General features: G+C 53.6%; 84 protein-coding genes. 37 read left to right on the top strand and 47 right to left on the bottom strand.

The genetic code is table 11. From position 1 onward, the window contains the following. Nucleotides 1-394: 394 nt before the first annotated feature. Both LZ634_RS05335 and LZ634_RS05330 read left to right on the top strand, forming a co-directional pair. Nucleotides 395-1,633 carry an alginate lyase family protein gene (locus LZ634_RS05335; RefSeq protein WP_234502815.1) on the top strand — a complete coding sequence of 413 codons (1,239 nt, stop codon included), beginning with the start codon at nucleotides 395-397 and terminating at the stop codon, nucleotides 1,631-1,633. Beyond that, entirely contained in the window at nucleotides 1,633-3,630 is a 1,998-nt protein-coding gene (locus tag LZ634_RS05330; protein ID WP_234502813.1) for a heparinase II/III family protein, read from the top strand. The genes LZ634_RS05335 and LZ634_RS05330 overlap by 1 nt, the downstream gene beginning before the upstream one ends. A 30-nt stretch (nucleotides 3,631-3,660) precedes the next feature. On the opposite strand, the gene LZ634_RS05325 is transcribed toward LZ634_RS05330, so the two are convergent. Together LZ634_RS05325 and LZ634_RS05320 are read right to left on the bottom strand one after the other, a co-directional pair. Continuing rightward, nucleotides 3,661-4,380: a phosphodiester glycosidase family protein gene (locus tag LZ634_RS05325; protein WP_234502822.1), complete on the bottom strand. Its 720-nt coding sequence runs from the start codon at nucleotides 4,378-4,380 to the stop codon at nucleotides 3,661-3,663. A 13-nt stretch (nucleotides 4,381-4,393) separates the two neighbouring features. Then, a complete protein-coding gene (locus LZ634_RS05320; RefSeq protein ID WP_234502821.1) occupies nucleotides 4,394-4,579 on the bottom strand; it encodes a YoaH family protein in 186 nt (61 codons plus the stop codon). Between the two features lie 91 nt (nucleotides 4,580-4,670). On the opposite strand from LZ634_RS05320, the gene pabB reads away from it, so the two are divergent. The 4 genes from pabB (at nucleotide 4,671) to LZ634_RS05300 (ending at nucleotide 9,831) form a co-directional block, all read left to right on the top strand. Further along, entirely contained in the window at nucleotides 4,671-6,029 is a 1,359-nt protein-coding gene (gene pabB / locus LZ634_RS05315) for an aminodeoxychorismate synthase component 1 (protein ID WP_234502811.1), read from the top strand. A 2-nt stretch (nucleotides 6,030-6,031) separates the two neighbouring features. Then, nucleotides 6,032-6,610: a CoA pyrophosphatase gene (locus LZ634_RS05310; protein WP_052285621.1), complete on the top strand. Its 579-nt coding sequence runs from the start codon at nucleotides 6,032-6,034 to the stop codon at nucleotides 6,608-6,610. Between the two features lie 164 nt (nucleotides 6,611-6,774). Continuing rightward, nucleotides 6,775-8,139, top strand: coding sequence for an L-serine ammonia-lyase (gene sdaA, locus LZ634_RS05305; RefSeq protein WP_234502810.1), 1,365 nt, complete (start codon nucleotides 6,775-6,777; stop codon nucleotides 8,137-8,139). 135 nt (nucleotides 8,140-8,274) lie between these two features. Further along, a complete protein-coding gene (locus tag LZ634_RS05300; RefSeq protein ID WP_265178882.1) occupies nucleotides 8,275-9,831 on the top strand; it encodes an EAL domain-containing protein in 1,557 nt (518 codons plus the stop codon). A 66-nt stretch (nucleotides 9,832-9,897) separates the two neighbouring features. Here LZ634_RS05300 and yoaE read toward each other — a convergent pair whose 3' ends face one another. Then, entirely contained in the window at nucleotides 9,898-11,457 is a 1,560-nt protein-coding gene (yoaE, locus tag LZ634_RS05295) for a TerC family protein (protein ID WP_234502808.1), read from the bottom strand. A gap of 454 nt (nucleotides 11,458-11,911) precedes the next feature. Between yoaE and manX the strand changes: the two genes are divergently transcribed. From manX to mntP, 5 genes are all read left to right on the top strand, one after another. Then, nucleotides 11,912-12,874 (top strand): PTS mannose transporter subunit IIAB, encoded by a 963-nt coding sequence (gene manX / locus LZ634_RS05290; RefSeq protein ID WP_234502807.1) that lies wholly within the window; start codon nucleotides 11,912-11,914, stop codon nucleotides 12,872-12,874. A gap of 60 nt (nucleotides 12,875-12,934) precedes the next feature. Continuing rightward, complete coding sequence (gene manY, locus LZ634_RS05285) at nucleotides 12,935-13,735, top strand: PTS mannose transporter subunit IIC (protein WP_234502806.1); 801 nt, start codon at nucleotides 12,935-12,937, stop codon at nucleotides 13,733-13,735. 12 nt (nucleotides 13,736-13,747) lie between these two features. Beyond that, nucleotides 13,748-14,599, top strand: coding sequence for a PTS mannose transporter subunit IID (locus tag LZ634_RS05280; protein WP_234502805.1), 852 nt, complete (start codon nucleotides 13,748-13,750; stop codon nucleotides 14,597-14,599). Between the two features lie 52 nt (nucleotides 14,600-14,651). After that, nucleotides 14,652-15,110, top strand: a complete 459-nt coding sequence (locus tag LZ634_RS05275) for a DUF986 family protein (RefSeq protein WP_234502804.1) — start codon at nucleotides 14,652-14,654, stop codon at nucleotides 15,108-15,110. A gap of 380 nt (nucleotides 15,111-15,490) precedes the next feature. Then, nucleotides 15,491-16,060 (top strand): manganese efflux pump MntP, encoded by a 570-nt coding sequence (gene mntP, locus LZ634_RS05270; protein ID WP_234502803.1) that lies wholly within the window; start codon nucleotides 15,491-15,493, stop codon nucleotides 16,058-16,060. Here mntP and rlmA read toward each other — a convergent pair. From rlmA to mgrB, 5 genes are all read right to left on the bottom strand, one after another. Then, complete coding sequence (rlmA, locus tag LZ634_RS05265; protein WP_234502801.1) at nucleotides 16,048-16,854, bottom strand: 23S rRNA (guanine(745)-N(1))-methyltransferase; 807 nt, start codon at nucleotides 16,852-16,854, stop codon at nucleotides 16,048-16,050. The genes mntP and rlmA overlap by 13 nt on opposite strands. A gap of 170 nt (nucleotides 16,855-17,024) precedes the next feature. Then, nucleotides 17,025-17,234 carry a transcription antiterminator/RNA stability regulator CspE gene (gene cspE, locus LZ634_RS05260; RefSeq protein WP_001062678.1) on the bottom strand — a complete coding sequence of 70 codons (210 nt, stop codon included), beginning with the start codon at nucleotides 17,232-17,234 and terminating at the stop codon, nucleotides 17,025-17,027. Nucleotides 17,235-17,276: 42 nt separating this feature from the next. After that, nucleotides 17,277-17,393: a DUF2627 domain-containing protein gene (locus tag LZ634_RS05255; protein ID WP_072277114.1), complete on the bottom strand. Its 117-nt coding sequence runs from the start codon at nucleotides 17,391-17,393 to the stop codon at nucleotides 17,277-17,279. Nucleotides 17,394-18,087: 694 nt separating this feature from the next. After that, nucleotides 18,088-18,381 (bottom strand): YebO family protein, encoded by a 294-nt coding sequence (locus tag LZ634_RS05250; protein ID WP_234502800.1) that lies wholly within the window; start codon nucleotides 18,379-18,381, stop codon nucleotides 18,088-18,090. A 73-nt stretch (nucleotides 18,382-18,454) separates the two neighbouring features. Then, nucleotides 18,455-18,598, bottom strand: coding sequence for a PhoP/PhoQ regulator MgrB (mgrB, locus tag LZ634_RS05245; RefSeq protein WP_035891646.1), 144 nt, complete (start codon nucleotides 18,596-18,598; stop codon nucleotides 18,455-18,457). Between the two features lie 168 nt (nucleotides 18,599-18,766). Between mgrB and LZ634_RS05240 the strand changes: the two genes are divergently transcribed. Further along, a complete protein-coding gene (locus LZ634_RS05240) occupies nucleotides 18,767-19,006 on the top strand; it encodes a YobH family protein (RefSeq protein WP_234502798.1) in 240 nt (79 codons plus the stop codon). Between the two features lie 50 nt (nucleotides 19,007-19,056). Here the strand turns inward: LZ634_RS05240 and kdgR are convergent, their stop codons facing one another. Beyond that, complete coding sequence (kdgR, locus tag LZ634_RS05235; RefSeq protein ID WP_234502796.1) at nucleotides 19,057-19,848, bottom strand: DNA-binding transcriptional regulator KdgR; 792 nt, start codon at nucleotides 19,846-19,848, stop codon at nucleotides 19,057-19,059. A 177-nt stretch (nucleotides 19,849-20,025) separates the two neighbouring features. On the opposite strand from kdgR, the gene LZ634_RS05230 reads away from it, so the two are divergent. Beyond that, nucleotides 20,026-21,399, top strand: coding sequence for an MFS transporter (locus LZ634_RS05230; RefSeq protein WP_234502794.1), 1,374 nt, complete (start codon nucleotides 20,026-20,028; stop codon nucleotides 21,397-21,399). 59 nt (nucleotides 21,400-21,458) lie between these two features. On the opposite strand, the gene htpX is transcribed toward LZ634_RS05230, so the two are convergent. The 4 genes from htpX to LZ634_RS05210 all read right to left on the bottom strand — a co-directional run bounded on the left by htpX (nucleotide 21,459) and on the right by LZ634_RS05210 (nucleotide 25,896). Continuing rightward, the gene (htpX, locus tag LZ634_RS05225; protein WP_234502792.1) at nucleotides 21,459-22,343 is read right to left on the bottom strand and encodes a protease HtpX; all 885 of its coding nucleotides are present in this window, start codon (nucleotides 22,341-22,343) and stop codon (nucleotides 21,459-21,461) included. 194 nt (nucleotides 22,344-22,537) lie between these two features. Continuing rightward, nucleotides 22,538-24,586, bottom strand: coding sequence for a carboxy terminal-processing peptidase (gene prc, locus LZ634_RS05220; protein ID WP_234502790.1), 2,049 nt, complete (start codon nucleotides 24,584-24,586; stop codon nucleotides 22,538-22,540). A 19-nt stretch (nucleotides 24,587-24,605) separates the two neighbouring features. Next, complete coding sequence (gene proQ, locus LZ634_RS05215; RefSeq protein ID WP_234502788.1) at nucleotides 24,606-25,301, bottom strand: RNA chaperone ProQ; 696 nt, start codon at nucleotides 25,299-25,301, stop codon at nucleotides 24,606-24,608. Between the two features lie 97 nt (nucleotides 25,302-25,398). Next, entirely contained in the window at nucleotides 25,399-25,896 is a 498-nt protein-coding gene (locus LZ634_RS05210; protein ID WP_234502785.1) for a GAF domain-containing protein, read from the bottom strand. A gap of 143 nt (nucleotides 25,897-26,039) precedes the next feature. Here LZ634_RS05210 and yebS point away from each other — a divergent pair, with 143 nt between their 5' ends. The 4 genes from yebS to LZ634_RS05190 all read left to right on the top strand — a co-directional run bounded on the left by yebS (nucleotide 26,040) and on the right by LZ634_RS05190 (nucleotide 31,796). Next, nucleotides 26,040-27,323 carry a membrane integrity lipid transport subunit YebS gene (gene yebS, locus LZ634_RS05205; RefSeq protein ID WP_234502784.1) on the top strand — a complete coding sequence of 428 codons (1,284 nt, stop codon included), beginning with the start codon at nucleotides 26,040-26,042 and terminating at the stop codon, nucleotides 27,321-27,323. Next, nucleotides 27,292-29,925: a PqiB family protein gene (locus LZ634_RS05200; RefSeq protein WP_234502782.1), complete on the top strand. Its 2,634-nt coding sequence runs from the start codon at nucleotides 27,292-27,294 to the stop codon at nucleotides 29,923-29,925. The genes yebS and LZ634_RS05200 overlap by 32 nt, the downstream gene beginning before the upstream one ends. A gap of 78 nt (nucleotides 29,926-30,003) precedes the next feature. Then, nucleotides 30,004-31,443, top strand: coding sequence for a 16S rRNA (cytosine(1407)-C(5))-methyltransferase RsmF (rsmF, locus tag LZ634_RS05195; protein WP_234502781.1), 1,440 nt, complete (start codon nucleotides 30,004-30,006; stop codon nucleotides 31,441-31,443). A gap of 113 nt (nucleotides 31,444-31,556) precedes the next feature. Beyond that, nucleotides 31,557-31,796: a YebV family protein gene (locus tag LZ634_RS05190; RefSeq protein WP_234502780.1), complete on the top strand. Its 240-nt coding sequence runs from the start codon at nucleotides 31,557-31,559 to the stop codon at nucleotides 31,794-31,796. A gap of 31 nt (nucleotides 31,797-31,827) precedes the next feature. On the opposite strand, the gene lpxP is transcribed toward LZ634_RS05190, so the two are convergent. The 5 genes from lpxP to yobA form a co-directional block, all read right to left on the bottom strand. Continuing rightward, complete coding sequence (lpxP, locus tag LZ634_RS05185; protein ID WP_234502819.1) at nucleotides 31,828-32,763, bottom strand: kdo(2)-lipid IV(A) palmitoleoyltransferase; 936 nt, start codon at nucleotides 32,761-32,763, stop codon at nucleotides 31,828-31,830. 370 nt (nucleotides 32,764-33,133) lie between these two features. Beyond that, nucleotides 33,134-33,460, bottom strand: coding sequence for a hypothetical protein (locus LZ634_RS05180; RefSeq protein ID WP_234502779.1), 327 nt, complete (start codon nucleotides 33,458-33,460; stop codon nucleotides 33,134-33,136). A gap of 686 nt (nucleotides 33,461-34,146) precedes the next feature. Further along, nucleotides 34,147-34,482 carry a YebY family protein gene (locus LZ634_RS05175; protein ID WP_234502778.1) on the bottom strand — a complete coding sequence of 112 codons (336 nt, stop codon included), beginning with the start codon at nucleotides 34,480-34,482 and terminating at the stop codon, nucleotides 34,147-34,149. Between the two features lie 15 nt (nucleotides 34,483-34,497). Next, nucleotides 34,498-35,367 carry a copper homeostasis membrane protein CopD gene (gene copD / locus LZ634_RS05170; RefSeq protein ID WP_234502777.1) on the bottom strand — a complete coding sequence of 290 codons (870 nt, stop codon included), beginning with the start codon at nucleotides 35,365-35,367 and terminating at the stop codon, nucleotides 34,498-34,500. A gap of 2 nt (nucleotides 35,368-35,369) precedes the next feature. Further along, nucleotides 35,370-35,744, bottom strand: a complete 375-nt coding sequence (gene yobA / locus LZ634_RS05165) for a CopC domain-containing protein YobA (RefSeq protein ID WP_234502776.1) — start codon at nucleotides 35,742-35,744, stop codon at nucleotides 35,370-35,372. A gap of 140 nt (nucleotides 35,745-35,884) precedes the next feature. Here yobA and LZ634_RS05160 point away from each other — a divergent pair, with 140 nt between their 5' ends. The 3 genes from LZ634_RS05160 to exoX all read left to right on the top strand — a co-directional run bounded on the left by LZ634_RS05160 (nucleotide 35,885) and on the right by exoX (nucleotide 37,555). Continuing rightward, nucleotides 35,885-36,115, top strand: a complete 231-nt coding sequence (locus tag LZ634_RS05160) for a DNA polymerase III subunit theta (protein WP_234502775.1) — start codon at nucleotides 35,885-35,887, stop codon at nucleotides 36,113-36,115. A gap of 88 nt (nucleotides 36,116-36,203) precedes the next feature. Then, complete coding sequence (locus LZ634_RS05155) at nucleotides 36,204-36,872, top strand: carbon-nitrogen hydrolase family protein (RefSeq protein ID WP_234502773.1); 669 nt, start codon at nucleotides 36,204-36,206, stop codon at nucleotides 36,870-36,872. A 23-nt stretch (nucleotides 36,873-36,895) separates the two neighbouring features. Beyond that, nucleotides 36,896-37,555 (top strand): exodeoxyribonuclease X, encoded by a 660-nt coding sequence (exoX, locus tag LZ634_RS05150; RefSeq protein ID WP_234502771.1) that lies wholly within the window; start codon nucleotides 36,896-36,898, stop codon nucleotides 37,553-37,555. Here exoX and ptrB read toward each other — a convergent pair whose 3' ends face one another. Both ptrB and LZ634_RS05140 read right to left on the bottom strand, forming a co-directional pair. Next, nucleotides 37,556-39,607 (bottom strand): oligopeptidase B, encoded by a 2,052-nt coding sequence (gene ptrB / locus LZ634_RS05145; protein ID WP_234502769.1) that lies wholly within the window; start codon nucleotides 39,605-39,607, stop codon nucleotides 37,556-37,558. An 82-nt stretch (nucleotides 39,608-39,689) separates the two neighbouring features. Next, nucleotides 39,690-40,331: a tellurite resistance TerB family protein gene (locus LZ634_RS05140; protein WP_234502767.1), complete on the bottom strand. Its 642-nt coding sequence runs from the start codon at nucleotides 40,329-40,331 to the stop codon at nucleotides 39,690-39,692. A 181-nt stretch (nucleotides 40,332-40,512) separates the two neighbouring features. Between LZ634_RS05140 and purT the strand changes: the two genes are divergently transcribed. Next, nucleotides 40,513-41,691 (top strand): formate-dependent phosphoribosylglycinamide formyltransferase, encoded by a 1,179-nt coding sequence (gene purT, locus LZ634_RS05135; RefSeq protein WP_234502765.1) that lies wholly within the window; start codon nucleotides 40,513-40,515, stop codon nucleotides 41,689-41,691. Between the two features lie 76 nt (nucleotides 41,692-41,767). On the opposite strand, the gene LZ634_RS05130 is transcribed toward purT, so the two are convergent. From LZ634_RS05130 to zwf, 3 genes are all read right to left on the bottom strand, one after another. Further along, entirely contained in the window at nucleotides 41,768-42,409 is a 642-nt protein-coding gene (locus LZ634_RS05130; protein ID WP_234502763.1) for a bifunctional 4-hydroxy-2-oxoglutarate aldolase/2-dehydro-3-deoxy-phosphogluconate aldolase, read from the bottom strand. A gap of 39 nt (nucleotides 42,410-42,448) precedes the next feature. Then, entirely contained in the window at nucleotides 42,449-44,260 is a 1,812-nt protein-coding gene (gene edd, locus LZ634_RS05125; protein ID WP_234502761.1) for a phosphogluconate dehydratase, read from the bottom strand. Between the two features lie 232 nt (nucleotides 44,261-44,492). Beyond that, nucleotides 44,493-45,968: a glucose-6-phosphate dehydrogenase gene (gene zwf, locus LZ634_RS05120; protein ID WP_234502758.1), complete on the bottom strand. Its 1,476-nt coding sequence runs from the start codon at nucleotides 45,966-45,968 to the stop codon at nucleotides 44,493-44,495. A 509-nt stretch (nucleotides 45,969-46,477) separates the two neighbouring features. On the opposite strand from zwf, the gene LZ634_RS05115 reads away from it, so the two are divergent. Both LZ634_RS05115 and pyk read left to right on the top strand, forming a co-directional pair. After that, nucleotides 46,478-47,347 carry a MurR/RpiR family transcriptional regulator gene (locus tag LZ634_RS05115; protein ID WP_234502817.1) on the top strand — a complete coding sequence of 290 codons (870 nt, stop codon included), beginning with the start codon at nucleotides 46,478-46,480 and terminating at the stop codon, nucleotides 47,345-47,347. 112 nt (nucleotides 47,348-47,459) lie between these two features. After that, complete coding sequence (gene pyk / locus LZ634_RS05110) at nucleotides 47,460-48,902, top strand: pyruvate kinase (RefSeq protein ID WP_234502756.1); 1,443 nt, start codon at nucleotides 47,460-47,462, stop codon at nucleotides 48,900-48,902. Nucleotides 48,903-48,983: 81 nt separating this feature from the next. Here pyk and lpxM read toward each other — a convergent pair whose 3' ends face one another. The 3 genes from lpxM to znuA form a co-directional block, all read right to left on the bottom strand. Further along, a complete protein-coding gene (gene lpxM, locus LZ634_RS05105) occupies nucleotides 48,984-49,961 on the bottom strand; it encodes a lauroyl-Kdo(2)-lipid IV(A) myristoyltransferase (protein ID WP_234502754.1) in 978 nt (325 codons plus the stop codon). Between the two features lie 130 nt (nucleotides 49,962-50,091). Further along, complete coding sequence (gene mepM / locus LZ634_RS05100; protein WP_234502752.1) at nucleotides 50,092-51,411, bottom strand: murein DD-endopeptidase MepM; 1,320 nt, start codon at nucleotides 51,409-51,411, stop codon at nucleotides 50,092-50,094. A 12-nt stretch (nucleotides 51,412-51,423) separates the two neighbouring features. Beyond that, the gene (znuA, locus tag LZ634_RS05095) at nucleotides 51,424-52,383 is read right to left on the bottom strand and encodes a zinc ABC transporter substrate-binding protein ZnuA (protein WP_234502751.1); all 960 of its coding nucleotides are present in this window, start codon (nucleotides 52,381-52,383) and stop codon (nucleotides 51,424-51,426) included. A gap of 77 nt (nucleotides 52,384-52,460) precedes the next feature. Here znuA and znuC point away from each other — a divergent pair, with 77 nt between their 5' ends. Further along, on the top strand, nucleotides 52,461-53,216 hold the full coding sequence (znuC, locus tag LZ634_RS05090; protein WP_234502750.1) for a zinc ABC transporter ATP-binding protein ZnuC: 756 nt from the start codon (nucleotides 52,461-52,463) through the stop codon (nucleotides 53,214-53,216). Then, a complete protein-coding gene (znuB, locus tag LZ634_RS05085; protein ID WP_234502749.1) occupies nucleotides 53,213-53,998 on the top strand; it encodes a zinc ABC transporter permease subunit ZnuB in 786 nt (261 codons plus the stop codon). The genes znuC and znuB overlap by 4 nt, the downstream gene beginning before the upstream one ends. Before the next feature lie 118 nt (nucleotides 53,999-54,116). On the opposite strand, the gene ruvB is transcribed toward znuB, so the two are convergent. The 6 genes from ruvB to aspS all read right to left on the bottom strand — a co-directional run bounded on the left by ruvB (nucleotide 54,117) and on the right by aspS (nucleotide 59,389). Continuing rightward, nucleotides 54,117-55,127, bottom strand: coding sequence for a Holliday junction branch migration DNA helicase RuvB (ruvB, locus tag LZ634_RS05080; RefSeq protein ID WP_234502748.1), 1,011 nt, complete (start codon nucleotides 55,125-55,127; stop codon nucleotides 54,117-54,119). Between the two features lie 8 nt (nucleotides 55,128-55,135). Continuing rightward, complete coding sequence (gene ruvA, locus LZ634_RS05075; protein WP_234502747.1) at nucleotides 55,136-55,747, bottom strand: Holliday junction branch migration protein RuvA; 612 nt, start codon at nucleotides 55,745-55,747, stop codon at nucleotides 55,136-55,138. An 81-nt stretch (nucleotides 55,748-55,828) separates the two neighbouring features. Then, nucleotides 55,829-56,350, bottom strand: coding sequence for a crossover junction endodeoxyribonuclease RuvC (ruvC, locus tag LZ634_RS05070; RefSeq protein ID WP_061284686.1), 522 nt, complete (start codon nucleotides 56,348-56,350; stop codon nucleotides 55,829-55,831). Between the two features lie 34 nt (nucleotides 56,351-56,384). Further along, nucleotides 56,385-57,128 carry a YebC/PmpR family DNA-binding transcriptional regulator gene (locus LZ634_RS05065; protein WP_234502746.1) on the bottom strand — a complete coding sequence of 248 codons (744 nt, stop codon included), beginning with the start codon at nucleotides 57,126-57,128 and terminating at the stop codon, nucleotides 56,385-56,387. A 28-nt stretch (nucleotides 57,129-57,156) separates the two neighbouring features. Continuing rightward, entirely contained in the window at nucleotides 57,157-57,600 is a 444-nt protein-coding gene (gene nudB, locus LZ634_RS05060) for a dihydroneopterin triphosphate diphosphatase (protein ID WP_234502745.1), read from the bottom strand. A 1-nt stretch (nucleotide 57,601) separates the two neighbouring features. After that, nucleotides 57,602-59,389, bottom strand: a complete 1,788-nt coding sequence (gene aspS, locus LZ634_RS05055; protein ID WP_234502744.1) for an aspartate--tRNA ligase — start codon at nucleotides 59,387-59,389, stop codon at nucleotides 57,602-57,604. Between the two features lie 266 nt (nucleotides 59,390-59,655). On the opposite strand from aspS, the gene LZ634_RS05050 reads away from it, so the two are divergent. From LZ634_RS05050 to cmoB, 5 genes are read left to right on the top strand one after another with little or no spacing between them, the layout of a single operon-like run. Next, nucleotides 59,656-60,222, top strand: coding sequence for a hydrolase (locus LZ634_RS05050; RefSeq protein WP_234502743.1), 567 nt, complete (start codon nucleotides 59,656-59,658; stop codon nucleotides 60,220-60,222). Continuing rightward, nucleotides 60,219-61,037, top strand: a complete 819-nt coding sequence (locus LZ634_RS05045) for a DUF72 domain-containing protein (protein WP_234502742.1) — start codon at nucleotides 60,219-60,221, stop codon at nucleotides 61,035-61,037. Before LZ634_RS05050 ends, LZ634_RS05045 begins: the two co-directional genes overlap by 4 nt. Nucleotides 61,038-61,088: 51 nt before the next feature. Continuing rightward, nucleotides 61,089-61,484 carry an MAPEG family protein gene (locus LZ634_RS05040; protein ID WP_052283461.1) on the top strand — a complete coding sequence of 132 codons (396 nt, stop codon included), beginning with the start codon at nucleotides 61,089-61,091 and terminating at the stop codon, nucleotides 61,482-61,484. A 38-nt stretch (nucleotides 61,485-61,522) separates the two neighbouring features. Continuing rightward, complete coding sequence (gene cmoA, locus LZ634_RS05035) at nucleotides 61,523-62,266, top strand: carboxy-S-adenosyl-L-methionine synthase CmoA (protein WP_234502741.1); 744 nt, start codon at nucleotides 61,523-61,525, stop codon at nucleotides 62,264-62,266. Continuing rightward, entirely contained in the window at nucleotides 62,263-63,231 is a 969-nt protein-coding gene (gene cmoB, locus LZ634_RS05030) for a tRNA 5-methoxyuridine(34)/uridine 5-oxyacetic acid(34) synthase CmoB (protein WP_234502740.1), read from the top strand. Before cmoA ends, cmoB begins: the two co-directional genes overlap by 4 nt. A gap of 136 nt (nucleotides 63,232-63,367) precedes the next feature. Here cmoB and cutC read toward each other — a convergent pair whose 3' ends face one another. Both cutC and LZ634_RS05020 read right to left on the bottom strand, forming a co-directional pair. Then, the gene (gene cutC / locus LZ634_RS05025; protein WP_234502739.1) at nucleotides 63,368-64,108 is read right to left on the bottom strand and encodes a copper homeostasis protein CutC; all 741 of its coding nucleotides are present in this window, start codon (nucleotides 64,106-64,108) and stop codon (nucleotides 63,368-63,370) included. A gap of 74 nt (nucleotides 64,109-64,182) precedes the next feature. After that, nucleotides 64,183-64,749: a VOC family protein gene (locus LZ634_RS05020; protein WP_234502738.1), complete on the bottom strand. Its 567-nt coding sequence runs from the start codon at nucleotides 64,747-64,749 to the stop codon at nucleotides 64,183-64,185. 230 nt (nucleotides 64,750-64,979) lie between these two features. Here LZ634_RS05020 and argS point away from each other — a divergent pair, with 230 nt between their 5' ends. Beyond that, the gene (gene argS / locus LZ634_RS05015; RefSeq protein ID WP_234502737.1) at nucleotides 64,980-66,713 is read left to right on the top strand and encodes an arginine--tRNA ligase; all 1,734 of its coding nucleotides are present in this window, start codon (nucleotides 64,980-64,982) and stop codon (nucleotides 66,711-66,713) included. A gap of 196 nt (nucleotides 66,714-66,909) precedes the next feature. Continuing rightward, nucleotides 66,910-68,781, top strand: coding sequence for a penicillin-binding protein 2 (gene mrdA / locus LZ634_RS05010; protein WP_234502735.1), 1,872 nt, complete (start codon nucleotides 66,910-66,912; stop codon nucleotides 68,779-68,781). A gap of 21 nt (nucleotides 68,782-68,802) precedes the next feature. On the opposite strand, the gene LZ634_RS05005 is transcribed toward mrdA, so the two are convergent. The 6 genes from LZ634_RS05005 to flhB form a co-directional block, all read right to left on the bottom strand. Further along, nucleotides 68,803-70,371, bottom strand: a complete 1,569-nt coding sequence (locus tag LZ634_RS05005) for an MFS transporter (RefSeq protein ID WP_234502734.1) — start codon at nucleotides 70,369-70,371, stop codon at nucleotides 68,803-68,805. Nucleotides 70,372-70,601: 230 nt separating this feature from the next. Further along, nucleotides 70,602-71,741, bottom strand: a complete 1,140-nt coding sequence (locus LZ634_RS05000) for a glycoside hydrolase family 105 protein (RefSeq protein ID WP_234502732.1) — start codon at nucleotides 71,739-71,741, stop codon at nucleotides 70,602-70,604. Between the two features lie 4 nt (nucleotides 71,742-71,745). Beyond that, nucleotides 71,746-73,332 (bottom strand): MFS transporter, encoded by a 1,587-nt coding sequence (locus LZ634_RS04995; protein WP_234502731.1) that lies wholly within the window; start codon nucleotides 73,330-73,332, stop codon nucleotides 71,746-71,748. Nucleotides 73,333-73,602: 270 nt separating this feature from the next. Continuing rightward, entirely contained in the window at nucleotides 73,603-73,995 is a 393-nt protein-coding gene (gene flhE / locus LZ634_RS04990) for a flagellar protein FlhE (RefSeq protein ID WP_234502729.1), read from the bottom strand. Beyond that, a complete protein-coding gene (flhA, locus tag LZ634_RS04985) occupies nucleotides 73,995-76,076 on the bottom strand; it encodes a flagellar biosynthesis protein FlhA (RefSeq protein WP_234502728.1) in 2,082 nt (693 codons plus the stop codon). The genes flhE and flhA overlap by 1 nt, the downstream gene beginning before the upstream one ends. After that, a complete protein-coding gene (gene flhB, locus LZ634_RS04980; RefSeq protein ID WP_234502727.1) occupies nucleotides 76,069-77,223 on the bottom strand; it encodes a flagellar biosynthesis protein FlhB in 1,155 nt (384 codons plus the stop codon). The genes flhA and flhB overlap by 8 nt, the downstream gene beginning before the upstream one ends. 535 nt (nucleotides 77,224-77,758) lie before the next feature. Between flhB and LZ634_RS04975 the strand changes: the two genes are divergently transcribed. The 4 genes from LZ634_RS04975 (at nucleotide 77,759) to LZ634_RS22670 (ending at nucleotide 82,782) form a co-directional block, all read left to right on the top strand. Then, nucleotides 77,759-78,322 carry a fimbrial protein gene (locus tag LZ634_RS04975; RefSeq protein ID WP_234502726.1) on the top strand — a complete coding sequence of 188 codons (564 nt, stop codon included), beginning with the start codon at nucleotides 77,759-77,761 and terminating at the stop codon, nucleotides 78,320-78,322. A gap of 71 nt (nucleotides 78,323-78,393) precedes the next feature. Continuing rightward, nucleotides 78,394-79,086 carry a molecular chaperone gene (locus LZ634_RS04970; protein ID WP_234502725.1) on the top strand — a complete coding sequence of 231 codons (693 nt, stop codon included), beginning with the start codon at nucleotides 78,394-78,396 and terminating at the stop codon, nucleotides 79,084-79,086. Between the two features lie 8 nt (nucleotides 79,087-79,094). Then, entirely contained in the window at nucleotides 79,095-81,629 is a 2,535-nt protein-coding gene (locus LZ634_RS04965) for a fimbria/pilus outer membrane usher protein (protein ID WP_234502724.1), read from the top strand. A gap of 4 nt (nucleotides 81,630-81,633) precedes the next feature. Continuing rightward, complete coding sequence (locus tag LZ634_RS22670) at nucleotides 81,634-82,782, top strand: fimbrial protein (RefSeq protein WP_234502723.1); 1,149 nt, start codon at nucleotides 81,634-81,636, stop codon at nucleotides 82,780-82,782. A 38-nt stretch (nucleotides 82,783-82,820) separates the two neighbouring features. Here the strand turns inward: LZ634_RS22670 and cheZ are convergent, their stop codons facing one another. From cheZ to tar, 6 genes are read right to left on the bottom strand one after another with little or no spacing between them, the layout of a single operon-like run. Then, nucleotides 82,821-83,465, bottom strand: a complete 645-nt coding sequence (gene cheZ, locus LZ634_RS04955) for a protein phosphatase CheZ (RefSeq protein ID WP_234502722.1) — start codon at nucleotides 83,463-83,465, stop codon at nucleotides 82,821-82,823. Nucleotides 83,466-83,475: 10 nt separating this feature from the next. Beyond that, on the bottom strand, nucleotides 83,476-83,865 hold the full coding sequence (gene cheY / locus LZ634_RS04950) for a chemotaxis response regulator CheY (protein WP_234502721.1): 390 nt from the start codon (nucleotides 83,863-83,865) through the stop codon (nucleotides 83,476-83,478). Nucleotides 83,866-83,882: 17 nt separating this feature from the next. Continuing rightward, the gene (locus LZ634_RS04945) at nucleotides 83,883-84,932 is read right to left on the bottom strand and encodes a protein-glutamate methylesterase/protein-glutamine glutaminase (protein ID WP_234502720.1); all 1,050 of its coding nucleotides are present in this window, start codon (nucleotides 84,930-84,932) and stop codon (nucleotides 83,883-83,885) included. Continuing rightward, complete coding sequence (gene cheR / locus LZ634_RS04940) at nucleotides 84,929-85,795, bottom strand: protein-glutamate O-methyltransferase CheR (protein ID WP_234502718.1); 867 nt, start codon at nucleotides 85,793-85,795, stop codon at nucleotides 84,929-84,931. The genes LZ634_RS04945 and cheR overlap by 4 nt, the downstream gene beginning before the upstream one ends. Nucleotides 85,796-85,819: 24 nt before the next feature. Continuing rightward, nucleotides 85,820-87,424, bottom strand: coding sequence for a methyl-accepting chemotaxis protein (locus LZ634_RS04935; RefSeq protein WP_234502717.1), 1,605 nt, complete (start codon nucleotides 87,422-87,424; stop codon nucleotides 85,820-85,822). A 38-nt stretch (nucleotides 87,425-87,462) separates the two neighbouring features. Continuing rightward, nucleotides 87,463-89,121 (bottom strand): methyl-accepting chemotaxis protein II, encoded by a 1,659-nt coding sequence (gene tar, locus LZ634_RS04930; protein WP_234502716.1) that lies wholly within the window; start codon nucleotides 89,119-89,121, stop codon nucleotides 87,463-87,465. A gap of 273 nt (nucleotides 89,122-89,394) precedes the next feature. Here tar and LZ634_RS04925 point away from each other — a divergent pair, with 273 nt between their 5' ends. Further along, on the top strand, nucleotides 89,395-90,657 hold the full coding sequence (locus LZ634_RS04925) for a dicarboxylate/amino acid:cation symporter (RefSeq protein ID WP_234502715.1): 1,263 nt from the start codon (nucleotides 89,395-89,397) through the stop codon (nucleotides 90,655-90,657). 205 nt (nucleotides 90,658-90,862) lie between these two features. Here LZ634_RS04925 and LZ634_RS04920 read toward each other — a convergent pair whose 3' ends face one another. Beyond that, the gene (locus tag LZ634_RS04920) at nucleotides 90,863-92,137 is read right to left on the bottom strand and encodes a porin (RefSeq protein WP_234502714.1); all 1,275 of its coding nucleotides are present in this window, start codon (nucleotides 92,135-92,137) and stop codon (nucleotides 90,863-90,865) included. Nucleotides 92,138-92,242 lie beyond the last annotated feature (105 nt).

Raw genomic sequence — 92,242 nt, 5'->3', positions numbered from 1 at the left:
ATATTTTTCAATACAACCACACAAAAAAGAAATCCCGTTTCAAAAACAAAAAAGTTGAATCAGATCACACCGCAAAGTGACAAAAAAAGTGACTTAAAAACAAAATAAATAAATATCAACAACTTAAGAATTTCATCATTTCGTTGATATTATAAACAAAAATAGAAAAACGCTGATTTCTGTGATTCACACTGCATTAAATGTGCTATTTTTTAACCATCGATATAAATATGATGTGCATCACAAAAAAAATCACTTTGTCTTTTACACTGCACGCCATCCTATTTAAAAACGCCACTAATTAATTAAACCGCCTGTTTTCTGCGTCTCTTAAATACGCGACAGGTATAATTCTGTTGTTATCTTTTCTCATATTTGTAGAAGGGTTATCACTATGAACTCAATACCTCGCCGAGGATTATTCGGCCTTGCGCTCCTGTGTTCTGGTTTAAGCTCGTCGCTGTATGCCGCCGAGCCGTATACGCTTGATGGCAAAGATTTGGCTTTTAGCCGTCAGCAGATAGCCGCCAAAGATCCGCTGTTTATGCAGGCGCAAAGCGCGTTGCTGAAAAAAGCGGACCTGGCATTGAAGCACCCGCTGTTTTCGGTCATGGACAAAACGCTGGTCGCCGCCAGTGGCAACAAGCATGACTATTACAGCTTCCCGCCGTACTGGTGGCCAAACCCGGACACCAAAGACGGGCTGCCGTACATCCGCAAAGATGGGCAAACCAACCCGGACGCCAATAGCGACGCCACCGATAAAAATCGGCTGGTCAAGATGAGTAACGACGTTTCTACGCTGGCACTGGCCTGGTACTTCTCCCAGGACAGTCGCTACGCACAGAAGGCCGTTGAACAGCTAAAAAGCTGGTTCCTCAATCCTGAAACCCGTATGACGCCTAATTTGCAGCACGCCCAGGCGATTCCGGGTATTAATACCGGGCGCGGCATTGGCATTATCGACAGCCGCGCGCTGGTCGATGTGGTGGACGCCATCGCCCTGCTGCAAGATTCCGGCACCCTAAGTGACAAAGAGGTCACCGATCTTAAGCAGTGGTTCGGCGAGTTTTATCACTGGATGACCACCAGCCAGAACGGCTTTGAAGAGGAGAACTGGCACAACAACCACGGCACCTATTTCGATATGCAGGCGGCGACCTTTGCGCTGTTCAGCGGCAAAACCGAGGAAGCGAAAAAACGCTTGTACGTTACCCAACTGCGCCGTATAGCCGGGCAGTTTGATATTGAAGGCCGCCAGATGGCGGAACTTGAGCGTACCCGCCCGTGGCACTACAGCAATTTCAACCTTGAAGCCTACAACCGACTGGGCCGCCTCGGCGAAAAAGCCGGGGTAGATATCTGGAACTTCACGCTCGACGACCATAGCCTGCGCAAGGGCTATCACTACATTGCTGGGTTTATTAACAGCGACACGCCATGGCCGTGGAAAGATCTCGACAAAATGGATGATAAAAAAGCGCTGCGCAATATTGCCACCGCCGCGCACGCCTGGCCGGAAGACCCACTATTCCGTGAAAAAGCCCAATGGCTGCGCGCGAAATATCCTGACGATATCACCACGCTCATCGCCCCACTTTCCGTATCAGCAGAGGTCAAGGATAACCACTGATGAAACAATTTTCTGGGCTATGGCCCGACATTGCCAGACGTGCAGCCGGCAATAACGGCCTGATTGAACAGCTCGTGAAGAATGCACAACCGATGCTGGAGGCCGAGGTACGCATCCCGCAGACCGGGATTGCCAGCTGGAATCTCTACTACTTCTGTCCTCACCATGGCGTGCGGCTTACGTGGGAGGCCGATTCTCCTCATCAGCACGCCTGTCCGGTAGACGGCGAAATTTTTCGCGGTGAACCGTGGGATGGTGCCTGGTGGCGGGAGATGAACGGACGCAACGCCAGCGCTTGTCAACAGCTGGGGCTGCTGTGGCAATTGACCGGCGTTGCCGCCTATCGCGATAAAGTGCGCACGCTGCTGATGGGCTACGCCGATGTCTATCCCGGTTATGAAGTCCACGGTGATATTCCGCATAACGGGCCGGGCAAGATGAATGCTCAAACCCTGTGCGAGGCCAACTGTATTCTGGATATGGCGCTGGGCTATGACTTTATTCGCGAGGCCTTAACCCCGGCGGAGCAGCAGCACATCAGTGAGAACCTGTTGCGCTGTGCGGCGACTTTTTTACGCGAACACCGCAGTCCGCAAATTCACAACCACGAAGTAAAAATCAGCGCCGCGCTTGGCGTACTGGGTTTTGTGCTGGACGATGAGGCACTGCTGGAGTTTGCCGTCAATCAACCGTACGGCTTGCGCTGGCAACTGGAGAATGGTCTGCTGGCTGAAGGACTGTGGTTTGAAGGTTCGGTGCACTACCACTATTACGCGCTTCAGGGCTTCTTTGCCTTTGAGAAGCTGGCGCGCGGCACCCGCTGGAGCCTGATTGATGGTCCATGGTATCGGCCAATGCTCAGCTTCCCGCTCTCCCTGCTGCTACCGGACGGCACTTTTCCACGCCTTAACGACTGTCTCGCCGGGCAGGAAAAACTGCACCATCGGGATTTATACGAGTTTGCCTGGTTTATCTGGCGCGATCCGCTTTATGCCGCCGTGCTGCAGTTCACCGAAAGCGAGCCTGATGAGCGCGAAACCCTGCTGTGGCGCGACCTGCCGCTGCCGGAAACCCCAGTGGCGTTAATTCCTCAGCGGTCGCTGTTTGCGCCGGGCGCGGGGATCACCCTGTGGCGTAAACCGCAGCAACAGCAGGCGCTGTTGATCAAACACAGCCCGTGGGGCGGCGAACACGATCACTATGACCGACTGGGTCTGATGCTGTGGCAGCACGACGGCTGGCTGCTTCCGGATCTGGGCACCACCGGCTACGGTGCCCAAATGCACTACGACTATTACAAAAACAGCGCCACCCATAACACACTGACGGTTAATCAGAGTAACCAACCACCCGCCAATCCAGATGTACTGGGCTGGCATATGGGTGACGACTATTTATGGCTGGATACGGAAGTGAATTGGGGCAAACCGCCGCCGGAGCTGAACAGCCATACCCGCGTCGAATGGGATGTCCAGTCCTGGCGGGAAATTCGCTTTCGCCGCCGTCTGCTGTGGATCGATGATGTGCTAATCGACCTGTCAACGGTAGACAACCCGCACCGCCAGCAGCTCGACTGGACGCTGCACCTGGCAGCACAGGCACTGGACCAAACCGGTGCACCACAGCCCTTCTCACTCAGCGGGCCGCTGCGTCATATGGAATCGTCTACCATGACACCGCTGCATGGTTGTCAACCGCGCCACTTTAGCCGAGGCAAGGAGACGGTCGCGCTGTGGCTCGCGGGTGACGGCGAATTGTGGCAAGGGCTGGCACCGGATAACCCGGCGATAAGCAATCTGAGCTATCTGGTGTTGCGCAACCATCTGCCGCAGGCGCGTTTTGTCTGTCTGTGGGATCTCGCGAAGTCTGCGCCGTTGACCGAGGTGAGCGTCCACCACACGCCGATTGGCACGCAAATTTCGTTCTGGCGCGGCGATCGCGTGAGCCATGTGACATTGTACGATGACCCAGAACAACGACCGGATGTGATTAACTAAGAGAACGCCTTCCGGAAACGGAAGGCATTTTTAACGTTTTTCAACGGTGATCATCGACACAAAAGGATGATACTGCCAGGGAATACTGCCCCCCTGCTGGTACATTTTCGAAATAGTGCCATCGAGATAGAGCATCTGCCGCACGTTGAGTCGCGTTTTGGCATAACAGGCGAAATCATAGAAGTTAGTTTCGCGGTCGCTTAGCATAAACACCACCTTCCCCTGCGCGGTGAGGCCAACGCCGTTGCGCAGCTTACGCGAGCTGGCAGAAGGCTTAAGCCGCCAGTTGATGACCCCGTTTTCAATCAACATCGGTCCGGACTGCACCGCGTAGTCCATTCCTTTGGTCGACTTCAGCTTATCCAGGCTGACGATCCCCGCCTGCTGACCGCGCAGATAAAACACCCCGCCGGGTTTAATAAAGAAATTACCGCCGCCGGAAGCGCGATTGACCGCCACCTTCTGCTGGCCTTTCTCAATGTACAAACCGAGCGGCGCGTAGGCTTTATCATAGATGCCGCCGTTCATCGCCATCCGCACGCGCCCATCACCGTTGATATCGGCCAGCAGCGCGCGCAGTGAGCCATAGTCTTTACCATCAGACTGGTGCCAGTACATGGCGATACGTTCATGTTGAGGGTCGGCGCGATAGCTTTGCAGCGTCAGGCCGGGATCGGTAAGTTGACAGGAGGAACCGGCTGCCGCCAGTAAAGGCGTAGTCGCCATTACCAGCAGCAGAAGTTTTAGCAAGGACGCCATCGGCTTACTCGTCCTCGTCTTCGTCCTCAAAACGGGCAACGATTCGCTCGCCGGTATGGTTCGCGCGCAGCTCTCCAGCCACCAGCGCAATTGCCTGACCGCTCGCCATGCCCTGAGACATCAGCTCCTGAATACGCTCAACGGCTTTCTGCTGCTGTTCATGGCTTAATGAAGGTAATCCTGCAAACATCATTGACTCCTGCTACATTGTGGGCGCTTATTATCCCATGCTGCCCGATTATTCGCCATAGGCAGCGCAGACCAGGCTGGACAGAATAACGATGTTACACCCTTCAACCATGACGCTTCCCTGGCGACAGGACGCTGCAGAATATTATTTTGCCCCGTTAAGCGCCTCGCCATGGGCCATGATGCTGCATTCAGGCTACGCCAACCATCCGCACAGCCGTTACGATATCGTGGTCGCCGAGCCGCGCATCACGCTCGTCACGCGCGGTAAAACCACCGAAATCAGCCACGCCGACGGTACCGTCACGACATCACAGGACGATCCGCTGACCCTGTTGCACGATGCGCTGGCAAGCTGTGCATTTAATGAAGCGGCAATTCCGGATCTGCCGTTTATCGGCGGCGCCGTCGGGCTGTTCGGTTACGATCTAGGACGACGTTTTGAAAATCTCCCGCAGCTGGCGCAGGCCGATATTAACGTGCCGGATATGGCGGTGGGGGTTTATGACTGGGCGCTGATTGTTGACCATCAATGTCAGAAGGTGACCCTACTGAGCTATGGGGATGTTCACGCGCGACGGGTCTGGCTTGAACAGCAACATGTCGCCGATACCCCGCCATTTACTCTGACTTCAAGCTGGCAATCCAATATGAGCCGCGAGCAGTACGGCGAGAAATTCCGTCAGGTGCAGGCTTATTTGCAAAGCGGGGACTGCTACCAGGTGAATCTGGCCCAGCGTTTTCAGGCAAGCTATCAGGGCGATGAGTGGCAAGCATTTGTTCGCCTTAACCACAGCAACCGCGCGCCGTTTAGCGCATTTTTGCGTTTCGACGACAGCGCTATCTTAAGCCTGTCTCCCGAGCGCTTTATCCAGCTCGAGCAAGAACAAATCCAGACTCGGCCGATTAAAGGCACTTTGCCGCGTCTGGACGACCCGCAGGCCGATGCCGAACAGGCCAACCGACTGGCGAACTCAGCGAAGGATCGTGCAGAAAATCTGATGATTGTCGATCTGATGCGCAACGACATTGGCCGCGTGGCGGTGCCGGGCAGCGTACGGGTGCCTGAGCTGTTCGTGGTCGAGCCGTTCCCGGCGGTCCATCATCTGGTGAGTACCATTACCGCCACGTTGCCACCGACTCTGCATGCCACTGACCTACTGCGCGCCGCGTTTCCGGGCGGTTCCATTACCGGCGCGCCAAAAGTGCGGGCAATGGAGATTATCGACGAGCTGGAACCGCATCGCCGCAACGCGTGGTGCGGCAGCATTGGCTATCTCAGCGCCTGCGGTAATATGGACACCAGTATTACCATCCGCACCGTCACCGCGACGCAAGGCACGCTGTACTGCTCAGCAGGCGGTGGCCTGGTGGCGGATAGCGAAGAAGCGGCGGAATATCAGGAAACATTTGATAAAGTTAATCGTATCTTATCGCAACTGGAGTCATAACCATGGATGTCAACGCGCTGAATCTGGATGATTTCCTCTCCCGCTTTCAGCTGCTGCGCCCGCAAACTAGCCGCGCGGCGCTCAATGCCCGTCAGGCGGCGGTGCTGGTGCCCATTGTGCGCCGCCCGCAGCCCGGCCTGCTGCTGACACAGCGCTCTGCGCGTTTGCGCAAACATCCCGGCCAGGTAGCGTTCCCCGGCGGTGCGGTAGACAGCAGCGATGCCTCGCTGATTGCCGCCGCGCTGCGTGAAGCGCAGGAGGAGGTGGCGATTCCACCGGAGTGCGTCGATATTATTGGCGTCCTGCCTCCGGTGGACAGCGTGACCGGTTTTCAGGTCACTCCCGTGCTCGGCGTCATCCCGCCGGATCTTCACTATCACGCCAGCGAAGACGAAGTCGCCTCGGTGTTTGAGATGCCGCTGGCCGAAGCGCTGCGCTTAGGCCGCTATCACCCGCTGGATATCCATCGTCGCGGCGATTCTCACCGCGTCTGGCTGTCGTGGTATCAGCACTATTTTGTCTGGGGTATGACCGCTGGCATCATTCGTGAGCTGGCGCTACAAGTGGGCCTTAAACCCTGACTATACTTATCAATAAGTCCGGTACTCAGTATTAGTAAAATCGAGGCTATTCATTAGTTAAATTCATGTGAATAGTTAAGCTGAGTTCCGGGTTCCCTCATACACTATGCGCAGTTATTACATCGTTGCCGCAACAACGCGGCAACCCTGTCAGGAGTGTTAAAGTGATTAGTATATTCGACATGTTTAAGGTGGGGATTGGCCCCTCATCTTCCCATACTGTAGGGCCGATGAAGGCTGGCAAACAGTTCGTCGATGACCTGGTCGAAAAGGGACTGATTGATGACGTGACGCGCGTTGCCGTCGACGTCTATGGTTCACTGTCCCTCACCGGTAAAGGCCACCATACCGATATTGCGATCATTATGGGTCTGGCGGGCAACCAGCCAGATACCGTAGATATTGATGCTATCCCAGCGTTTATTCGCGATGTAGAAACGCGCGGACGCCTGCTGCTTGCGCAAGGCCGCGTCGAGGTCGACTTCCCGGCCAACGACGGTATGCGCTTTCGTAGTGAGAACCTCTCACTGCATGAGAACGCCATGCAGATCCACGCCTGGTCCGGCGAGACGCTGGTCTACAGCAAAACCTATTACTCCATCGGCGGCGGTTTTATCGTTGACGAAGAGCATTTTGGCAAAGAAGCCAGCAACGTGGTGCAGGTACCCTATCCGTTTACATCGGCAACCGAGATGCTTGGCTATTGCCAGCAGACCGGGCTGTCTCTGTCCGGCATGGTGATGCAAAACGAACTGGCGCTGCACAGCAAGCAAGAAATTGAAGACTACTTCGCCAACGTGTGGCAAACCATGCGCGCCTGTATCGATCGCGGAATGAATACCGAAGGTATTCTGCCTGGACCGCTGCGTGTACCGCGCCGTGCTTCCGCGCTACGCCGTCTGCTGGTAGCCAATGACAAGCTCTCCCACGATCCTATGAACGTGGTCGATTGGGTCAATATGTTTGCGCTGGCGGTTAACGAAGAGAACGCGGCCGGCGGCCGAGTGGTGACTGCGCCGACGAACGGTGCCTGCGGAATTGTTCCCGCAGTGCTCGCCTACTACGATCACTTTATCGAACCGGTGAACCCTGAAACTTACATCCGCTACTTCCTCGCGGCGGGTGCAATTGGCGTGCTGTACAAAATGAACGCCTCAATTTCGGGTGCTGAAGTCGGCTGTCAGGGTGAAGTGGGCGTGGCCTGTTCAATGGCCGCTGCGGGACTGGCTGAACTGCTGGGTGCAAGCCCAGAGCAGGTCTGCGTGGCAGCAGAAATCGGGATGGAACATAACCTCGGTCTGACCTGTGACCCTGTCGCTGGACAGGTCCAGGTGCCGTGTATCGAACGTAATGCCATTGCCTCAGTAAAAGCGATTAACGCCTCGCGTATGGCTATGCGCCGTACTAGCGAACCGCGCGTGTCGCTGGATAAAGTTATCGAGACGATGTACGAAACCGGTAAAGACATGAACGCCAAATACCGCGAAACATCACGTGGTGGTTTAGCCATTAAGGTTCAGTGCGACTAATACCTTTCTCACCCACCCCTAATACGGGTGGGTGATTTATTTACCTCTTTTCTCTCACTTTTTTAGCTTCCCTCTACACTTGCACTAACGTCACTGGTATTTTCATTATCAATATATCCGCACCGAGCCTCGGACATGCAAAGCGCACAATGGATTATCAGAAAATATCTCCGGAAGCGAATCGCCGTTTGTGTGACTATCGCCGTTTGTGCTTTTGCATTAACCCTCGGGACGAGATTTATTTCGCAGCGTAGCGTAAATCACAAACAGATAGACTCGCTCACCAGTCATTCGGTAGAGCGGTTGAACAAAATACTGCAGCCGCTGGAAAGCCAGCGCAATGAAATGCTGGCGCTGGTAGGTCACCCCTGTGAGGCCATTCATCTGCAGTTGCGCAAACTGGCCGTTGAGCTGCAAACCGTCCGCTCTATCGCGCTGATTAAATCAGGCCAGCTTTACTGCTCCAGCGCGCTCGGCGCACGTAATATCTCGATTCACTCGCTTCAGGCGCAGTTACCCAGCCCACAACCGGTTTTGCAATTAACAACCGACCACTCATTGATTAAAGGTACGCCCATTCTTATCCAGTGGTTTCCTGCGTCAGCAGATGGCCAGGACGGCGTGCTGGCCTCGATCAATATTGATTTAGTCAGCAACATTATTCTTGAGTCTTCTCCGCCGCTGATTAACCACATGAGTCTCAATGTCGGCAGCCAGTATTTTCAGCATGAGACCGGAATTACCCAGCATTTGGTCAATTCCGATAGCAGCTCGTATACCCTCAAATCTTCTCAATTCCCTTTCAGTATTAGCGCGTTAAGTCCCGGCTCTGCGCGGCTAGCCTTCTGTAATCTCTATTCGGATCTGCCGCTGGCGATCATCATGAGCGTACTGTTTACCTGGATTGCCTGGCTGGTGACCGCCGGACGACTGAGTTTCTCGCGCGAAATTAATATGGGTATCGCCGGAAAAGAGTTCAGCCTGTACTGTCAGCCGCAAATGGACTCACGCGTACAGCGCTGCACCGGGGTTGAAATCCTGCTGAGGTGGGACAATCCGCGCGTAGGTTGGGTGGATCCGGATGTGTTTATTCCGATTGCCGAAATGCAAAATCTGATCATTCCCCTCACCCGCTATGTGATTAGCGAAACGGCGAAAAAGCTTCATCTCTTCCCGCAGGATCCCGAATTCCAGATAGGTATTAACATTGCAGCGCCGCACTTTAAGGATGGGCTGCTGCTCAAAGATTTAGAACAAAACTGGTTTAGCATGAAGCCAATTCAACAATTGACGGTAGAGCTCACCGAACGTGAGGCACTGCACGACGTCAACTACGAGGTGCGCAGTGAACTGGGCAATCGCCAAATTAAGCTGGCGATAGACGATTTTGGTACCGGCAACAGTTCGTTATCCTGGCTCGAGATGCTGCACCCGGATGTCCTGAAAATTGATAAATCATTTACAGAAGCAATAGGTACAGATGCGGTGAACTCAACGGTGACCGATATGATAATCGCGCTAGGTCAGCGTCTGAATATTGAATTAATCGCGGAAGGGGTCGAGACGGAAGAACAGGCGAGCTATCTCCAGCGTCACGGAGTCCATTTATTACAGGGCTATCTGTTTGCAGAACCGATACTGCTTGAGGATTTTCCGCGCTGGATGGCGGAACAGGAAGCACAGGCGCAGTAGAGGCCGTGCTTCCTGAAATAACCCGGAGTCAGCGTATGAACTCCTCATCCGGGTAGCTCAATACCGTTACTCTTCTTCATCGTGCGGCGAGGTTAACTTCACCACCCGCACCTGATCCACGCGATAGCTGTTGGCTTCGGTGACGGTAATTTGCACCGATGGTAGCTCGACCATTTCTCCCGCTGCGGGAATTTGACCGTTAACCGCAATCACCAGCCCGGCAACCGTCGCATAGTCATTGTCTTCATCGACCAGGTTTTCCAGCCCCAGCGTCTGCTGTAGCGCGTGCAGGTCGGTGGAACCCTTCACCAGCCAGCCGTCACCGTCGGCCACAATTTCCGGAGTTTCGTCGGCATCCGGGAACTCGCCGGCAATCGCTTCCAGTACGTCCAGCGGCGTCACCAGCCCTTGCACCATGCCGAACTCATTGGTGACAATGACGAAACTACCGCGCGCCCGACGCAAAACCCCCAGCAGATTGATAGGGTCCAGCGTATCCGGCACGATAATCGCCGGAGAGGCAGAGGCTATCGCCAGCACGTCTTCACCGGCTTCCAGCGCCACCAGCAGCTCTTTAGCCCGCACAATCCCGACAATCTCATCCAGCTCGCCGCGACATACCGGGAACAGGCTGTGTGGCGACGACAGCAGCTGTTGACGAATTTCGTCGGTGCTCAGGTCTGCATCAACCCAGCTAATTTCGCCACGCGGCGTCATAATACTGCGCAGCGATCGCGATGCCAGCGTCAGTACGCCGTTGATCATGTAGCGTTCTTCTTCAACAAACGCGCCTTCCGGTACCGGCATCTTCGGTTTATTGCCTTCATCGCTCACCGCCGTAACGGGTTTACGGTTGCCCATCAGGCGCAAAATAGCGTCTGCGGTACGGGCACGCAGCGGTTGCGTGGACTGATGACGAATAAAGTTTCGGCGCGCAATCTGGTTAAACAGTTCGATAAGCACCGAGAAGCCTATTGCAGCGTACAGGTAGCCTTTCGGAATATGGAAGCCAAAGCCTTCGGCCACCAGACTCAGACCAATCATCAGCAGGAAGCTCAGACACAGCACCACCACCGTTGGATGCTGGTTAACAAAGTTGGTCAGCGGCTTAGAAGCCAGCAGCATCACACCCATCGCGATAACCACGGCTGCCATCATCACCCACAGATGCTCCACCATACCAACCGCAGTGATCACCGCATCCAGCGAGAAGACCGCATCCAGCACCACAATCTGCGCCACGACCACCCAGAAGCTGGAATAACCTTTGCCGTGACCGGAGTCATGCTGGCGGTTTTCCAGCCGTTCATGAAGCTCTGTCGTCGCCTTAAACAGCAGGAATAGACCGCCGACCAGCATTATCATGTCGCGTCCTGAGAAGGTTTGCCCCCACACGCTGAATAGCGGTGCGGTGAGCGTCACCATCCACGAAATAACGGAGAGTAGGCCCAGACGCATTACCAACGCCAGTGAAAGACCGATAAGACGGGCTTTATCACGTTGTTTTGGCGGCAGTTTATCGGCCAGGATGGCGATAAACACCAGGTTATCAATACCGAGAACAATTTCCAGCACAACAAGCGTTAACAATCCGGCCCAGATTGACGGGTCCATTAACAGTTCCATAAACCACTCCAACGAGAGACAAGACGGGTCATCGCTATGTCATGTTTAAGCGAGACGATACCTGACGATAGAAAAAGTTGGCGCGCATGGCCGGGGGATGTGCCGCAAAAGCGGGCAAATGCGAAAAGGCGTCGGTGACGATCCATACTACGGGCTGATGCCCTATACTCCTGTGTGATTAAACGAAACATTAACATAGCAAAATAAAGAGAATTTTTGGCAAAGATTTACCAGTCTTTGCAAAATGTAAGGCTATTTTTTACGCCGCAAAATAATTGCAACCCTTTAACTAAATTACGGATCTTCATCACATTAAATATTCTTTCACTGTCTAAAATAATTCTCGGTAACTATTGGTTTATCTCTCTAACCCTTGTCTGAATCGATTCGGTAACGACATCGGCTCATATGGTATCAGCCCTACTGATACACACATAATAAAAGGAGGTAGCAAGTGACGATTGCTATTGTAATAGGCACACATGGTTGGGCAGCAGAGCAACTGCTGAAAACGGCAGAGATGCTGTTGGGCGAGCAGGAAAATGTTGGCTGGATCGATTTCGTGCCTGGCGAGAATGCAGAAACGTTAATCGAAAAATACACCGCACAGCTGGCGAAGCTTGATACCAGTAAAGGCGTATTGTTCCTGGTCGATACATGGGGCGGTAGCCCATTCAACGCGGCAAGCCGCATTGTTGTTGATAAAGAAAACTATGAAGTAATCGCTGGCGTCAACGTACCGATGCTGGTCGAAACCTTTATGTCTCGCGATGATAACCCAAGCTTTGATGAGTTGGTGGCGCTGGCTGTTGAAACCGGTCGTGAAGGCGTGAAAGCGCTGAAAGCGAAACCGATTGAAAAAGCCGCTCCAGCACCTGTTAAGCCGAAAGCTGCAGCACCTGCTAAGCCAATGGGTCCAAACGATTACATGCAAATCGGCCTGGCACGTATTGATGACCGTTTAATTCACGGGCAGGTTGCCACCCGCTGGACCAAAGAAACCAACGTTACGCGCATTATTGTGGTCAGCGATGAAGTGGCCGCTGATACCGTGCGTAAAACGTTGTTGACTCAGGTTGCACCTCCTGGCGTCACGGCACACGTTGTCGATGTCGCTAAAATGATCCGCGTCTACAACAACCCGAAATATGCGGGTGAACGTGTGATGCTGCTGTTCACCAACCCGACCGACGTTGAACGTATCGTGGAAGGCGGCGTGAAAGTGACCTCCATAAACGTTGGTGGTATGGCGTTCCGCCAGGGTAAAACCCAGGTAAACAATGCTGTATCCGTTGACGAGAAGGATATTGAGGCCTTTAACAAACTGAACGCACGTGGGATCGAGCTGGAAGTCCGTAAAGTTTCCACCGATCAGAAACTGAAAATGATGGATCTGATTGCCAAAATAGCGAAATAACTGATTTGGCAATGTTTTAGCCTTCACACTTAAGTCTGAATAAGCAATAGGAGAAGTACAATGGAGATTACCACTCTTCAGATTGTGCTGGTGTTCATCGTCGCATGTATTGCGGGTATGGAGTCGATACTCGATGAATTTCAGTTCCACCGTCCGCTGGTCGCCTGTACGCTGATCGGTATCGTTCTCGGGGATATGAAAACCGGTATTATCATCGGTGGTACCCTGGAAATGATCGCCTTGGGTTGGATGAACATCGGTGCAGCCGTTGCGCCTGATGCCGCGCTAGCCTCTATTATTTCTACCATTCTGGTCATTGCAGGCCATCAGGGTATCGGCGCAGGTATCGCCCTGGCTATCCCTCTGGCAGCAGCAGGTCAGGTTCTGACCATTATCGTTCGTACCATCACTGTTGCATTCCAGCACGCAGCGGATAAAGCGGCAGACAACGGAAACCTCACGGCGCTGTCGTGGATTCACGTTTCTTCCCTGTTCCTGCAGGCGATGCGTATTGCTATTCCAGCAGTCATTGTTGCGGTCTCCGTCGGTACCAGCGAAGTTCAGAGCATGCTGAACGCCATTCCAGAAGTCGTCACCAGCGGTCTGAACATTGCCGGTGGTATGATCGTGGTAGTGGGTTATGCGATGGTCATCAACATGATGCGCGCAGGCTACCTGATGCCGTTCTTCTACCTCGGCTTCGTCACTGCTGCATTTACTAACTTTAACCTGGTTGCTCTGGGCGTGATTGGTGCGGTAATGGCAATCCTCTACATCCAGCTGAGCCCGAAATATAACCGCGCTGCAGGTGCCCCTGCTCAGGCCGCTGGTTCTAACGATCTTGATAACGAATTGGACTAACAGGTGAGCGAAATGGTTGATGTGACTAAAACTACCACCGAGAAAAAACTCACTCCGAGTGATATTCGTGGCGTGTTCCTTCGTTCTAACCTGTTTCAGGGTTCATGGAACTTCGAACGTATGCAGGCGCTGGGTTTCTGTTTCTCTATGGTGCCAGCGATTCGTCGCCTGTACCCAGAGAATAACGATGCGCGTAAGCAAGCCATCAAACGTCACCTGGAATTCTTTAACACCCATCCATACGTAGCCGCGCCGGTACTGGGCGTTACGCTGGCGATGGAAGAGCAGCGTGCGAACGGTGCCGAGATCGACGATGCTGCCATCAACGGTATCAAAGTTGGTCTGATGGGGCCGCTGGCTGGCGTGGGCGACCCAATCTTCTGGGGTACCGTACGTCCAGTATTCGCAGCACTGGGTGCCGGTATCGCGATGAGCGGTAGCTTGCTTGGGCCACTGCTGTTCTTCATCCTGTTCAACCTGGTGCGTCTGGCAACCCGTTACTACGGTGTGGCTTACGGTTATCGTAAAGGTATCGATATCGTTTCGGACATGGGCGGCGGCTTCCTGCAGAAACTGACTGAGGGGGCATCAATCCTCGGCCTGTTTGTCATGGGGGCATTGGTTAACAAGTGGACGCACGTGAATATCCCGTTGGTGGTTTCGACCATCACCGGTCAGGATGGTCAAACGCGTGTCACCACCGTACAGACTATCCTTGACCAGCTGATGCCGGGCCTGGTTCCTCTGCTGCTGACCTTCGCCTGTATGTGGCTGCTGCGTAAGAAAGTTAACGCCCTGTGGATCATCGTTGGCTTCTTCGTCATCGGTATCGCGGGCTACGCTGTCGGCCTGCTGGGTCTGTAATATCTGAAGTACGCCGGGGGCCCTGCCCCCGGTTTTTTTATCTGGAGGCTTAATGTCCATAACGGATCTAGTACTGGTCCTTTTCATCGTCGCACTACTGGCTTTCGCTATTTATGACCAGTTCATCATGCCCCGCCGTCATGGCACCACCCTGCTCGCCGTCCCTCTCCTGCGCCCTGGTCGCGTAGACAGCGTTATCTTCGTCGTGCTGATTGTCATCCTGGTATACAACAATGTCACCAGCCACGGCGCGCTTATTACCACATGGTTATTATGCGCACTCGCATTGATGGGTTTTTATCTATTCTGGATCCGCAGCCCAAAAATCATCTTTAAAACGGAAGGCTTCTTCTTTGGTAATGTGTGGATAAAATATAGCCGTATCCAAAAAATGAATTTATCCGAAGACGGCGTACTGGTGATGCAATTAGAAAAGCGTCGCCTGCTTGTTCGCGTCAAGAATATTGACGACCTGGAAAAGATCTACAACCTACTCGTTAATAATCAATAGGTTAAAATATAGCCATCGCTATATCTGTACTATTTAAGAGCAGATAACTTATAGCGTTGGCTATGTTTATTGTGCATAACCTTTCGATATTTTTTAACCTCTTGATTACGCAATAAATCTAAATGAAAATCGTTATCATCAAACAAATAAATAAGCAATAGCAATTGTTGTTTTATATTATAAAAATATGTTAAGGTTGCGCCCGTCGTTGGGGAGTAGCTGATTTCCATCCCTTGGAAATGTACGTGTCAACATACTCGTTGAAAAACGTGGTGCGTACGGATTACACATCGTAGTCAAGCGAGACCATAGACGCATTCACTGCTGATTACTGGGGGCAGTAATGTGTCATATGGAAACTTCCCGGTCTGGACATCTTCATGAATTTAACCGCAACAATTCTTCTTGCCTTTGGCATGTCGATGGACGCGTTTGCTGCATCAATCGGTAAAGGCGCGACGCTCAATAAACCTAAGTTTTCTGAAGCCCTGCGTACCGGTCTGATTTTTGGCGTGATCGAAATGCTGACGCCGCTCATTGGCTGGGGCCTGGGAATGCTCGCCAGTCAATTCGTGATGGAGTGGAGCCATTGGGTCGCCTTCGCGCTGCTGATTTTCCTCGGCGGGCGAATGGTCATCGAAGGTTTCCGCGGTGATGATGGTGAAGAAGATAAAGAGGCGCCACGTCGTCACGGTTTCTGGCTTCTGGTCACGACGGCCATTGCCACCAGCCTTGATGCGATGGCCGTCGGTGTAGGTCTGGCATTCCTGCAGGTCAATATTCTGGCTACCGCTTTTGCGATTGGTTGTGCGACCTTTATTATGTCGACGCTGGGAATGATGGTCGGGCGTTACATTGGCCCGCTGCTTGGCAAACGGGCGGAAATTCTCGGTGGTATCGTGTTAATCGCCATTGGCGCGCAGATCCTCTACGCGCACTACATGGGGTAATCGTTCTCTCTTTGCCAGGCGTGAATCGCGAAATCCGTCTGGCAATCGAACCGCTCACTCTGCTTCAGCGTTTCCCACACCTCTGGTTTTGCCCGCCATGCAAACGGCGTCATCTGCAAAAGCGTCACCGCTTCGTCACCGCTTAACTGCATCGGATAGGCTATCGCCTCGTGGCTTTGCAAGGTAAAACCGTCTATTACCTCAGAATGCGGCGCATGTAGCTGCACTTCGTTGTAAATCAACCCTTTCATTTCGAGAAGATGACGCGGGCCCGGCGTGACCGTTATCACCCAGCCGCCTGGTTTGACCACGCGCTTAAGTTCCGCAGGATTGCAGGGGGCATAAATGCGTATCACCGCATCCATGCTGACGTCATCAAATGGCAAACGCTGGCTTGACGCCACGCAGAAGTTCACCTGCGGATAACGCTTCGCGCCATAGCGAACTGCCGTTTTAGAGACATCCAGCCCCCAGGTTTCTTTTGCTACAGCAGCAAAGGCGTGCGTGTAGTACCCTTCCCCGCAGCCAATATCCAGCAGATGTTCAGGTTTAATCGCGTTTAGCTTCGCGCTGACGGCATCGCGTAACGGCTGATAATGCCCGGCATCCAGAAACGCGCGCCGTGCCTGCATCATTTCCGCACTGTCTCCCGGATCGCGGGAACGCTTATGCTGTACCGGCAGGAGATTGACGTAGCCCTCTTTTGCCTGGTCAAACTGATGACGCTGTGGGCAAAGGTAACTATTGCCGCTGCGCGTTAGGGGCGCGTGGCAGAGCGGACAGCTGTAGGACATAACGACTCCGGCATAATCTTAAAGGCCGAAAGTGTACCGCTATTCAGGCAAGGGAGGAAGGCGAAGCGGTGGTAAAAATGGCCGGGCTAAAAATGATAAAGCCCCGCATTCGCGAGGCTTTATATCTGATAATGATGCGCTGACGCGCCGCAAGATCAGTGATTGTCGAATCAGATAGCGGTTACGTTAACAGCCGCTGGGCCTTTCTGGCCGTCCTGAATTTCGAACTCAACGTTCTGGCCTTCAGCCAGAGTTTTGAAGCCGTTACCCTGGATTGCAGAGAAATGTACGAATACATCTTTGCTGCCATCAGCAGGAGTAATGAAGCCAAAACCTTTAGACTCGTTGAACCACTTAACTTGACCTTTAATCTTTGCCATTTGCAAAATTCCTTAGAGTGTTTTCTGCGCCCGCAGGCGTTTTCATATAGATAAAACTGAGACATGACTGCATGCGGCACTAATATAAGGTTCGGCAGAGAAGCGGTATTCAACGTCAACGTGTTTACTCAGAACTTCTTTACTGATAATGCCATACATAAACAGAACTGTACCTCGTTTAACCCAAAACGTGTTATCACATACAACGTAATTAATGGCAAGCCATTTTTAAACGTGTCTCGATCAGCCGCACAAATCCTAACAAATCATTGGTCCGCCCACGCATCTGTACGCCCTGAAGCATCGTACTCGCGGGATGTTAGCAGATCTTAAATGTGACCTAGATTACGGTAACGTAAGACTTTTTTAACATAGCCCCACATTTAATCTGTGTTCAGACTCATCCAAATGCTTCATCTTTCTATATATCGTTAGATATATTTTCGCTATAACTTTTTCACATGCCTTTTGCTGGAAGTTATAAGCGCGGCGCATTTACATGGAGAACTTACACGGGCAATCTGGTTAATAACGCATCGAGTGTGCACTAAAATAATGAAAATTTTGTGACACTGCCTCATAACGGCGCAATAAAAACGTTTCGCTAATTAAATGCAGATTATCCGGCTATTAATTAAGCAGCGATACTATGCTAATTCGAGCCATAATATATCCGTCGTAAATTAAACTCACCAATCGCAGGCTAATAACAATAACAAATCGTTATAGATTGCCCGACATTGCGCGCAGGGAAGTCATCGACCAGAGGAACACGGGGAGACGCATCGGGAAAGGGCATCGGATTTCGTCCGGCAGCCTATCACAGGCTGCCTGGAGTCGTCATACAACGAGATTACCGCTCTGCGACCAGGCGAATAAAATCATCTTCGTTATTGTCTTCTACTACTTCAGTTTTTGGTGCTTCTTCTTCTTTTTTCTCTGGCTCACTTGCCTCACACAACCGACGCAACAGCGCATTCTGGCGCTTTTGCTGATCGAGCAGTGCTTCAAGGAGTTCGATTTGCTCATTAGTACGTGAGCTGGCGCGGTTCACAAAAAACCACAAAACCAGACCGACTAATAGCAGAAGGAAGGATAACGCCAGAGAAACCAGATTTAATGCCCCAGAACTTACAAGATCACTCATTTTACCACCTCAAAAGGAACGATCTATTCTACCACTCACACTACGGAAGGAAATCGCTGCCAGTAAAAATGTTTTACCAGGGTATAAACCTGTTGATACTGCAAATACCGCTGAAAAATTGAACGTCCTGATCGCACATTACGTTGATCATTTGCGTCCACAGCAGTAAGCAAGCAGCAATCACGAGTATCAATAATACCCACCGAAACTTTTTCACTCCACTCTCCGCATGACTTCTTATTCAGATGCAACCAAGTTAGCATGCTAACCTTAAACCGCGGCTAACTGTAATAGCATCTGGTGCTTTTAGGAATCATAGACTTGTGTCAATCGGTTATCGAAGTAACGTAGTATTGATGAAACAAATAATAGAAGAGGAATTCTTATGCGCCTGTTTATCAGAACCGTCATCTTTTTGGTTATCGTCGGTATTGGCGTTCTCCTGAGCGGGTACGGCGTACTGGCAGGCAGCCAGAAGACCGCCGGAGGCTTAGGGTTACAGTGTAAGTATCTGACGGCTCAGGGATTCAGTACTGCGTTTTACCTGCACGGGGACAACGGCATCGTTGGCCGCTCAAGCTGCCCACTGCTGCGTAAAAGCACCAGCGTCATCGATGAAGGTTAAAAAAAGATGAAAAAAAAGCCCGGTCATCGCCGGGCTTTTTATTGTCAGACTCAGAATGGGTAATCGTTATAGCCCATCTGCTCTGAAATTTTACGTGCCGCCGTATGCAGCATCTCCACATACTCATGCAGACGCTCTTCAGAGAAGCGCAGCGTAGGGAAAGAGATACTCAACCCAGCGATGACCACGCCAAAGCGGTCAAATACCGGTACGCCGATACAACGCAGCCCTTCTTCCTGCTCTTCGTTATCTTCCCCATACCCTTGCTTACGCACCTGTTCAAGCACGGTGATCAGCTCATCAGTATTGGCAATGGTGCGGTCGGTGCTGCACTTATATTCTACGCCTTCGAGGATCTGACGCACTTCGTCAGTTTCACGCCAGGCCAGCAACACTTTACCAATTGCCGTACTGTACAACGGGTTACGGCGACCTACGCGAGAGTACATGCGCAGGTTGTACATGGAATCAATCTTATGAATGTAGACGATGCTGTCTTCATCCAACGCACCCAGGTGAACCGTTTCTTTAGTCAGACGAGAGAGTTCACGCATCTGAATATCCGCACTGCGGATCAAATCAACGTTCTGTAATGCGCGAGCACCCAACTCAAACAGCTTCAGCGTGAGCGAATACTTTTCGGATTCCCCTTCCTGGGCAACGTACCCCAATGATTTCATGGTCTGCAAAAAGCGATAAACGGTGCTTTTTGACATCATGACGCGCTGCGAAAGTTCAGTAATGCCGATTTCGCGTTCTTCGCCAAGTGCCTGCAGGATACCAAAAACCTTTAGTACCGAAGAGACAGAATCTGGCTGTTTGTCCAAATCCGCTGCTGACATTTATCACCTCATCGCAACTGTTTTATAAATATTAGAACCGGTTTTTATTATAATTTCGCAATCCCTTTGTAGCAATGAAACTTCTGTGACCTGGTTACAAATCTGCGACATTGAAATGATTAATCAATGCTAGAATCATTTCCTGGTTAATAATTTCCCCAAAAACAAGTTCTTCACATGACTAAACCTCTCATCGATGGCTTGCCATTACCTCAGCGCTATGGGGCGATTCTGACCATTGTCATTGGCATCACCATGGCGGTACTCGACGGCGCGATTGCCAACGTTGCCCTGCCTACCATCGCCAGCGACCTTAACGCGTCGCCCGCGTCCTCTATCTGGATAGTTAACGCCTATCAGATTGCGATTGTTATCTCTCTGCTCTCCCTCTCCTTCCTCGGCGATATGATTGGCTACCACCGTATCTACAAAGCCGGGTTGATCGTGTTTACCCTCACGTCGCTGCTTTGCGCATTGTCGCATTCGCTGGAAATGCTGACTCTTGCCCGAATTGCGCAGGGTTTCGGTGGAGCCGCACTGATGAGCGTGAACACGGCGCTGATTCGCCTGATTTATCCGCAGCGCCAGCTAGGGCGTGGGATGGGGATCAACTCTTTTGTCGTGGCCGTCTCTTCCGCCGCTGGGCCGACGATTGCCGCCGCCATTTTGTCGCTGGCTTCCTGGCAGTGGCTGTTCCTGATTAACGTTCCACTGGGCATTATTGCCTGGCTACTCGCCGTGCGTTTTCTGCCGTCGAACGGTACCCGTAGTCAGACACAGCGTTTTGACTTACCAAGTGCGGTAATGAATGCGCTGACCTTCGGCCTGTTGATTACCGCGCTGAGCAGCTTTGCTCAGGGGCAATCACTGGTGCTGGTAAGTGCCGAACTGGTGGCTCTGCTGGTCGTTGGCTTCTTCTTCGTTCGCCGCCAGCTTCGCCTGCCGGTGCCGTTGCTGCCCGTTGACCTGCTGCGCATCCCACTGTTTTCACTTTCCATTTGCACCTCTATTTGCTCCTTCTGCGCCCAGATGCTGGCGATGGTCTCACTCCCCTTCTTTCTGCAAAGCATCGTGGGCCGAACCGAGGTTGAAACCGGTCTGCTGCTGACGCCGTGGCCGTTGGCGACCATGGTGATGGCACCGCTGGCGGGCTATCTGATTGAGCGCGTACATGCTGGATTACTGGGGGCGTTGGGGATGGGCGTTATGGCCTGCGGGTTATTTGCGATGGCGATGCTACCGTCGTCTCCGAGCGACATCGACATTATCTGGCGTATGTTGCTGTGCGGCGCGGGTTTTGGTCTATTCCAGTCGCCTAACAACCACACCATTATCGCGTCTGCACCACGTCATCGTAGCGGCGGTGCCAGCGGGATGCTAGGGACCGCACGTTTACTGGGGCAAAGTACCGGTGCCGCATTGGTCGCACTGATGTTCAACGTGTTTGGCAACGGCGGGACTCACGTTTCGCTGCTGCTCGCCGGCACGCTGGCGGTGGTGGCAACGCTCTTTAGCGCACTGCGAGTTACCCAACCTCGGGCACAAAGCTAAAATCCGACATCGCTAAACGAAATCGGATCAAAAAAAGCGCCTCATTCGAGGCGCTTTTCTTATTTCATGTACTCGCCGCTACGCAGCGCTTCAATACGTTTATCCAACGGAGGGTGAGTCATGAACATTTCGCTCAGCGACTTCGACTTACCGTTAATGCAGAACGCCATCATGCTGCTAGCTTCCTGCGGTTCGTAGCTGGTTTTCAAACGCTGTAGAGCCGCAATCATCTTCTCACGGCCAACCAGTTTTGCCGAACCAGCATCCGCATGGAATTCGCGATAACGGGAGAACCACATGGTGATAATGCTGGCCAGAATACCGAACACCAGCTCAAGTACCATGGAGACCGCGAAATAGATCAGCGGGTTACCGTTGCCGCCCTCTTCACCTTCGTCGCGGTTGCCGCCGAGGAAACCGGCCGCAATCTGCGCGATAACGCGGGAGATAAAGATAACGAAGGTGTTCACGATGCCCTGCATCAGGGTCATGGTCACCATATCGCCATTGGCAATGTGGCTAATCTCATGGGCGATGACCGCTTCCGCTTCGTCACGACTCATGTTCTGCAGCAAACCGGTACTGACGGCAACCAGCGAGGCGTCACGGCGCGCACCGGTAGCAAAGGCATTAATATCCGGCGCGTGGTACAGCGCAACCTGCGGCATAACAATACCGACCTGCTCTGACTGGCGGGCAACAGTTTGCAGTAACCAGCGTTCCTGTTCGTTACGCGGCTGCTCAATCACTTCACCACCGACCGATTTCAGGGCCATCCATTTCGACATCATCAATGAAACAATGGAACCGCCGAAACCAAAAAGCAGCGCCATAATCAACAGACCCGTCATGCTGCTCGACTGAATTCCCGTCAGGCTTAGCACCAGCCCAAACACAACCATTACAGCCAGGTTGGTCATCAGGAAGAGCGCGATTCGCATCATAATTTACTTTTAACCTCTTTTTAACAAAACGCACTATGCGATTACCCATATCGTAGGGGCAATACGGCGATTTTCAACGATTACGTGAGGCTAAGTCACCAGAAAGACACAACTTTACATTTTGTAGCATAGTTGTTGACGTGAAGAAGAGAGAGATAAAAAAAACAGGCACAATTGCTTGTGCCTGTTGGGGGTTATTTGCTCGCAGCAGGTTGAGCTGCGGGGCTGGCTTTCTCAAGCCGCGCCAGATCGACGGCGATATTCACCGTCTCGTCAAGATACGGATCCGGCTCTTTGTAGTCTTTCGGCAGATCGTCGAGTTTCTTCAGCGGCGGCTTACCTTCTCGCTTATAGCGATCGTTAATCCGCGCCAGGCGCGTCGCGTCATCTTCATTATTCTCTTTCTCACGCTGGGCGTAGTTCAGAGAAGCGATATTGCGTTTATCCTTCAGAGAATTGAAGTGCGCAATATCTTTGGCGATGTACTGGAACTCGGGATCTTTCACGATACGTTCATCGTGCAGCTTCAGCAGTTGAGGTTCGAATGGCGCCATGTCACCAGACGTCACGTAAGTGGCAGCATTGACGCTGTCCCACGGCAGTGCGTTGTCTTCGAACTTCTCACCGGTTTCGGTCTCTTCTTTGCCGGTTGGCATCAGAATATCCGGCGTCACGCCCTTACGCTGCGTACTGCCGCCGTTAATACGGTAGAATTTCTGAATGGTGTACTGGACTGAGCCCAGCGCTGGCCATTCAGGACGCAGCATCTGATCGTAAATACGGTTCAGTGAACGATACTGCTGCACCGTACCTTTACCAAAGGTCGGCTCACCGACGATCAGCGCACGGCCATAATCCTGCATCGCAGCGGCAAAGATTTCTGATGCCGAGGCGCTGAAGCGGTCAACCAGAACCACCAGCGGACCCTTGTAATACACCACGCCATCTGTATCGCTATCTTCGCGAACTTTGCCGTTGTTATCACGCACCTGCACCACTGGACCGGACGGAATGAACAGACCAGAAAGCGAAACCGCTTCGGTCAATGCCCCGCCGCCGTTGCTGCGCAGATCGATAATCACGCTGCTGACGTTCTGTTTTTCCAGCTTCTGCAGCTGAACCTTCACGTCTTCAGTCAGGCCCACGTAGAAGCCAGGGATATCCAGTACGCCGACTTTTTCTTTGCCCACGCTTTTAACCGACATTTTCACCGCGCGGTCTTCGAGACGAATACGCTCGCGGGTCAAGGTGACGATACGCGTTTTAGAACCTTTGCCAGCAGGCAGAACTTCCAGGCGCACTTTGCTGCCCTTCGGCCCTTTGATCAACGCGACTACGTCGTCAAGACGCCAGCCAATCACATCAACCATGCCTTTACCGGTCTGACCTACGCCGACAATGCGATCGCCTACGCTAATCGCTTTGCTTTTGGCCGCCGGGCCGCCTGCGACCATGGAGTTAATGACGGTGTAGTCATCATCCATTTGCAGCACCGCGCCAATACCTTCCAGAGACAGGCTCATTTCAGTATTAAACTGCTCGGTGTTACGCGGAGACAGATAGTTGGTGTGCGGATCGATTTCACGGGCGAAGGAGGTCATCGCCAGCGAGAATACGTCTTCGCTGTTGGTTTGCGCCAGGCGACGAATCGCAAATTTATAGCGCCGTGCCAGCGTGTCATGAATTTCTTTGTCGTCTTTACCGGCCAGCTTCAGACTCAGCTGATCGTACTTAACCTTGCCGTCCCACAGCGCATTCAGCTCGGCCTGATCTTTTGGCCACGGCGCTTTTGAGCGGTCGAGGTTAAAGGTATCGTTGCCGGTGAAGTCCATCGGACGCTCAAGCACCTTCAGCGCATACTCATAGCGCTCAAAACGCCGTTTTTGCGCCAGGTTATAGAGATCGTAAAAGACATCTAATTTGCCCGAACGAAGCTCGTCGCCAATCAGCCCTTTTTTCGCGGAAAATTGCTCAACGTCGCTGGCCAGCAGCACGTTGTGGCTGTAATCCAGCAGGTTCAAATAGCGATTGAAGATTTTGGCTGAAAAAGCCTCATCGAGATCGAACTGGCGATAATGAGAACGGGTAAAGCGCGATGTTACGCGCTCGCTCACCGTGGCGTGTTGCGTCTCTTCCTTAAGGATAGGAAGTTGGTCAACACGGGTAATATCATCAACCGCTACGGCCTGGCCTGTTATTAATAACAGACCAGCAAGCGCGGAGAGCCTAAAGAATTTGTTCATGCCTGGCCCGGCCTCCGTTTCAGAACACCAGGTGTTCTGCGCGTACAATCATTGACAGACCCGAAGTAAGCTGCACGCGAACGCCATCTTTGGTGATTTCCAGAATCGTGGCGTCCATCGCGCTGTTGCCCGCTTTAACTTTCAGTGCTTGCCCAACGGTCAACGCAGACAAATCAGATACTGGAGTCAGCTTCTCTTCACGCACTTCGCGAACAACTTTCGCAGCAGGTTTCGCCGTAGTGGCTGCGCGCGGCTTACGCTCGGCCCCTTCTTTACGGCGCACTGGTGGACGTGGTTTACGCTCACGACGTGGCGCATCACCCGGCTCACCTGCAGCAATCGCTGCTTCGCGTTTTTTAGCCTGCTGTTCAGCACGTTGAGCCTGAACGCGAGCTTTGGCTTCTTCAAGCTGCTGGCGGGCATGTGCCACGTGCTGCTCGTCCAGCTCTCCGCAAGGATTGCCGTCGAGATCGACGCGAACTGCACCGGCTTTGATACCATAAAGGTAACGCCAGCTTGAAGTATAAAGACGTAATGCGGAACGCAGTTGAGTTTTGCTGAGGTTCATTTCCCCTTCAACACGCTCGACGAGATCCTGAAAAATACCGACCTTCAGGGGGCGAGCTTCACCTTCCGCGCTGAAACACTGCGGGAAACGTTCGGCCAAAAATGCGATAACTTCTTTACTGCTATTCAACTTAGGTTGATTTTCCATGAAATTTCCTGATTACAACGGACGTAGCCAACAAGCCGCAGGCATGAACAGGCGACATTATAATGACGTCATCCGTAAATGCTACGTTATCCGTTGATTATCCTGCGACGGGTGCAAAGAATTTTTGATAATCGGTGGCTTCAAGCACTTTTTGAAGGTGGCCGACCAGTTCAGTCAGGCCCACTTCGTCCTCTTCGCTAAAACGAGAGAACACCGTGCTGTCGATATCCAGCACGCCAAGAGCCTGGCCGTTAACCTGAAGCGGCAGCACAATTTCCGCATTGCTGGATGCATCGCAGGCAATATGGCCATCAAAAGCGTGGACATCTTCAACGCGCTGCACGCGATTTTCGGCAATGGCCGTCCCGCAGACGCCGCGACCGACAGGGATGCGCACACAGGCAATTTTGCCCTGGAACGGCCCCAGAACTAACGTTTCACCTTCCAGCAGATAAAATCCCGCCCAGTTTACATCAGACAGGCGCTCATACAGCAGCGCGCTGGTATTGGAGATTACGGCTAAAAAACTTGTTTCACCTGCCATCAATGCCTGAAAATCGCGGTTAAGATCCGCGTAAAATTCTGTTTTGGTCATTATTCAATCACTATTGTTTGCGATGTTACTGATTCGTTACTCACTCTACAGCCTTATAAAATACGCATTAAGTGCGTTTGAGCTCAAGATGAATCCATACTTAGGTTAAGATAGAGTTATACATTCATTTATCAATGTAATAAATGGCACTGACAACTTCACGTATAACACCGACGAAAAAAATACGTATTCACGCCGTTGGCGCACCGTTACCGCGGGCACATTACCAACGTTGCCCGCAGTGCGATACGCTTTTTCGGTTACCGGTCGTAAAATCATCACAAAGCGCCTACTGCCCGCGCTGTAACGCCAAAGTTCGCGAGGGGCGCGACTGGTCGCTAACCCGTCTTGGCGCGATGGCGGTTACCATGCTGCTGTTAATGCCTTTTGCCTGGAGCGAACCGCTGCTGCGGCTGCACCTGCTTGGCGTACGAATTGACGCCAGCCTGCTTGCCGGTATCTGGCAAATGACCGATCAGGGCCACCCGGTAACGGCTGCAATGGTATTTTTCTGCGCCGTTGCCGCGCCCGCGGTACTGGTGCTGGCTATCGCCTATCTGTGGCTGGGTAATATTTTAGGCATGAATCTCCGCCCCGTCTTGTTGATGCTCGATAAACTTAAAGAGTGGGTGATGCTGGACATCTACCTCGTTGGCATCGCCGTGGCGTCAATTAAAGTTCAGGATTATGCATTTTTGCAGCCCGGCCTCGGCCTGCTGGCATTTATCATCTTAGTGGTGCTCAGCATTCTGACGCTTATTCATCTGAATATTGAGCAATTGTGGGAGCGTTTTTATCCTCAGCGCCCCGCGACACGCCCGGACGCAAACCTACGCGTATGCCTTGAGTGCCATTACACCGGTTTTGCCGACGTTCGCGGTCGCTGTCGCCGCTGTCACACGCCGCTGCGCTATCGCCGTCGTCAGAGCCTACAGAAAAGCTGGGCGGCGTTGGTCGCCTCAATCATCTTTATTTTCCCGGCTAACCTGCTGCCGATTTCCATCATCTATCTTAACGGCGGCCGTCAGGAGGACACGATCCTTTCGGGGATCATGTCACTTGCCAGCAGTAATGTTGCAGTGGCGGCGGTCGTATTCATCGCCAGTATTCTGGTGCCCTTCACCAAAATTATCGTCATGCTGACCCTGCTTATCAGCATTCATTTTAAATGTCAGCATGGTTTGCGTACGCGTATCCTGTTGCTGCGGTTTGTCACCTGGATTGGCCGCTGGTCAATGCTGGATCTGTTTGTGATTTCATTAACCATGTCGCTCATCAATCGCGATCAGCTTCTCGCTTTCACGATGGGTCCCGCTGCGTTTTATTTTGGCGCTGCGGTAATATTAACTATTCTTGCTGTTGAATGGCTGGACAGCCGCTTACTTTGGGACGCACATGAGTCAGGAAACGCCCGCTTCACAGACTGAGGCGCGAATTAAAACGAAACGTCGCATTTCTCCGTTTTGGCTACTGCCGGTCATCGCGCTGATGATAGCCGGCTGGCTTATCTGGAATAGCTACGAAGACAGGGGCACCACCATTACCATCGACTTTATGTCGGCGGACGGGATTGTTCCTGGGCGGACGCCCGTACGCTTCCAGGGTGTTGAGGTCGGAACGGTGCAGGATATTCGCCTGGCTCGCGACCGCAGCAAGATTGAGGTTCGCGCCAGTATTAAAAGCGATATGGAAGATGCGTTACGCGACGACACCCAGTTCTGGCTGGTGACGCCGAAAGCGTCGCTTGCCGGGGTTTCCGGCCTTGATGCACTGGTGGGCGGTAACTATATCGGCATGATGCCCGGCAAAGGCGAACCGCGCGATCGTTTTACCGCACTCGATACCCAGCCAAAATATCGGCTGAATAACGGCGAACTGATGATTCACCTGCACGCGGCTGATTTGGGTTCGCTGAGCAGCGGATCGCTGGTCTATTTCCGTAAAATTCCGGTTGGCCGCGTTTATGATTACGCAATCAATCCGAATAACCAGGGCGTCACTATCGATGTGCTGGTTGAACGTCGCTTTACCAATCTGGTAAAAAAAGGCAGCCGTTTCTGGAACGTTTCCGGCGTTAAAGCCGATGTCGGCTTAAGCGGTGCCAAAGTACAGCTGGAAAGCCTATCGGCGTTGGTCAATGGCGCGATTGCCTTTGACTCACCGTCGGATTCTAAAGCGGCCGAGCAGAACGATGAGTATGGGCTATATGAAGATCTGGCACACAGCCAGCGCGGCGTGATTATCCAGCTTCAGCTTCCAAGCGGTGACGGGCTGAAAGCCGGTTCCACGCCAATGCTCTATCAGGGGCTGGAAGTTGGCCAGCTCACCAAACTCACGCTCAATCCTGATGGCTCGGTGACCGGCGAAATGACCGTCGATCCAAGCGTGGTTACGCTGCTGCGTGAAAAAACGCGCATCGAACTCCATCAACCTAAACTGACGCTGGATAACCCTAACCTCAGCATGCTGTTGACCGGCAGCACCTTCGAGCTGGTCCCTGGCGAAGGTGAACCGAAAGACCGCTTTGCGGTGCTGGCAGCCGATAAAACATTGCTACAGCAACCCGGCGTGATGACGCTGACGCTGACGGCACCGGAGAGCTATGGCATCGACGGCGGTCAGCCTATTATGCTGCATGGCGTCAAAATTGGTCAGGTTCTCCAGCGTACGCTGAGCGCAAAAGGGATTGAGTTCGCCATCGCCATCGATCCGCAATATCGCGATTTAGTGCACGGCGACAGTAAGTTTGTCGTCAACAGCAAGATGGACGTCAAAGTCGGTATTGATGGTGTGGAATTCCTCGGTGCCAGCGCTAATGAGTGGCTGAGCGGCGGCATCCGCATTCTGCCGGGTGAAAAAGGCCCGATGAAGGCCAGCTACCCGCTGTATTCCAATCTGGAGAAAGCACAGGAGAACAACCTGAGTGATTACCCGACTACCACCTTGATGCTGACCGCTGAAACGTTGCCGGATATCCAGACCGGCTCCGTCGTGCTGTACCGCAAGTTTGAAGTGGGTGAAATCACCTCCGTCCAGCCGCGCGCCAATGCCTTTGATATTGCGGTGCACATTAAGCCGGAGTATCGCTCACTGCTGACGCCAAACAGCGTTTTCTGGGCCGAAGGCGGTGCGAAAGTGCAGCTTAACGGCAGCGGGTTAACGGTTCAGGCTTCTCCGCTCTCTCGGGCGCTCAAAGGCGCGGTCAGCTTCGATAACATTAACCAGGCCAGCAACGGCAGTCGCAAAGGCGACAAGCGAGTGCTGTTCCCGTCAGAAACCGCCGCTCGAGCTATCGGTGGGCAGATAACCCTGCACGCTTTTGATGCCGATAAACTCTCCGCCGGAATGCCTATTCGCTATTTAGGCATCGACATCGGACAGGTGCAAAGTCTTGAGCTGAACGCCTCACGCAATGAAGTCCAGGCCAGCGCCGTGCTCTATCCGGAATACGTCGGCACCTTCGCCCGTCGCGGCACGCGCTTCTCGGTGATTACGCCGCAGATTTCGGCAGCAGGCGTTGAACATCTTGATACGTTGCTCCAGCCGTACGTCAACGTCGAGCCAGGGCACGGAGAAATGCGTCGTGACTTTGAACTGCAGGAAGCGACTATCTCTGACTCGCGCTACCTGAACGGTTTGAATATTGTGGTCGAAGCGCCGGAAGCCGGTTCGATGAACATCGGTACTCCGGTGCTGTTCCGCGGTCTGGAAGTCGGTACGGTCACCGCCCTGCATCTGGGCAGCCTCTCTGACCGCGTGATGATCGAAATGCGTATTGGCCAGCGCTATCAGCACCTGGTTCGCAACAACTCTGTCTTCTGGCTGGCATCGGGCTACAGCCTCGACTTTGGCCTGATTGGCGGCGTGGTGAAAACCGGCACCTTTAATCAGTTCATTCGCGGCGGTATCGCCTTCGCCACACCGCCGGGAACGCCGCTGGCGCCAAAAGCGCAGGAAGGAAAACACTTCTTGTTGCTGGAGTCTGAACCCAAAGAATGGCGTGAATGGGGCACTGCCCTGCCACGTTAAATCACTGCGCGCCGGTGCCCGTCACCGGCGCGTTTTATGATAGACTGCGCGCTCTTTATCTCCTTGTGGTATTCGCCAGTGGCTCAAAACTCTGTCTATTTTCCCGATGAATTCCTCGCGCAGATGCGTGAGGCCATGCCTGCTCATCTCGACTTTGATGATTTTCTCGATGCCTGTCAGCGCCCATTGCGCCGCAGCCTGCGTGTCAACACGCTCAAAATAACGGTCGATGATTTCCTGGCGCTGGTTGCGCCGTACGGCTGGCAGCTAACGCCGGTCCCATGGTGCGCGGAAGGTTTCTGGATTGAACGGGACGACGAGGAAGCGCTGCCGCTGGGCAGTACCGCAGAGCATTTAAGCGGCCTGTTTTATATTCAGGAAGCCAGTTCAATGCTGCCGGTCGCCGCATTATTTGCCGACGGCGTGCAACCAGAACGCGTGATGGACGTTGCTGCAGCTCCTGGTTCCAAGACCACCCAGATTGCCGCCCGAATGGATAACCGCGGCATGCTGCTGGCCAATGAGTTTTCCGCCAGTCGCGTCAAGGTGCTGCATGCCAATATCAGCCGCTGTGGGATAGCCAATACCGCGCTCACCCATTTTGATGGTCGCGTCTTCGGCGCGGCGCTGCCGGAATGTTTTGATGCCATTTTGCTGGATGCACCCTGCTCCGGTGAAGGCGTGGTGCGTAAAGACGCCGACGCGCTGAAAAACTGGTCTCCGGCCAGCAATCTTGAGATCGCTGCAACGCAACGCGAACTTATCGACAGCGCTTTCCACGCGCTGCGCCCCGGTGGAACGCTGGTCTATTCTACCTGTACGCTTAATCGCGATGAAAATGAGTCGGTCATTGATTGGCTACTGTCTCGCTACCCGGATGCAGTGGAGACTGTGCCGCTGGGTGAACTGTTCCCAAGCGCCAGTAAGGCACTGACGCCGGAAGGTTTTCTGCATGTATTCCCGCAAATTTACGACTGCGAAGGCTTCTTTGTTGCTCGTCTGCACAAAACGGCTGCTATAGAGCCGCTGCCGACGCCGGGCTATAAAGTCGGCAAATTCCCGTTCTTCCCAATGAAGACCCGCGAATCCGCCGAGGTGGCCAGCGCGGCACGTAAAGTGGGTATCGAATGGGATGAAACGCTCACCCTCTGGCAACGCGATAAAGAGATCTGGCTATTCCCAACGGAAATTGAGCCGCTGCTGGGTAAAGTACGCTTCTCGCGTATCGGCCTAAAACTTGCTGAGACGCACAACAAAGGCTTCCGCTGGCAGCATGAAGCGGTTATTGCACTGGCTAAAACCGACAAGTTAGGGCATGAGCTAACGCTGGAGGAGGCGCAGGAGTGGTATCGTGGCCGTGATGTATACCCGCAGCAATCCCCCGCTTCCGATGATGTGATTGTCACCTTTCAGGGCTTTCCTCTGGGGCTGGCGAAGCGCATTAATTCACGCCTGAAGAACAGCTATCCGCGCGAACTGGTCCGCGATGGTAAGCTGTTTGGTAACAGGTCGGAGTAGCGAATAAAAAAAACGCATTATTTTACTGGCGTAAATCTCTGCGTTGACTACGCTGAAATAGGTACGACCAACTGGTCGTACCACGATAGATCAGCTGATTAACGGAGAGCATTATGAGTAAAACCAGCGTACGCATCGGCGCATTTGAAATTGATGATGCCGTACTGCACGCCGAGCAGTTTGGCGAGCGAACGTTAAGTATCCCTTGTAAGTCCGACCCTGATTTATGTATGCAGCTAGACGCCTGGGACGCCGACACCAGCATCCCGGCACTTCTTGATGGCGAGCGCTCTGTTCTCTATCGTAAGCACTACGATCAACCTTCCGACGCCTGGGTTATGCGGCTTGTCTAACCCAAAAAGAACCCGCCTATCGGCGGGTTATTTATTTGGCGTGCGGGACGACCTTATATAAGGAGGATTCTCCCCGTGGTCGCGTTTTAAAACGACGGTGTACCCACAAATATTGCTCTGGCGCACGTAAAATCTCACGCTCAATAATTTTGTTCATATAGCTCGCCGCTGAAATCTCATCACCGCTAGGGTAATCAGTCATCGCCTCGCTAATATGCAGGGTGTAGCCTTTCTTATTCGGCTTACGCACCATGGTCACTGTCAGCATTGCCGCACCGGACAAACGTGACAACACATTCGTACCATTGGTGGTTGCCGCTTCGCTCACGGAGAAGAACGGCGCGAATACACTACCTTTTGGACCGTAGTCCTGGTCTGGTGCAAACCAAACGGCTTCCCCGGCTTTCAGCGCCTGAACTAAACCGCGCAGGTTACGGCGATCGATCATCGCTTTATTGGAGCGCAGTCGGCCCGTCGTCTGTACCCACTCCATTAAAGGATCGTTGTGCGGGCGATAGGTCGCCATCATCGGACGACACAGCCCCATAGCGCGGCCGCCCAATTCCAGTGACATAAAGTGAACGCCGACGACCATCACGCCGCGCTGCTCTTTCAGCGCGTTGATCAGATTGTCGTAGCCTTCAACATCAAACCATTTTTTAACTCTTGCATCGCTCCAGAACCAGGCCATACCGGTTTCGATAAGCCCCATGCCGAGCGACATAAAATTTTGCTCAATCAGCTTTTCCCGTTCAGCAGCGTCCATGTTGGGGAAACAGAGTTCGATGTTGCGTGTAGCAATCTGCTCACGACGCTTTAAAAAACGGCGCGATGCTTTACCTACGGAAGTGCCCAGAGTGTGCAATAGCGGATAAGGGAGTTGTACCACTAGCCATAATAGTGCCAGAGCGAACCACTTCATCGCGTTGCGCGGATGAAGCAGGCGGGTATCAAAATTTTTGAACATCATTAATTCCAGTAACGTGGAGCACAGGTATCGCGTAAGGGAAATCGAATCCGTTCATCTGTCTTACGCGGTACGTATAAGTGTTCGACAGTACTACGTTCGACTAATTCCCCGCCCGGACGCTTATTTACAAAACATCGCGGATACAGAGAAAGGTGTGGCGTGGCAGGCTGTGGCTGAACTTGCCGCAAGCATGCACCTTTTCGTATTAAAAAAATAGGGATTTTTAATAACGTTACAAAATAATTCAGCGGATAGTTTGCTTTGTTATTATTAGCTGCGTATAGGTTAGTTAAAGCTAATGATAGATATCAATCACTAGCTTTAATCTGGCTTCAAAAGCATCATGTTAAGATAGCCCTGGTGATGACTACTGATGGGCTTTTTTTGCCGCCGTGATCCTGTAAGAAAAAGGCGCGATTTTTGCGATCTGAAGCAAATCACCAACGTTAACATTATTGTCATCAAGGAACTTCGTGACCACAAATCTCGACCTGCTTCTGAAGATCTTTTTAGTGAAATCAATGTCGTCTTCAATTACCGGGCCATCACCATATTGTATATTTGCCAGCCGAGAAGCTCTAAACAGTTTGCTTTTCCCTCCCAGGATCGAAGGTTCAAACAAGTCCATCACTTCGGTGAGTAAAATGTAAGTACGTTGCTTATTAGTGCTTAATGGAAAGATGCGGGTTTTCATAGTCGTCTCCTGTAATGTGGATACCACTATTCTTCCAACCGAACTTAGGCTTTTCAATAACTATAATTTCTTAATAATCAAACAGTTAAAACCATAAAATGCAAACCTACTAAAGCTATTGATTAAAAACGGGGTCGGCTGATGCCTGCGCGCTCGCCCAAGTTTTGCCTATATCAGAGAGGTATCGGACCTGGAGCCTACTCCCCCATTCCAGGAGATCAGAAGCTTGTCAGGAGGGCAGTAAGAAAAGGAGTATGAGGTAAATTTTCTCAGAGATTATTAAGATACAAAAATTTAACAATGCCGTAAAAATACCTGGACTTTTAAGGTGCAGAGTATGATATGGTTTAGACAGGATATGGACGTTGTGGCAGATTTTCGCGGGGCATTGTATAACTCTCGAAAATTGCCAATAGCATTAAGCAGATAAAAAGAGACCGAATACGATTCCTGTATTCGGTCCAGGGAAATGGCTCTTGGGATAGAGCCGTGCGCTAAAAGTTGGCATTAATGCAGGCTCAATCGCCATGCTTTATAAGAATAGATGACCGTGACAGGTTTTCCAGTCCGCAGGCTCTGTGAGCGGAAAAATTTCGTCGATTAAACGGCATATAATAAAAAAACCGCAATCATTCATCAGGAATGGCTGCGGTTTTTTATTTCTTATTAAGCCGTTATGCTATGAATCAGCACAGCTTCTCTGCGCGCTCGATAAACGGCGCCAGGCTCATTTTCACGCCGGGTTGCTTAGGGTCGTCAACCTGAATGATGCTCAGCGGCTGCGCCTGTGTCTTACCCGCTTTTACCTGCTCCTCGGCAATATCGTTTAACGGATACTGCACCAGAGTACTTGGATTGATGACGTACAGCGCGTTACCTGCGCGGCAGGTCAACATCACTTCTTCACGGTTAAACGCCCACTTTTCCTTACCCACCTCAAAGCGGCTGACGGTAATAATTTGCGCCGCCAGCGCGGAGCCAGAGACCGTTAATAACAACAAAGAGAGAATGATTTTTTTCATGGTTTCGCCATTTCATCAAAAGGGTTCCCAGGTGGCGAATACGCTCACGCACGCCAGCACCAGAGCCCCCAAAATAATTTCAGCCTGCGTAGTGCGTAGAAAAAGCCGTTGGACCCGTGAATCGGTCGCCGACATTCTTGGCACCAATAGATAACGGTTTGCCAACGCCACAACGACCATCAGCCCTACCAACACACACTTCACCCACAGCGCCAGGCCATAAGCCGTGGCGGTCGTTAAGCCGCCCTGAATGAGCCACGCATTAACAAGCCCCGTGGCTATAGCCCCCGCAACGGCGAGATGACCGTAACGGGAATAACGCATCATCGTGGAGATGGCCAGCTTACGCCAACGACCGTTTGCCAAACGCAAACAGTAAAGGAACGGCACTAACCCGCCGACCCATGCCGCCGCACAAAGCAGGTGCAATGCATGGTTAATGCGCTGCAATGCGCCCAGCGCGCCGTCAGACATTGCGGCGTGCCCCACTCCGGCCAGCAGGATAAACTGTGCGACGCAGAGAAGCAAAAGCCGTCGCATCATCTGCCTTGGCTGCACCCACAGAACGCCGAGCGTGACCCAGGCCAACACAATTTGCCATAACCAGACGCTGCCAAACTGCGTTTGCAGCACCGCTTGCCAGACATCCGGCTTCCAGGTATCTGACCAACCCTCGCCCATCAAGCCGCCCTGCACCATCAACATCAGCATTGCCGAAAGCGTCCCCAAAACCAGGGAGCCGCGAAGCAGAGATGAGAAACGCTGAATCAGCAGACGGCGTAGCGCAGCCGGTGCCCACCAGCCCGCATAAAGCGTGCAGCCAAACGCCACCATCAGCGAGGCAAAGTGGATAAAGCGGAGTCCGATATAGAGTGCGCTCAGCATGGTTACTTCACGCTAAACTGGTACTGACCTTTGGTTTTGTGTCCATCGACCGATACCACGTGCCACTCGACGGTATACAGGCCCGATGCCAGCGTCTCGGTCAATGGAACGATAAGCTGTGCTTTATCGGTGTCGCTACGCGCCGCTTTGCCAGTATTGATAGACTTCCCATCTGCGCCTTTTAACGTTATACCGCTAAAATTCGCCTCAATGCCTTCAGAGAAGGTCAGCGTCAAGGCTGTCGGCGCGGGGCTGACTTCCGAATCTGCCGCTGGCATCTGTTGCTGCAAGTGGGCATGCGCCCACACCGGCGTCGTGGCAAAAGCGCTTAGCAGGAACAGCGTGGCGAAGAGTGCGCGAGGCGTGGTGAATTTCATTTCCATCATTCCTTTTTGTTATCAATCTAAATCAAAGAATAACGCTGTATAATGAACGAGTCGAGATGAGCGCCCTTCGGACTTGCCATTTTGCGAGACTCTTAGTAACTTTTGCGCCGGTATTCTAAGGAGAAAAAATCATGCAAACCAATCTGGCTACCCTGCCGCAAGACGAAATGGACAAAGTGAACGTTGATTTGGCCGCCGCGGGTGTGGCATTCAAAGAACGCTACAACATGCCGATTGTGGCAGAAGTGGTGGAGCGCGAACAACCAGAGCACCTGCGCAACTGGTTTCGCGAGCGACTGATTGCGCATCGCTTAGCCTCCGTCAATCTTTCTCGTCTGCCGTACGAGCCAAAATCCAAGTAATCATTACCCTTGGTGACATTTTCTTACATAGAATCAAGTACTATTACGCAGAATAAAAGCCCAATTCAACGTGTTGAAGGATGCAACTATGCTGACATGGACTATTGCTGCGGCGCAATATGCGCCTCGTAAGGGTGATGTTGCGGAAAATATCACTCACCATCTGCGATTTATCGACGCCGCCGCCGAGCAGGCATGTAAGGTTCTTATCTTCCCGGAGCTATCGCTCACCGGCCCCGTCGACGACCACCCGCTGCCCGCACCGCCGTGCGACGCTGAACTGCAGCCGCTTTGCGATGCCGCCCAGCGTCATCAGATGACCATTATTGCCGGGCTGCCGATGGACACCAACGGTACGCGGATTAAGGGCATCGTGATTTTCAATCCGCACAGCGTTCATCCTACCAAGCACCAACAGGGGCATGGCACCTGCCTTGCGCCGGAGTCCGATCAAATTAGCGTGTTTGAACTAAGCCATGAGGGCTGCGGCCTCTCTTCTCAGGCATCGCTTATGGCGACGGTCAGCTCAATGGCAGAGCCCCAACAGCAGCGTACCACCGAACGCTTGCAGCGCTTTGCACATAAATATTCAATTGCCGTCTTAAAATCCAATTACGCCAACGGCACTTTTTCCGGCGGCAGCGCGCTATGGGATGAAAACGGCCAGCTGATTGTGCGAGCTGACGGCGGTGAACTGCTGTTAACCGGCAGAAAAAGCGCCCAGGGTTGGCAAGGCGAGATCATTCCTTTACGCTAGTCGTTTTTGGCCGGGAGTTCGCCATGCTGCGCGTAATCGATACCGAAACCTGCGACTTGCAGGGGGGCGTTGTTGAAATTGCCTCCGTCGATGTTGTTAACGGTAAAATAGTTAATCCTATGAGCCATTTGGTTCGCCCCGATCGCCCTATCAGCGCGCAGGCGATGGCCATCCACCGCATTACCGAAGAGATGGTGGCCGATAAGCCGTGGATTGAAGAAGTCGTCCCATTCTACCAGGGCAGTCCATGGTACGTCGCCCATAACGCCAGCTTCGACCGCCGCGTCTTGCCGGAAATGGACGGCGAATGGATCTGCACCATGAAGATGGCGCGTCGTTTGTGGCCGGGGATTAAATACAGCAATATGGCGCTGTATAAGTCGCGTAAGCTGAGCGTGGTCACGCCATCCGGCCTGCACCACCACCGCGCCCTGTACGACTGTTACATTACCGCCGCGCTGTTGATTGATATCATGCAGGTCTCCGGCTGGAGTGCCGAACAGATGGTTGACGTCACCGGGCGTCCGGCGCTGCTGCGCACCTTTACCTTCGGCAAATATCGTGGACAAGAGGTGGCGGAAATTGCCAAAGACGATCCGGGCTACCTGCGCTGGCTGTTCAACAACCTCGATCGCATGAGCCCGGAATTACGGCTGACGTTAAAACACTATCTTGAGAAGTAGCTAGCGTTCCGTTTGTCCTGGCAGCGTCCCCTGCGCCAGGGCAATCAGGAAGGCGTATTCCAGCGCCACGCCCTCGTAACTTTTGTAACGCCCCGACTTCCCGCCATGCCCGGAATCCATATCGGTACACAGCAACAGAAGGTTGTCATCGACCTTCTGTTCGCGCAGCTTAGCGACCCATTTTGCCGGTTCCCAATACTGCACCTGTGAATCATGCAGGCCGGTAGTCACCAGAAGATGCGGATACGCCTGCGGCCTGACGTTATCATACGGGCTGTAGGACTTCATATAGTGATAGTAGTCCTCATCCTCCGGATTGCCCCACTCCTCAAATTCCCCTGTGGTCAGCGGAATGGATTCATCGAGCATGGTGGTGACGACATCGACAAACGGCACCTGTGCCACCACGCCGTGAAGCAGCTCAGGACGTTCGTTAATCACCGTCCCCATCAGCATGCCCCCAGCGCTGCCCCCCATGCCGTAGCACAAGGTTGGGTTCCCATACCCCTGTTCCAGCAACGCATCGCAAACATCAATGTAATCGTTGAAGGTATTTTTCTTTTTCAGGAATTTACCGTCTTCGTACCACTGCTGCCCCAACTCTCCGCCGCCGCGAATATGCGCGATAGCAAAGACGAAGCCACGGTCCAGCAGGCTCAGACGGCTACTGCTAAAGTCGGCATCCATACTGGCGCCATAGGAGCCATAGCCGTAGACCAGCAGCGGATTTTTACCACGACGGAAATGTTCCTGCCGATAGACCAACGAAACCGGCACCTGAACGCCATCACGGGTAGTTACCCATAAACGCTCGCTGCGATAGCGACTGGCGTCAAAGCCTTTCACTTCCTGCTGTTTAAGTACCTGCCGCTCGCCGCTGTCCATATTCAGCTCAAACAGCGTATCCGGGGTGGTCATCGACGAGTAGCCGTAGCGCAGACTGGCCGTTTCGGGTTCCGGGTTATAGGCAATCCACGTGACGTACGTTGGATCATCGAATGCAATCTGCGTTTCCCGCTGGCTGTGGCGGTGGATTTGCCGTAGTCGAATCAGGCCATGTTCGCGCTCTTCAACCACCAGCCAGTCACGGAACAGGGTGAAATCCTCCAGCATGACCGCATCACGCGGGGCAATCAGCGTTTGCCATGCATGCTCATCCCAGCTATCACTGCGGTATAAACCGAAGTTCTTGCCATCGCGGTTGGAGCGCAGATAGAACTGCTGCTGATAGTGGTCGATGCTGTATTCGTGATCTTTACGGCGCGGTAAATAGGACTGCGGCTGGGCATCTGATTTGTCCGCATCAAGCAGCAGCATTTCGCTGGTTGTCGCGCTGGAGAGTGCAATCACCACATATTGACGCGATGAGGTTTTGTGCAGGCTGACATAAAACGCGTCGTCCGCCTCTTCATAGATCAACTCATCCTGGGCCGTTGGCGTTCCAATATGATGACGCCATACCTGCCACGGCAGCAGCGTGACGGGATGCTGGCGCACATAATAGAGCGTGCGTGAATCGTTGGCCCAGACAACGCCCGGCGAAACGTCCTCAATCACTTCCGGTAGCCAGGTTTCATTTTGCAGATGGCGAATGCGCAGGCCGTACTGACGGCGCGAGAGAAAATCTTCCGTCACCGCCAGCAGGTTATTATCCGGGGCCACATTTAGCCCGCCCAGCGTATAAAACTCACTGTGGGCGGCGCGTTTGTTTTCATCAATCAGTAATGACCAGGCTTCTTTGCCCAGCACCTGGCGCTGGTATATTGCGTACTCGCGGCCCGGTTCATAGACCTGACGATAGCGATAGCCATTTTTGATATACGGTGCTGATACCTCTTTTGGCGGTATGCGGTCAATAATCTCTTTTAATACGCGATCCTGCAGGCTGCGCTGCGATGACATAGCCTCGCGCCCATAGGCATTCTCCTGCTGTAAATAGTCAAGCACCGCGGGCTGGGATCGCGAATCATCCCGCAGCCAGTAGTAATTATCAACGCGCGTATCACCATGCAAGGTCATGGTGTGGGGTATCCGTTTTGCTTTAGGTGGCATCTCATTATTCTTCTGTATTAGTCACACCCTATAAGGGTGGACAAATTAGACGACGATGCAAGCAAAACCTGTAATAAGTCATTTAAAGTTGCTGTTTTTGCTGCCGTAAATCCTGTTCGATGCCTTCACGCACCTCCACGGGTAGCTTCAAAGCGTCGCCCAGCGCATTCAGATAGCTACGTTCCATAAAGTGATCGATCTCAATCGCGGCACAGCTGATGAAATACAGCTCCAGCGCCTCTTCTTCGTTATGGACATCGCGGGCCAGACGCTGCGGATCAAGCGGTTGTTCAATGGCCTGGGCAATGAGCGCTCGCCCCTGCTCTTCTACGCCCGCCTCACGCAGCTGTTGTTCAATGGCGGCCTGTTCTTTCGCATCAATATGCCCGTCGCTTTTCGCCGCGAAGACCAGCGCCAGAATCAGCCGCTCGGTACGCATATCGAGCGGTGCCGCCGATGCTCCGTATTTCATTTCCGCCTGCGGGTCACCGCGCAGCTTATCTTTGTACTTATTCCACAATACGCTCCCGGCGACCGCGCCGCCGCCCACCAGCAGTGCGCCGGTGCCGTATTTTGCCAGCATTTTGCGCGACGACTTACTGGCGGTCAGCAATCCGGCCAGGCCCCCTAATGCCCCAGGCACCAACATTTGGTTAAGCCCGTTTTTCCCATCACCCGCTTTTTGCCCCAGCAGCGATTGCAGTTGATTAAGCCAGCCTGACATATAACCTCCAGAAGAATTATGTACGACATTCAGACTAGGCGAGCTGATGTCAGAAAACGTCTGCTGCACATAAAGATGCGAAAATTTAAAGCGATAACCCTACTTATTTGCCGATCTCAAGACAGACGCAAACGTTTTCGTTTATAATGCGCCAAACTTTGGATAGACGGTGGAATAGGTAATGACGTTATTAGGCACAGCTCTGCGTCCAGCTGCGACGCGCGTAATGCTTCTGGGTTCAGGTGAGTTGGGTAAAGAAGTCGCCATTGAATGCCAGCGATTAGGGATTGAAGTGATCGCCGTCGATCGTTATGCCGACGCTCCGGCAATGCACGTCGCACATCGTTCCTATGTGATTAATATGCTCGACGGTATGGTACTCAAAGCGCTGGTTGAGCAGGAAAAACCCGACTTTATCGTGCCGGAAATTGAGGCTATCGCCACCGATACGTTGATTGAACTCGAGCAGGCAGGTCAACACGTAGTGCCGTGCGCGCGCGCCACCAAACTGACCATGAACCGCGAAGGCATTCGTCGCCTGGCGGCTGAAACCCTCAAATTACCCACCTCAGCGTACCGTTTTGCCGACAGTGAAGCGCAGTTCCGCCAGGCGGTAGCGAATATTGGCCTCCCCTGTATCGTTAAGCCGGTCATGAGTTCTTCCGGCAAAGGGCAGACCTTTATTCGCCATGAAGAGCAGCTGGCGCAGGCATGGCAGTACGCTCAACAGGGCGGCCGCGCAGGGGCCGGTCGCGTTATTGTTGAAGGTGTGGTGAATTTTGATTTTGAGATAACCCTGCTCACCGTCAACGCGGTCGATGGCGTTCATTTCTGTGCGCCTGTAGGGCACCGCCAGGAAGATGGCGACTACCGTGAATCCTGGCAGCCGCAGCAGATGAGCGACCTGGCGCTGGCGCGTGCGCAGGAAATTGCCCGTGAGGTGGTACTGGCGCTGGGTGGTTACGGTTTATTCGGCGTAGAGCTATTTGTCTGCGGTGATGACGTGGTATTCAGCGAAGTCTCTCCGCGCCCTCACGACACCGGGATGGTGACGCTGATTTCGCAGGACGTCTCTGAGTTTGCCCTGCATGTTCGAGCATTCCTCGGATTACCCGTGGGGGCGATTCGCCAATACGGCCCTTCGGCTTCCGCGGTACTGCTGCCACAGCTGAGTAGCCGTAACGTCACCTTCGATAATGTGCAGAACGCGCTGGGTGCTGGGGTGCAATTGCGCCTGTTCGGCAAACCGGATATCGATGGTTCCCGTCGTATGGGCGTGGCGCTGGCAACGGGCGATAGCGTGGAGCAAGCGGTTGAGCGCGCAAAAATCGCCGCGGCTGCCGTCATCGTTCAGGGGTAATAAAAAAGGCGGGCTGCTTGCGCATACCCGCCCTTCTTTTCTGCAGCCCGATAACCAAATCGGGCAGACAGTTATCTTACAGCTTAGCACCTTCAACTGCTTCACGAGCCAGTTTGGTGATGCGATCGTAATCGCCAGCTTCCAGCGCGTCAGCTGGAACTAACCAGGAACCACCGATGCACAGAACGCTTTTCAGCGCCAGGTAGTCACGGTAGTTAGCTGGGGAGATACCGCCAGTTGGGCAGAAACGGATGTGAGAGAATGGACCTGCGATCGCCTGCAGCGCTTTCACGCCACCGTTGGCTTCAGCCGGGAAGAATTTGAACTCTTTCAGGCCATGTTCCATACCCAGCATCAGTTCAGATACAGAGCAGATACCCGGGATCAGCGGGATAGTGCCAGCAGTCGCTGCTTTCAGCAGATTGTCGGTCAGACCCGGGCTGATAGCAAACTGCGCGCCAGCTTCGGTGACTTCTTTCAGCTGCTGTGCGTTGGTCACGGTACCCGCGCCGACGATAGCATCCGGAACTTCTTTCGCAATCGCGCGGATAGCGTCCATCGCGCATGCGGTACGCAGCGTCACTTCCAGGACGCGTACGCCGCCTGCAACCAGCGCTTTCGCCATCGGTACTGCGTGCTCAAGCTTGTTAACCACGATAACCGGTACTACTGGGCCGGTGGTCAGGATTGCTTCTGCAGTTGTTTTCCAGTTTTTCATCAGAAATTCTCTCTCGCCAGATCTACAAATCGTGTCATCTTAAAAGGTAATACAGGTTGCGCCCTGCTCTGCACCGGACAGTTTTTCCCGTAATGCACCGAACAGTTCACGGCCTGTTCCCACGCGCGAAGCGCTCAGATCAGGAATATGCGGTTGACGCGCAGCCAGTTCGGCTTCATCGACCAGCAGCGTAAGCTCGCCGGTCTGGCCGTTTACGCGAATCATGTCACCGTCGCGTACTTTTGCCAGCAGCCCACCGTCATAGGCTTCAGGGGTCACGTGAATCGCCGACGGCACTTTACCGGATGCACCAGACAGTCGTCCATCAGTGACTAACGCAATTTTGAAACAGCGGTCCAATAATACACCAAGTGGCGGCATAAGTTTATGTAATTCTGGCATGCCGTTCGCTTTTGGCCCTTGATGGCGCACAACAACGACGCAATCTTTGTCCAGCAGACCCGCTTCAAACGCCGGTAATACATCATGCTGGCTTTCAAAAATAACAGCTGGGGCTTCAATCACCTGGTTTTCAACCGGTACAGCAGAAGTTTTCATCACCGCACGACCGAGATTACCACTCAGTACTTTGGTGCCGCCGTGTTTAGAGAACGGTTTGTCGAAGGTAGCAATGATGCTGTCATCTAAAGACGCCGTTGCGCCATCACGCCAGTCCAGCTTGCCCTCATTGAGCCATGGCTCCATGGTGTAGTGGGACAAACCAAAGCCCGCTACGGTGTTGACGTCTTCATGCAGCAGACCGCCTTTGAGCAGTTCGCGCACCAGCACCGGTACGCCGCCCGCAGCCTGGAAGTGGTTAATATCGGCCGGGCCGTTTGGATACAGACGGGCCATCAATGGCACAACGTCAGACAGTTCGGAGAAATCATCCCAGTTAATGATGATGCCCGCTGCGCGTGCCATCGCCACCAGGTGCATGGTGTGGTTAGTGGAACCGCCGGTTGCCAGCAGCGCCACGATCCCGTTTACCACCACTTTTTCGTCAACCATTTTGCCCAGCGGCATCCACTCGTTGCCATTGCCGGTCATACGCGTCACCTGACGCGCCGCAGCGGCGGTCAGTTCAGCACGCAGCGGGGCATCCGGGTGAACGAATGAGGAACCCGGCAGCTGCATACCCATGAATTCGATAACCATCTGGTTGGTATTGGCGGTGCCGTAGAAAGTACAGGTTCCAGGCGCATGGTAGGAAGCCGCTTCCGACTCCAGCAGCGCGTTACGGTCAACCTTGCCTTCAGCATACAGCTGACGAATACGCACTTTTTCTTTATTTGGCAGGCCGCTGGCCATTGGGCCTGACGGGATAAACACCGACGGCAGATGACCGAATGAGAACGCGGCCATCGCCAGGCCTGGGACAATTTTGTCACACACGCCAAGGTACAGCGCGCCGTCAAACATATTGTGGGAAAGGCCCACCGCGGCGGACATGGCAATGACTTCGCGGCTCAGTAAAGAAAGCTCCATACCGTCCTGCCCCTGGGTCACGCCGTCACACATGGCCGGTACGCCGCCCGCCACCTGGCCTACCGCATTAACGCTATGCAGCGCTTTACGGATTTGGTCCGGGTAATATTCATACGGCTGATGGGCAGAAAGCATATCGTTATAGGAGGTGATGATCGCGATATTGTTACGCAGCATGCTTTTCAGCGACGCTTTATCATCTGGCTGGCAGGCGGCAAAACCGTGCGCCAGGTTGCCACAGGCCAGCTCTGAACGGTGAACCGTTTCAGTTTTCGCCTGCTCGATGCGCGCCAGATAGGCTTCACGCGTACTGCGAGAGCGTTCAATAATGCGATTTGTTACCCGTAACATTACAGAGTTCATAAAGGCTCCTCAAATTTTTCTGTCCAGGCCGCTGTCTAATCGGACGAATATATTGGCTTAACTTATCTTAAACGCCCGTATAACGCAGCTCAGAGGCAAGTATCTACCGCTAGTGTAATAAAAAAAGCCCCGGGAGTGAATCCGCCCGGGGCTTAAATGCGCAAAAATAGCACTACATGCTGTGTTAGATCATGTTACCGGTAAAATAACCCTTCTGGATTATCGCTACGGCTTACTCGAACTCGTTCCAGGAACGGCCATCGCGGGTGATCATCGCCACGGAAGCCACCGGCCCCCAGGTGCCAGCCTGATACGGTTTAGGGGCATCGTTGTCGCTCGCCCACGCGCCGGTAATGGAGTCAACCCACTTCCAGGCCTCTTCAACTTCATCACGGCGAACGAACAGCGCCTGAATACCGCGCATAGTTTCCAGCAGCAGACGTTCGTAGGCGTCGGCCAGATGCGTTTGATTAAAGGTTTCGGAGTAGCTCAGATCCAGCTTAGTGACCTGCAGATTATGCTTGTGATCCAGACCCGGCACTTTGTTGAGGATCTGAATATCCACACCTTCGTCCGGCTGCAGGCGAATGGTCAGTTTGTTCTGCGGCAGCTCAGGCCAGGTCTCTTTGAATAGGTTCAGCTCTGGATTCTTGAAGTAAACAACGACTTCAGAGCATTTGGTCGGCAGACGTTTACCGGTGCGCAGGTAGAACGGTACGCCCGCCCAGCGCCAGTTGTCGATGTCAACACGGATAGCCACGAAGGTTTCGGTGCTGCTCGATTTATTGGCACCCTCTTCTTCGAGATAGCCCGGAACTTTCTGCCCCTGCGCGAAACCTGCGGTATATTGCCCACGGACGGTTTTTTCACGTACGTTGCTGCGGTCAATGCGGCGCAACGACTTCAGTACCTTCACCTTCTCATCACGAATGCTGTCAGCGCTCAGATCTGACGGCGGCGCCATGGCAATCATGCAAAGAATTTGCAGCAGGTGGTTTTGGATCATGTCGCGCATCTGGCCGGCCTGGTCAAAGTAGCCCCAGCGCCCTTCAATACCCACCTCTTCGGCCACGGTAATTTCCACGTGATCGATAGTGCGGTTATCCCAGTTGTTCACAAACAGGGAGTTGGCAAAACGCAGCGCCAGCAGGTTCAGTACCGTCTCTTTACCCAGATAATGGTCGATACGGTAAACCTGGCACTCTTCGAAATATTCGCCGACCTGGTCGTTAATCTCACGGGAGGTTTCCAGCGAGGTGCCCAGCGGTTTTTCCATGACGACGCGAGCCGGCTTGGCGTTCAGCTTCGCTTCGCCCAGACCACGGCAGATGGCGCCAAAGGTGCTTGGCGGCATCGCAAAATAGTTGATGGTGACGCGATTCTTCTGATCGAGCATCTCGCCCAGACGAGAGAACGCCGAAACATCATTAACATCGAGGTTGCAGAAATCGAGACGCGCACTGAGGGTATCCCACAAACCTTCATTAATTTTCTCTTTCATGAAGGTTTCCAGCGCTTCGCGCACCACTTTGGTGTACGTTGCTTTGTCCCAGTCGGCACGGCCTACGCCGATAATACGGGTGTCAGGGTTAATTTGACCGGCTTTTTCAAGCTGATACAGGGAAGGCAGCAGTTTCCGGCGGGCTAAATCGCCCTTCGCGCCGAAAATGACCAGATCGCATGCCTGGGCCGTTTGCGTTACCGCCATGTCATTCTCCTCAGTTAAAGATCCGGTTCTATACCCTTCATACTTCAAGTTGCCTGTGCGTTGGCTGCGCTCGTTCACCCCAGTCACGTACTCATGTACGCTCCAGGGGATTCGCTCTCTTGCCGCCTTCATGCAACTCGAATTATTTTGGGTATATATACTTTATCCTTCAGGTTTTCCTGAAATATGCCGGATATCATTGTAATTTTCTTACGGTGCACTGTACTGTGTTTACCAAATTGCCGAAACCCTTTAACGCCCTTCTCGCCTTCCGATCGCACAAATCGGAACCGTTACGGCTACAGCGTTAGGCAATCCGCCAATTTTGTTCGTTCTTTCGCCTGAATGACGCCAGTTAAAATACGACGTTGATCATGTAATGAAAATAAACAACATATTTTGCTGTTACTATTCACTTTTCATCCAGCATCAAGCGTATATTCTTGCTAAAACGCCTGCAGATTTCACCCATTAATGGAATCGTTTCAATCTATGAGCGCCTTGTCACGATGAACATGCTGGAAAGAATCCAGTCCCAACTGGAAAACCTTAGCAAATCCGAGCGAAAAGTCGCGGAAGTTATTCTCGCGGCTCCGGAGCACGCAATCCACTCAAGTATTGCCGCGCTCGCCCTTGAAGCCGAGGTCAGCGAACCCACCGTTAACCGTTTCTGCCGCAGCATGGAGACCCGTGGATTTCCGGATTTCAAACTCCATCTTGCCCAAAGTCTCGCCAACGGTACACCGTATGTTAATCGTAATGTTGATGAAGATGACAGCGTAGAAGCCTACACGGCGAAAATTTTCGAGTCGGCGATGGCAAGCCTGGCCCATGTGCGCCAGTCTCTTGATATGTCAGCGGTCAATCGGGCAGTCGATCTTTTAACCCAGGCCAAGAAGATTGCCTTCTTTGGCCTCGGTTCTTCGGCGGCGGTCGCACACGATGCGATGAACAAATTTTTCCGATTCAACGTCCCGGTCATCTATTCTGATGACATCGTTTTGCAACGAATGAGCTGTATGAATTGCAGCGACGATGATGTAGTGGTGCTGATTTCCCATACCGGCAGAACCAAAAGCCTGGTTGAAGTGGCGCAGGTCGCGAGGGAAAACGATTCCATGGTTATCGCTATCACTTCCGCCGGTACACCGCTGGCCCGGGAAGCGACTCTCGCCATCACCCTTGATGTTCCGGAAGACACCGATATTTACATGCCGATGGTCTCAAGACTGGCGCAACTTACCGTGATTGATGTGCTGGCGACGGGCTTTACCCTGCGCCGGGGAGCAAAATTCAGGGATAACTTGAAGCGAGTCAAAGAAGCATTGAAAGAATCGCGCTTTGATAAAGAGCTATCAACACACAGCGATAACCACTAAAAGCGATAAGAACGTTGTTATTAATTAAATCATTCGGTAGCGCCAGGTTGGCGACATTGCCGAATTCCTGTTCACGCAACACCTTAAGTTGTATTAGTCAACGGAGTATTACATGTCCAGAAGGCTTCGCAGAACCAAGATCGTAACCACGTTAGGCCCAGCAACTGACCGCGACAATAACCTCGAGAAGGTAATTTCCGCCGGTGCCAACGTTGTACGTATGAACTTTTCTCACGGTACGCCAGAAGATCATCAGCTTCGTGCCGATAAAGTACGCGAAATTGCGGCAAAACTTGGGCGTCATGTAGCCATCCTCGGCGATTTGCAAGGACCAAAGATCCGCGTATCAACCTTCAAAGAAGGCAAAGTATTCCTCAATATCGGCGATAAATTCCTGCTTGATGCCAACCTGGGTAAAGGCGAAGGCGATAAAGAGAAAGTCGGCATCGACTATAAAGGTCTGCCAGCCGACGTGGTTCCAGGCGACATTCTGTTGCTGGATGATGGCCGCGTACAGCTAAAAGTGCTGGAAATTCAGGGCATGAAAGTGTTCACCGAAGTGACCGTCGGTGGCCCGCTGTCCAACAATAAGGGCATCAACAAGTTAGGCGGTGGGCTTTCTGCTGAAGCGCTGACCGAAAAAGATAAAGCGGACATCGTAACGGCCGCCAAAATTAGCGTCGACTACCTTGCCGTCTCCTTCCCACGCTGCGGCGAAGATCTGAACTACGCGCGTCGTCTGGCCCGTGAAGCCGGCTGTGATGCGAAAATCGTAGCGAAAGTCGAACGTGCGGAAGCGGTATGCAGCCAGGATGCGATGGACGATATTATTCTCGCCTCCGATGTGGTGATGGTTGCCCGTGGCGACCTGGGCGTTGAGATCGGCGACCCTGAACTGGTCGGTATCCAGAAAGCGCTGATCCGTCGTGCGCGTCAGCTGAACCGTACCGTCATCACCGCGACCCAGATGATGGAATCGATGATCACCAACCCAATGCCAACCCGCGCCGAAGTGATGGACGTGGCGAACGCCGTACTGGATGGTACCGATGCCGTAATGCTGTCTGCGGAAACCGCTGCCGGTCAGTATCCGTCTGAGACCGTTGCTGCCATGGCGCGTGTGTGCCTGGGTGCAGAAAAAATCCCAAGCATTAACGTTTCTAAACACCGTCTGGACGTACAGTTCGACAACGTGGAAGAAGCCATTGCCATGTCGGCGATGTACGCGGCAAACCACCTGAAAGGCGTGACCGCCATCATCACCATGACCGAATCCGGTCGTACCGCGCTGATGACGTCCCGTATTACTTCCGGTCTGCCGATTTTCGCCATGTCTCGCCACGAACGCACGCTGAACCTGACGGCGCTGTACCGCGGCGTGACCCCAGTATTCTTCGATAGCGCCTGTGATGGCGTGGCAGCGGCACACGATGCGGTTAATCTGCTGCGTGATAAAGGCTACCTGATGTCGGGTGACCTGGTTATCGTCACCCAGGGCGACGTCATGAGCACCGTGGGTTCAACCAACACCACGCGTATCCTGACCGTCGAGTAAACCTCGAAGTGCAAAAAAGCCCAGGCAACTGCCTGGGCTTTTTTATTGTTGTTGACCCGTCCTGAATAGCGTTGACACGTGCTATTTCTTTTTCTTCGGATACAGCTCTTTACGCTGATACGGCTCCGTTTCACCCGGCTTACGCGTCTTCAGCAATTTCAGGATCCACGTGTACTGCTCGGTATGCGGGCCAACGAAGATTTCCACTTCCTCGTTCATTCGACGCGCAATGGTGTTGTCATCGGCTTCCAGCAGGTCATCCATCGGTGGGCGCACCAGAATCGTTAAACGGTGCGTTTTGCCGTTATAGACCGGGAACAGGGGCACCACGCGCGCGCGGCACACTTTCATCAGGCGGCCAATCGCCGGCAGCGTGGCTTTATAGGTGGCAAAGAAATCGACAAACTCGCTGTGCTCCGGGCCATGATCCTGGTCCGGCAGATAATAGCCCCAGTAGCCCTGACGCACCGACTGAATAAACGGTTTAATACCGTCATTTCGCGCGTGCAGTCGACCACCAAAGCGGCGACGCACGGTATTCCATACGAAGTCGAAAACCTTGTTGCCCTGATTATGGAACATCGCCGCCATCTTCTGTCCCTGAGAGGCCATCACCATCGCCGGAATATCCACGCCCCAGCCGTGCGGCACCAGGAAGATAACGTTCTCGCCGTTGCGGCGCATTTCATCAATAATCTCCTGCCCCTGCCAATCGAGGCGCGGCAGAATTTTTTCCGGCCCTTTCAGCGCCAGCTCAGCCATCATCACCATCGCCTGCGGCGCAGTTGCGAACATCTCATCGATAATAGCTTCCCGCTCGGCTTCGCTTTTTTCCGGGAAGCAGTAAAGCAGGTTAATCTGCGCGCGACGACGCGCACTTCGGCCATATTTCCCGGCCAGTCGGCCGAGTTTCCCCAACAGCGGGTCGCGAATTTTTGCCGGGATGTAAGCGATACCAGCAAAAGCCAGTACGCCTAGCCAGGCGCCCCAGTAGCGCGGATGGCGAAAAGATTTCTCAAACTCGGGAATGTATTCACTATTATTTTTCTTCGTTTCCATGCCTGTTCCTGGTTCGAATCATCGGGTGGTGCAGATAATCAGATAGTGTAGCGAGCGCGGGGGGTTCACACAAAAGAAAAAGCCGGTGCTAAGAAAGCACCGGCTCTGAACGTCTGTTTCTTAGGCGATATCAGTCGAAACGCAGCTGCGGTAAGACTTGCTTCACCTGGGCCAGATAGTCGGTACGGTCGGAGCCGGTCAGCCCTTCGGTACGCGGCAGCTTGGCCGTCAGCGGATTCACCGCCTGCTGGTTAAGCCATACTTCATAGTGCAGATGCGGCCCGGTTGAACGACCGGTATTGCCAGACAGCGCAATACGATCCCCACGTTTCACCTTCTGACCCGGTTTCACCAACAGCTTACGCAGGTGCATATAACGAGTGGTGTAGGTACGACCGTGACGGACCGCTACGTAGTAACCTGCCGCGCCGCTGCGCTTCGCTACTACCACTTCGCCATCGCCGACCGCCAGAACCGGCGTCCCTTGCGGCATCGCAAAATCCACGCCACGGTGCGGCGCAACGCGTCCGGTAACGGGGTTCAGACGACGCGGGTTAAAGTTGGACGACACGCGGAACTGGCGCGCGGTTGGGAAGCGCAGGAAGCCCTTCGCCAGCCCCGTACCGTTGCGGTCGTAGAACTTACCGTCTTCTGCGCGAATCGCGTAATAATCTTTGCCGTCTGAACGCAAACGCACGCCCAGCAGCTGGCTTTGCTCGCGCTTACCATCCAGCATTTCACGCGACATCAGTACTGAGAATTCGTCGCCTTTTTTCAGCTTACGGAAGTCCATCTGCCACTGCATGGCTTTGATAACCGCGCTAGCTTCAACGCTGGTTAACCCGGCATTCACGGCGCTGGAGACAAAGCTGCCGCCAACGGTCCCTTTCACCAGGCTGTTAACCCAGTCGCCCTGCTGCATCTCGCTGCTCATTTTAAAGCCATTGGCAACGCGATCGTAGGTGCGGGTTTCACGGCGCGACATTTCCCACGTCAGACGCTGGAGGTCGCCGTCATCGTTCAGTGTCCAGGAGAGCTGCTGACCGACTTTCATGTTTTTCAGGTCTTTATCCGCCGCTGCAAGCTGGCTGATATTGCCCATATCAATACCGTACTGATTCAGGATGCTGCTAAGGGTATCGCCCGTGGATACCACATATTCATGCACGCCCGTTTCGTTATCGGCTTTGTCGTCCAGTTCATCCTGAGGAATCGCTTCGTCTTCCTGAGCGGACTGATCGATAGGTTCGCTGGCCTCGGGTAACAGAGAGCGGATCTCTTTTTTCTCCAGCTCGATAGTCCGGATGACCGGTGAGGAGGTTGGGTGATAAACGTATGGCCGCCAGACAGCGACGGCCAGTGTGAGAACGGTCAGTGACCCCAGCATAACGCGGTGGGGCCGCGGCAAATTATTAAATGCCAGAGCGACAGAGCGGGCTATCTGCTGCACGTATTCACTTCCTTACTTATCTCCTTTCAGGCAGCTCGCATACTGGGTCGCCAGTTGAGTCAGAAACGCCGGATAGCTCTCTTTACTCAGCTGTATATTGGTGCCGAGAGGATCCAACGTTCCCATGCGGACGGTGGTTCCCCGCGCGACAGATTCAACGACAGCGGGCCTGAATTGTGGCTCAGCAAAAACGCAGGTTGCTTTTTGCTCAACCAACTGTGTTCTTATTTGATGTAAACGCTGCGCACCGGGTTGGATCTCAGGGTTCACGGTAAAGTGCCCAAGTGGGGTCAAACCGTAGTGTTTTTCGTAGTAACCATAGGCGTCATGAAAAACGAAATACCCTTTTCCTTTCACCGATGCCAGCTCGTTCGCAACCTGTTTATCGGTCGTGGCCAGATTGGCCTCAAAATCCTTCAGGTTGGCGTCAAGCCGGGCTCGACTCTGGGGCATAAGTTCCACTAATTTGTCATGGATTGCAACCGCTGACAGCCGCGCTATCTCTGGGGAAAGCCACAAATGCATGTTGTAATCGCCGTGATGGTGATGCTCGTCACCTTTTTCCGCGTGGGCATGGTCATGTCCACCCTCGGCACCGTGATCGTCATCGTCATCATCAGCCCCCTTCATGAGTAACGGTTTCACCCCGTCAAGCTGGGCGATAGTCACTTTTTTCGCATCAGGAATGCTTTGCGTTGACTTGTCCATGAACGCTTCCATTTCTGGACCAATCCAAACCACTAAGTCCGCGTTCTGTAAGCGTTTTGCATCAGATTGACGCAATGAATAATCATGTTCAGAGGCACCGTCAGGCAGCAATACCTGGGTCTCTGTTACCCCGTCAGCAATCGCGGCAGCGATGAATCCCAACGGCTTGAGCGACGTCACAACGGCGGCATCAGCACTCTGTGCTGCCGTTCCCCAAAGTGCAGCGGATAAAGCTGCGAAAAGAAGCGTATTTTTCTGTAACATTATGCGTCTGATAATCGAAATGAATAAGAGATGTGTGATATTATAACATTCACTATCTTGTGCAACCCCTAATTGCTATGACAAATCTTGTATCTCTGGAAAATGTTGCAGTCACCTTCGGCCAACGCCGGGTGCTCTCTGACATCTCGCTGAATCTCAAGCCAGGCCGCATTCTGACGCTGCTTGGTCCTAATGGTGCCGGCAAATCGACGCTGGTGCGCGTGGTCCTCGGCCTGGTAGCACCCAGCGAAGGCGTTGTCATCCGCGATAAACAGCTACGCATTGGCTACGTACCGCAAAAATTACACCTGGACGCGACATTGCCGCTGACCGTCAAGCGTTTTTTACGTTTACATCCCGCAACGCGTAAAGAGGATATCCTCCCTGCGCTGATGCGCGTTCAGGCCGCCCATCTTCAGGATGCACCAATGCAGAAGCTCTCTGGTGGTGAAACCCAGCGTGTGCTGCTGGCGCGTGCGTTGCTGAATAAACCGCAGTTACTGGTTCTTGATGAACCGACCCAGGGCGTTGACGTTAACGGCCAGGTTGCGCTGTATGACCTCATTAACCAACTGCGTCAGGAGCTCAACTGCGCGGTGCTGATGGTGTCTCATGACCTGCATCTGGTGATGGCTAAAACGGATGAGGTTCTATGTCTAAATCACCATATCTGCTGCTCCGGCACGCCGGATGTGGTTTCGATGCATCCGGAATTTATCTCGATGTTTGGTCCACGCGGTGCCGAACAGCTGGGGATTTATCGCCATCAGCATAACCATCGCCATGATTTACAGGGCCGTATTATTTTGCGTCGGGGAAATGGGCAGTCATGATTGAAATTTTACTTCCCGGCTGGCTTGCCGGAATGATGCTGGCGTGTGCTGCCGGCCCGCTGGGCTCGTTTGTGGTCTGGCGTCGAATGTCCTATTTCGGCGATACCCTCGCCCATGCGTCGTTATTGGGGGTGGCCTTCGGCCTACTGCTGGATGTCAATCCTTTCTATGCGGTCATCGCGGTCACGCTGCTGCTGGCAGCCGGGCTGGTATGGCTGGAAAAACGCCCTCACCTGGCGATTGATACCCTGCTGGGGATTATGGCGCACAGTGCGCTGTCGCTGGGTCTGGTCGTGGTCAGTCTGATGTCAAACGTCCGGGTTGACCTGATGGCCTATCTGTTTGGCGATCTGCTCGCCGTGACGCCACAGGACCTTATTTCCATTGCGCTCGGCGTAGTGGTGGTGCTGGCGATTCTTTTCTGGCAATGGCGTAATCTGCTGTCGATGACCATTAGTCCGGATTTGGCATTTGTGGACGGCGTGAAGCTTCAGCGCGTGAAGCTGCTGCTGATGCTCGTGACCGCACTCACCATCGGCGTGGCGATGAAGTTTGTTGGAGCGTTGATTATTACTTCGTTGCTGATTATCCCGGCGGCAACGGCGCGTCGTTTTGCGCGTACGCCGGAACAGATGGCGGGAATAGCGGTAGGAATGGGGATGATTGCCGTCACCGGCGGGCTGACCTTCTCAGCGTTCTACGACACGCCTGCGGGCCCTTCAGTCGTTCTGTGCGCCGCGCTGCTGTTTATTTTCAGTATGATGAAAAAACAGGCGAACTGAATACACCGTATCGTCGGGTGCGCTACGTTTGCCCGACCTACGGGCGGTGATAAGCAGGCGCGGCGGTGTAAACTGTAGGTCGGATAAGATGCGTCAGCAGCGTCATCCGACACTATGCTCAAGGCGTTTCCGGCGGTTTAATCCCGAAGTGATCCCACGCGCGCACCGTCGCCATACGCCCGCGCGGCGTACGTTGTAAGAATCCCTGCTGGATCAGATACGGCTCCAGCACGTCCTCAATGGTTTCCCGCTCTTCGCCAATCGCCGCCGCCAGGTTATCGAGGCCAACCGGGCCGCCAAAGAACTTATCAATAACCGCCAGCAACAGCTTACGGTCCATATAGTCAAACCCTTCGGCATCAACGTTCAGCATATCCAGCGCCTGAGCGGCGATATCCGCCGAAATCGTGCCATCATGCTTCACTTCCGCAAAGTCGCGCACGCGGCGCAGCAGGCGGTTGGCGATACGCGGCGTACCACGAGCACGTCGAGCCACTTCCAGCGCGCCCTCTTCGCTCATCTCCAGCCCCATAAAGCGCGCGCTGCGGCCTACAATGTGCTGAAGATCGGGCACCTGATAAAACTCAAGGCGCTGCACAATACCAAAACGGTCGCGCAACGGTGACGTCAGAGACCCCGCACGGGTGGTCGCGCCAATCAGGGTAAACGGCGGCAGGTCGATTTTAATTGAACGCGCCGCCGGGCCTTCCCCGATCATAATATCGAGCTGGTAATCTTCCATGGCGGGATAGAGCACCTCTTCCACCACCGGCGACAGGCGGTGGATCTCATCGATAAACAGCACGTCGTGAGGCTCAAGGTTGGTCAGCATCGCCGCCAGATCGCCGGCTTTTTCCAGCACCGGGCCGGAGGTGGTACGTAAATTAACGCCCATCTCATTGGCGACGATATTGGCCAGCGTGGTTTTGCCAAGCCCTGGAGGGCCAAAAATCAGCAGGTGATCGAGCGCGTCGCCACGCAGTTTTGCCGCCTGGATGAAAATTTCCATCTGCGAGCGCACATGCGGCTGACCGATATATTCAGCCAGTAATTTGGGGCGGATGGCGCGATCCGCCACCTCTTCCGCCATGGTACTGCCTGATGCTATCAGGCGGTCTGCTTCAATCATCCTTTACCTCATAGCGCCGCGCGCAGCGCTTCGCGGATCAATGTTTCGCTGCTGGCATCCGGACGGGCAATCTTGCTGACCATACGGCTGGCTTCCTGAGGTTTATAGCCCAGCGCCACCAGCGCAGCAACCGCTTCCTGCTCGGCATCATCGCTATCCGGCCCCGCCGGAGAGGTCAGCACCAGATCGGCGGCTGGAGTAAAGAGATCGCCGTGCAGGCCTTTGAAGCGGTCTTTCATCTCAACGATCAGACGCTCAGCGGTTTTCTTACCGATACCCGGCAATTTCACCAGCGCGCCGAGTTCTTCGCGCTCTACCGCATTAACGAACTGCTGCGCCGACATACCGGAGAGGATCGCCAGCGCCAGCTTCGGCCCCACGCCGTTGGTTTTAATCAGCTCTTTAAACAGAGTGCGTTCCTGCTTGTTGTTAAAACCGTACAGCAGCTGCGCGTCTTCACGCACCACGAAGTGGGTGAAAACAATTGCCTCCTGCCCAGCTTCCGGCAGCTCGTAAAAACAGGTCATCGGCATATGCACTTCATAGCCTACCCCGCCCGTTTCCAGAAGAACCAGCGGGGGTTGTTTTTCGAGAATGATGCCTCTGAGTCTGCCTATCACATGACGCTCCTGCGTTAAGGGCTAAAAAGGTAATGCGCTATCATAAAAAAAGGCTGGATGTTTATCCAGCCTGATTTGTCATTATCGTAATCGCCCGCGCGCTAAATTCAACCGCGTATCGCTCATTTGCATGGCATTCTGGCTGACGTGGCAGTGGGTAATGGCGATGGCTAGCGCATCGGCGGCGTCCGCCTGCGGATTGGCGGGCAGCTTTAACAGCGTGCGCACCATATGCTGAACCTGGCTTTTTTCGGCGCTACCAATCCCGACGACGGTCTGTTTGACCTGCCGGGCGGCATATTCGAATACGGGAAGATCCTGATTGGTGGCGGCCACAATAGCAACGCCGCGCGCCTGCCCCAGCTTGAGCGCCGAATCGGCGTTTTTGGCCATAAAGACCTGCTCAATGGCAAAATAATCCGGCTGGAACTGGGTGATAATTTCCGTCACGCCCGCATAAATCAACTTCAGGCGCGACGGTAAATCATCCACCTTGGTACGAATACATCCGCTGCCAAGGTAGGTTAGCTGGCGGCCAACCTGACGAATAACGCCATAACCGGTGATGCGCGATCCCGGGTCAATGCCGAGAATAATAGACATCACACATCTCCTGTTATGTTAGGGCTCAGCCGCATTATTCTAAGGTAGCAGCAACTTCGTCAGAGATTTCGCCGTTGTGGTAGACTTCCTGCACGTCATCACAGTCTTCCAGCATGTCGATAAGGCGCAGCAGCTTCGGTGCAGTCTCTGCATCCATGTCCGCTTTGGTAGACGGGATCATAGACACTTCAGCCGCATCGGCTTTCAGACCAGCCGCTTCCAGTGCATCACGCACTTTGCCCATATCTTCCCACGCGGTATAGACGTCAATCGCGCCGTCGTCGAAGGTCACAACGTCTTCTGCACCCGCTTCCAGCGCAGCTTCCATGATGGTGTCTTCATCGCCCTGTTCAAAGGAGATGATGCCTTTTTTGCTGAACAGATAAGCAACGGAACCGTCGGTACCGAGGTTGCCACCGGTTTTGGTAAATGCGTGACGCACATCGGCAACGGTACGGTTACGGTTGTCAGACAGACATTCGATCATCACCGCTGTGCCGCCAGGACCATAACCTTCATAGATGATGGTTTCCATGTTCGTGTCTTCGTCACCGCCCACACCACGCGCAATCGCACGGTTCAAGGTGTCACGCGTCATGTTGTTGGACAGCGCTTTATCTACTGCCGCACGCAGACGTGGGTTGGCATCCGGATCGCCGCCGCCAAGTTTGGCCGCCGTCACCAGCTCACGAATGATCTTGGTGAAGATTTTGCCGCGCTTAGAATCCTGCGCTGCTTTACGATGTCTGGTGTTGGCCCATTTACTATGACCTGCCATAAAAATATCTCCAAAAAACTATGCCCTTTCAGGCAGCGTTAATGACAAATTCTTCAATCGCCTGCCGATTGCTCCACGATTTGGTGAGCGCCGCCGCAGCGGGCGCATCAAGCCATTGGTAGGTCAGGTGTTCAGTGAACACAATTTCCTGCTCGTGAGGAAGCGCAAGGCAGAACCAGGATTCTGTGTTGCGCTCAATGCCGGGGGCATAGCGATGACGTAAATGTTGAAAAATTTCAAACTCCACCGTGCGCTGGCAGTCCATCAAGGTCAGTTGCTCAGAAACAACGTCAATAGTGACCTCTTCCTTTACTTCGCGCAGGGCGGCCTGCGACGCGGTTTCCCCCTCTTCCAGGCTGCCGGTAACCGACTGCCAGAAATCAGGATCGTCGCGTCGCTGCAACATCAGCACCCGTTTGCTATCCTGGGCGTAAATCACTACCAGAATAGAGACGGGCCGCTTGAATGGCATATTACTTGTTCTCCGCCGACTCTTTTGGTTCTTTCGCCACAACCTGAATACCCAGTTCGCCCAGAGATGCTGGATTCGCGAAGCTTGGTGCTTCGGTCATCAGGCAAGCTGCCGCGGTGGTTTTCGGGAAGGCGATAACATCACGAATGTTGTCGGTGCCGGTCAGCAGCATGGTCAGACGGTCCAGACCAAACGCCAGGCCTGCATGCGGCGGGGTACCGTATTTCAGCGCGTCGAGCAGGAAGCCAAACTTCTCGCGTTGTTCCTGTTCGTTGATGCCCAGGATACCAAACACGGTCTGCTGCATGTCGCCACGGTGGATACGCACAGAACCGCCACCCACTTCATAGCCGTTGATGACCATATCGTAAGCGTTAGCCACCGCATCTTCCGGCGCTGCTTTCAGTTCATCAGCGGTCATGTCTTTCGGTGAGGTGAACGGGTGGTGCATTGCGGTCAGGCCGCCTTCGCCGTCTTCTTCAAACATCGGGAAGTCGATAACCCACAGCGGCGCCCACATGTTTTCGTCGGTCAGGTTCAGATCTTTACCCAGCTTCAGACGCAGTGCGCCCAGCGCATCGGCAACCACTTTCTTGTTGTCTGCACCGAAGAAGATCATGTCGCCATCTTGTGCGCCGGTGCGCTCAAGAATCGCTTCAACGATATCAGCCGTCAGGAACTTGGCTACAGGGCTGTTGATCCCTTCCAGGCCTTTCGCACGCTCGGTCACTTTGATGTAAGCCAGGCCTTTCGCGCCGTAGATCTTCACAAAGTTGCCGTATTCGTCGATAAGTTTACGGGTCAGAGAAGCACCGCCCGGAACGCGCAGCGCAGCAACGCGGCCTTTCGGATCGTTTGCCGGGCCGGAGAATACCGCGAACTCAACGGATTTCAGCAGGTCAGCAACGTCGACCAGTTCCATTGGGTTACGCAGATCCGGTTTATCGGAACCGTAACGGCGTTCGGCTTCAGCAAAGGTCATGATTGGGAATTCGCCCAGGTCCACGCCCTTCACTTCCTGCCACATCTGACGAACCAGCGCTTCCATCACTTCGCGCACCTGAGGTGCAGTCATAAAGGAAGTTTCAACGTCGATCTGGGTAAATTCAGGTTGACGGTCAGCACGCAGGTCTTCGTCACGGAAGCATTTGACTATCTGATAGTAGCGGTCGAAGCCAGACATCATCAGCAGCTGTTTGAACAGCTGAGGAGACTGTGGCAGCGCGTAGAATTTACCTTTATGTACGCGGGAAGGTACGAGGTAGTCGCGCGCGCCTTCCGGCGTCGCTTTGGTCAGCATCGGGGTTTCGATATCGAGGAAACCGTGGTCATCCATAAAACGACGTACGAAGCTGGTGATTTTCGCACGGGTTTTCAGACGCTGTGCCATTTCCGGACGACGCAGATCGAGGTAGCGGTATTTCAGACGCGCTTCTTCGGTGTTGACGTGGTTGGAGTCCAGCGGCAGTGATTCTGAACGGTTGATGATGGTCAGGTCAGACGCCAGAACTTCAATCGCGCCGGTTGCCATTTCCGCGTTGATGTTTTTTTCATCACGCGCACGCACGGTGCCGGTCACCTGGATGCAGAACTCGTTACGCAGTTCAGACGCTAACTTCAACGCATCCGCACGATCCGGATCGAAGAATACCTGAACGATGCCTTCACGGTCGCGCATGTCGATAAAAATGAGGCTGCCGAGATCACGACGACGGTTGACCCAACCACACAGAGTCACCTGCTGCCCAACGTGGGACTGTCGAAGCTGTCCGCAATATTCTGTACGCATGAGATATCCCTTAACTTAGCCGTCGGCGGATTGTCGCCTGCCGTGCAGGCTTAACTGTCGCAGCTTTAGCTGAATGTCACTACTGGATGAAAAAAGGGGGCTATTATACTGGAAATTCTCGCTCACGATAAGCCCAGTGCGGTTTATACGCCTGTTAGCTGAACGCTTATTGCTTACGCTCACAAAAATTAACAATAATTATCCCCTCAATAACCTGGTGACGATTGTAAGGTATGCGCCAACAGCCCGTTTACAGAGGAAAAACCATGCTGAATTTAGACGCTAACAAAACCGCCCTGGTGGTGATTGACCTGCAAGAAGGCATTCTGCCCTTTGCCGGTGGCCCGCATACGGCAACCGAAGTGGTAGACCGCGCTGCGCGCCTGGCGCAGAAATGCCGCGCCGCCTCGGCACCGGTGGTGATGGTTCGCGTCGGCTGGTCTGCTGATTTTGCCGAAGCGCTGAAACAGCCGGTTGACGCACCGGCACCCGCGAAAGCGCTGCCGGACAACTGGTGGACCTATCCTTCTACGCTGGGCAAACAGGATAGCGACATCGAAGTCACCAAGCGTCAGTGGGGCGCGTTTTACGGCACCGATCTTGAAATGCAGCTGCGCCGCCGCGGCATCGACACCATTATTCTGTGCGGTATCTCCACCAACATCGGCGTTGAATCTACCGCCCGTAACGCCTGGGAACTGGGCTTTAATCTGATCATCGCCGAAGATGCCTGCAGCGCCTCCTCCGCCGAGCAGCACCAGGGCAGCATGACGCACATCTTCCCGCGTATCGCTCGCGTACGCAGCACCGACGAGATCCTCGCAGCGCTATGATTTATCTCGGGCTCCCGCAATGGTCGCACCCCAAATGGGCGCGGCTGGGGATCACAGGCCTTGAAGAGTATGCCCGCCACTTCAATTGTGTTGAGGGCAATACCACGCTGTACGCGCTGCCAAAAGCAGAGATTGTCTCCCGCTGGCTGGCGCAGACCGATGATAATTTTCGTTTCTGTTTTAAATTCCCGGCCACCATTTCGCATCAGGCCGCGCTGCGCCAGTGCGACGCGCTGACGCTGGAATTTTTCCAGCGCATGTCACCGCTTGATGAACGAATCGGCCAGTATTGGCTGCAGCTTCCCGCGACCTTTGGCCCACGCGATCTCCCAGCACTGTGGGCATTTCTCGATGGCTTGCCGAAAGCGTTTCATTACGGCGTTGAAGTGCGCCACCCGCAGTTTTTTGCCAAAGGCGATGATGAGCTTCAGCTTAATCGTGGTCTGCATCAACGCGGCGTTAACCGCGTAATTCTCGATAGTCGCCCGGTTCATGCAGCAATTGCCCGCAATGAGGCGGTAATGGACGCCCAGCGTAAAAAGCCGAAAGTGCCGGTGCATGCGGTCGTCACCGCCGGCCAGCCGATGGTGCGGTTTATCGGCAGTGATGAGATGGCGCAAAATCAGGCGATGTTTGCCCCCTGGCTCGAGAAACTGCAGAAGTGGCAACAAACCACCACCCCCTACCTGTTTTTGCACACCCCGGATATCGCCCAGGCGCCGGAGCTGGTGCATTCGCTGTGGCAGGCGCTGCAAACCGCCCTGCCCGAGTTAGGTGACGCACCTTCTATTCCACAACAATCTTCTCTTTTCTGACATTCATACCTATGATAATGGGTGCCATCTGCCAACAGAAAGGGAGTTTGTATGGTTAGCGCGCTGTATGCCGTGCTGGCGGCATTGTTGCTGATAAAGTTTTCTTTTGATGTGGTTCGTTTGCGTATGCTCTACCGCGTGGCTTACGGCGACGGCGGGTTTAGCGAGCTGCAAAGCGCTATCCGTATTCATGGGAATGCGGTCGAATACATTCCTATTGGCGTTATCCTGCTGTTGTTTATGGAAATGAACGGTGCAGAAACCTGGATGGTCCACCTTTGCGGCCTGCTGCTGCTGGCTGGGCGCCTGATGCACTATTACGGTTTCCATCATCGCCTGTTCCGCTGGCGGCGCTCTGGCATGAGCGCAACCTACATTTCATTGTTGCTGATGGTGCTCGCCAACCTCTGGTATATGCCGTGGGAGTTGGTTTTCTCGCTGCGTTAGCGCACAATACGCCGTTTTTATTTTTCCGGATTCCCCTTATGTCTGACCGCGACACGCTATTTTCTGCCCCTATCGCCCGCCTTGGCGACTGGACTTTCGACGAACGGGTAGCTGAAGTTTTCCCGGATATGATCCAGCGCTCGGTGCCCGGCTACTCGAATATTATCTCCATGATTGGCATGCTGGCCGAACGTTTCGTTCAGCCCGCGACGCAGGTTTACGACCTCGGTTGTTCACTGGGCGCCGCCACGCTTTCCATCCGCCGCAATATCGCCAACAGCGACTGCCGCATCATTGCCGTGGATAATTCTCCGGCCATGATCGAGCGCTGCCGCCGCCACATCGACGCCTACAAAGCGCCGACGCCGGTTGACGTCATCGAAGGGGATATTCGCGAAATCGAGATCGAAAACGCCTCCATGGTGGTACTGAACTTTACGGTTCAGTTCCTCGAACCCGCAGAACGTCAGGCATTGCTGAACAAAATCTATCAAGGATTAAATCCCGGTGGTGCGCTGGTGCTGTCAGAAAAATTCAGCTTTGAAGACGCCACCGTCGGCGAACTGCTGTTTAATATGCACCACGACTTTAAGCGGGCTAACGGCTACAGCGAGCTGGAAATCAGTCAGAAGCGCAGCATGCTGGAAAACGTGATGCTGACGGATTCAGTCGAAGTGCATAAGGCTCGCCTGCATGAAGCGGGCTTTGAGCACAGTGAACTGTGGTTCCAGTGCTTTAACTTCGGCTCCCTGGTGGCGCTCAAGGAAGGAACCCCGGCATGATTGAGTTCGGCAATTTTTATCAGCAAATCGCCAAAAGCCCTCTTTCACATTGGCTTGAAACGCTGCCGGCGCAAATTGCCACCTGGCAGCGCGATCAGCACGGCCTGTTTAAGCAGTGGTCAAACGCCGTTGAGTTTCTACCGGAAATTCAACCGTGGAAGCTGGATCTGCTGCACAGCGTCACTGCTGAGAGCGAAGAGCCGCTGAGCGAAGGCCAGGTAAAACGCATTGATACGTTGATGCGCCACCTGATGCCATGGCGCAAAGGGCCATTCTCGCTGTACGGCGTGAATATCGACACCGAATGGCGCTCCGACTGGAAATGGGATCGCGTTCTGCCGCATCTGTCTGACCTCAGCGGACGGACGATCCTCGATGTCGGCTGCGGCAGCGGCTACCACATGTGGCGCATGATTGGCGCGGGCGCGCATCTGGCGGTGGGCATTGACCCAACCCAGCTGTTCCTGTGCCAGTTTGAAGCGGTGCGTAAGCTTTTAGGTAACGACCAGCGTGCGCATCTGCTACCGCTTGGCATCGAACAGCTTCCGGCGCTGAAAGCCTTTGATACCGTGTTCTCCATGGGCGTTCTCTACCATCGTCGATCCCCTCTCGAGCATATCTGGCAGTTGAAAGATCAGCTGGTGAACGACGGCGAGCTGGTGCTGGAAACGCTGGTTGTGGAAGGCGATGAAAATACGGTGCTGGTGCCGGGCGATCGCTACGCGCAAATGCGCAATGTCTACTTTATTCCCTCCGCGCCGGCGCTGAAAAACTGGCTGGAAAAATGCGGCTTTGTGGATGTGCGTATCGTTGATATGAACGTCACATCAACCGAAGAGCAGCGTCGCACCGAGTGGATGGTCACCGAGTCGCTGGCTGACTTCCTCGACCCGAACGACCCAAGCAAAACCATTGAAGGGTATCCGGCTCCGCTGCGCGCGGTACTGATTGCGCGTAAGCCGTAATACCTCTTCCGGCAGCGTACACCGACGTAGCCGGTTGACATATGACGGATAAAAAAAGGCCCCTGTTTAATGGGCAGGGGCCTGGTACAAGCAAGCATCATATTGGGCGAATATGACACGCGGTAAAAACTTTTAGCTACACATGACGCTCAATGATTTCTTTCAATGCGGCAACCGCCTCACCGTCGACGGCATAACGCGAATACTCATCAGCTTCAGGATCCGTTGACATTGAAAGTCCGGGATTGCGATAACGCATATCAGAGGGCACCCATTGCCCGGCTGAACTGTGCACTTCTTTGACACCGGCATTCAGGAACAGAGAAAGGTTACTCGCTCTCACCCCCGCACCTGCCATAATGGTTGGAGTATCACTCCGCTCAATAAGTTCCCGAATTAATAAAATACCTTTTTCGGCTGACGGCTGTTGACCCGAGGTGAGCACCCTTGCCACGCCTAACTCTGCAAGCTGTTCAATGGCTTGACGCGGATCGGCGCACATATCAAACGCGCGATGGAACGTCACCGCCAACGGACCTGCGGCGACCATAATCTGCCGCATGCGCGCCATATCGACCTGCCCGTCGGGATCCAGCACGCCAATCACTAAACCGGGATAGCCCAGCGAGCGAACCTGGCGAACGTCTTCCAGCATGGCGGCAAACTCACCGTCGGTGTAACAAAAGTCACCGCCGCGCGGGCGGATAATCGGATGAACGGGAATGGATACCCGTTGACGTGTTGCTCTGAGCACGCCATACGATGGCGTCAGCCCTCCCTCCAGCGGCGCGGCGCACAGTTCAACGCGATCGGCCCCGTTCTGCTGCGCGATAACCGCGCACTCCGTGCTGTAACAGCAGATCTCAAGCAATGCCATTTTTCTCTCCGTTTTAATCCAGCGACAAATCATGCCACTGTTCCCGTGCGTAGACTCCGCGTGACTTCACATTGTTACACTGCCTGCTCGCTGGCAACAATTTCTTCAATGGTCCAGGGGTGGAACTTCACGGTGACCGTGCCATCCGTCACCGCCATCGTTGGGTTTGGCAGCCGCTCGCGCTCCCCTTTTGGCGAGCTGGTTTTAACCGAAATGCCCGGCTGGCTGAGGCCGTCGTCAGACAACAGCGCCAGCGCGCGGGCATTCAGCGTTTCCGGCTCGCCCGGCAGCACGATCTCGATATGTTCCCAGCCCTCGTGCGGATAGCGCTTTTCACCCGGCCACGGCAGTTCAATTACCGTAAAGCGCCAGTGGGCAACGCACACCGGTTCGGCAAGTTTAAACAGACAAATGGGACGACCATTGATGATGTTTTCCGACAACAGCGTGCCGCACTGCTCAAAACCACGACGCCAGCGTTCCGCGGTGGTGTTCTGGTGGCAGCGTAGGGAAATATGGTCGGCATTCAGCGGGGTGATGTCCAACCCCAGGCGCTGGGAAAGCGCCGCTAATGCGTCGGTGAAGCGCGGAAGATCCGCAGCAATATCCTGCAATTCTTCGATAGTCTGCCAGTTTGCCATTTCAGCCCTACTCTTATTACATGAAAAGGCTAATCTACCTTGTTGTCCGCTTCGAACCAACCTTAGAGGTTATTGAGCGATTAATCCCTGCTCAGGCAGTGTTTTTCGCCCCTGTTGAGGCGGGGCCGATGCTGACGGCTTCAGGCAAATGCAGTATACTCCCGCCTTAATTTATCCACACCCGGCGTTGAACCACATAGGTGTCAGCGTCTAAAACGTAAGGTATTCCGGTGAATATTCAGGCTCTTCTCTCAGAAAAAGTCAGTCAGGCCATGATTGCGGCAGGCGCGCCTGCCGATTGCGAACCGCAGGTTCGTCAGTCAGCAAAAGTACAGTTCGGCGACTATCAGGCTAACGGCATGATGGCAGTAGCCAAAAAACTGGGCATGGCGCCGCGACAACTGGCAGAGCAGGTCCTGTCCCATCTCGACCTTAACGGCATCGCTAATAAAGTCGAAATCGCCGGTCCAGGCTTTATCAATATCTTCCTCGACCCAGCCTTCCTGGCCGAGCACGTTTCTCAGGCGCTGAAAAACGAACGTCTGGGTATCGCACAGCCGCAGTCGCAAACGGTAGTGGTGGATTACTCAGCGCCAAACGTGGCAAAAGAGATGCACGTCGGCCACCTGCGCTCAACCATCATCGGCGATGCCGCAGTGCGTACGCTGGAACTGATGGGCCACAAAGTTATCCGCGCTAACCACGTCGGCGACTGGGGCACCCAGTTCGGGATGCTGATTGCCTGGCTTGAGAAACAGCAGCAGGACAACGCCGGTGAAATGGCGCTGGCCGACCTCGAAGGTTTCTACCGCGATGCCAAAAAACACTACGACGAAGATGAAGTCTTCGCCGAGCGCGCACGTAGCTACGTGGTGAAACTGCAGGGCGGCGACGAGTATTTCCGCAAAATGTGGCGCCAGCTGGTCGATATCACCATGTCACAAAACCAGCTGACCTACGACCGTCTGAACGTGACTCTGACCCGCGACGATGTGATGGGTGAAAGCCTGTACAACCCAATGCTGCCGGGCATTGTTGCAGACCTGAAAGAGAAAGGTCTGGCGACCGAGAGCGAAGGCGCGACCGTGGTATTCCTCGACGAATACAAGAATAAAGAAGGTGAGCCTATGGGCGTCATCATCCAGAAAAAGGATGGCGGCTACCTGTACACCACCACCGATATCGCCTGCGCGAAATATCGTTACGAAACCCTGCATGCCGACCGCGTGCTTTACTACATCGACTCCCGTCAGCACCAGCACCTGATGCAGGCGTGGACCATCGTGCGTAAAGCGGGCTACGTGCCTGATTCCGTACCGCTGGAACACCACATGTTCGGCATGATGCTGGGTAAAGACGGTAAGCCGTTCAAAACCCGCGCCGGTGGTACCGTCAAGCTGGCCGATCTGCTGGATGAAGCGCTGGAACGCGCACGTAAATTAGTTGCAGAAAAGAACCCGGATATGCCGGCAGACGAGCTGGAGAAACTGGCCAACGTCGTGGGGATTGGCGCGGTGAAATATGCCGACCTGTCCAAAAACCGTACCACCGACTACGTGTTCGATTGGGACAACATGCTGGCCTTCGAAGGCAACACCGCGCCGTATATGCAATATGCTTATACCCGCGTTCTGTCCGTCTTCCGTAAAGCGGAGCTGGAAGAAAGCGCCATCATCAATGCTCCGGTGACCATTACCGAAGATCGTGAAGCCCAGCTGGCCGCGCGCCTGCTGCAGTTCGAAGAGACGCTGAACGTGGTTGCCCGTGACGGCACCCCGCACGTGATGTGTTCTTACCTGTACGATCTGGCGGGTCTGTTCTCTGGTTTCTACGAGCACTGCCCTATTCTGTCTGCCGACAGTGAAGCGGTGCGCAATAGCCGCCTGAAGCTGGCGCTGCTGACGGCGAAAACCCTGAAGATGGGTCTGGATACCCTGGGTATCGAAACCGTAGAACGTATGTAATCTCTGAATGATTTATCAAAGCCCGCGCTCTGTCGCGGGCTTTTTTTTGCCCGTAGTCCCCGCTTTCCAGCCATATATCGTTGATTTGTTACAAAGCACAAGGAATGACACATTTCCCTAAGAGATGGTACATTTTTTGTCTGTCATGCCCGTGACCGCTCCGTATGATTAGGCGGCTTAAACACTGGGTGCCTTAATGACTTTTAGAGATTATGAAGCGGAGAGAAAACTCTTCGTCCGTCGCGTGCTGGTGGCCTTTGGCCTGGTCGTCACCTGCTTTGCCGTACTGATCCTCAACCTCTACCATTTACAGGTGGAAGAGCATAGCTACTACGCTACGCGTTCCGATGCCAACGATATCAAAATGCTGCCGGTCGCCCCCACGCGCGGCATTATCTACGATCGTAACGGCATCCCGCTGGTCAAGAACGTCACCTGGTACGATATTACCGTAACGCCCTATAAAATCAGCGATATGGATGCGCTGCTGCGCCAGTTGACGCCGCTCGTTGACCTGACGCCTGATGATATTGACCAGTTCCATAAGGAACTAAAATCAACCAGTCGCTACCGCCCGGTGGTGCTAAAAAATGCCCTATCTGATGTTGAAATCGCCCGTTTTTCGGTCAATCAATTCCGCTTTAGCGGCGTGACGATAGACAGCTATGAAGACCGCCAGTATCCGTACGGGGCGGAACTGGCGCACGTGCTCGGCTATGTATCCAAAATCAACGACAGCGACCTGAAAGCCCTCGATAAAAATGGCTTATTAGAGAACTACGCCGCCGACCATAACATCGGCAAACAGGGAATCGAGCGCTACTACGAAAACGATCTGCACGGTAAAACCGGCTATCAGGAAGTGGAAGTCGATAACCATGGGCGCATTGTGCGCCTGCTAAAAGATGTGCCACCGGTTGCCGGAAAAGACATCCATCTAACGTTGGATCTGCATCTGCAGGAGTACATTGAGAGCTTGCTCGTCGGCCAGCGTGCGGCGGTGCTGGTGGAAGATCCGCACGATGGGTCAGTACTGGCGATGGTATCGAACCCGAGCTACGATCCGAATCCGTTCGTAAAAGGAATCGGCTACCAGGACTACAAAACATTATTGCAGGATAAAGACCTGCCGCTGATTAACCGCGTGACTCAGGGGCTTTACCCACCCGCCTCGACCGTCAAACCCTATATGGCGATGTCGGCCCTACTCAGTGGGGTTATCACCCCGCAATCCAGCTTTTTTGGCGCACCAACCTGGACGCTGCCCGGCACTGAGCGTCACTACCGTGACTGGAAAAAAAGCGGTCACGGCATGCTAAACGTCACCAAAGCAATTGAGGAATCAGCAGATACCTTCTTCTATCAGGTAGCTTATATGATGGGGATTGACCGCATTCACACCATGCTGAGCCAGTTTGGTTATGGCAAGCCCAGCGGGATCGATCTTGATGAAGAGTACAACGGCCTGCTGCCAAGCCGTGACTGGAAGCAGCGGATTCACAAGAAAGCCTGGTATCAGGGTGATACCATCTCCGTCGGCATCGGCCAGGGCTACTGGATTGCCACGCCGATTCAGATGGTCAAAGCGATGGTGGCGTTACTCAATAACGGCCGGGTCATCCCGCCTCACCTACTGAAAGATGAGGAGACAGGCAAGACGGTGATTCCGTATCGCCAACCAGCTGATGAGACGCAAATTGCCGACCCGAAATCCCCGTACTGGGCGCTAGTGCGCCAGGCAATGTTTGGTATGGCCAATGCGGAAAACGGCACCGGCTATAAGTTCTTCCACACCGCCGCGTACGGTATTGCCGCAAAAAGTGGCACCTCGCAGGTGTTTAGCCTTAAAGAGAACCAGACCTATAACGCGAAAATGATCCCAACGCGCCTGCGCGACCACATTTTTTATACCGCGTTTGCACCGTATAAAGACCCGAAGGTCGCGGTAGCGTTAGTGCTGGAGAATGGGGGAAGTGATGGGGTGGTCGCCGCACCAGTGATGCGTAAAATCCTCGACCACCTTTTTGCCCCTGAGGACAGTCAGCCACAGCTGCCGCCTCAGGGATAAGTGAAGGGAATCGTCGGGTGCTTAGCGCCCGGCGGAAACCGCTTCAACAACAACCGGTGTTTCATCGGTTTTAAACAGCGGGCTATTGCCCCAGCACTCTTCATAACGATGACCGACCAGATCTTCTATCACCACGCGCACTTCCGGAGCGATGTCTTCCAGCTTGCCGCCCGCTTTGATACGTGCCACTTCCTGCAGCACAATTAAGTGGGTTTTGCGGTCAAGTTTCATTTGGTTACTGAAGACGATGGCCGCCAGCGCCAGCAGCGCAACCCCGGCGCAGAACACCACCGCAATCGCATTGACCGCGCTTTCCGGCTGGACATGCGCTTTCGACTGGAATCCGTAGTAGCTCAGCACCGCCCCCATTACGAACACAATGATGGAGCGCAGGATTTTACCGGAGAAGGTCATCGCCCCAGCGTAGATACCTTCGCGGCGACGGCCGGTGTAGATTTCGTCGACGTCAGCCAGGAAGGTATAAACCGTCCATGGAATGTAGTACACGCCGCCGGTCCCAAGACCAAACAGTACCGTAATGCCAAACATCAAAATGGTGGCCAGATGCGCTGGCAGGTGGAAGAACCACAGTGAGGTATAGAGCAGTACCGCAAAAATAACCACGCTCAAGGCCATGATGTACGGCTTACTAAAGCCCTTTTTCACACACAGACCGATGAAGAATGCCGTGGAAATCAGCTGTAAAATGGAGTTCAGGCTATTTAGCCCCGCCACCATTGCCGGATCATGCTGCAGGACGAAAATCACAAAGTAGGTAAAGACCGAGGCAAACAGCCACTCCGCACCAAATCCGCACAGATACATCCCCAAATGTTTACGGAATACGCGCAGATAGAAAGTCGAACGCATATCTTTCGCCAGTGAGACAAGCGTGTTCAGCAGGCCAGTCTTAGTCTCTACTTCCGCTTCCTCTTCACGTGGGCGCTCCCAGCTGTTGTACCACAGGCAGGCAACGGCACAGATAAGGATTGCGCCATAGGTCAAGCCTGTCAGGAAGAACGGGGTGGCAGACTCTTTGCCGTACAGCAGGATAAACTGCCCCGGGATAAAGGCGGCGAGGAAGTTGGCAAGCTTGCCGAAAATCGCTTTGTAGCCGGTCAGCTTCGAGCGCAGAGAGAAATCATCGGTCATTTCGGTGGCCAACGTTTCGTATGGCACCATCACCGAGGTATAGATAATTTCAAAGACAACGTAGGTACACAGGTAGTACCAGAAACTCAGCCCTTCGACCCACAGCATCGGGTAGAACATCATCAGCGGGATGCCGATAAGCAGGAAGAAACGGCGGCGACCAAAGCGTTTGCCGAGGCGGGTTTTGCCGAAGTTATCGGTCAGATACCCCATTAATGGATTACTGATGGCGTCAATGACGCTGGCAACGGAGAAAATAAACGCGGCCTCGATCAGCGTCAGGCCGCAGAATGTGGTATAGAAGTAAAGCAGCCATGCGCCGCTAATCGCCAGCGCGCCGCTTCCCAGGAGGTTTCCCCCTCCGTATGCCAGTTGATGGCGCAGATTGACAGGTCTTCCCTGCAGCCCGTTAAGAGCTGAAGCCGCATTTCTTGCCATAAAAATAAACCTCATGTTTTATAATTTTGAAACAGTGTTTTTATATTCTTATGGACGGGTTTGAAATGTGAGCCAAATCACTATTGTTGTTACGGCTATTAGTAATGCCCAGGAATGCGATCGAGTTAAAATTTTTTTATAACCAAAATTAAAAAATTAAACTTTTTTTGAGTTAAATGGCAATAAAAAACCCGACTGTCACGACAGCCGGGTTTTCAAACAGGCAATACTTAGAAGAACTTACGCAGGTACTCGGTCAGGCAGAGGATCGCCATTGCCTGGCCATATGGCATGGAGGTCAGCGGGATTTCACGATAGAAATCGAGGTTGGATCCCATCCCGGTACCGAACGAAGTCTGCATCAACTCCCCTTCTGGCGAGACGTGTTTGACGATGCCTTTTATCGCCTTCTCTGCCACTTCCGCATATTCCGCGCCCACGTAGCGTTTACGTACCGCTTTCAGAATACCGTATGCAAACCCGGCGGTCGCAGAGGCTTCCAGGTAGGAATTTGGATCGTCCAGCAGCGTATGCCACAGGCCGCTTTCATCCTGGCATTTCGCCAGCGCCGCAATTTGCGCATTCAGCACCTGAACCAGATAACGACGCACCGCGTTGTTCTCCGGCAGATCCACCAGCTCGAGGAAGTCAGGGATCACGATGGTCAGCCAGCTGTTGCCGCGCGCCCAGCGGGCGTTGGCAAAGTTATGGTTGCCTTCGTAGCTCCAGCCGTGGAACCACAGGCCGGTTTCCCGGTCCATCAGGTTCTGCACGTGCAGCATAAACTGATACACCGCTTCTTCAACATACTCCGGACGATTGAGCAGTTTGCCAATTTTTGCCAGCGGCAGTACGGTCATCATCAGCGTGTCATCCCACATCTGCTGATGGTTCTCTTCGGCGAGCGTAATGTGCTGCATACCGCCGTGTTCAGTGCGCGGCATGTCATGCATCGCCCACTCCGCCCAGCTATCGAGCCACGGCAGGTACGCCGGATTACCGGTCTCTTCGTAGCGATAGGCCAGCGTCAGGAACGGCGCCATGGTGTTGACATTCTTGGTGGTCGCGCCTTCTGCAAAACGGTCGGCAAACCAGCTATCAATAATGTCGCGCATCGCCACATCACCGGTCTGCTGATAATACTGATAGATACCGTACAGACCGACGCCGTGAGTCCACTCCCAGCCAGCCCACCCTTTGGTGTCAATCACCCGGCCATCGTCGAGACGCAGCAGGAATTGGCCAGTCTCATCCTTGATATTCACCAGATTGTTCGTCACCGTCTGAATCAAGGCTTTCAGCTCTTCCCGGGAGATAAAGTGCTCCGGTTGACGTAATAATGGGCTATGTTTGACGGGCCAAACTTTCATATCTTTAACCTCTGTTGTAAGTCGAATTCAATGTTGCAGCCTGCTTCAGGGAAGGTGCAGCAGGTTTGTTACGATTCAGGTAGCCAATGTTGTTATTACCCCACAGGCATTCATAAGGCATCCCCGCCAGCATTTCGACGGTAGCACGCGCCTGCGGTGTGACGGATTCAGGCATGGCATGGCCGGAAGCACGCATTTTGGCGGTTTCATCGCGCAGCACGCTGTGGGTTTCCAGGTTCAGCTTAAAGCGCAGAGAGACCAGGAAGCCGCAGACCAGAACCGCGATGGTACCCATGCTGAGGATCATCAGGATGGTATGGCTCACTTCCGGCGGCTGAGTTTTCTGACCGGAGACGAAGCCGGACATCTGCATGATGATACCCACCAGCATCACGGCACCCGCCTGAGAGGCTTTGCGGGTCAGCGTCATAATGCCTGCGAAGATCCCTTCACGGCGCTGCCCGGTAATGACTTCATCGACATCGGCAATATAGGTGTAGGTGTTCCACGGTACATAGTTGATACCCCCACGGCCCAAACCGGCAATGGCAGAGATCAGCAGCAGCAGCGCGTAGATATCGCTCATACCCGCGTAGTACAGCGCAGCATAAGAGAAGGAGCCCAGTCCGAACAGGACGACAACCATACGGTATGACGGTGCCGGTCCGAAGCGGATACACAGTGGGATCATGGCAATAACGGCGATGAACTGGAAGATAGCCATCGTACCGAGCAGGTTAGATGCCATTGAGGCTTCCTGCATCAGCACAAACACCACGTAATAGGTGAAGACTGCGTTGAAAACGTCCTGGGCGATATAACCGCCGAGGTACATCCCCAGGTGCTGGCGGAAAATCTTAATGCGCAGCGTCGAGCTCAGCTCAGTGAACAGACGGCTCATACTCTGAGCGAAAGTCAGATGTTTCTTCTCTTCTTCGGCCTTCAGCGCCGCTTCGGTCCACTCTTCACGTGGGCGTTCCCAGGTGAAGAACCAGACGAAGGTCAGCATAATGGCGCACAGCACGGAGAACACCAGGCTGGCGTAGAAGAAGGAGACCGCGTTGTCTTTACCAAAGTGGCTTAACAGGATACCCGGCAGGAAAGAGGCCAGAATGGCAGACATCTGGGCCATACCGATACGCGCACCGGAGAATTTGGTTTTCTGTTTGAAATCGTCGGTCATTTCCGGCACCAGCGTTTCATACGGTACCAGGATCATGGTGTAAACCACGTCAAAAATCAGATAGGTGACGAGGTAGTACCAGAAGTTCATGTCCCCTACCCACATAAATGAATAGCTGAACACGCATGGAATGCCGAGCAGAATAAAGAACTTACGTCGGCCGAAACGTTTACCAAACCAGGTGGAGCCAAAGTTATCGGTTAAAAAGCCCATCAATGGGCTGACCACCGCATCCAGAACCCTGGCGGTGGCAAAGATGAAGGTCGCTTCGATGGGGGATAAGCCACAAAAAGTGGTGTAGAAGTAAAGAAGCCATGCTGCGGTTAGCGCGGTAGTCCCTGCACCGAGGAAATCTCCCGAACCGTAGGCGAAGTAGTTCGCCAGTCCTATTTTTCGCGTTCTAGTCATTAGCCGTCGATCCTGTGTCTTTTATTATAAAACTCCTCCAGCCGGTTAAGGCTTCACCCAAAGGAGTACTGACACGGCTACAGTAAAAGTATGCGCTAAGGGATACCTTCCTATTTCTGCCAGCCTGCACGCGGGTTTGGCAAAAATGCAAAGAGTCGTGGCACAAGTGTCACTGATTTATAAAACAACGTTTCTTTACTTTCAAAAGAGAGGGTCAAAAATGCGAGGTCGCCACCAGAATACGGTGGCGATTGGTGAAAAGTACGGCAGCTAGCGGTAATTAACGATGATTTGTATGCTTTGAACCCGAAGAGCAGGGATTAATCTGCCACCACCGGGGACTTCCCAAATAAAACGAAACGGTTCGGCTGCCGACACCTGGCTAAACGCCATCGTTGACCCACTCAGCGCATCCAGTTCGGTACAGCGGCTGAGCGAGCACAACCGAGTAACCAGCCCTGCGGGAATAGGCCCGTTAAGCTGAATATTCCAGGCGACCCGCGTGGTCGCCCCTTGTATCGGCTGCGAGGAAATCAGCTGGGTGGAGGATGCCGCCTCACCGCGATGGTTCAGGGTAATGCCCATTCGGCTGTCCTGCCAGGCCCCCTCACCCGCCGCCTGCACCAAAAATGGCAGACATAATATCAGCAGTAGTTTGCGCATTATTTGCCTCCGATCGTAGCCGTCATACGGATATTGCGATTGTCGGACAGTTCCAGATTCGATAGCACCACCAGCTGCGGCAAGCTACGGCGCAGGAAGCGCGACAGCAGCGGACGCAGCGCATGGTTCACCAGCAGCACCGGTGGCGCGCCGAGCATCTCCTGACGCGCCAGCGCCTCCTGCGACTGAGCCAACAGACGGTCAGCCAGCCCCGGCTCCAGCCCGCCGCCGCCCTGAAGCGCTTGCAGCAACAAGCGCTCCAGCGGCGTATCCAGACCAATAACCTGCACTTCGTCATTACCCGGGAACCAGCGCTGGGTAATCGCGCGCCCCAGCGCCACGCGCACCACCGAGGTCAGCTCGCCCGGATCGGTCTGAATCGGCGCATGCTCCGCCAGCGTTTCGAGAATGGTGCGCATATCGCGAATCGGCACCTTTTCGTCGAGCAGGTTTTGCAGCACCTTGTGCAGCGTGGTTAGCGTCACCACGCCCGGAACCAGATCCTCCGTCAGCTTCGGCATATCCTGCGTTACGCGATCCAGCAACTGCTGCGCTTCCTGACGCCCGAACAGTTCCGACGAATGCTGGCTAATAAGATGATTGAGATGGGTTGCCACCACGGTACTGGCTTCCACCACCGTAAAGCCCTGAATCTGCGCCTGCTCTTTGAGGGCGCTTTCAATCCAGATGGCGGCCAGACCAAACGCCGGGTCGGTCGTCACCTCACCGGGTAACGTCCCTGCGGCGGTACCGGGGTTAATCGCTAACCAGCGTCCTGGATAGGCTTCACCGCTGCCAATCTCCACTCCTTTTAGCAAGATGCGATAGCGGGCTGGCGGCATATCCATATTGTCACGGATATGCACCACCGGCGGCAGGAAGCCCATCTCCTGGGCGAATTTCTTACGGATACTGCGAATACGGCCTAAAAGCTCGCCGTCTTGCTGGAAGTCCACCATCGGAATCAGTCGATAGCCCACTTCCATGCCCAGCGTATCCTCAAGCTGAACATCGCTCCAGGTCGCTTCCACCGCCTGAGTGCTGCTCTCCGGCGCTTTGACCGGCTGCGGCTGATCCGGCGCTTTGATTTCACGCCCACGGATCCACCACGCCAGCCCCAGCAGCGCTGCGGTAAACAGTAAGAACACCAGGTTTGGCATTCCCGGTACCAGACCCAGCAGGCCCAGTACCCCGGCGCTTAGCATCATGACGCGCGGGTTGCTGAACAGCTGACCGACCATCTGTTCGCCAACATCCTGATCGGTGCTCACGCGGGTCACGATAACGCCTGCCGCGGTAGAGATAACCAGCGCCGGGATCTGAGCGACCAGGCCATCACCGATAGTCAGCAGGGTATACGATTCCGCCGCCTTGCCCAGTTCCAGTCCGTGTTGCAGTACGCCAACCAGCAGGCCGCCGATGACGTTAATGACCATGATAAGGATACCGGCGATGGCATCACCGCGAACGAACTTACTGGCACCGTCCATCGAACCGTAGAAATCCGCTTCCTGCGTGACCTCCGAACGGCGTTTCTTCGCTTCGTCTTCACCGATAATGCCGGCGTTGAGATCGGCATCAATCGCCATCTGTTTACCTGGCATCCCATCCAGGACGAAACGAGCGCCAACCTCAGCGATACGTCCCGCACCCTTGGTGATAACCATAAAGTTGATGATGACCAGAATAATGAACACTACGATGCCGATGGCAAAGTTCCCACCCACCAGGAAGTGGCCAAACGCTTCAACCACCTTACCCGCTGCCGCTCCGCCGGTATGGCCTTCCATCAAGATAATACGCGTGGAGGCGACGTTCAGCGCCAGGCGCAGCAACGTGGTAAACAGCAGAATGGTCGGGAAAGCAGCAAACTCCAGCGTGCGCTGGGTGAACATCGCCACCAACAGCACCATTATCGAGAGTGCGATGTTAAACGTGAATAACAGGTCGAGTACGAACGCCGGCAGCGGCAGCACCATCATCGACAGAATCAGCAGGATCAGCACCGGACCGGCGAGAACCTGCCATTGGGTTGATTTCAGGTTGCTGGGAAGACGCAACATTGCGACAAAATTAGCCATCAGAGTCCTTCTCGTTCAAAAAATCCAGTGCCTCAGGCACCGGTAAGTTATCCGGTTTTTTCGGCTGGACGCCGCCTGCCAGTTTCCAGCGCTTCAACTGCCACACCCAGGCCAGGACTTCCGCGACCGCGGCGTACAGCGAGCCTGGGATCTGTTGACCAATTTCGGCATGGCGATATAACGCACGCGCCAGCGGCGGTGCTTCCAGCATAGGAATACGGTTCTCTTCGCCAATTTCGCGAATGCGCAGCGCAACCAGCCCGGCCCCTTTGGCCACCACTTTTGGTGCGCTCATTTTGTTTTCGTCATACTGCAGCGCGACCGAGTAGTGGGTTGGGTTGTTGACGATAACATCGGCCTTCGGAACGTCGGCCATCATCCGCCGCCGCGCCGCCGAACGTTGCATCTGGCGGATACGCCCTTTCACATGCGGGTCGCCTTCGCTTTGTTTGAATTCATCGCGAATATCCTGACGCGACATGCGCAGTTTTTTCACATGGCTGTGGATCTGCCAGAAGACATCAAATCCCACCATTGGAATGATCCCCAGCGCCACCAGCAGCGCGCACAGCCCAACCATATTGAGGGCGTTACCCATCGCCGAGAGCGGCGATTCGCTGACCAGACGCATCATCTGCGGCCAGTGGAACCACATGAAAAAACCCGCCACGCTGCCCATCAACACGGCCTTCATAATCGCCTTCGTCAACTCCGCCGCCGTTTGCGCGGAGAACATGCGTTTAATACCGGGCAGCGGGTTTAATTTATCGAATTTGAAGGCCAGCGATTTGCCGCTGAAGACCAGGCCACCGAGCATCATTGGCGCCACCAGCGCGACCACGACAACGCCAACAATCAGCGGCATCAGCCCCAGCATGGCTTCTTTTAACAGCAGGATGATTTGTCCGAGGATGAGGTTAGGATCGCTGACAATACTGTGATCAAAGCGCAGCCCACCCGACAGCAGGTTAGCCAGACGACGGGCAAGCGACTCCCCGCCCAGCCAAAGCATACACACGCCCACCAGCAGCATCAGCAACGATGTTAGCTCGCGAGATCGCGGGATCTGCCCGTCCTCACGCGCCTTTTCAAGCCGTTGGGGTGTGGGGTCTTCCGTTTTGTCTTCGTTGTCGCTTTCGTCCGCCACGTTCTGCATCTGCGATGTGATTTATGATATGGCTCATTTTGCCTTCTCACGCGCGTGGCAATGGCGGGAACAAGGGGGTGAATCCCCTCTTTTTGGAGGCTTTAGCCTGGTAGAGTGCATTTTCAGAATTTATTCAGGTTCTTTTAGGAATCCCTTTAATCCCTACATTCATTGAGTTCAGGTTAACTTCACGAACATAAAATAAATAATTATTATCATTATTACAAAAATGAAACCTATTATGGCCTATTTAATCCACACAAGCCTACAGCGCGGTCGATAATAAAAATATATCGACACAACCAATTCACCTTAGAAATATCACCACAAAATAACACCCCCAGAAAAAAAGCAATCAACATTTTCAATGAAAAATATCCACTTGCCCATGAATGATAAAAGGATATCATGCCAACGCGCATTGTGTTTTCAGAATATTGAAGCAGCTAACCAGCTAACTTCGACTGACGTTCTGACAGGCGTTCACATGTTGATTTAATTGTTACAAGGATCGCTAATTATCATGGAGATTACGATGTACTGGAAAACAACATTATTAGCGTTATCGCTATTCGCCCTTGGTTCATCACCTTCCTGGGCTGATGAATCAAATGCAGGTGAAATTCACTTCACAGGTGAAATCATTAACCCAAGCTGTGAAATATCAGGAGATTCTGGGAAAAACATCAATGTTTACCTCGGCTCCCCTGCTCCAAGTTACTTCACTGAAAATAACGGCAAATCGGATGATGTTGCCATTCCGATTTCACTCATCCACTGTCCCGTGGCAACCGACGGGTTATCACAAGTTCAATTAACATTTACCGGTACTCCGGTGAGTGAAAAAACGGACATGCTTGCGCTGGATGACGATGGTGCGCAAGGGGTCGGTATCACAATCAGTACCGAAGAGGATCGTGCCACTAACCTTGATATCACCGGAGCTGAGCATCAGCTCTATATCCCGTTATCGGAAACCCCTGATGGCGTTATATCGACAACACTATCTGCTCGCTACGTTTCACTAAGCGGAACCCAACAAGGCGTAACGCCTGGCGCGGCGAATGCAAAAGTCACTGTCGGTATTCTATATCGCTAGTTTGGAAAGTCATTTATTGACCCACCATAACCTGTTCTGTCGCAGGTTATGGTTTTGCCTGAAGGATAAATATGAAAGCTTCGCTATTCAGCACGCTTTTAACATTGACCCTGATTGCGCCTTCTTTTGTAACCAATGCGCAGGGTATTCAACTCGGACGTACACGAGTTATTTATGATGCCAATAAAAAGGAGGCCTCGCTGCCGCTCGTCAACACGGAGAAAGAGCTCCCATGGCTTATTCAGTCATGGGTAATAAATACCGATAATAAAACACGCGCACCGTTTATCATCACCCCGCCATTATTTCGACTAGATCCTAAATCGGAGCAAACGCTAAGAATCATGAAAAGCGATAATATCACCAAAAAAAATGTTGAATCGCTTTATTATCTAATTGTGCGAATGATTCCGGCCAACGATCGCCAGGATGAGAAAAATAACGTACTACACCTTATTTATAAAACGCAGATAAAGTTGTTTTACCGCCCTGAAGGAATGGACGGCCGCGCTGAAGATGCCTGTAAGAATCTCCGATTCAGCCGGTCTGGTCAGCAGCTGAAAATTGAAAATACCAGCAATTTTCATACTGTATTCTCAAGCCTTAATGTCGGCAGTAACAAAGTGCAGGCGGACATGGTGGCCCCGCAAAGCCATCTCACGCTGCCGCTCAGTACCCAAGGCGCTAGCCCATCGGTTTCATGGCGCTGTATTAATGATTATGGCGGTACAACCACCGCATACACCGCCACGCTGTCGTCGTGAACCTCACCATGATGCAGAACCTACGCTTTCATCATTTGAACTCCCTGCCCGTACTGTACGGCGTGGGCGGACTGCTGCTTCTCACCGCCAATACGCTGTATGCGCGTGATTTCTATTTTCAACCGCAGTCGCTGGAAGGCGGAGAGAACGCCCCGCAGGCAGCAGACCTGAATATTTTTGCCAATCCGAAGGCCCAGCTGGCCGGGAGCTACCCTTCGCATATTCTGCTCAATAAACTCAAAATTCAGGATCGAACGCTAACCTACACCAACGCGGAGGATGGTTCGCTTCTCCCGCTATTAACGCCAAAAATGCTGCGAGAATGGGGGGTGAAAATTGACGATTATCCGCAACTGGTTGCTGAACCTACCGACAGCCCCCTGAAACAGCCGCTGGGAGACTATATTCCCTTAGCCAGCGCCCAATTCGACTTCCAGCGGCAAAATTTAAACCTCAGCATTCCGCAAGCGGCACTCTCCCACAGAGGGAATGGCTATATTGACCCTTCACGCTGGGACACCGGCGTGCCCGTTGGCTTTGCCGATTATTCATTTAGCGGGCAGCAAAGTGAAACCTCAGGCCACAACAATCAAAACAGCCAATATCTTAATTTACGCAGCGGGGTGAATCTTGGCGGCTGGAGGCTTCGCAATTACGGCACCTGGTCGGGCTCCGACGGCGACGAAGGATGGCAAAATATTGCCACCTGGGCACAGCACGATATTCAGGTGCTCAAGGCCCAGCTTTTGGCTGGAGAATCCAGCACGCGAGGCGAGGTCTTCGACAGTATTCAATTTAGCGGCGTCAACGTGGCCTCCGATGACGACATGCTCCCCGGCAGCGAGCGCGGATTCGCGCCGGTCATTCGCGGCACGGCTTATACCAACGCCGTGGTCACCGTAAAGCAAAACGGCTATACCCTTTACCAGCAAAACGTGGCACCCGGAGCCTTTGAAATCAACGATCTGACGGTATCAACCAACAGCGACGATTTGGAAGTGAGCGTGCAGGAAGCGGATGGTACCGTCCATACAACGACCCAGGCATTTTCCAGTATCGCCTTGATGCAACGCCCTTCTCATCTACGTTTTGAGGCCACCGCGGGGCGCTATCGCGCCGCGAGCGGCAGTGGCGACAAAGAGCCTGAATTTGTTCAGGGCAGCGCTATCTATGGCGTGAACAATCAGGTGACGGCCTTCGGAGGTCTTACGATGGCTGAAAACTACAACGCTATCGTCTCCGGTGCCGGAATTGGCTTAGGCGCATGGGGTGCTATCTCCACCGATGTCACTTTCGCGCACAGTGAGCTCGACACCGGTGAAACCGATACCGGCCAGTCCTGGCGGGTCCTTTATTCCACGGATATCATCCCAACCAACACCCATCTATCACTTTCGGGTTATCGCTACTCAAGTAAAGGGTTCTACAGCTTTTCGGAGGTGAATCAGCGCAATTCCGATGATGACACGCATGATGATGGCACTGACCACAAGCGCGCTCGACTGCAGATGAACCTCAGCCAGCAGTTCGGTGATGGCAATCTTTATCTGAACGGTTATCAGCAAAATTACTGGAACAATGATCATCGCGACAGTTCTCTTTCCGCAGGCATGAACTACAGCCTGCTGGGAATCAGCTATAACTTCTCACTCACCTGGAGCAACACCAGCAGCGGCACGGACGATCGCTCACTCTATTTTGGCCTGACGGTTCCACTGAGCCGCTGGTTGCCCAATAGCTGGGCGAGCTATAGCTTAAACAACAGCCAGCATGGCGCAACGACCCAAAACGTTGGCCTCAATGGCTCATTGCTGGCGGACAATAGCCTGAGCTACTCACTGCAGCAGAGTCATAGCACCCAAACGCCGGAAAATAGCAGCAGCCTATACGGTACATGGTATGCCCAATACGGCAGGCTGAATGCGGGCTATTACAGCGCAACCGATGGTACGCGGCAGCTTAGCTATGGGGCTACCGGCGCGGTAGTCGCCCATCCCCATGGCGTGACGCTATCTCAACCGTTAGGCAATCAGTTCGCCATCGTTGATGCTGACGGCGCACCGGGGATAGGTTTTGAGAATCAACGCGGAATCCGTACCGACTGGTTTGGCAACGCCATCATTCCATCGCTTTCCGCCTATCGCGAAAACCGCATTGGTATCGAGACTGACGAATTGCCGGAAGATGTCGACAGCGGCAATACGGCAACCACGGTGGTGCCAACGCGTAACGCCGCCGTCATCGCACATTTCAATGCGCATCGCGGCTATAGAGCATTGATAACCTTAACGCAGCCCACCGGGAAAACCGTACCTTTTGGCGCTATCGTCACCTCATCTGATGGGCTTAACAGCGGTATCGTCGATGACCGGGGTACCGTCTATCTTGCCGGCCTTGGCGAGTCGGTGACGCTTCGCGTCAAATGGGGAAACCAACAGCAACAGAGGTGCGCTGCAACGGTTGTCGCCGAGGGTGACAATAACCTTAAAGACGATGCCGCAGGGATTAAACGCATCCGCACCGTGTGCAACCAGGGAGGATAATCACGTGTCACACAACTCTATCTTTCGCTTTACGGTTCAACGCCGTTTTAAAATCATTCTGCTACTGGCAGCGCTGGCTTTCACCCTACACGCCAACGCCGCTGCAACCTTCTTAACCGGCTGCTTCCCGGTTAAGGGAGAGGTTAAAGTTACGCTGGATGATGAACTCAGCTCAGCGATGAACTACGCCGGTAACACCATTTCGCCGCTGAATAATTTCATGGTCCCGGCAGAGCCGCTGCCGGCCCAATGCAGCAGTTGCCCAGGCTTAAGAAGCACGGACAAGGAGAACTTGTATTCCTACCGTGCAACGCCGCTCATGGCGGGCATGACCCCGGGCTACGGTAAACTCACCGATAAGCTGGATATCCAGTTAACCCTATTTACTGACACCGTAGCCGGGGGGGAAACGCTGACCAAGCTGACGACTTACCCCAATACCGCGCCGGCAACGAGCACCACGGAAGGGACAAATACGGAATCTACGCAAAGCGTTTGCGCCAAAAGCCCAGCGCCTGGCGTCCCCCAGCGGGTGTTTAACTGGAATAAGTTGACCGCCTCTATCCATATTGTCCGACCCATTTTTGGTACGGAACTCATCCCAACGCAAACGCTGGCGGAAACCAGCCTGTGTATATTTTATGGCACCGGTTCCTGTACTTTTGCCAACGCACAGTTAGCCTCCCGGATGACCATTTCAGGATCGTTAAGTGCCCCTTTGAGTTGTACTATCAACGCCGGTAGCGCCATTAATGTCGACTTCAACTCTGTCGCCCGCTCTAACTTTGTCGCTCAAGGCCAGCCACCGGTGGGTTTCGCTCTACGTGATGTCGATATCAACTTCCACTGTGATAACCCAGCGTCGGACAACACGGACAAAATCAAACTGACGCTCACGTCCGATCAAGGCGTCAGCGATACGGGAACGGGCTATATTGCCAAAATGATGGGGCGGGATGATATTGGCGTGCGGATGTACGACAGCAACAACCTCAACGTCGCTCTCGACGGCAGCGCAGAGTTCCCTATTACGCTGGATAGTAACGGCGACGGCCATATCCAGATGTCAGCCGCACCGGTCGCCACGACCAGTACGCCGCCTGAACCTGGAAAATTTGAAGGTAACGTAACGGTAAAAATGGACCTCAAGTAGCCCTGCTTATGAAAAGGCCCGCAAGCGGGCCTTTTTATTCAGAATCCCAGGCTATCGAGCAGATCGTCAACCTGATCCTGACTTGCCACTACGCCCGCCTTGGACGTATCGACCTGCGGGCCATTGAGCAGACTGTCGTTCTCACGCTTCTGCCGCGCGCCCTGCTCCGGAATATTTTCCAGCAACACCATTAACAGCTGGCGCTCAATTTCCTGGATCACATCCATCATACGCTTGATAACCTGGCCGGTAAGGTCCTGGAAATCCTGCGCCATCATGATTTCGAGCAGTTGAGCGTTGGTAAAGCTAGTGTGCCCGGGTACTTCACCGAGGTATTTCCGCGTGTCGCTAACCAGTTCACGTGCGTCGGACAGCTCAATCGGGTTTTCAAACCATGCATCCCAACGCGTGCTGAGCGCTTTGGCCCCCTTTTCCATTTCATCCTGATGCGGCTGAGATGCTTCCACGCTGTTCAGCGCGCGCTCGGCTGCCTGCGCGGTCATCTGCACGACATAGTCCAGACGGTCGCGCGCATCCGGGATAGCCTCAGCGGCTTCGGCAATGGCCTGATCCAGACCCAGCTCGCGCAAACTATCGCGCAGCATGCGGGTCAGGTTGCCAATACGGCTAATAATATCCGCGGCAGAATGTTCTTCGCCGGGCTTAATGAAAGATTGCATCATGATAGTCACCTTACATGCCCAGTTTCTCGAAGATTTTGTTCAGTTTCTCTTCCAGAGTCGCCGCGGTAAACGGCTTAACCACATAGCCGCTGGCGCCAGCCTGAGCGGCGGCGATGATGTTCTCTTTCTTCGCTTCCGCCGTCACCATCAGTACCGGCATCGCCGCCATTGCGCCATCGGCACGAATGGTTTTCAGCAGCTCCAGCCCATCCATATTAGGCATGTTCCAGTCAGAGATAACAAAACCAAACCCGCCCGAATTCAGTTTATTCAACGCATCGACGCCATCCTCAGCCTCTTCGACGTTGTTAAAACCCAGCTCTTTAAGCAGGTTACGCACAATGCGACGCATGGTGGAAAAGTCATCCACAACCAAAAACTTAAGCTCTTTATCCGCCATAAAATAATTCTCCTGATTCAAATACGTATTGCCTGTCCGGCACTGATTTTCGCCAGCATCTGCTGGCTTACCTGGCTAAGATCGACCACTTCGCTGACGCCACCGGTATTGATGGCCTCACGCGGCATGCCGAACACCACACAACTGGCTTCATTCTGCGCAATGGTCCAGGCACCGGCCTGATACATTGCATGCATCCCGGCCGCACCGTCATTGCCCATACCGGTGAGGATAACCCCCACGGCGTTGCGCCCCGCGTGCTTCGCGACCGAATGAAACAGCACATCAACCGACGGGCGATGGCGATTAACCGGCGGCCCGTTGTGAATTTTGATTTGATAGTTCGCCCCGCTTCGCGCCAGCTCCATATGTTTGTCGCCCGGCGCAATATAGGCGTGGCCCGGCAACACGCGCTCGCCGTCCTCAGCCTCTTTCACCGTAATCTGGCACAGCTTGTTCAGCCGTTCGGCAAACGACCGCGTAAAACCTGGCGGCATGTGCTGAGTGATGAGGATCGCCGGGCTGGTCAACGGCAATGGCTGTAAAACATGGCGAATAGCTTCCGTTCCGCCCGTTGACGCACCGATCACCAGCAATTTTTCCGAACTCAGCATCGGCCCGGCTTTCAACGCCTTTGGCGCCGCCAGGGATTTATGCGCACTAATCTGCGCACGGGAAGCCGCACGGACCTTTTCCGCAATCGTCTCGCTGTAGGCCAACATCCCCTCACGAATACCCAACTGCGGTTTGGTGACAAAATCGACCGCCCCCAGCTCCAGCGCCCGGAGGGTCACTTCGGAGCCTTTTCCGGTCAACGATGACACCATCACCACCGGCATGGGCCGCAGGCGCATCAGCTTTTCCAGAAAATCGAGACCGTCCATCCGCGGCATTTCGACATCCAGCGTCAGCACGTCCGGATTGTATTTTTTGATAAGATCGCGGGCGACCAGAGGATCCGGGGCCGTCGCCACCATCTCCATGTCATCATGTTCGTTAATAATCTCCGTCATGATTTGCCGCATCAGTGCTGAATCATCGACAGACAAGACCCTGATTTTACTCATGCTCTTCCCTTACTTAGCGCATAGACCGTTTGCCCACGCAGGCTGAATTCACGGGCGATATGGCTGAAGTTCTCCGAATGTCCAGCAAACAGCAGACCATCCGGCTTCAGCAGCGGCACGAAGCGTTTTAAGATCTCCTGCTGTGTCGCCTTATCGAAATAGATCATCACGTTACGACAGAAGATCGCATCGAACGGGCCGGCTATCGCGTAGTGAGCGCTCAGGAGATTCAGTGAGCTGAAATCCACGTAGTTCGCCAGCTCAGAACGTACGCGTACCAGCCCATCGTGCGGCCCGGTACCGCGCATGAAATAGCGCTGAAGCTGCTGCTGGGAGAGCGTTTTCAGCTCATCCAGTCGATAAATTCCGCTCTGCGCTTTTTCTAAAACTTCGGTATCGATATCACTGGCCACCACCTTCCAGCGCCCCGGCGCCGTGCCCAGCGTGTCGGCTAACGTAATGGCAATGGAATAAGGCTCCTCACCCGTCGAGGCCGCCGCGCTCCACACTCGGTATTCCCCCTGCCGACGCGCGGCATGCTCCGCCAGCGTCGGGAAGTGATGCGCTTCGCGGAAAAATGCCGTCAGGTTGGTGGTCAGCGAGTTAATAAACGCCTGCCACTCCGCGCTGTCGCCGTTGGCTTCCAGCAGGCTGAGATAATGACCAAAATCATCCAGGTTCAGCGTCCGCAGACGCCGAACGAGGCGGTTATAAACCATGTCACGTTTATGATCCGCCAGCACGATACCGGCGCGCTGGTAGATCAATTGACAGATCCGACGAAACTGCGCGTCGGTGAGCGTCAGGCGCTGCGTCAGCTGGCTCAGTAATTGCGATTGCCCATTTGGCAGAGATACAGTCATAGCGCCTTCTTACATCACATCATTTCAGGAAACTGCGGGTATGGCAGACAGCACGACGCTTTCGCGCGGCGCTTCCGCCTTCACTTCTTCAAGTTCAAATACGGAAACCACGCTCGTCAGGTGATCGGCCTGGCTCGCCAGTTGCTGCGTTGCCGCCGCCCCCTGCTCAACCAACGCGGCGTTTTGCTGCGTGACCTGATCCATCTGGCTAACCGCCAGCGCCACCTGTTCAATCCCGCGGCGCTGCTCATCGGATGCGGAAGCAATTTCGCCCATGATGTCGTTCACCCGAGTGACCGACTGGACGATTTCCGTCATCGTATTGGCGGAAGTTTCCACCAGCGCGGAGCCTTGCTGGACGCGAGCCACTGACTCTTCAATCAGAACTTTGATCTCTTTGGCGGCCTGAGCGCTGCGGCTGGCGAGATTACGGACTTCCCCGGCGACCACGGCGAATCCACGGCCCTGTTCACCGGCGCGCGCCGCTTCTACCGCGGCGTTGAGCGCCAGAATGTTGGTCTGAAAAGCAATGCCGTCGATAACGCTGATAATGTCGCTAATTTTCTTCGAACTGGTGGCGATGTTTTGCATAGTCTGCGCTACGTGGCTGGCCTGTTCGCCGCCGCGCTTGGCGGTATCTGCCGCCCCATGCGCCAGATCGGATGCCTGGCGGGCGTTGTCTGCGTTCTGGCTGACCGTTGCCGTCAGCTGCTCCATGCTGGCCGCAGTTTCCGCCAGCGATGCCGCCTGTTGTTCAGTACGCGCCGAAAGATCGTTATTGCCGGCGGCAATTTCCGAAATCCCGGTATGCATTGAGTTACTGCCCTGACGGACATGCCCCACGGTTTCGCGTAGCGATTTTTGCATCGCTTTAAGACCGGCAAAAATGGCGCTGATTTCGTTTTTGCCATACACCGAAACGGGGCGGGCCAGATTGCCCTTCGCAATACTGTCAAAGTGGCTGCTGATAATGGCCAGCGGTTTGACAATCATATGGCGAACCCACCACAGCGCACCGACGGTCATCAGCACAGAGATAATCACCATCGAGATAAAAGTAATCGTTGAGCGCTGATAGTCGCTCTGGCTTTCCTGTTCAGCTGCCGCGACGTAGTTTTCAATATTTTTACGCCAGCTCTCATAGTCATTGTCGAACTGATCCTGAGATTTCTGCACCGGTGCCGCGACGAATTCCGCCAGCTGATTGTTCTCAAGCCAGGCCGTTTGATGGGCCAGCATTTCATACCAGGCGGTAAAGGTTTTTGCCGTCTGGCTTTGCAACGCTTTGTCATGTTCGCCCATCAGCGGTAAGGCCATAAATCCCTTAAACAGGGCATCCGCCTGCGAAAGCTCCTGCTTAACATCATCGATCATGCTACGGACTTCAGTGGGCGGATAGCTTAGCGCCGTGAGCGTGCCCGCTTTATTCAGCATATTGCTCGCCTGCAGCATGGCGGCCCGCGACTCGGTTAAGGTATTCAGTTGCTGGCTACTCTGGTCAACCTGGTTAATGTTGTTTTGCCCATCGCGAAAGGCCCAAAAGGAGAGTCCATTACTGCCGATCTGCAAAATGCCGCAGATAATCAAAATCAGAAACAACGTGGTAGAGATTCGAATACGATAAAGCATCACCACACTCCTAAAAGCGGCAACTGCCGCGGATAATATTAAAAGGTTTCCCAGTTGTTATCGGTTCGGCTGTTTGCTGTCGAAGCAAGGCGCGATGGCGTCGTCAACGATGGCGCAGCGGTTGGCGCGCTGCGGCTCACCGTGGCTGGGCTAAGACGAAACGCCGCGACGGCCTGATTCAGACGTTCAGCCTGGTCTTCCAGCGCAGCGGCGGCGCTTGCCGACTCTTCCACCAGCGAGGCGTTTTGCTGCGTCACGCTATCCATTTCCGCCACGGCGATCGCCACCTGGTCGATACCCCGGCTTTGCTCATCGGAGGCCGACGCAATTTCACCCATGATGTCGGTGACGCGAGTCACCGCGTTGACGATATCGGTCATGGTTTCCCCCGCGCTTTCAACCAGCACTGAACCGGTATCGACACGTGAGACGGAATCTTCAATTAACGCTTTAATTTCTTTTGCCGCCTGCGCGCTGCGGCTGGCGAGATTACGCACTTCCCCGGCGACCACCGCAAAGCCACGGCCTTGTTCACCGGCACGTGCCGCTTCGACGGCGGCGTTAAGCGCCAGGATATTGGTCTGGAAGGCAATGCCGTCGATAACGCCGGTAATATCGGAAATTTTCTGCGAACTGGCCGCGATCTCGTGCATGGTGTTCACCACACCATTAACCACATTGCCACCGCGCTGAGCGGTCTCCGACGCGCTTAAGGCAAGGTGTGAAGCCTGACGCGCATTTTCGGCGTTCTGTTTCACCGTGGCGGTTAGCTGTTCCATGCTGGCTGCGGTCTCTTCCAGCGAGGCGGATTGCTGTTCAGTCCGCGCAGACAGGTCGGTATTGCCGGCGGCAATTTCGCTCGTACCATGATAGATAGCCTCCGCCCCTTCACGGACGTGGGTCACGGTGTCGATTAGCGAAGTCTGCATATGGGTGACGGTATCACCCAGCTCGGTAATTTCGTTGCGGCCACGCAGCGTCAAACGCTGAGTCAGGTCGCCTGCCGCAATAAGTCGGATATGCCCCATCACCGCCGCCAGTGGCTTCAGCAAAATGGCGCGAATACCAAACCATGCGCCTACCATCACCGCCACCAGCACCACGGCCAGAACCGCCAACTGCCAGCGGGCAATCTGGTAATCGCTGCTGCTGGTAGTAAACGCGTGCTGATAGAGCGTTTCACTTTGATTGGAATATTGGGTCATCGCCTCGCCCAATGCGTTCTGCATCCCTTGCGTAGGCTGGGCAAAATAGGCATCCATGTTGCCGCTCTCAAGGAAACCCACCAGATCCTGCAGCGCGGCAAAATAGTTCTTATAGCTTTTTACAACCTGGGCGCTGGTTGCACTCATTTCAGGCTGTGGCGGAAGTTGACTAAAGCGTTCGAAGTGGCTAGCCGCCTGAGACAGCGTGGTTCTGGCATTCTTCAGCAGCTCGTTTTTGGCACTGCTCTGCTGGTTCGTGGTGTCCATCATCATCCGCGCCGACGAGCGGCTCAGGTTGATACGGGTTTGCAGCATCAGATCCCACGCTTTAGTGAGTTCCGTTTGCTGAGTTCGCAGTGAGTTTGATAGCGCAAAACTTTGTTGGTTTTGATGTAGCGAGGAGAACAGGAAACTCCCCGAAATTAACTGCAGAAGTGCGAAGACGACCAGCACCAACATCAGCAGTGTGACAACGCGGATACGGTTTAACATACAACACCTTCTCTATATTCAGTTATCGCTGTTATCGGCATCCTAAATAGAAACTTTACGTGCCCTCAGAGTAAAAATCGCAGGCGGGAGAAGGGGTCAGCCAGAGGAGATGCGCGAGTCACTGAATAACAACGTTTTTTATAAAACATAAAAAAAAGTTGTAAATGACCCCACTTTCATACAATTTATGTGATGAATGAATTGATGGCATTACATAATAAAAAATCATTTTTTCATCGCGGGGCAATTTCGTAATCTGACGGGGTAATTTTTGTGGCAAACGCAAACAAGCTCACGATTTTCATCGTGATTTTCATGCTGGCGGGCATTCTCACCGGCGCAATGATCCATTCTTACGCATCAGCAACCACCATTGAACTCTGGTCCGGCAACATCACGCTGTTGACCGATATCTTCCTGCGGCTCATCAAAATGGTGATCGCACCTTTAGTCTTTAGCACACTGACCGTGGGGATCATGAAGCTCGGTGAAACCTCTACCATTGGCCGCGTGGGCGGTAAAGCCATGGTGTGGTTTATCAGCTCTTCGGTGCTGTCGATTCTGGTAGGGTTATTTATCGTGACGCTGCAGCATCCTGGCAGCGGCTTGAATTTATCTATTCCTAAAGACACAGTAGATACCGGTCTTGCGGTCAGCGGGATGAGTCTCAAAGGCTTCCTGTCACACACCATCCCAACCAGTATTGTCGGTGCCATGGCCGATAACGAAATTCTGCAAATTGTGGTCTTCTCGATGTTCTTCGGCATCGGCGGCGCATCGCTCGGCCAGAAGTTCAACGCGCCGTTGGTGGCCGCGCTGGATGTGGTTTCCCACATTATGCTTAAGGTCACCGGCTACGTGATGTACGTTGCGCCGCTGGCGATTTTTGCCGCCATCTCTTCGGTGATTGCGACCGAAGGTCTCGGCATTCTACTGAACTACGCTTCGTTTATCGGCGGTTACTATGTCGCGATTGTGCTGACCTGCTGCGTGCTGGTGGCTATCGGTTATATGGTGCTGAAGAAAGACGTTTTCCGCTTGCTTGGGATGCTTAAAGATCCGGTGCTGGTCGCGTTTACCACCAGCAGCTCCGAAGCGGCCTACCCAAAAACGCTCGAGCAACTGACCAAATTCGGCTGTTCCCGCAATATCGTCTCTTTCGTGCTGCCAATTGGCTACTCCTTTAACCTGGTCGGCTCGATGGTGTACTGCTCCTTCGCCTCGATGTTTATCGCCCAGGCCTACAACATTCATCTGAGCCTCTCAGAGATTGCCGTGCTGATGCTGACGTTGATGCTGGCTTCCAAAGGGATTGCCGGGGTGCCGCGCTCTGCGCTGGTGGTGCTGGCGGCCACTATCCCAAGCTTCAATATTCCGGTTGCCGGTATTTTACTGCTGATGGGGATTGACCACTTCCTCGATATGGGGCGCTCGGCGATCAACGTATTGGGTAATGGCGTAGCGACGGCGATGCTGTCGCAGAACGAAGGCCAACTGGCCCAGGAAGAGCCGGAGATGGCGCAGCAAAATATGTAAGCCCGCCGTGTCTCTCCCGCAACATCCATGCCATACCGGGAGAACAGCAAAAGAAAAGCCAGACCAAGCGGTCTGGCTAAATCAAACATCAACCGTCCATTCCCGCCTGACACTCATCGGCGAAACAGCGCAATAATAACAATAGCAATGATATGAAAAGTACGGCTCCCCGCCCCACTGGCATAGGTCGGGGTCAAACTCGGCTTTAGATAAAGATACGCAGACCCACGGCGGCCAGGTGATCGGAAACGTTATAAGACTCATCGGTATTACCGCTGGCTTTCTCGTAACCGTATTCGATATAGGTCACCGCATTTTTGCCTAACCAGTAATCGGTACCAAGCGTAGTGGACTGGAAGTGCTGACCATCCATCGCATCACCGCCTTCCGTCCAGTCAAAGTTCGCATAGATGCTCCACTCCGGCGTAATTTTGAACTGTGAGGCATATTCCAGCCCCAGGATGGTTTCCTGGTCATTGGTCTGGTTACTGGTCCCGCTGGTTGCCGCATGAACATCGTCGACGGTGTTGATGTAGTAAGTCGCCTGCGCGCCGTTATACCAGGTGAAACCGTCGAAGTTGGCGGTATATTTGGCATTCATCCCCATCGAATAGGTATTACCGTCGTACGATGGGCCGGTAACGGTCGTCACCGGAACGGTACCGCCATGGGTGCCAACAGGAACGTCAGTGGTCACAGAACCCTGATTCACCGAATAATTGTTATAGGCGGCCGCGCCGGAAACGGAAATACCGTTGTCAAAACGATATTGTGCGGCAAGTGCAGCGCCACCGTGAACGGTTGCCGATCCATCATGGTAAGCGTCGTGCATATCCGGCCCATCACCATAACCGCTGCCGAAACCAATTTTATCGACATCGTCATTCCCCTGCCCCATAAGGCCCACGGTGAATTCTTTGGTGTTGTAATAATAGATGGCCGCAGAGTTAACAATATCCGTCGACATACCGGCGGTATCGTGTTTTGCCTTACCGCCGTAAGCATAAGTGGTATCAATACCCAGGCCCCAGTCGGTCGGTGCGTATTGCTTACCAAAGGTCACTACACCATATTGATCATTACCCAAACCGACATAGGCCTGGCGCGTATAAACATCGTTGCCTTGATCATCGGTGGCAGAGTCCAGCCCGTGGATCCCCGTTTCGTAATAACCTGCGGCGTAATAACCTTTATCATTAATTTTTTGCCGCAGTGCGACGCCCAGACGCGAGTCATTGTTCTGGATATTATGTTCCACGCTATGGGCAGAATCATCTTTCGCCATCAGACGTACAGAACCCATAATAGAAATGGCCGTATCATCATTCTGGTAAACCATCTCACCTTTGGTCTGCGTTGCGGTATAGGCCGGTGCGGCCTGGTCGCCGCTGCTGGCCAGCGCATAGGCCGGTGCGCCTACTGCGGCGGTAATTGCCAGAGCAATAAGAGAAGGTTTAAGCATTACTTTTTTTACGCACATAGGAATCCCTTAATCAATATTTAAGATTTTTTAGAGCATTTTTATTTAAAATTTGGAGAAAGCATTATTTCCCGCGTTGGAAATATTAATTGCATTAAGATTCTA

The organism is Kluyvera intermedia (genome assembly GCF_021440345.1).
GTDB lineage: Bacteria > Pseudomonadota > Gammaproteobacteria > Enterobacterales > Enterobacteriaceae > Kluyvera > Kluyvera intermedia_A.
The sequence above is the reverse complement of the archived record's forward strand: the minus strand, read 5'-3'. Positions and strand labels throughout refer to the sequence as shown.

Excerpts from the sequence above, each read along its gene's own strand:
- LZ634_RS05335 (WP_234502815.1), top strand. The coding sequence starts at position 395 with ATGAACTCAATACCTCGCCGAGGATTATTCGGCCTTGCGCTCCTGTGT.
- LZ634_RS05330 (WP_234502813.1), top strand. The coding sequence starts at position 1,633 with ATGAAACAATTTTCTGGGCTATGGCCCGACATTGCCAGACGTGCAGCC.
- LZ634_RS05320 (WP_234502821.1), bottom strand. The coding sequence starts at position 4,579 with ATGTTTGCAGGATTACCTTCATTAAGCCATGAACAGCAGCAGAAAGCC.
- pabB (WP_234502811.1), top strand. The coding sequence starts at position 4,671 with ATGTTACACCCTTCAACCATGACGCTTCCCTGGCGACAGGACGCTGCA.
- LZ634_RS05310 (WP_052285621.1), top strand. The coding sequence starts at position 6,032 with ATGGATGTCAACGCGCTGAATCTGGATGATTTCCTCTCCCGCTTTCAG.
- LZ634_RS05300 (WP_265178882.1), top strand. The coding sequence starts at position 8,275 with ATGCAAAGCGCACAATGGATTATCAGAAAATATCTCCGGAAGCGAATC.
- yoaE (WP_234502808.1), bottom strand. The coding sequence starts at position 11,457 with ATGGAACTGTTAATGGACCCGTCAATCTGGGCCGGATTGTTAACGCTT.
- manY (WP_234502806.1), top strand. The coding sequence starts at position 12,935 with ATGGAGATTACCACTCTTCAGATTGTGCTGGTGTTCATCGTCGCATGT.
- LZ634_RS05280 (WP_234502805.1), top strand. The coding sequence starts at position 13,748 with ATGGTTGATGTGACTAAAACTACCACCGAGAAAAAACTCACTCCGAGT.
- LZ634_RS05275 (WP_234502804.1), top strand. The coding sequence starts at position 14,652 with ATGTCCATAACGGATCTAGTACTGGTCCTTTTCATCGTCGCACTACTG.
- mntP (WP_234502803.1), top strand. The coding sequence starts at position 15,491 with ATGAATTTAACCGCAACAATTCTTCTTGCCTTTGGCATGTCGATGGAC.
- rlmA (WP_234502801.1), bottom strand. The coding sequence starts at position 16,854 with ATGTCCTACAGCTGTCCGCTCTGCCACGCGCCCCTAACGCGCAGCGGC.
- cspE (WP_001062678.1), bottom strand. The coding sequence starts at position 17,234 with ATGGCAAAGATTAAAGGTCAAGTTAAGTGGTTCAACGAGTCTAAAGGT.
- LZ634_RS05255 (WP_072277114.1), bottom strand. The coding sequence starts at position 17,393 with ATGTATGGCATTATCAGTAAAGAAGTTCTGAGTAAACACGTTGACGTT.
- LZ634_RS05250 (WP_234502800.1), bottom strand. The coding sequence starts at position 18,381 with ATGAGTGATCTTGTAAGTTCTGGGGCATTAAATCTGGTTTCTCTGGCG.
- LZ634_RS05240 (WP_234502798.1), top strand. The coding sequence starts at position 18,767 with ATGCGCCTGTTTATCAGAACCGTCATCTTTTTGGTTATCGTCGGTATT.
- kdgR (WP_234502796.1), bottom strand. The coding sequence starts at position 19,848 with ATGTCAGCAGCGGATTTGGACAAACAGCCAGATTCTGTCTCTTCGGTA.
- LZ634_RS05230 (WP_234502794.1), top strand. The coding sequence starts at position 20,026 with ATGACTAAACCTCTCATCGATGGCTTGCCATTACCTCAGCGCTATGGG.
- htpX (WP_234502792.1), bottom strand. The coding sequence starts at position 22,343 with ATGATGCGAATCGCGCTCTTCCTGATGACCAACCTGGCTGTAATGGTT.
- prc (WP_234502790.1), bottom strand. The coding sequence starts at position 24,586 with ATGAACAAATTCTTTAGGCTCTCCGCGCTTGCTGGTCTGTTATTAATA.
- proQ (WP_234502788.1), bottom strand. The coding sequence starts at position 25,301 with ATGGAAAATCAACCTAAGTTGAATAGCAGTAAAGAAGTTATCGCATTT.
- LZ634_RS05210 (WP_234502785.1), bottom strand. The coding sequence starts at position 25,896 with ATGACCAAAACAGAATTTTACGCGGATCTTAACCGCGATTTTCAGGCA.
- yebS (WP_234502784.1), top strand. The coding sequence starts at position 26,040 with ATGGCACTGACAACTTCACGTATAACACCGACGAAAAAAATACGTATT.
- LZ634_RS05200 (WP_234502782.1), top strand. The coding sequence starts at position 27,292 with ATGAGTCAGGAAACGCCCGCTTCACAGACTGAGGCGCGAATTAAAACG.
- LZ634_RS05190 (WP_234502780.1), top strand. The coding sequence starts at position 31,557 with ATGAGTAAAACCAGCGTACGCATCGGCGCATTTGAAATTGATGATGCC.
- lpxP (WP_234502819.1), bottom strand. The coding sequence starts at position 32,763 with ATGTTCAAAAATTTTGATACCCGCCTGCTTCATCCGCGCAACGCGATG.
- LZ634_RS05180 (WP_234502779.1), bottom strand. The coding sequence starts at position 33,460 with ATGAAAACCCGCATCTTTCCATTAAGCACTAATAAGCAACGTACTTAC.
- LZ634_RS05175 (WP_234502778.1), bottom strand. The coding sequence starts at position 34,482 with ATGAAAAAAATCATTCTCTCTTTGTTGTTATTAACGGTCTCTGGCTCC.
- copD (WP_234502777.1), bottom strand. The coding sequence starts at position 35,367 with ATGCTGAGCGCACTCTATATCGGACTCCGCTTTATCCACTTTGCCTCG.
- yobA (WP_234502776.1), bottom strand. The coding sequence starts at position 35,744 with ATGAAATTCACCACGCCTCGCGCACTCTTCGCCACGCTGTTCCTGCTA.
- LZ634_RS05160 (WP_234502775.1), top strand. The coding sequence starts at position 35,885 with ATGCAAACCAATCTGGCTACCCTGCCGCAAGACGAAATGGACAAAGTG.
- LZ634_RS05155 (WP_234502773.1), top strand. The coding sequence starts at position 36,204 with ATGCTGACATGGACTATTGCTGCGGCGCAATATGCGCCTCGTAAGGGT.
- exoX (WP_234502771.1), top strand. The coding sequence starts at position 36,896 with ATGCTGCGCGTAATCGATACCGAAACCTGCGACTTGCAGGGGGGCGTT.
- ptrB (WP_234502769.1), bottom strand. The coding sequence starts at position 39,607 with ATGCCACCTAAAGCAAAACGGATACCCCACACCATGACCTTGCATGGT.
- LZ634_RS05140 (WP_234502767.1), bottom strand. The coding sequence starts at position 40,331 with ATGTCAGGCTGGCTTAATCAACTGCAATCGCTGCTGGGGCAAAAAGCG.
- purT (WP_234502765.1), top strand. The coding sequence starts at position 40,513 with ATGACGTTATTAGGCACAGCTCTGCGTCCAGCTGCGACGCGCGTAATG.
- LZ634_RS05130 (WP_234502763.1), bottom strand. The coding sequence starts at position 42,409 with ATGAAAAACTGGAAAACAACTGCAGAAGCAATCCTGACCACCGGCCCA.
- edd (WP_234502761.1), bottom strand. The coding sequence starts at position 44,260 with ATGAACTCTGTAATGTTACGGGTAACAAATCGCATTATTGAACGCTCT.
- zwf (WP_234502758.1), bottom strand. The coding sequence starts at position 45,968 with ATGGCGGTAACGCAAACGGCCCAGGCATGCGATCTGGTCATTTTCGGC.
- LZ634_RS05115 (WP_234502817.1), top strand. The coding sequence starts at position 46,478 with ATGAACATGCTGGAAAGAATCCAGTCCCAACTGGAAAACCTTAGCAAA.
- pyk (WP_234502756.1), top strand. The coding sequence starts at position 47,460 with ATGTCCAGAAGGCTTCGCAGAACCAAGATCGTAACCACGTTAGGCCCA.
- lpxM (WP_234502754.1), bottom strand. The coding sequence starts at position 49,961 with ATGGAAACGAAGAAAAATAATAGTGAATACATTCCCGAGTTTGAGAAA.
- znuA (WP_234502751.1), bottom strand. The coding sequence starts at position 52,383 with ATGTTACAGAAAAATACGCTTCTTTTCGCAGCTTTATCCGCTGCACTT.
- znuC (WP_234502750.1), top strand. The coding sequence starts at position 52,461 with ATGACAAATCTTGTATCTCTGGAAAATGTTGCAGTCACCTTCGGCCAA.
- znuB (WP_234502749.1), top strand. The coding sequence starts at position 53,213 with ATGATTGAAATTTTACTTCCCGGCTGGCTTGCCGGAATGATGCTGGCG.
- ruvB (WP_234502748.1), bottom strand. The coding sequence starts at position 55,127 with ATGATTGAAGCAGACCGCCTGATAGCATCAGGCAGTACCATGGCGGAA.
- ruvC (WP_061284686.1), bottom strand. The coding sequence starts at position 56,350 with ATGTCTATTATTCTCGGCATTGACCCGGGATCGCGCATCACCGGTTAT.
- LZ634_RS05065 (WP_234502746.1), bottom strand. The coding sequence starts at position 57,128 with ATGGCAGGTCATAGTAAATGGGCCAACACCAGACATCGTAAAGCAGCG.
- nudB (WP_234502745.1), bottom strand. The coding sequence starts at position 57,600 with ATGCCATTCAAGCGGCCCGTCTCTATTCTGGTAGTGATTTACGCCCAG.
- aspS (WP_234502744.1), bottom strand. The coding sequence starts at position 59,389 with ATGCGTACAGAATATTGCGGACAGCTTCGACAGTCCCACGTTGGGCAG.
- LZ634_RS05050 (WP_234502743.1), top strand. The coding sequence starts at position 59,656 with ATGCTGAATTTAGACGCTAACAAAACCGCCCTGGTGGTGATTGACCTG.
- LZ634_RS05045 (WP_234502742.1), top strand. The coding sequence starts at position 60,219 with ATGATTTATCTCGGGCTCCCGCAATGGTCGCACCCCAAATGGGCGCGG.
- LZ634_RS05040 (WP_052283461.1), top strand. The coding sequence starts at position 61,089 with ATGGTTAGCGCGCTGTATGCCGTGCTGGCGGCATTGTTGCTGATAAAG.
- cmoA (WP_234502741.1), top strand. The coding sequence starts at position 61,523 with ATGTCTGACCGCGACACGCTATTTTCTGCCCCTATCGCCCGCCTTGGC.
- cmoB (WP_234502740.1), top strand. The coding sequence starts at position 62,263 with ATGATTGAGTTCGGCAATTTTTATCAGCAAATCGCCAAAAGCCCTCTT.
- cutC (WP_234502739.1), bottom strand. The coding sequence starts at position 64,108 with ATGGCATTGCTTGAGATCTGCTGTTACAGCACGGAGTGCGCGGTTATC.
- LZ634_RS05020 (WP_234502738.1), bottom strand. The coding sequence starts at position 64,749 with ATGGCAAACTGGCAGACTATCGAAGAATTGCAGGATATTGCTGCGGAT.
- mrdA (WP_234502735.1), top strand. The coding sequence starts at position 66,910 with ATGACTTTTAGAGATTATGAAGCGGAGAGAAAACTCTTCGTCCGTCGC.
- LZ634_RS05005 (WP_234502734.1), bottom strand. The coding sequence starts at position 70,371 with ATGGCAAGAAATGCGGCTTCAGCTCTTAACGGGCTGCAGGGAAGACCT.
- LZ634_RS05000 (WP_234502732.1), bottom strand. The coding sequence starts at position 71,741 with ATGAAAGTTTGGCCCGTCAAACATAGCCCATTATTACGTCAACCGGAG.
- LZ634_RS04995 (WP_234502731.1), bottom strand. The coding sequence starts at position 73,332 with ATGACTAGAACGCGAAAAATAGGACTGGCGAACTACTTCGCCTACGGT.
- flhE (WP_234502729.1), bottom strand. The coding sequence starts at position 73,995 with ATGCGCAAACTACTGCTGATATTATGTCTGCCATTTTTGGTGCAGGCG.
- flhA (WP_234502728.1), bottom strand. The coding sequence starts at position 76,076 with ATGGCTAATTTTGTCGCAATGTTGCGTCTTCCCAGCAACCTGAAATCA.
- LZ634_RS04975 (WP_234502726.1), top strand. The coding sequence starts at position 77,759 with ATGTACTGGAAAACAACATTATTAGCGTTATCGCTATTCGCCCTTGGT.
- LZ634_RS04970 (WP_234502725.1), top strand. The coding sequence starts at position 78,394 with ATGAAAGCTTCGCTATTCAGCACGCTTTTAACATTGACCCTGATTGCG.
- LZ634_RS04965 (WP_234502724.1), top strand. The coding sequence starts at position 79,095 with ATGATGCAGAACCTACGCTTTCATCATTTGAACTCCCTGCCCGTACTG.
- cheZ (WP_234502722.1), bottom strand. The coding sequence starts at position 83,465 with ATGATGCAATCTTTCATTAAGCCCGGCGAAGAACATTCTGCCGCGGAT.
- cheY (WP_234502721.1), bottom strand. The coding sequence starts at position 83,865 with ATGGCGGATAAAGAGCTTAAGTTTTTGGTTGTGGATGACTTTTCCACC.
- LZ634_RS04945 (WP_234502720.1), bottom strand. The coding sequence starts at position 84,932 with ATGAGTAAAATCAGGGTCTTGTCTGTCGATGATTCAGCACTGATGCGG.
- cheR (WP_234502718.1), bottom strand. The coding sequence starts at position 85,795 with ATGACTGTATCTCTGCCAAATGGGCAATCGCAATTACTGAGCCAGCTG.
- LZ634_RS04935 (WP_234502717.1), bottom strand. The coding sequence starts at position 87,424 with ATGCTTTATCGTATTCGAATCTCTACCACGTTGTTTCTGATTTTGATT.
- tar (WP_234502716.1), bottom strand. The coding sequence starts at position 89,121 with ATGTTAAACCGTATCCGCGTTGTCACACTGCTGATGTTGGTGCTGGTC.
- LZ634_RS04920 (WP_234502714.1), bottom strand. The coding sequence starts at position 92,137 with ATGTGCGTAAAAAAAGTAATGCTTAAACCTTCTCTTATTGCTCTGGCA.